This window comes from Neorhizobium sp. JUb45 (assembly GCF_004343585.1).
GTDB lineage: Bacteria > Pseudomonadota > Alphaproteobacteria > Rhizobiales > Rhizobiaceae > Neorhizobium.
Genome location: NZ_SLYW01000003.1, coordinates 519,043 through 634,385 on the forward strand (window position 1 = coordinate 519,043; position 115,343 = coordinate 634,385).

General features: G+C 59.4%; 105 protein-coding genes and 1 riboswitch (2 of these 106 only partly in view). Of the genes, 54 read left to right on the plus strand and 51 right to left on the minus strand.

Annotated features, from left to right (window positions below; genetic code table 11):
* The 11 genes from EDF70_RS14975 to EDF70_RS15025 form a co-directional block, all read right to left on the minus strand.
* On the minus strand, nt 1-18 hold the 5' portion of the coding sequence (locus tag EDF70_RS14975) for a malonic semialdehyde reductase (protein ID WP_132274862.1). The gene continues 579 nt to the left of window position 1, outside the view; the window shows 18 of its 597 coding nt (coding positions 1-18); the start codon lies at nt 16-18; its stop codon lies beyond the left edge, outside the window.
* 15 nt (nt 19-33) lie between these two features.
* The gene (gene rutD / locus EDF70_RS14980) at nt 34-813 is read right to left on the minus strand and encodes a pyrimidine utilization protein D (protein ID WP_132274864.1); all 780 of its coding nucleotides are present in this window, start codon (nt 811-813) and stop codon (nt 34-36) included.
* 4 nt (nt 814-817) lie between these two features.
* Nucleotides 818-1,204 carry a pyrimidine utilization protein C gene (gene rutC, locus EDF70_RS14985; protein WP_132274866.1) on the minus strand — a complete coding sequence of 129 codons (387 nt, stop codon included), beginning with the start codon at nt 1,202-1,204 and terminating at the stop codon, nt 818-820.
* A 23-nt stretch (nt 1,205-1,227) separates the two neighbouring features.
* The gene (gene rutB, locus EDF70_RS14990) at nt 1,228-1,962 is read right to left on the minus strand and encodes a pyrimidine utilization protein B (RefSeq protein ID WP_132274868.1); all 735 of its coding nucleotides are present in this window, start codon (nt 1,960-1,962) and stop codon (nt 1,228-1,230) included.
* Complete coding sequence (gene rutA, locus EDF70_RS14995) at nt 1,959-3,050, minus strand: pyrimidine utilization protein A (RefSeq protein ID WP_132274871.1); 1,092 nt, start codon at nt 3,048-3,050, stop codon at nt 1,959-1,961. The genes rutB and rutA overlap by 4 nt, the downstream gene beginning before the upstream one ends.
* A gap of 354 nt (nt 3,051-3,404) precedes the next feature.
* On the minus strand, nt 3,405-4,421 hold the full coding sequence (locus tag EDF70_RS15000; protein ID WP_132274873.1) for a LacI family DNA-binding transcriptional regulator: 1,017 nt from the start codon (nt 4,419-4,421) through the stop codon (nt 3,405-3,407).
* Between the two features lie 119 nt (nt 4,422-4,540).
* Nucleotides 4,541-5,821, minus strand: a complete 1,281-nt coding sequence (locus tag EDF70_RS15005) for a D-tagatose-bisphosphate aldolase, class II, non-catalytic subunit (RefSeq protein ID WP_132274877.1) — start codon at nt 5,819-5,821, stop codon at nt 4,541-4,543.
* 1 nt (nt 5,822) lies between these two features.
* Nucleotides 5,823-6,767, minus strand: a complete 945-nt coding sequence (locus EDF70_RS15010; protein ID WP_132274880.1) for a sugar kinase — start codon at nt 6,765-6,767, stop codon at nt 5,823-5,825.
* Between the two features lie 18 nt (nt 6,768-6,785).
* Nucleotides 6,786-7,748: an ABC transporter permease gene (locus tag EDF70_RS15015; RefSeq protein WP_132274883.1), complete on the minus strand. Its 963-nt coding sequence runs from the start codon at nt 7,746-7,748 to the stop codon at nt 6,786-6,788.
* The gene (locus tag EDF70_RS15020; protein ID WP_132274886.1) at nt 7,745-9,262 is read right to left on the minus strand and encodes a sugar ABC transporter ATP-binding protein; all 1,518 of its coding nucleotides are present in this window, start codon (nt 9,260-9,262) and stop codon (nt 7,745-7,747) included. The genes EDF70_RS15015 and EDF70_RS15020 overlap by 4 nt, the downstream gene beginning before the upstream one ends.
* Before the next feature lie 199 nt (nt 9,263-9,461).
* Nucleotides 9,462-10,355 (minus strand): substrate-binding domain-containing protein, encoded by an 894-nt coding sequence (locus EDF70_RS15025; protein WP_132274889.1) that lies wholly within the window; start codon nt 10,353-10,355, stop codon nt 9,462-9,464.
* A 244-nt stretch (nt 10,356-10,599) separates the two neighbouring features.
* Nucleotides 10,600-10,820, plus strand: a riboswitch (cobalamin riboswitch).
* 299 nt (nt 10,821-11,119) lie between these two features.
* Between EDF70_RS15025 and nrdH the strand changes: the two genes are divergently transcribed.
* The 4 genes from nrdH to nrdF all read left to right on the plus strand — a co-directional run bounded on the left by nrdH (nt 11,120) and on the right by nrdF (nt 15,124).
* Entirely contained in the window at nt 11,120-11,341 is a 222-nt protein-coding gene (gene nrdH / locus EDF70_RS15030; RefSeq protein ID WP_132274891.1) for a glutaredoxin-like protein NrdH, read from the plus strand.
* A gap of 11 nt (nt 11,342-11,352) precedes the next feature.
* Nucleotides 11,353-11,766, plus strand: coding sequence for a class Ib ribonucleoside-diphosphate reductase assembly flavoprotein NrdI (gene nrdI / locus EDF70_RS15035; RefSeq protein WP_132274894.1), 414 nt, complete (start codon nt 11,353-11,355; stop codon nt 11,764-11,766).
* Complete coding sequence (gene nrdE, locus EDF70_RS15040; protein ID WP_207908258.1) at nt 11,736-13,898, plus strand: class 1b ribonucleoside-diphosphate reductase subunit alpha; 2,163 nt, start codon at nt 11,736-11,738, stop codon at nt 13,896-13,898. Before nrdI ends, nrdE begins: the two co-directional genes overlap by 31 nt.
* Before the next feature lie 251 nt (nt 13,899-14,149).
* The gene (gene nrdF, locus EDF70_RS15045; RefSeq protein ID WP_132274896.1) at nt 14,150-15,124 is read left to right on the plus strand and encodes a class 1b ribonucleoside-diphosphate reductase subunit beta; all 975 of its coding nucleotides are present in this window, start codon (nt 14,150-14,152) and stop codon (nt 15,122-15,124) included.
* Between the two features lie 91 nt (nt 15,125-15,215).
* On the opposite strand, the gene EDF70_RS15050 is transcribed toward nrdF, so the two are convergent.
* Nucleotides 15,216-16,001, minus strand: coding sequence for a cell wall hydrolase (locus EDF70_RS15050; RefSeq protein ID WP_245519176.1), 786 nt, complete (start codon nt 15,999-16,001; stop codon nt 15,216-15,218).
* A gap of 296 nt (nt 16,002-16,297) precedes the next feature.
* Complete coding sequence (gene ftsZ / locus EDF70_RS15055) at nt 16,298-17,266, minus strand: cell division protein FtsZ (protein WP_132274901.1); 969 nt, start codon at nt 17,264-17,266, stop codon at nt 16,298-16,300.
* Between the two features lie 171 nt (nt 17,267-17,437).
* Between ftsZ and EDF70_RS15060 the strand changes: the two genes are divergently transcribed.
* The gene (locus EDF70_RS15060; protein ID WP_132274904.1) at nt 17,438-18,658 is read left to right on the plus strand and encodes an MFS transporter; all 1,221 of its coding nucleotides are present in this window, start codon (nt 17,438-17,440) and stop codon (nt 18,656-18,658) included.
* Nucleotides 18,659-18,740: 82 nt separating this feature from the next.
* The gene (locus EDF70_RS15065; protein WP_245519177.1) at nt 18,741-19,502 is read left to right on the plus strand and encodes a 2-keto-4-pentenoate hydratase; all 762 of its coding nucleotides are present in this window, start codon (nt 18,741-18,743) and stop codon (nt 19,500-19,502) included.
* Nucleotides 19,503-19,549: 47 nt separating this feature from the next.
* On the opposite strand, the gene scpA is transcribed toward EDF70_RS15065, so the two are convergent.
* Entirely contained in the window at nt 19,550-21,724 is a 2,175-nt protein-coding gene (scpA, locus tag EDF70_RS15070; protein ID WP_245519178.1) for a methylmalonyl-CoA mutase, read from the minus strand.
* 750 nt (nt 21,725-22,474) lie between these two features.
* Here scpA and EDF70_RS15075 point away from each other — a divergent pair.
* From EDF70_RS15075 to EDF70_RS15135, 14 genes are all read left to right on the plus strand, one after another.
* Nucleotides 22,475-23,398, plus strand: a complete 924-nt coding sequence (locus tag EDF70_RS15075) for a TRAP transporter substrate-binding protein (protein ID WP_207908266.1) — start codon at nt 22,475-22,477, stop codon at nt 23,396-23,398.
* A gap of 60 nt (nt 23,399-23,458) precedes the next feature.
* A complete protein-coding gene (locus EDF70_RS15080) occupies nt 23,459-23,998 on the plus strand; it encodes a TRAP transporter small permease (RefSeq protein ID WP_207908259.1) in 540 nt (179 codons plus the stop codon).
* Complete coding sequence (locus EDF70_RS15085) at nt 23,989-25,272, plus strand: TRAP transporter large permease (RefSeq protein WP_132274912.1); 1,284 nt, start codon at nt 23,989-23,991, stop codon at nt 25,270-25,272. The genes EDF70_RS15080 and EDF70_RS15085 overlap by 10 nt, the downstream gene beginning before the upstream one ends.
* A 250-nt stretch (nt 25,273-25,522) precedes the next feature.
* Nucleotides 25,523-26,356, plus strand: a complete 834-nt coding sequence (locus EDF70_RS15090) for a transporter substrate-binding domain-containing protein (RefSeq protein ID WP_132274914.1) — start codon at nt 25,523-25,525, stop codon at nt 26,354-26,356.
* A gap of 23 nt (nt 26,357-26,379) precedes the next feature.
* Nucleotides 26,380-27,126 carry an amino acid ABC transporter permease gene (locus EDF70_RS15095; RefSeq protein WP_132274917.1) on the plus strand — a complete coding sequence of 249 codons (747 nt, stop codon included), beginning with the start codon at nt 26,380-26,382 and terminating at the stop codon, nt 27,124-27,126.
* A 2-nt stretch (nt 27,127-27,128) separates the two neighbouring features.
* Nucleotides 27,129-27,914 (plus strand): amino acid ABC transporter permease, encoded by a 786-nt coding sequence (locus tag EDF70_RS15100; protein WP_132274920.1) that lies wholly within the window; start codon nt 27,129-27,131, stop codon nt 27,912-27,914.
* A gap of 13 nt (nt 27,915-27,927) precedes the next feature.
* Nucleotides 27,928-28,719 carry an amino acid ABC transporter ATP-binding protein gene (locus EDF70_RS15105; protein WP_132274923.1) on the plus strand — a complete coding sequence of 264 codons (792 nt, stop codon included), beginning with the start codon at nt 27,928-27,930 and terminating at the stop codon, nt 28,717-28,719.
* Nucleotides 28,716-30,062 (plus strand): MmgE/PrpD family protein, encoded by a 1,347-nt coding sequence (locus tag EDF70_RS15110; protein ID WP_132274926.1) that lies wholly within the window; start codon nt 28,716-28,718, stop codon nt 30,060-30,062. Before EDF70_RS15105 ends, EDF70_RS15110 begins: the two co-directional genes overlap by 4 nt.
* A gap of 14 nt (nt 30,063-30,076) precedes the next feature.
* Nucleotides 30,077-31,378: an LLM class flavin-dependent oxidoreductase gene (locus EDF70_RS15115; RefSeq protein WP_132274930.1), complete on the plus strand. Its 1,302-nt coding sequence runs from the start codon at nt 30,077-30,079 to the stop codon at nt 31,376-31,378.
* Between the two features lie 511 nt (nt 31,379-31,889).
* Nucleotides 31,890-32,147: a hypothetical protein gene (locus tag EDF70_RS30190; RefSeq protein WP_207908271.1), complete on the plus strand. Its 258-nt coding sequence runs from the start codon at nt 31,890-31,892 to the stop codon at nt 32,145-32,147.
* Nucleotides 32,148-32,239: 92 nt separating this feature from the next.
* Complete coding sequence (locus EDF70_RS15120; protein WP_132274933.1) at nt 32,240-33,409, plus strand: MFS transporter; 1,170 nt, start codon at nt 32,240-32,242, stop codon at nt 33,407-33,409.
* Between the two features lie 156 nt (nt 33,410-33,565).
* The gene (locus tag EDF70_RS15125) at nt 33,566-34,270 is read left to right on the plus strand and encodes an alpha/beta hydrolase (protein ID WP_165932035.1); all 705 of its coding nucleotides are present in this window, start codon (nt 33,566-33,568) and stop codon (nt 34,268-34,270) included.
* A gap of 64 nt (nt 34,271-34,334) precedes the next feature.
* Nucleotides 34,335-35,081, plus strand: a complete 747-nt coding sequence (locus EDF70_RS15130) for an SDR family oxidoreductase (protein ID WP_132274939.1) — start codon at nt 34,335-34,337, stop codon at nt 35,079-35,081.
* Nucleotides 35,044-35,862, plus strand: a complete 819-nt coding sequence (locus EDF70_RS15135; protein ID WP_132274941.1) for an alpha/beta fold hydrolase — start codon at nt 35,044-35,046, stop codon at nt 35,860-35,862. The genes EDF70_RS15130 and EDF70_RS15135 overlap by 38 nt, the downstream gene beginning before the upstream one ends.
* Here EDF70_RS15135 and EDF70_RS15140 read toward each other — a convergent pair.
* Nucleotides 35,822-36,712 carry a LysR substrate-binding domain-containing protein gene (locus tag EDF70_RS15140; protein ID WP_132274944.1) on the minus strand — a complete coding sequence of 297 codons (891 nt, stop codon included), beginning with the start codon at nt 36,710-36,712 and terminating at the stop codon, nt 35,822-35,824. The genes EDF70_RS15135 and EDF70_RS15140 overlap by 41 nt on opposite strands.
* Before the next feature lie 126 nt (nt 36,713-36,838).
* Between EDF70_RS15140 and EDF70_RS15145 the strand changes: the two genes are divergently transcribed.
* A complete protein-coding gene (locus tag EDF70_RS15145) occupies nt 36,839-37,771 on the plus strand; it encodes a LysR family transcriptional regulator (protein WP_132274947.1) in 933 nt (310 codons plus the stop codon).
* Between the two features lie 31 nt (nt 37,772-37,802).
* Here EDF70_RS15145 and EDF70_RS15150 read toward each other — a convergent pair whose 3' ends face one another.
* From EDF70_RS15150 to EDF70_RS15175, 6 genes are all read right to left on the minus strand, one after another.
* Entirely contained in the window at nt 37,803-38,765 is a 963-nt protein-coding gene (locus EDF70_RS15150) for a hypothetical protein (RefSeq protein WP_165932036.1), read from the minus strand.
* Between the two features lie 142 nt (nt 38,766-38,907).
* On the minus strand, nt 38,908-40,503 hold the full coding sequence (locus EDF70_RS15155; RefSeq protein ID WP_132274953.1) for an FAD-dependent monooxygenase: 1,596 nt from the start codon (nt 40,501-40,503) through the stop codon (nt 38,908-38,910).
* 15 nt (nt 40,504-40,518) lie between these two features.
* Nucleotides 40,519-41,265 (minus strand): HAD-IB family hydrolase, encoded by a 747-nt coding sequence (locus EDF70_RS15160; RefSeq protein ID WP_132274955.1) that lies wholly within the window; start codon nt 41,263-41,265, stop codon nt 40,519-40,521.
* A gap of 27 nt (nt 41,266-41,292) precedes the next feature.
* Nucleotides 41,293-42,072 carry an AfsA-related hotdog domain-containing protein gene (locus tag EDF70_RS15165; protein WP_165932037.1) on the minus strand — a complete coding sequence of 260 codons (780 nt, stop codon included), beginning with the start codon at nt 42,070-42,072 and terminating at the stop codon, nt 41,293-41,295.
* Nucleotides 42,073-42,264: 192 nt separating this feature from the next.
* Complete coding sequence (locus EDF70_RS15170; RefSeq protein WP_132274961.1) at nt 42,265-42,588, minus strand: hypothetical protein; 324 nt, start codon at nt 42,586-42,588, stop codon at nt 42,265-42,267.
* Between the two features lie 22 nt (nt 42,589-42,610).
* Nucleotides 42,611-43,714, minus strand: coding sequence for an NADH:flavin oxidoreductase/NADH oxidase (locus EDF70_RS15175; protein ID WP_132275867.1), 1,104 nt, complete (start codon nt 43,712-43,714; stop codon nt 42,611-42,613).
* Nucleotides 43,715-43,918: 204 nt separating this feature from the next.
* Between EDF70_RS15175 and EDF70_RS15180 the strand changes: the two genes are divergently transcribed.
* Entirely contained in the window at nt 43,919-44,278 is a 360-nt protein-coding gene (locus EDF70_RS15180; RefSeq protein WP_132274964.1) for a helix-turn-helix transcriptional regulator, read from the plus strand.
* Between the two features lie 168 nt (nt 44,279-44,446).
* Here the strand turns inward: EDF70_RS15180 and EDF70_RS15185 are convergent, their stop codons facing one another.
* From EDF70_RS15185 to EDF70_RS15205, 5 genes are all read right to left on the minus strand, one after another.
* Complete coding sequence (locus EDF70_RS15185) at nt 44,447-47,197, minus strand: TonB-dependent receptor (RefSeq protein WP_132274967.1); 2,751 nt, start codon at nt 47,195-47,197, stop codon at nt 44,447-44,449.
* A 117-nt stretch (nt 47,198-47,314) separates the two neighbouring features.
* Nucleotides 47,315-48,271, minus strand: a complete 957-nt coding sequence (locus EDF70_RS15190; RefSeq protein WP_207908260.1) for a FecR family protein — start codon at nt 48,269-48,271, stop codon at nt 47,315-47,317.
* A 123-nt stretch (nt 48,272-48,394) separates the two neighbouring features.
* Entirely contained in the window at nt 48,395-48,907 is a 513-nt protein-coding gene (locus tag EDF70_RS15195; protein ID WP_132274970.1) for an RNA polymerase sigma factor, read from the minus strand.
* A gap of 520 nt (nt 48,908-49,427) precedes the next feature.
* The gene (locus EDF70_RS15200; protein WP_132274973.1) at nt 49,428-50,051 is read right to left on the minus strand and encodes a pyridoxamine 5'-phosphate oxidase family protein; all 624 of its coding nucleotides are present in this window, start codon (nt 50,049-50,051) and stop codon (nt 49,428-49,430) included.
* Nucleotides 50,052-50,160: 109 nt separating this feature from the next.
* Nucleotides 50,161-51,147, minus strand: a complete 987-nt coding sequence (locus EDF70_RS15205) for an MBL fold metallo-hydrolase (RefSeq protein ID WP_132274975.1) — start codon at nt 51,145-51,147, stop codon at nt 50,161-50,163.
* 369 nt (nt 51,148-51,516) lie between these two features.
* Here EDF70_RS15205 and EDF70_RS15210 point away from each other — a divergent pair, with 369 nt between their 5' ends.
* From EDF70_RS15210 to EDF70_RS30005, 17 genes are all read left to right on the plus strand, one after another.
* Entirely contained in the window at nt 51,517-53,418 is a 1,902-nt protein-coding gene (locus tag EDF70_RS15210; protein WP_132274978.1) for a PAS domain-containing sensor histidine kinase, read from the plus strand.
* Nucleotides 53,408-54,028 (plus strand): response regulator, encoded by a 621-nt coding sequence (locus EDF70_RS15215; protein WP_132274981.1) that lies wholly within the window; start codon nt 53,408-53,410, stop codon nt 54,026-54,028. Before EDF70_RS15210 ends, EDF70_RS15215 begins: the two co-directional genes overlap by 11 nt.
* 308 nt (nt 54,029-54,336) lie before the next feature.
* A complete protein-coding gene (locus EDF70_RS15220) occupies nt 54,337-54,885 on the plus strand; it encodes a TetR/AcrR family transcriptional regulator (RefSeq protein ID WP_132274984.1) in 549 nt (182 codons plus the stop codon).
* 183 nt (nt 54,886-55,068) lie between these two features.
* Complete coding sequence (locus EDF70_RS15225) at nt 55,069-55,671, plus strand: DsbA family protein (protein WP_132274987.1); 603 nt, start codon at nt 55,069-55,071, stop codon at nt 55,669-55,671.
* Nucleotides 55,672-55,749: 78 nt separating this feature from the next.
* On the plus strand, nt 55,750-56,628 hold the full coding sequence (sseA, locus tag EDF70_RS15230) for a 3-mercaptopyruvate sulfurtransferase (RefSeq protein ID WP_132274989.1): 879 nt from the start codon (nt 55,750-55,752) through the stop codon (nt 56,626-56,628).
* Nucleotides 56,625-58,001, plus strand: a complete 1,377-nt coding sequence (locus EDF70_RS15235) for an FAD-linked oxidase C-terminal domain-containing protein (protein ID WP_132274992.1) — start codon at nt 56,625-56,627, stop codon at nt 57,999-58,001. The genes sseA and EDF70_RS15235 overlap by 4 nt, the downstream gene beginning before the upstream one ends.
* A 44-nt stretch (nt 58,002-58,045) precedes the next feature.
* Nucleotides 58,046-60,346, plus strand: coding sequence for a molybdopterin guanine dinucleotide-containing S/N-oxide reductase (locus EDF70_RS15240; RefSeq protein ID WP_132274994.1), 2,301 nt, complete (start codon nt 58,046-58,048; stop codon nt 60,344-60,346).
* 381 nt (nt 60,347-60,727) lie between these two features.
* Nucleotides 60,728-62,380: an ABC transporter substrate-binding protein gene (locus EDF70_RS15245; protein WP_132274997.1), complete on the plus strand. Its 1,653-nt coding sequence runs from the start codon at nt 60,728-60,730 to the stop codon at nt 62,378-62,380.
* A gap of 27 nt (nt 62,381-62,407) precedes the next feature.
* Nucleotides 62,408-63,418: an ABC transporter permease gene (locus tag EDF70_RS15250; RefSeq protein WP_132274999.1), complete on the plus strand. Its 1,011-nt coding sequence runs from the start codon at nt 62,408-62,410 to the stop codon at nt 63,416-63,418.
* Complete coding sequence (locus tag EDF70_RS15255; RefSeq protein WP_132275002.1) at nt 63,415-64,263, plus strand: ABC transporter permease; 849 nt, start codon at nt 63,415-63,417, stop codon at nt 64,261-64,263. The genes EDF70_RS15250 and EDF70_RS15255 overlap by 4 nt, the downstream gene beginning before the upstream one ends.
* Nucleotides 64,242-65,975, plus strand: coding sequence for an ABC transporter ATP-binding protein (locus tag EDF70_RS15260; protein WP_132275005.1), 1,734 nt, complete (start codon nt 64,242-64,244; stop codon nt 65,973-65,975). The genes EDF70_RS15255 and EDF70_RS15260 overlap by 22 nt, the downstream gene beginning before the upstream one ends.
* Nucleotides 65,972-67,054 carry an LLM class flavin-dependent oxidoreductase gene (locus EDF70_RS15265; protein ID WP_132275008.1) on the plus strand — a complete coding sequence of 361 codons (1,083 nt, stop codon included), beginning with the start codon at nt 65,972-65,974 and terminating at the stop codon, nt 67,052-67,054. Before EDF70_RS15260 ends, EDF70_RS15265 begins: the two co-directional genes overlap by 4 nt.
* Nucleotides 67,055-67,201: 147 nt before the next feature.
* Complete coding sequence (locus EDF70_RS15270) at nt 67,202-68,305, plus strand: LLM class flavin-dependent oxidoreductase (protein WP_132275011.1); 1,104 nt, start codon at nt 67,202-67,204, stop codon at nt 68,303-68,305.
* 72 nt (nt 68,306-68,377) lie between these two features.
* The gene (locus EDF70_RS15275) at nt 68,378-69,559 is read left to right on the plus strand and encodes an acyl-CoA dehydrogenase family protein (protein ID WP_132275014.1); all 1,182 of its coding nucleotides are present in this window, start codon (nt 68,378-68,380) and stop codon (nt 69,557-69,559) included.
* A gap of 28 nt (nt 69,560-69,587) precedes the next feature.
* Nucleotides 69,588-70,148, plus strand: a complete 561-nt coding sequence (gene msuE / locus EDF70_RS15280; RefSeq protein WP_132275016.1) for an FMN reductase — start codon at nt 69,588-69,590, stop codon at nt 70,146-70,148.
* Between the two features lie 30 nt (nt 70,149-70,178).
* Nucleotides 70,179-71,183: a C-terminal binding protein gene (locus tag EDF70_RS15285; RefSeq protein WP_132275019.1), complete on the plus strand. Its 1,005-nt coding sequence runs from the start codon at nt 70,179-70,181 to the stop codon at nt 71,181-71,183.
* A gap of 114 nt (nt 71,184-71,297) precedes the next feature.
* Complete coding sequence (locus EDF70_RS30005; protein WP_165932038.1) at nt 71,298-71,450, plus strand: hypothetical protein; 153 nt, start codon at nt 71,298-71,300, stop codon at nt 71,448-71,450.
* 6 nt (nt 71,451-71,456) lie between these two features.
* Here EDF70_RS30005 and EDF70_RS15290 read toward each other — a convergent pair whose 3' ends face one another.
* The 4 genes from EDF70_RS15290 to EDF70_RS15305 all read right to left on the minus strand — a co-directional run bounded on the left by EDF70_RS15290 (nt 71,457) and on the right by EDF70_RS15305 (nt 75,143).
* Nucleotides 71,457-72,212: an ATP-binding cassette domain-containing protein gene (locus tag EDF70_RS15290; protein WP_132275022.1), complete on the minus strand. Its 756-nt coding sequence runs from the start codon at nt 72,210-72,212 to the stop codon at nt 71,457-71,459.
* Nucleotides 72,209-73,120: an iron chelate uptake ABC transporter family permease subunit gene (locus tag EDF70_RS15295; RefSeq protein ID WP_245519211.1), complete on the minus strand. Its 912-nt coding sequence runs from the start codon at nt 73,118-73,120 to the stop codon at nt 72,209-72,211. Before EDF70_RS15295 ends, EDF70_RS15290 begins: the two co-directional genes overlap by 4 nt.
* 46 nt (nt 73,121-73,166) lie before the next feature.
* On the minus strand, nt 73,167-74,138 hold the full coding sequence (locus EDF70_RS15300) for an ABC transporter permease (RefSeq protein ID WP_132275027.1): 972 nt from the start codon (nt 74,136-74,138) through the stop codon (nt 73,167-73,169).
* 75 nt (nt 74,139-74,213) lie between these two features.
* Nucleotides 74,214-75,143 carry a siderophore ABC transporter substrate-binding protein gene (locus EDF70_RS15305; RefSeq protein WP_132275030.1) on the minus strand — a complete coding sequence of 310 codons (930 nt, stop codon included), beginning with the start codon at nt 75,141-75,143 and terminating at the stop codon, nt 74,214-74,216.
* Between the two features lie 179 nt (nt 75,144-75,322).
* On the opposite strand from EDF70_RS15305, the gene EDF70_RS15310 reads away from it, so the two are divergent.
* On the plus strand, nt 75,323-76,825 hold the full coding sequence (locus tag EDF70_RS15310; protein WP_132275031.1) for a glycosyl transferase family protein: 1,503 nt from the start codon (nt 75,323-75,325) through the stop codon (nt 76,823-76,825).
* Between the two features lie 65 nt (nt 76,826-76,890).
* On the opposite strand, the gene EDF70_RS15315 is transcribed toward EDF70_RS15310, so the two are convergent.
* The 3 genes from EDF70_RS15315 to EDF70_RS15325 all read right to left on the minus strand — a co-directional run bounded on the left by EDF70_RS15315 (nt 76,891) and on the right by EDF70_RS15325 (nt 82,442).
* Nucleotides 76,891-78,924 (minus strand): TonB-dependent receptor, encoded by a 2,034-nt coding sequence (locus EDF70_RS15315; RefSeq protein ID WP_245519212.1) that lies wholly within the window; start codon nt 78,922-78,924, stop codon nt 76,891-76,893.
* Between the two features lie 299 nt (nt 78,925-79,223).
* The gene (locus EDF70_RS15320) at nt 79,224-81,653 is read right to left on the minus strand and encodes a glucose/quinate/shikimate family membrane-bound PQQ-dependent dehydrogenase (RefSeq protein ID WP_165932039.1); all 2,430 of its coding nucleotides are present in this window, start codon (nt 81,651-81,653) and stop codon (nt 79,224-79,226) included.
* Between the two features lie 342 nt (nt 81,654-81,995).
* The gene (locus tag EDF70_RS15325) at nt 81,996-82,442 is read right to left on the minus strand and encodes a MarR family winged helix-turn-helix transcriptional regulator (protein WP_132275873.1); all 447 of its coding nucleotides are present in this window, start codon (nt 82,440-82,442) and stop codon (nt 81,996-81,998) included.
* Nucleotides 82,443-82,498: 56 nt separating this feature from the next.
* On the opposite strand from EDF70_RS15325, the gene EDF70_RS15330 reads away from it, so the two are divergent.
* From EDF70_RS15330 to EDF70_RS15340, 3 genes are read left to right on the plus strand one after another with little or no spacing between them, the layout of a single operon-like run.
* Nucleotides 82,499-83,251 (plus strand): thioredoxin family protein, encoded by a 753-nt coding sequence (locus tag EDF70_RS15330; RefSeq protein ID WP_132275875.1) that lies wholly within the window; start codon nt 82,499-82,501, stop codon nt 83,249-83,251.
* A 42-nt stretch (nt 83,252-83,293) separates the two neighbouring features.
* A complete protein-coding gene (locus tag EDF70_RS15335) occupies nt 83,294-83,758 on the plus strand; it encodes a DUF1579 domain-containing protein (RefSeq protein ID WP_132275877.1) in 465 nt (154 codons plus the stop codon).
* A 33-nt stretch (nt 83,759-83,791) separates the two neighbouring features.
* Nucleotides 83,792-84,616, plus strand: coding sequence for a VOC family protein (locus tag EDF70_RS15340; RefSeq protein WP_132275035.1), 825 nt, complete (start codon nt 83,792-83,794; stop codon nt 84,614-84,616).
* A gap of 174 nt (nt 84,617-84,790) precedes the next feature.
* On the opposite strand, the gene EDF70_RS15345 is transcribed toward EDF70_RS15340, so the two are convergent.
* From EDF70_RS15345 to EDF70_RS15355, 3 genes are all read right to left on the minus strand, one after another.
* Nucleotides 84,791-85,174: a DUF779 domain-containing protein gene (locus EDF70_RS15345; RefSeq protein WP_132275037.1), complete on the minus strand. Its 384-nt coding sequence runs from the start codon at nt 85,172-85,174 to the stop codon at nt 84,791-84,793.
* 323 nt (nt 85,175-85,497) lie between these two features.
* A complete protein-coding gene (gene adh, locus EDF70_RS15350) occupies nt 85,498-87,006 on the minus strand; it encodes an aldehyde dehydrogenase (protein ID WP_132275038.1) in 1,509 nt (502 codons plus the stop codon).
* A gap of 189 nt (nt 87,007-87,195) precedes the next feature.
* Nucleotides 87,196-88,158, minus strand: coding sequence for a helix-turn-helix domain-containing protein (locus EDF70_RS15355; protein ID WP_245519180.1), 963 nt, complete (start codon nt 88,156-88,158; stop codon nt 87,196-87,198).
* A gap of 167 nt (nt 88,159-88,325) precedes the next feature.
* Here EDF70_RS15355 and EDF70_RS15360 point away from each other — a divergent pair, with 167 nt between their 5' ends.
* The 3 genes from EDF70_RS15360 to EDF70_RS15370 all read left to right on the plus strand — a co-directional run bounded on the left by EDF70_RS15360 (nt 88,326) and on the right by EDF70_RS15370 (nt 89,625).
* Nucleotides 88,326-88,607 carry a hypothetical protein gene (locus EDF70_RS15360; protein WP_132275040.1) on the plus strand — a complete coding sequence of 94 codons (282 nt, stop codon included), beginning with the start codon at nt 88,326-88,328 and terminating at the stop codon, nt 88,605-88,607.
* Nucleotides 88,608-88,768: 161 nt separating this feature from the next.
* Complete coding sequence (locus EDF70_RS15365) at nt 88,769-89,083, plus strand: hypothetical protein (RefSeq protein ID WP_132275043.1); 315 nt, start codon at nt 88,769-88,771, stop codon at nt 89,081-89,083.
* Between the two features lie 95 nt (nt 89,084-89,178).
* A complete protein-coding gene (locus tag EDF70_RS15370) occupies nt 89,179-89,625 on the plus strand; it encodes a DoxX family protein (RefSeq protein ID WP_132275046.1) in 447 nt (148 codons plus the stop codon).
* Between the two features lie 499 nt (nt 89,626-90,124).
* On the opposite strand, the gene EDF70_RS15375 is transcribed toward EDF70_RS15370, so the two are convergent.
* Together EDF70_RS15375 and EDF70_RS15380 are read right to left on the minus strand one after the other, a co-directional pair.
* Nucleotides 90,125-90,334: a hypothetical protein gene (locus tag EDF70_RS15375; RefSeq protein ID WP_132275048.1), complete on the minus strand. Its 210-nt coding sequence runs from the start codon at nt 90,332-90,334 to the stop codon at nt 90,125-90,127.
* A 288-nt stretch (nt 90,335-90,622) separates the two neighbouring features.
* On the minus strand, nt 90,623-91,555 hold the full coding sequence (locus EDF70_RS15380) for a VOC family protein (RefSeq protein ID WP_132275051.1): 933 nt from the start codon (nt 91,553-91,555) through the stop codon (nt 90,623-90,625).
* Between the two features lie 120 nt (nt 91,556-91,675).
* Between EDF70_RS15380 and EDF70_RS15385 the strand changes: the two genes are divergently transcribed.
* On the plus strand, nt 91,676-92,575 hold the full coding sequence (locus tag EDF70_RS15385) for a LysR family transcriptional regulator (RefSeq protein WP_132275055.1): 900 nt from the start codon (nt 91,676-91,678) through the stop codon (nt 92,573-92,575).
* A gap of 67 nt (nt 92,576-92,642) precedes the next feature.
* Here the strand turns inward: EDF70_RS15385 and EDF70_RS15390 are convergent, their stop codons facing one another.
* From EDF70_RS15390 to EDF70_RS15400, 3 genes are all read right to left on the minus strand, one after another.
* Complete coding sequence (locus EDF70_RS15390; protein WP_132275881.1) at nt 92,643-93,344, minus strand: gamma-glutamylcyclotransferase; 702 nt, start codon at nt 93,342-93,344, stop codon at nt 92,643-92,645.
* A gap of 229 nt (nt 93,345-93,573) precedes the next feature.
* Nucleotides 93,574-95,199 (minus strand): EAL domain-containing protein, encoded by a 1,626-nt coding sequence (locus EDF70_RS15395; protein WP_132275059.1) that lies wholly within the window; start codon nt 95,197-95,199, stop codon nt 93,574-93,576.
* Between the two features lie 239 nt (nt 95,200-95,438).
* Nucleotides 95,439-97,016 carry a helicase HerA-like C-terminal domain-containing protein gene (locus EDF70_RS15400; protein ID WP_132275061.1) on the minus strand — a complete coding sequence of 526 codons (1,578 nt, stop codon included), beginning with the start codon at nt 97,014-97,016 and terminating at the stop codon, nt 95,439-95,441.
* A gap of 115 nt (nt 97,017-97,131) precedes the next feature.
* Here EDF70_RS15400 and EDF70_RS15405 point away from each other — a divergent pair, with 115 nt between their 5' ends.
* From EDF70_RS15405 to EDF70_RS15415, 3 genes are all read left to right on the plus strand, one after another.
* Nucleotides 97,132-98,148 (plus strand): YihY/virulence factor BrkB family protein, encoded by a 1,017-nt coding sequence (locus EDF70_RS15405; protein WP_245519181.1) that lies wholly within the window; start codon nt 97,132-97,134, stop codon nt 98,146-98,148.
* 96 nt (nt 98,149-98,244) lie between these two features.
* Complete coding sequence (locus EDF70_RS15410; protein WP_207908261.1) at nt 98,245-98,583, plus strand: hypothetical protein; 339 nt, start codon at nt 98,245-98,247, stop codon at nt 98,581-98,583.
* A gap of 334 nt (nt 98,584-98,917) precedes the next feature.
* Nucleotides 98,918-99,307: a hypothetical protein gene (locus EDF70_RS15415; protein WP_132275064.1), complete on the plus strand. Its 390-nt coding sequence runs from the start codon at nt 98,918-98,920 to the stop codon at nt 99,305-99,307.
* A gap of 58 nt (nt 99,308-99,365) precedes the next feature.
* Here EDF70_RS15415 and EDF70_RS15420 read toward each other — a convergent pair whose 3' ends face one another.
* Complete coding sequence (locus EDF70_RS15420) at nt 99,366-100,796, minus strand: PLP-dependent aminotransferase family protein (protein WP_132275067.1); 1,431 nt, start codon at nt 100,794-100,796, stop codon at nt 99,366-99,368.
* 160 nt (nt 100,797-100,956) lie between these two features.
* Here EDF70_RS15420 and EDF70_RS15425 point away from each other — a divergent pair, with 160 nt between their 5' ends.
* Complete coding sequence (locus EDF70_RS15425; RefSeq protein ID WP_132275069.1) at nt 100,957-101,856, plus strand: DMT family transporter; 900 nt, start codon at nt 100,957-100,959, stop codon at nt 101,854-101,856.
* Nucleotides 101,857-101,874: 18 nt separating this feature from the next.
* Here the strand turns inward: EDF70_RS15425 and EDF70_RS15430 are convergent, their stop codons facing one another.
* Nucleotides 101,875-102,978: an aldo/keto reductase gene (locus EDF70_RS15430; RefSeq protein WP_132275072.1), complete on the minus strand. Its 1,104-nt coding sequence runs from the start codon at nt 102,976-102,978 to the stop codon at nt 101,875-101,877.
* 98 nt (nt 102,979-103,076) lie between these two features.
* Between EDF70_RS15430 and EDF70_RS15435 the strand changes: the two genes are divergently transcribed.
* Entirely contained in the window at nt 103,077-103,964 is an 888-nt protein-coding gene (locus tag EDF70_RS15435; RefSeq protein ID WP_132275075.1) for a LysR family transcriptional regulator, read from the plus strand.
* Between the two features lie 37 nt (nt 103,965-104,001).
* Here EDF70_RS15435 and EDF70_RS15440 read toward each other — a convergent pair whose 3' ends face one another.
* The 3 genes from EDF70_RS15440 to EDF70_RS15450 all read right to left on the minus strand — a co-directional run bounded on the left by EDF70_RS15440 (nt 104,002) and on the right by EDF70_RS15450 (nt 106,331).
* Nucleotides 104,002-104,721, minus strand: a complete 720-nt coding sequence (locus EDF70_RS15440; protein WP_165932040.1) for a L,D-transpeptidase — start codon at nt 104,719-104,721, stop codon at nt 104,002-104,004.
* Nucleotides 104,722-104,946: 225 nt separating this feature from the next.
* Nucleotides 104,947-105,765: a L,D-transpeptidase gene (locus EDF70_RS15445; protein WP_132275080.1), complete on the minus strand. Its 819-nt coding sequence runs from the start codon at nt 105,763-105,765 to the stop codon at nt 104,947-104,949.
* Between the two features lie 107 nt (nt 105,766-105,872).
* Nucleotides 105,873-106,331 carry an Rrf2 family transcriptional regulator gene (locus EDF70_RS15450; protein ID WP_132275082.1) on the minus strand — a complete coding sequence of 153 codons (459 nt, stop codon included), beginning with the start codon at nt 106,329-106,331 and terminating at the stop codon, nt 105,873-105,875.
* Nucleotides 106,332-106,476: 145 nt separating this feature from the next.
* Between EDF70_RS15450 and EDF70_RS15455 the strand changes: the two genes are divergently transcribed.
* On the plus strand, nt 106,477-107,373 hold the full coding sequence (locus tag EDF70_RS15455; RefSeq protein ID WP_132275085.1) for an NAD(P)/FAD-dependent oxidoreductase: 897 nt from the start codon (nt 106,477-106,479) through the stop codon (nt 107,371-107,373).
* Nucleotides 107,374-107,390: 17 nt separating this feature from the next.
* Here the strand turns inward: EDF70_RS15455 and EDF70_RS15460 are convergent, their stop codons facing one another.
* Nucleotides 107,391-108,299, minus strand: a complete 909-nt coding sequence (locus tag EDF70_RS15460; protein WP_132275088.1) for a prolyl oligopeptidase family serine peptidase — start codon at nt 108,297-108,299, stop codon at nt 107,391-107,393.
* Between the two features lie 212 nt (nt 108,300-108,511).
* Here EDF70_RS15460 and EDF70_RS15465 point away from each other — a divergent pair, with 212 nt between their 5' ends.
* Nucleotides 108,512-110,770 carry a methyl-accepting chemotaxis protein gene (locus tag EDF70_RS15465; RefSeq protein WP_132275090.1) on the plus strand — a complete coding sequence of 753 codons (2,259 nt, stop codon included), beginning with the start codon at nt 108,512-108,514 and terminating at the stop codon, nt 110,768-110,770.
* A gap of 77 nt (nt 110,771-110,847) precedes the next feature.
* Here EDF70_RS15465 and EDF70_RS15470 read toward each other — a convergent pair whose 3' ends face one another.
* The 4 genes from EDF70_RS15470 to EDF70_RS15485 all read right to left on the minus strand — a co-directional run.
* Nucleotides 110,848-112,857, minus strand: coding sequence for an acetyl/propionyl/methylcrotonyl-CoA carboxylase subunit alpha (locus EDF70_RS15470; RefSeq protein ID WP_132275093.1), 2,010 nt, complete (start codon nt 112,855-112,857; stop codon nt 110,848-110,850).
* Between the two features lie 12 nt (nt 112,858-112,869).
* Nucleotides 112,870-114,402 (minus strand): acyl-CoA carboxylase subunit beta, encoded by a 1,533-nt coding sequence (locus EDF70_RS15475; protein WP_132275096.1) that lies wholly within the window; start codon nt 114,400-114,402, stop codon nt 112,870-112,872.
* Nucleotides 114,403-114,527: 125 nt separating this feature from the next.
* Nucleotides 114,528-114,956 carry a YqaA family protein gene (locus EDF70_RS15480; RefSeq protein ID WP_132275099.1) on the minus strand — a complete coding sequence of 143 codons (429 nt, stop codon included), beginning with the start codon at nt 114,954-114,956 and terminating at the stop codon, nt 114,528-114,530.
* 93 nt (nt 114,957-115,049) lie between these two features.
* Nucleotides 115,050-115,343, minus strand: partial view of a PAS domain-containing protein gene (locus tag EDF70_RS15485; RefSeq protein ID WP_132275101.1) — the end only. The gene runs 945 nt beyond the window's last position; 294 of the gene's 1,239 nt are visible here — the last part of the coding sequence; its start codon lies beyond the right edge, outside the window; the stop codon is at nt 115,050-115,052.

Below are 115,343 nucleotides of genomic sequence, written 5' to 3' on the forward strand. Positions count from 1 at the left end.
GTCGAGAACGTTCGTCATGGGAAATCCTGAAATCTATCGATCATTGAGGAAGGAAAGAACCGCATCGTTGAAACCCTGCGGGTCGACAACGTTTACGGCATGGGCGCCGAAATCGAAAAGGGCAAGCGTGGAATCCGGCAGGGCATCGGCAAGTTGCAGCGAACGGCTATAGGGTACGAGCATATCATCCTTCGTTGCGACCACGAGCGTGGGCGCATTGACACCCTCAAGCCGGCCTTCGATATCGAAAGCCCTTAATGCTGCGATGCGGTGTAAAATATTCTCCTTCCCCTGGAAATGTAAAAGCGCATGCTTTTCTTCTTCCGCCATGCGGGAGGAATTTTCTGCCATCCAGATGGCCGGATAGAGAAACAACGGCTGCGCCTTGACGAAAGCCGGCACGCCGGACTTTTCGAGCAGCTCGATACGCACATCGAAACAACGGCCGGAATGCGGATCAGCCTTGGCCCAGGCATTGACCAGCACCAGCCTGTCGATGACCTCGGGAAAGCGCAACGCCAGGTCGAGCCCGACAAGCCCGCCAAAGGCATGGCCCATGAAACTGAAACTGGTGAGGCCCAGCGCGGCAGCGATTTCCATGACCTCATCGGCCATGTCGCTGATCGCGTAACCTTCGGGGACCTCTCCCGGCGAACGGCCGGTGCCGAAATGGTCATAGGTGACCACCCGGAACCGCGCCTTCAAAGCCTCGATCTGCGGCGCCCAATAGGAGGCACTGCCGCCAAGGCCCGACGACAGGATGATCGTCGGGGCAGAGGCGTCCATCACTCCATGCACATCGAAATGCAGCATTCCGTCATTTCCCGATATGCGCAACGGTTGCGATCTCGACCAACGCATCCGGCTTCACCAGACCGCACTGGACGCAATACCGCGCCGGCTTGTCGCCCGGAAAGTACTCGGCATAAACCGCGTTGACGGCCTGATAATTGGCCCAGTCGGTGATGAAGATGTGGTTCATAGTGATATCCTCCATCGTGCCGCCAGCGGTTTCGATGACCGACTTGATGACTTCCAGCACATGGCGGGTCTGGGCACCGGCATCACCGACATGGACGACATCGTTGTTCTTGTCGAAAGGCAGCGTGCCCGAGACGTAGACCACGCCATCGGCAAGCGTGCCGGGCGAATAGGGAGCGATCGGCTTCTGGGTGCCTTCGGGCACGATAATCGTTTTCGGCATGTTCGTTCTCCTCTTTTTATCTTTCAGGCTTCGCTCGGCGCGGCCTGCGCAATGACGCCGCAGAAATCGTTGACGGTCGCGACCCAGCCGAAGAATTTTTCGACATTGTAGACAGTCGCCTGCTGGATGAAGTCCGGCCCCAGATGATGGGTGGCATCTTCCAGCATCACCCCGAAATATTCGAGGTGAAAGGCATCGCGCAGCGAACTTTCGACGCAGACATTGGTGGCGATGCCGACAAAGACGAGATTGCGGATACCACGGGCGCGCAGCACGCTGTCCATATTGGTGTTGAAGAAACCGCTGTAGCGCGTTTTCGGCACAAGAATGTCACCCGGCTGCGGCTGCAACTCATCGACGATCGCGTAATCCCATGTGCCCTTGGCCAGCAATTGGCCTTGCAGCTCGGGATTGGCGCGCATGTGTTTCAAGGCATTGGACTTGTGCCAGTTGGGCGAACCGGGGCCACCGGCCTCGACATAATCCTTGTCCCAGCCGTTCTGAAAATAGATGACCTGCACGCCGTTGGCGCGCGCCGCATCCAGCGTCTTCTTGATGTTGTCGATCGTGCCCTTGGCACCGGTTATGTCGAAACCGGCGAGATCGACATAACCGCCTTCGGTCGAATAGGCATTCTGCATGTCGACTACGACAACCGCCGTTTCCGATGGCTTCAGCGTGATCGGTTCCGGCCGGGCCGGCAGCGTGACACTTTCCGACCGGCTGACCGGCGCCTGATATCCTGCAACCACGCTCATTCGGCGGCCTCCAGAGCCGGCTTGATATGCTGACGGCTTTTCATCAATGGCTGAACATATTGCCCGAATTTTTCGATGCCCTCGACGAAATCGTCGAAGGTGAGCATGACGCCACCGGTGCCGGGCACTTCCGCCATCTCGTCCAGCATCGCCGCCACTTCCGCATAAGAGCCGATCAGCGTGCCCATGTTGATATTGACCGCGGACACCGGATTGGACATGTGCCGCACATTGGTATCGGCGCCCGACTTGGTATCTGCCGCACTCTGCAGGCCGAGCCACTGGATCGCCTCCTGATCGGCGCCGGCCTTGTAATGTTCCCACTTGGCGAAAGCCGCCTTTGTGGTTTCCTCTGCCAGGATCATCGTCAGCACGAAGGAGCGCACATCGCGCCCGGTCTTTTCCGTTGCCGCCAGAAGCCGCTCATTGGTGGGGGCAAATGCCTTTGGCGTGTTGATGCCGACGCCGAAGCAAAAGCTGTAATCGGCAAACTCGGCGGAAAACGCCATGCCGGCATTCGACGAACCGGCGCAGATCAGCTTCACATCGCCCTCCGGCACCGGCTTCATGTGGCAATCGTCCATCTGGAAATATTTGCCTTTGAAATCGGATGCACCCGAGGCCAGAAGCTCTTTCAGCACGGTCGAATATTCGGCGAGATAGGCGTAACGATCGCCAAAATAATCATCGCCCGGCCACAGACCCATCTGGCTGTATTCCGGCCTCTGCCAGCCGGTGACCAGATTGACGCCGAAACGCCCACCCGAAATGCTGTCGATCGTGGTGGCCATGCGCGCGACGATGGCCGGCGGCATGACCAGCGTCGCCGCCGTGCCGAACAGTTTTATCTTCGAGGTGACGGCGGCAAGGCCCGCCATCAGTGTGAAGGATTCCAGATTGTAGTCCCAGAATTCCGTCTTGCCGCCAAAGCCGCGCAGCTTGATCATCGAAAGCGCGAAATCGAACCCGTATTTTTCCGCCGTCAGCGTGATTTTTTTGTTGAGTTCGAAGGACGGCTTGTATTGCGGCGCGTTTTCGGAAAGCAGCCAGCCATTGTTGCCGATAGGGATAAAAACACCGATTTCCATCTCATGCTCCTCTCGATTGGGCGAATTGCCGATTGCCTGTCAATCAGCAAGTTGCATGCCAGTCCGAAATAGATGTTTTTAAACAATGGGATAAAAAACAGAAACGCAATGCCGGCTTGTCCGAGCGTGAAATATTGACCGTCTGGTAAATATTTTTGAAATTGTGCCCGATTGGTATGCAGACGCAAGCTGATTTTCACGCAAGCGACAATCTCCGTCGCCACGACGGCACCATGGAATTTAGCAATTGCAAAGAGTTACGGCGGCAGATCAACAGCCTAAATGCTGGGCATCGGCCGCCATTTCACCAGCGTCGCGATCAGACTGAAACGCCGGCCAGCGAGAAAACGGCGCTCAGGCCGATTCCCGCAGCATGATTTCGGCATTGAGCAGGATGCGCTGGCTTTCCGCCGAGGCTTCCGCCCCTTCCATCTCAAGATCCAGCTTGCGGAACAGCAGGTCCATCGCCAGACGACCGATCTCGTTGTAGTTCTGGGCAACGGTGGTGATCGGCGGACAGGCGTAACGCGACAGCGGATGGTCGTCATGGCCGGCGATGCGGATATCGCTGGCGGCAGACTGGCCGATCTTCAATCCATGCTGATAGGCCGCCGAAATGGCGCCGAAAGCGACGCGGTCGTTGGCGCAGAGAACCGTCTTGGTCGGGAAACCGCCTGCGTTCAGGAAACGCCGGGTTTCCTCGTAGCCGAAACGCTCGAAATCCCAGCTGCCATCATGGGCAGTTTCCAGAAGGATCGGCTCCATTTTCAGCTGGCGCATCGCTTCGACATAGGCGGTTTCGCGGGTCGCGGCATTGGTATTGACCGGCGGCATACCGAGATAACAGGGCGGCTCGCCGGAGCGGACGAGATAATCGACGATGAGCTGAAAGCTCTGACGGTTGTTGGTGCCGACAAACGGCGAGGTTTCGTCCAGTGGTGAGTCCACATAAACCAGCGCGATGGATTCCCCGAGCGCCTTCAGCGTTTCGTGCTGCGACTGCACGCCAAGCGGTGCTATGATGGCGCCGGCGACGTTCATCGATTTCAGCGTTTCGATGGCGCGTGCCTCGATTTCGGCATTGCCATCCGACGACAGAACGAAAGCGAGAAAACCGGCGGCATTGGCGATCAGTTCAACGCGGCGTGTCAGCGCCATATAAAACGGATCGGTCGAATTCGGGATGATGATGCCGATGATGTTGCTGCGCCGACGGTTGAGGTTGACGGCAAACATGTTTGGCCGAAAGCCGCTTTCTTTCAGCGCAACCTCGATCAGCCCGCGGGTTTTCGGCCGGACCGAATTCGGGTCGTTAAAATATTTGGACACGGTCGGGCGGGACAATCCGACAAACTCGGAAAAGTCCTCCATCGTTTTGATGGCCCCACTGATGGGTTTCTCTGACAATGACGTCCCACCCGATTTACTAATCGATTGAAATTATGGACACAGTTCAATCAAAACTTCTGAGTCCGTGCAAGCCGCGCCAATCAGGCGCGGCAGGCTTCGAAATAATCTTCCAGCACGCGATCGACGGCGGCAAGAGCCAGTGCGCGCGCATTCGGCTGAACCTTGCCGTCACGCACCGACACATAGGCACCGGTGAGATACTGGCTGATCAGCGTTTCGGGAATTTCCACGCCATCCAGAAGCTCGAACAGCGCCTTTACAGCGGCATCGATTTCCGGCTGCGGCCAGTAGTAGCGAATGCGGTCGCTATAGCTGAAATGGCGCTGGATATGCTTTTCGGCGTCCGAACCGTGGTAATATTTGTCCCAGTTTTTTGGATCCGCCGTCAGCACGCGTTCGACGGTGGCGATCAGCATTTCCGAGCGCTTGCCGGGGAACAGGAACTCGGCAATCTGGTCGAGACCGTAAAAGGCTTCGCGCAGCGCAAAGGTGAGGCCGGGGCCGACCTTCAGGATGGCAAAACCATCCATCACCAGCTGGCGCAACATTTCGCGGGTCTGGTAATCGGTGGAATGCGCTTCAAAGACCATGCCCGGCATGTCGAACAAGGTAGCACTCAGCGCCTTGGCCTTTGCCGGGACGTAAGGGATGACGTTCTCGTTGCCATATTCGACGCCCGGCTGAACGACGGCGCCGACAACGCGCGAAAATGCATCCGATACGCCGGCAGCTTCGAATGCCTTGGCGTGCACGGCAATGGTTTCGCGCGCAGATTCCGGCTTGGTCACTTCGAGTTCGTCCAGCTCTTCCATCGCGCCGCCGGGGATCGGCACTTCGGTGCCGACGATATAGACCGGCTTGATACCATCAGACCCCGTCAGCGCAGCTTCGGCAACGGCGGCAAGGCGCGCGGCACGCTCGGCGGTCAGTGCGTCCGGAAGCGCGACCGGCTCACCGGCGCAGCCCATGCTGGTATCGAGATGCAATTTTGTGAAACCGGCCAGAGCAAAGGCTTCGATCATCACGCAGGCTTTTGCCATCGCCTCATCGGCGGGCAGGTTCTTCCAAGGATTGGGGCCAAGGTGGTCACCACCGAGGATCAGCTTTTCGATCGGGAAACCGACCTTTTTGGCGATCTCTTCCGCGAAGGCGCGAAAATCGGCCGGCGTCATGCCGGTATAACCGCCATCCTGATTGACCTGATTGCAGGTAGCTTCAACAAGCAGATGCGCATCCTGCTTGAGCGCATGCAGCATGGAAGCCTCGATGACCAGCGGATGTGCCGAGCAGATCGACGGAATGCCCTTGACGCCCGAGCCGTTCTGCCAGTTGGCGATGTCGGTGAGATAGCTCTTTTGCATGTCAGGCATTTCCTTGCGCTTGAATGAGTGCGTCGAGTTCGGCGCGGGTAGAGGCCCCTTCCATCGGGCCGGCCTTGGTGACGGCACGCGCACCGGAGGCATTGGCGTATCGCAGCACTTCGGCCGGATGCATGCCCTTCAGCCAGAAGGTGACGAAGGTGGCACCAAAACAATCACCGGCGCCGGTCGGATCGATTTCCTCGACCTTGTAGCTGGGAAGATCGATCTGGGTGTCCTTGTCGTAATAGCTGGCGCCCTTGTCACCGCGCTTGACGACGATGGCCTTGATGCCCTTGGCAAGCAGCTCGACGACGGCTTCCTTCTCAGTCTTTGCCTGCGCGAACAGGAACAGCTCCTCGCCGCTCGGCATGAACAGATCGGTCTTGGAAAGCACCGTCTGCAACGCTTCGCGCATGCCGGGGCTGTCGAGAATTTCAGGACGCAGGTTGGGGTCGAAGGAAACGGTGCCGCCAGCGGCCTTGATGCGTTCGACGGCGGTCAGGATGCTGGTGACGACGCTCGGTGCGTACAGAGCCGTGCCCATGACATGCATATGCGTGCAGGTGTCGATAAGGGCCAGCGTCTTGTCCGACAGTTCGATCTCACCGCAGGCGCTGTTGCGGATGTTGAAGACAAAATTGCGGCCACCGTCCTCGCGGTAACGCACGAAAGCGCTGCCGGTGGTGCCGAGCGGCAGGACCTCGATGCCCGAGACATCGACACCATCTTCCGTCAGGCGGTTGATGTTGACCCAGCCAAAGTCGTCTTCGCCGACGCGCGAGATGATCGCGCATTCCTGGCCGAGCTTGCCGACCTGATCGATGAAGATCGCCGGTGCGCCCGACGGAAACGGGCCGATCAGCGGCACGGCTTCACGAAAACCGTTGCCGCGATTGGTGGCGACGATTTCGACCAGAATTTCGCCGATGGTGAGAATTTTCGACATTGGTATCTGCTCTAATGATTACTGCTTGGCGCGCTTCGACCGCACGTCGAGATAGACGGCGATGAGAATGACGAGGCCCTTGACGATGAGCTGGTAGAAGTAAGGCACCGACAGCATGTTCATCCCGTTGTTGAGGACGCCGATGATAAGCGCGCCGATCAGCGTGCCGATCATGGTGCCGACGCCGCCGGCAAGGCTGGTGCCGCCGAGAACGGCTGCCGCGATGGCATCGAGTTCATAGCTCATGCCGGCATTTGTCTGGGCCGAGAAGAGGCGCGAGGAGAGCAACACGCCGCTGATCGCCGCCATCACGCCGGAGATCATGAAGATGATGATCTTCAGGCGATCGACCTTGATGCCGGAATAAAGCGCTGCCTCGCGGTTGCCGCCGGTCAGATAGGCGCGACGGCCGAATTTGGTCTTGCTCAAGAGAATGTGGTTGAACAGGAACAGCACAGCAACGACCCAGATGACGATCGGGATGCCGATAAAGCTCTGGGTGCCGATGGCGGTCCAGCTCGGTTCCATGATCATGGCCGGCGCACCATTGGTCGGAAGGCTGACCATGCCGCGATAGATGCCCATGGTCGCCACCGTGACGATAAAGGACGGCAGCAGGAATTTCGCCGTCAGCACGCCGTTGGCGAGGCCGAGCAGCGCACCTGCCGCAATCGTCAGGATCAGCGCCGGCACAAAACTCATGCCAAAAGCGAAACATTGCGCGCCGACCATGCCGGCCACCGCGATGATCGAGCCGATCGACAGGTCGATTTCACCGAGCAGGATGACCCAGGTCATGCCGAAGGCGGCAATGGCGATGACCGACACCTGCTGCAGGATGTTCAGAAAATTCGCCACCGACATGAAACGACCGTTGGTGACGGAAAAAATCACGCACAGAACGATCAGCGATAAAAAGATACCGCCATACTGTTTCATGACCTGTTTGAAGGCGGCGCTGGCTGCGCTCTTGTCACTCATGATGCATATCCCGTGGCAAAGTGCATGATCTTTTCCGGTGTCATCTGGTCAGGGTCGGCGATTGCCGTGACCTTGCCCTCGCTCATTACGACGACGCGGTCACTCATGCCTATGACTTCCGGAAGTTCGGAGGACACGAGCAGGATTGCCGTGCCTTCCGCCGCCAGCTGGCGGATGATCTTGTAGATTTCGAATTTGGCGCCGACATCGACGCCGCGTGTGGGCTCATCGAGGATGAGGATCTTTGGTTTGGTCAAAAGCCATTTGGCCAGCACGATCTTCTGCTGGTTGCCGCCCGAAAGAGAGCCGGCAATGGTATCGAGCGAGGCCGTCTTGATAGCGAGGCGTGCGACTTCGGCATTGGCAGCTTCCCGCTCGCGACGGCGTTTCAGGAAACCGAAGGCGCTGGAAAAGCCGTTCAGCGCCACCATCGAGATATTGCTCTCGACGCTGTGGCTCAAGACGAGGCCTTCTTCCTTGCGGTTTTCGGTGACGAAACCGATACGGCGCTCGATGGCCTCTACCGGCGAAGTGATTTTCACCGGTACGCCATCGATGGCAACGGTGCCGGCGGAGGCCTTGGCCATGCCGAACAGCGTATTCATGACCTCCGAGCGGCCGGAGCCGATCAGGCCGAAAAAGCCCAGAATTTCGCCTGGACGCACATCGAAGGAAACGTTTTCGAATTCTTCGACGCGCGACAAACCATTGACGGCGAGAACCGGCTTTTCGGTGAGTGCCGGAGCGGCCACATCACGCGGCGGATAGATTTCGTTCATGTCGCGGCCGACCATCAGCGCGATCAGCTCGGCGATCGTCACCTCTGTCTTGTCGCGGGTGGTGATATAACTGCCGTCGCGCACGACGGTAATGTCGTCGCTCAGCCGCATGATCTCTTCCATGCGGTGCGAAATGTAGATGATGGCGACGCCCTTGGCTTTCAGGCGGCCAATGATCTGAAACAGGATTTCGGCTTCACTGTCGCTGAGCGAGGAGGTCGGTTCGTCGAGGATGACGACCTTGGCTTCGATGCTCAAACCCTTGGCGATTTCCACCAGCTGACGCTGGGCAATCGACAAATCACCGACCTGATCACTGACCGAAACCGGCAGGCCGAGTTCCTTCACCAGTTCGGCCGCCTTGCGCACCAAAACCTTGTCGTTGATGAAACCGGCCCTGGAGGGCTCGCGGGTTGCCAGGATGTTTTCCGCAACGGTCATGTTGTTGCAGAGGCTGAGTTCCTGAAAAACGATGGTCAGGCCGGCCTTGGCGGCATCCTGCGGATTGGTCGGCGCATAAGGCTGGCCATCGAGCACGATCGAACCCGTCGTTGGCTGATAAACGCCCGCGAGAATCTTCATCAGCGTCGACTTGCCGGCACCGTTTTCGCCGAGAATGGTGTGTACGCGGCCCGGCTTCACCGTAAGCTGCATGTTCTTCAGCGCCTTCACGGCCCCGAATTCCTTGGACATGTCCTTGATCTCAAGGATCACCTTGTCGCCTGAGGTTTCCATGGCGTCACCTTTCAACGAGCGCTTCACACCACCACTGCGGTGAAAGCTGCTCCTTATTCCTGATCATGCAGATGGTGCGCCGCATCGGGCGGCTTCGAACAATCCGCAGATTTCCGGTGGCCCGCCTGGGGGAGCGGACCACCGAAGGAGGCAGTCTCAAAGCAGAGACGGCCTCATGCGCAGAGCGTCTTGGGAGGACTTACTGCTTCTTGGTGTAGACGCCGGGAACGATCGGCTGCTCGGCCGGCACTTCCTCGCCCGCCTGCAGCTTGATCGCGGTCTCGACGGCAAGCTTGCCCATCTGGTCCGGGAACTGCTGGATGACGCCGACGAAGTCCGGATCGGCATCGACTGCCTTGATGGCTTCCGGCATGCCATCGAAACCGATGACCTTGACCTTGCCGGTCAGGCCCGAAGACTTGACGGCAACGGCTGCGGCGAGAGCGGCATCGTCACCGAAACCAAAAATGCCACCGATGTCCGGGTTAGCCTGCAGCATGTTCTGGGCAACGGCCAGTGCTTCGGCGCGGGTAATGCCGGTCTGGATCGACACGATCTTGATGTCCGGGTGCTTGGCAATGGCTTCCTTGAAGCCGTTGACGCGGTTCACCACCGACTGCACCAGCGGGTAGTCGATGATTGCGACTTCGCCCTTGCCGCCAAGCTGTTCGGCCATCAGTTCACCGGCCTTGACGCCACCGGCATAGTTGTCGGTGCCGATATAGGAGGCAACCTTGGCGCCTTCGACCGGTACGTCGACGGTGATAACCTTGATGCCGGCAGCTTCGGCGCGGGCAACGGCTGCAAGTGCGCCCTTGCTGTCGACCGGCGACATGATGATGACGTCGACGCCCTTGACGATGAAGTCTTCAATGTCGGCGAGCTGCTTGTTCAGGTCCTGATTGGCGATCGAGATTTCGACCGACACGTTCTTGGCCTTGGCTTCAGCGGTGATCGCCTTGGCGAGCTCGTTATAGAATGGGTGCTGCTGCGTGAGCAGCGATGCGCCGATGCCTTCGGCATGGGCGGCAGCGGCGGCAAACGTCAGGCTTGCGGAAACCAGCAGCGTCTTTGCGAAATTCTTGAGGGTCATGTTTATTCCTCCCCGTCCTTGAGGCCTTAAAAGCACACATCCAGCCGGCGGGCCTCCTCTTGCCGGCGGATTTTTCATCATATGTCCTAAATTTTACGCGCGTCAATATTTTTGAATTCGTACGTAAATAAATTTACGTGAAAAAGTTTCTGTGACCGTGATCTTATACGGCAAGGCCGCTCGTTTTCCCCAGCCTTGATCGGGCCGAAACAACATAGTCGTTGACGGAATTTTCACCTCGTCTACTATATCTAGTGTTCAAGGTTCTTCCGATTCGCATCGGAAGCTAAGACGGGAATACGGTGCGTGAAACCCATGACGGGCGCCACAATGCCGAAGCTGCCCCCGCAACTGTAAGCGGCGAGCATCCGATCGATCAGGCCACTGACGCCAAAAGCGTTGGGAAGGCGGAACGGATGCCGTGACCCGCAAGCCAGGAGACCTGCCTTGTACGAAACGTCCACGGGCGGGGTGTCCGGAAGGTCGCGTATATGTGCGGGATGATCCTGCGCATGCGCTTCCCCGAATGTCCCGTATGAAATGCTTCGGGGTGAAGTCTTATGTTCTTGAGTTTCGATAAGCATCGATATGTCGACCAGCAAGCCGATGTCGGCCTGCTGATTTCATGTTGCGCGCAGTGGCAATGATGGACGTTTAACGTCCGGCCACGTCAGCGACGACCTTCATACCCAATATTCTTTTGCCCGGACATCGGCGGATGTCCGACCGCTTTTGCACGCCTATTCCACACGAGGGGACCGACAATGACCATCACCGTTTACAGTAAACCCGCCTGCGTCCAGTGCACCGCGACCACCCGCGCCCTCGACCGTCAGGGCATCGACTACACTATCATCGACGTGTCCGCCGATGCCGAGGCTTATGACCTCGTGCAGGGTCTCGGTTACCGACAGGTGCCCGTCGTGATTGCCGGCGAGCAGCATTGGGCAGGTTTTCGCCCTGACATGATCAGCGCCCTCGCCTGACCATCATCGCGATGGGTGAGGTCGTTTATTTCTCCACGAAATCGGAAAGCACCCACCGTTTCGTGGAAAAGCTGGGCATGAACGCTCGGCGCATTCCGATCAGCAGCGATGAGGCGCTTTGCGCGCCCAACCCGTTCGTCCTGATCGTTCCGACCTATGGCGGCGGCGAAAACAAGGGCGCCGTTCCCAAACAGGTGATCCGCTTCCTCAACGATGCGGACAACAGATCCAACATCCGCGGCGTGATTGCCGCGGGCAACACCAATTTCGGCGCAGCCTACTGCATCGCCGGGGACATCATTTCCGCCAAGTGCCAGGTGCCTTTTCTCTACAAGTTCGAGCTTCTGGGCACGCAGGAAGATGTCGACAACGTCAGACACGGATTGGAACGATTTTGGACGCGACAAACTTCGAAAAGCCAGTGAATGCGGTAAAGCCGGCCGAAGCCGCGCTCGATTACCACGCCCTCAACGCCATGCTGAACCTTTATGACGGTGAGGGAAAGATCCAGCTCGACCGCGACCGGCAGGCCGCAAAACAGTATTTCCTCCAGCATGTGAACCAGAACACGGTGTTCTTTCATAACCTGCGGGAAAAACTCGATTATCTGGTGACCGAAAGCTATTACGAGCAGGAGGTGCTGGACCAGTATGCGTTCAATTTCGTGCGCGACCTGTTCGACCACGCATATGACAAGAAATTCCGGTTCCCGACCTTTCTCGGCGCCTTCAAATATTACACCAGCTACACGCTGAAGACCTTTGACGGAAAGCGTTATCTCGAGCGTTACGAGGACCGCGTTTGCATGGTGGCGCTGGCGCTGGCGCGCGGCGATGAAAAGCTTGCCCGCGATCTCGTCGACGAGATCATTTCCGGCCGCTTCCAGCCGGCGACGCCGACCTTCCTCAATGCCGGCAAAAAGCAGCGCGGCGAACTCGTCTCCTGCTTCCTGCTGCGCGTCGAGGACAATATGGAAAGCATCGGCCGCTCGATCAATTCGGCGCTGCAGCTTTCCAAGCGCGGCGGCGGTGTGGCGCTGTCGCTCACCAATCTTCGTGAAATGGGCGCACCGATCAAGCAGATCGAGAACCAGTCCTCCGGCGTCATTCCGGTGATGAAACTGCTGGAAGACTCGTTCTCCTACGCCAACCAGCTTGGCGCGCGGCAGGGCGCGGGTGCGGTTTACCTGCATGCCCACCACCCGGACATTATGCGTTTTCTCGACACCAAGCGCGAAAATGCCGATGAAAAGATCCGCATCAAGACGCTGTCGCTCGGCGTCGTCATTCCCGACATCACCTTCGAACTCGCCCGCAACAACGAGGACATGTATCTTTTCTCACCGCATGACGTGGAGCGTGTTTATGGCGTGCCGTTCACCGAAATCTCGGTGACGGAAAAATATCAGGAAATGGTCGAGGACGGCCGTATCCGCAAGAAGAAGATCAAGGCGCGCGAGTTCTTCCAGGTGATCGCCGAGATCCAGTTCGAAAGCGGTTATCCCTACATCATGTTCGAGGACACGGTGAACCGCGCCAACCCGATCGCCGGCCGCATCACCATGAGCAATCTCTGCTCGGAAATCCTGCAGGTCAGCGATGCGAGCGAATTCAACGACGACCTCTCCTACGCGAAGATGGGCAAGGACATTTCCTGCAATCTCGGCTCGCTCAACATCGCCGCCGCCATGGACTCAACCGATTTCGGCCAGACGATCGAAACCTCGATCCGGGCGCTGACGGCCGTGTCCGAGATGAGCAACATCACCTCGGTTCCCTCGATCGCTCAAGGCAACGAAGACAGCCACGCGATCGGCCTCGGCCAGATGAACCTGCACGGTTATCTCGCCCGCGAGCGGATTTTCTACGGCTCGGAAGAGGGTGTCGATTTCACCAATATCTATTTCTACACGGTTGCCTATCACGCCGTGCGCGCCTCCAACCGGCTGGCGGTCGAAAAGGGCAGAAGCTTCAAGGGTTTCGAAAACTCGAAATACGCGTCTGGCGAATATTTCGACAAATACACCGAACAGGAATGGCTACCGGCGACACAGCGCGTGGCCGAACTATTCGAGACCGCGGGCATTCATATCCCGACTCAGGACGATTGGCGGCAGTTGAAGGCCGAGGTCATGGCAGGCGGGCTTTATAACCAGAACCTGCAGGCCGTGCCGCCGACCGGCTCGATCTCCTACATCAACCACTCGACCTCCTCGATCCACCCGATCGTTTCCAAGATCGAGATCCGCAAGGAGGGCAAGATCGGCCGCGTCTATTATCCGGCCGCCTTCATGACCAATGACAATGTCGAGTATTATCAGGATGCCTACGAGATCGGCCCTGAAAAGATCATCGACACATATGCGGCGGCGACCCAGCATGTCGATCAGGGCCTGTCGCTGACGCTGTTCTTCCGCGATACCGCCACGACCCGCGACATCAACCGCGCGCAGATCTATGCGTGGAAGAAGGGCATCAAGACCATCTACTACATCCGCCTTCGCCAGATGGCGCTGACCGGCACGGAAGTGCAGGGCTGCGTATCGTGTGCGCTGTGATTGCCTGAGCAAAGCCCCTCACTTGCGATTTCTAACACTTAAGCAAGCTTAAGATGTTGAAATCGCTTTCTCTCCCGCAAGGGGAGAGAGACCGGAGCCGCGATCTCGAGCCTCTCCCTCTCCCCTTGCGGGAGAGGATACAAAATCATGATCTTAGCAAAGCTAAGTCATAGATTTTGTTGGTGAGGGGCTTTGATACGGCAGGCGGATGAGGGGCAACCCAAAGCCATTTCCTTCAAGGACCAACCACCATGAACATCGCCGTCAAGCCCGCCGCCGCCATTCGCGCCATCAACTGGAACCGCATCGAGGACGATAAGGATCTTGATGTCTGGAACCGGCTGACCAGCAATTTCTGGCTGCCGGAAAAGGTGCCGCTTTCCAACGACATCCCCTCCTGGGCAGCACTCAAGACCAATGAACAGCAGCTCACCATCCGCGTCTTCACCGGTCTCACCCTGCTCGACACGATCCAGAATGGCGTCGGTTCGGTACGCCTGATGGAGGATGCCGTGACCCCGCACGAAGAGGCGGTACTCTCCAACGTCTCCTTCATGGAGGCCGTGCATGCGCGCTCCTATTCCTCGATCTTTTCGACCCTGTGCTCGACGCCGGACGTCGACGACGCCTATCGCTGGTCGGAGGAAAACGAGTTTCTGCAGCGCAAATCGGCGCTGATCATGCAGCAGTATGACAGCGGCGATCCGCTGAAAAAGAAGATCGCTTCGGTCTTCCTCGAAAGCTTTCTGTTCTATTCCGGCTTCTATCTGCCGATGTACTGGTCAAGCCGGGCGCGGCTGACCAATACCGCCGACCTGATCCGCCTGATCATCCGCGACGAGGCGGTTCATGGTTATTACATCGGCTACAAGTTCCAGCGCGCCGTGGAACTTCTGCCGGAAGCAAAACGTCAGGAGATCAAGGATTTTGCCTTCGATCTGCTGCTGGAACTTTACGACAATGAAGCGAAATATACAGAAGCGCTTTACGACGACGTCGGCCTGACCGAGGACGTCAAAAAATTCCTGCACTACAATGCCAACAAGGCGCTGATGAACCTCGGTTACGAGGCGCTGTTCCCGGCCGACGCCTGCAAGGTCAATCCGGCGATCCTCTCGGCCCTGTCACCCAATGCCGACGAGAACCACGACTTCTTTTCCGGCTCCGGCTCTTCCTATGTCATCGGCAAGGCCGTGGCCACCGAGGACGAAGACTGGAATTTCTGAAGAAAGTCGAAGCAAAGGCTAAGCCTTGCCGGCAAGGTGGTCACTCCACGTTGCCGGCTTTCGGCCGTCGAGTGTGGAGCAGACGTGCCGGTCAGCGATAGAGGGATCGCTGCGCCATCAACTGCCGAACCAGCGCCGCCTGCTGGCTGCCTGCGATCGGCTTTGGCTGCGGCACGGGCACCAACATCGGCGCGGGTTCGAAACTGACCTCCATCGCCTGCGGAACGGGAACCGCCTGAGTGGCCGTGTTCTGCGGCAGCGCGTCTTCCTGCGCGCCCACCTGCGGCGCTGCCGGGCCTTTTGTCAGATCATTCAGTGCCAGTTGCGGTGCAGATGTCTCCTGCTGCGCCATGGCGAGCATGTAGCTTCCGGCCGGCAGCGGCTCAGGTGTCTGCAATTCGCCGTCACGCCCGCGCTTCTCATAGAAGGCATTACCGCCGGCGACAGCAACATAGCTCATGTTCTTGTAAGGGAACTTCAGGCCGTTCGTGTGGAAGAACATCGCGTCCTTCACATCCGGGTGGCGTTCGCCCTTCAGGATGGCTTCGCTTGCACCTTCCAGATCCGGTGCCGTCGCTTCATCCATGATTCGCGTCATCACGCCCGGTGCGAACTGATTCTTCTGGGCAACGACATCACAGATCGTGTCCGGATAAGCGCCCGATGTCAGCCGGTTCATGACAACGGTGCCGACTGCCATGAAACCGTTACGGCTGGTGCGTTTCGATTCGAAATACATGGCGCGCTTCAGGCATTCACGGTCCCTGGAGGTATAGTGATAAACCTGCTTGGCGGGCGTTGGCGCGGCCTTTTTGGTCTCGACGGCGGGGGCTTCGATCTTCGTCGTGTTGCAGCCGGAAAGCATGGCTGCAGACATGATCAACACAGTTGCCCACAAAGAACCGCGGAAACTTTTCATAGGCATGCCATCATCAAAAATTTCAGAAAAATGATTTGTGTGAAAACGGATACCTGCAATTTTAATTTACCTCAAGCGTTTTGAGGATTTTTTGTCACGGCTGAGAATTTTATGCCTATCTCAGGGTAAACGACACAGGCAAAAACACCCTCCTTTTCCCTTAACCTCACTGTCCTTCGAGACGCGAATGACAAAAAAACGGCGGCACGATCCTATCGCACCGCCGTCGTTTTTCATGACCGAAACGGATGGTCTCAGGCGAGGCCGCCCTCAAGGCCGGTGGCCACCACCGACACCCGGAAAAGACCATCAAGATTGCGGTCGAAGATTGCGCCGACGACGATATCGGCCTCTGCCTGCACTTCGTCGCGAATGCGGCTTGCCGCTTCATCGACTTCAAACAGCGTCATGTCCGAACCGCCGGAAATCGAGATCAGCACGCCACGCGCGCCCTTCATCGAGATATCATCGAGCAGCGGGTTGGCGATTGCGGCCTCGGCGGCGGCCAATGCGCGGCCTTCGCCGGATGCTTCGCCCGTGCCCATCATCGCACGGCCCATGCCCTTCATCACCGATTTCACATCGGCGAAATCGAGGTTGATCAGGCCTTCCTTGACGATCAGGTCGGTGATGCAGCCGACGCCGGAAAACAGCACGCGGTCTGCGGTCATGAAGGCATCGGCAAAGCTGGTATTGGCATTGGCGATGCGGAACAGGTTCTGGTTGGGAATGACGATGACCGTATCGGCAGCCTGACGCAGCGCCTCGATACCGGCATCCGCCGTCTTCATGCGGCGATTGCCTTCGAAGGTGAACGGCTTGGTGACCACACCGACGGTCAGAATGCCGGCGGAACGGGCCGCATGCGCGATGACCGGGGCTGCACCCGTGCCGGTGCCGCCGCCCATGCCGGCGGTGACGAAACACATATGCGAGCCTGCGAGATGATCCATGATCTCGTCGATCGATTCTTCGGCAGCCGCACGGCCGACATCCGGCAGCGAACCCGCGCCGAGGCCTTCGGTGATCTGCGCACCGAGCTGGATGCGGCGCGACGCCTTGGAGGTTGCCAGAACCTGCGCATCGGTATTGGCGGCGATGAACTCGACGCCGCTCAGGTTTTCACTGATCATGTTGTTGATGGCATTGCCACCACCACCGCCGACGCCGACGACCGAGATATGCGGCCGCAGGCCCGTAATGCCGCTCTTTGCGTCCGTCATAATATTCTCCTTCGGCGCGCTTGGTTGTGCTGCCTTCCTTGGCAGCGAATCGGAGCGCAAATTAGACGGCTCGAATGCCTTAAGCCAGATAAAAGCGGAAGCCGGCAAATATCGGCGGAACCGGACGCCCCCTGCCCCGTTAAAGCGCACCTCGCCACCGGAATTCTTGGCATGACCACCACAGCCAGCCCCGCCAGCCGCTCCATCATCGCTCTCGCTTTCCTCAATTTCTTTCTGGCAGACGCCCGCGACGGGCTTGGGCCCTTTCTCGATGGATTTCTCGCCACGCGCGGCTGGTCGCCGATGACGCTCGGCATGGTCGCGACCCTTGGCGGCGTGCTGGGCATGATCGCCACGCCGCTGTTCGGCGCCTGGGTGGACAGTTCACGCCACAAACGCATGCTGATCGTCATCCCCGTCGTGCTGGTCACCGCTGCGGCCCTCTGGACGCTGGCGGCACCCGGCAATCTTTCGGTTTTCGGAGGGCAATCGGCGACAGCCATCGTCGGTGCCATCATCGGCCCGGCGCTGATGGGCCTGACGCTCGGGCTGGTCGGCGAAAAACGTTTTACCCGGCAGGTCTCCGCCAACGAGTTCTGGAACCATGCCGGCAATGTCGCCTCGCTGGCGGCGATCTATGCGGCCACCGTGATGTTCGGCATGAACGGCATCATCGGCCTGATGATATTGACCGCGCTGGCGACGCTGGTCGCCGTGTTCATGATCGACCCGGATGCGATCGATCACAAGGCGGCACGGGGTCTTGAAAATGACGATGGCGCGCCTGGCCCTTCCGGCCTGTCGGTGGTGTTTGCCAGCCGCGGCCTCATCCTGCTGGCCATTACGCTGATGATCTTCCATTTCGGCAATGCACCGATCAGCCGCCTCATCGCCCAGGATTTTTCCGTCCAGCTCGGTACGCCTTTTCGCACCACGGCCATCACCACCGGCGTGGCACAGTTGTCCATGATTGCGGTGGCGCTGGCGACGCCCTTTCTCATTCGCCGCTTCGGCCTGTCCTTCGTCTTTATCGTGGCACTTTCCGCGCTGCCGATCCGGGGCGCGATTGCCGGCACGTTCACCAGTTTCGACTGGATTTTTCCGGTGCAGGTGCTCGACGGTGTGGGCGCCGGTTTGATCGGCATCGCCACGCCGCTTGCGGTTGAACGCATCATGGCGGGGACAGGCCGTTTTAATGTCGGGCTGGCATCGGTGATGACCATTCAGGGGATTGGCGCCTCGACGAGCAATATCGCTGCCGGCTGGCTGACCGACCTTGGCGGTTACAGCCTTGCCTATTGGGTGCATGGCGGCGTTGCGGCGCTGGCGATCGCCACTTTCGTCATCGGGAGGAAAGTGATCGTGCCGCCGGATACGCGCGTTGCCGCCTGATGGGCGTACCGCCTCCGGCTCAAACAGCCTTTACCTCGGCGGCAAGCTCCGCAATCATGGCGCCCGTAATGGGAGTGCTTTGATGACGAAAGAACAGATGACCGAAACCACCGCAAATGCCGTGATCAGCGAACTCGAACGGCTGCGCAAAAGCGGCGAACGGGTTGCCACCAGCCATTTCTCCAACCTTCCCGACATGTCGCAGGCGACGGATCTGCAGGGACGGCTGACGCTCGAGGGGTCGACAGAGACGGCGTGGAAGGTCGCGCGTTCGCCGGACGGCGTGCCGGTCGTCGCCCGCCTTCATCCGCTGATCGAAAAAAGCGCCGGCGCCAACCTGCCATGGCGGACCGATACGCTGCTGGAAATCGAAATCGCAGTGCGGCTCGGCAAGGATCTGCCAGTCAGCGGCGCGCCATACCAGCGAAGCGATATTCTCGATGCCATCGGCACGGTTTACCTCGGTGCCGAAATGGTGTGGACTGTGCTTCTCGAAGCCGGAAAGGTGTCGTTCCCACTCTATCTGGTCGATCGTCTCGGCAATGACGGTTATGTGCTCGGCCCGGAACTGGGGCGTGAATTTCTCGATGCTTCGAACACGCCGGCTCTGTCGATCCGCTCGGGTTCCGCGTCGATCTTCGATGCGCCGGCAAAACACGCGACCGGCGATGTACTCTCCTGGCTTCTCGATTACGCCAATCTGGCGGATCGACCGGAAACATCGCTCAAGGCCGGCACCTTGATCACAACCGGCACGCTGTGCGGCGCAATTCCGCTGAAGGAAGGCGGCCAGTTCGATATCGAGCTTGCGGGCGCACCGGCCTTCAGCTTTTCGCTGACCTGACTCCGAAAATATAACCGGGCAGGTGTCAGCACCTGCCCGGCCAAAACTTACTGGTTGCGCAACCGGCCTTCCATCAGGTCGATAATGGCGCGTGCGGCATCCAGCACGTTCGTGCCCGGACCAAAGACCGCGGCAACGCCATTTTGCAGCAGATAGTCGTAATCCTGCCGCGGAATGACACCGCCGACCACCACGATGACGTTTTCCGCGCCCTTCGCCTTCAAGGCTTCGACCAGCTGCGGCGCCAGCGTTTTATGACCAGCGGCAAGCGACGACATGCCCACCACCTGCACCTTTTCCCGCATCGCCATGTCGGCTGCTTCTTCCGGGGTCTGGAACAGCGGGCCGGCCAGAACCTCGAAACCGATATCGCCGAAGGCAGACGCAATCACCTTGGCGCCGCGGTCGTGCCCGTCCTGGCCGAGCTTGGCGACCATGATTTTTGGCTTGCCGGCGCTTTTGCCATAATCGGCAAGGCGCGAGACAATCATCCTGTATTCCGGGTCGTCGGCATAAGCCGGCCCGTAAATATCGCCGACAACTTCAGGCATGGCCGAGTGATCGCCGAACGACTGGCGCATGGCGTCGGAAATCTCACCGACTGTCGCCCGCGCACGGGCGGCTTCGACGGCAGATGCAAGCAGGTTGCCCTCGCCTGACTTTGCGACCTCCGCAAGGGCAGCAAGCGCCTGCTCGACCTTTTTCGGATCACGCTGGCGACGCACCTCTTCCAGACGCTTGATCTGGCCATTGCGGACGGTCGTGTTGTCGATGGCAAGGATGTCGATATCGTCCTCGTTTTCCAGCCGGTATTTGTTGACGCCGACGATGATCTCTTCCGCGCGGTCGACCTTGGCCTGACGCAGCGTTGCCGCCTCCTCGATCAGGCGTTTCGGCAGGCCATCGGCCACCGCCTTGGTCATGCCGCCGAGGCTTTCGGCCTCTTCGATCAGCGCCCACGCCTTTTCCGCAAGCTCATTCGTCAGGCTCTCGACGTAATAGGAGCCGGCCAGCGGATCAACCACCTTGGTGACGCCGGTCTCGTGCTGGAGGATGAGCTGGGTATTGCGGGCGATGCGGGCGGAAAAATCGGTCGGCAGCGCCATCGCTTCATCGAGAGCGTTGGTGTGCAGCGATTGTGTGCCACCCAGCACCGCAGACAGGGCTTCGTAAGCGGTGCGGATGACGTTATTATAAGGGTCCTGCTCCTGCAGCGAGACACCGGATGTCTGGCAATGGGTGCGCAGCATCAGCGAGCCCGGCTTTTTCGGCTCGAACTCTTCCATGATCCGCGACCAAAGAAGACGCGCGGCGCGCAGCTTTGCCGCCTCCATGAAAAAATTCATGCCGATGGCGAAGAAGAACGAGAGCCGTCCGGCAAAATCATCGACATTCAGGCCCTTGGCCAGGGCTGCGCGCACATATTCACGGCCATCGGCCAGCGTGAAGGCCAGCTCCTGCACCAGCGTCGCGCCGGCCTCCTGCATGTGATAGCCAGAGATCGAGATCGAGTTGAAACGCGGCATTTCCTTCGCCGTGTATTCGATGATGTCCGCAACGATCCGCATCGAAGGCTCGGGCGGATAGATATAGGTGTTGCGGACCATGAACTCCTTGAGGATGTCGTTCTGGATGGTCCCGGAAAGCTCGGCCTTCGAACAGCCCTGCTCCTCACCCGCGACGATGAAGGAGGCAAGGATCGGGATGACCGCGCCGTTCATGGTCATCGAAACCGACATGTCCTTCAGCGGAATGCCGTCGAACAGGATCTTCATGTCCTCGACGCTGTCGATCGCCACGCCGGCCTTGCCGACATCACCTTCGACGCGCGGATGGTCGCTGTCATAACCGCGATGGGTGGCAAGGTCGAAGGCGACGGAAAGACCCTTCTGGCCGGCGGCAAGGTTGCGACGGTAAAAAGCGTTGCTCTCCTGCGCCGTGGAAAAACCCGCATATTGGCGGATCGTCCACGGACGGCCGGCATACATGGTGGCGCGCGGCCCGCGCACGAAGGGTTTGATCCCCGGCAGCGTATCGAGATGGTCTATGCCTTCAAGATCTTCCGCCGTGTAGAGCGGCTTGATATCGATGCCTTCAGCGGTGTGCCAGACGAGTTTTTCCGGCGAAGCCTTGAGTTCCTTTGTCGCCAGCGCCTGCCAATCCTCGGGCGCGCTGAACGATGCTTCTGCGGATGTGTTCGTCTTCACCTTGTTATCCGACACCGATGTCCTCCTGCTCTGGTGATTGCATGTCCGCACCTGTTCCGGTGCCATTCTATAGCTAGTGCGCCACCGTGCCGATAGAAGCCATGCCGGCCGTGAATTATACAGCACCAGAGCACGATGACGTGTCTTCGACCCTCAAGATATCCAATGCCGCGAACCTTGCTGAACCGCCGACCAGGCGCACCACAAAAGATCACTCCAACGCAATAAATTGGCATTCATCAAGTATTATTCTGATTTTTAATTAAATAACGCTGCGACAATTTCGCCATACACCGATCACCGTGATGATATCACCGTCAAATCGCGTCGATAAATCACCACATCGATCGCAGTCATCCCGATGTTTTCTATAGATGACGCCATCATACAACGAAAACTGACGGAAATATTTTCCAATATTAGCCGATCCCGATGCGACGTCTTGTACATTGACGATAAAAAACCGCGGACCTAGCCATGTGAATGTCGAATGAGGAGCGACGTCCACATGAATTTTCCGTTCAACATCCACGTCGTTTTGCTGGCCAAAGCCGGCCCCCGTTTGCTCGTCCGGTCGCGCACAACCGACCGGCGCTGATCGGGCGCAAGGCGCGCCCTTGCCTGGGGAGAATGCAATCCGGCGACTGGGAAGGCCGGACACGAGATTTCAAATCGCACTTAAATCGTAATGGAGGAAATACAATGAAAGTAAGTTTGAAGACTATCCGCTCGCTGTTTCTGGCAGCCGGTGCCGCCGGCATTCTGATGAGCTCGACGGCCATGGCGCGCGATTTCCGCTCCGCCGACATTCACCCGAACGACTATCCGACCGTTCAGGGCGCCATGTATATGGGCAAGCTGCTGTCTGAGCGCACCGGCGGCAAGATGGGCGTGAAAGTGTTCCCGAATGGCGCGCTGGGGGATGAACGCGGCACGATCGAACAGTTGCGCATCGGCGGGCTGGACATGCTGCGCATCAGCGCCGCCGTGGTCAACAACATGGTGCCGGAAACCATCGTCATCTCGCTGCCCTTCATCTTCCGCTCCACGGAGCATGAACGCGCCGTACTCGATGGTCCGATCGGCGAGGAAGTGCTGAAGGCACTGGAAAAACAGGGCATGGTCGGCCTTGCCTTCTACGACAGCGGCTCGCGCTCGATGTACACCAAGAAGCCGATCAAGACGCTGGCCGACCTGAAGAACATGAAGATCCGCGTACAGCAGTCCGACATGTTCGTGGCCATGGTGCAGGCGCTTGACGCCAATGCCACGCCGATGCCGATGGGCGAAGTCTATACCGGCCTGAAGACCGGCATCATCGATGCGGCGGAAAACAATTATCCGTCCTACGAGTCCTCGCACCATTTCGAGGCGGCAAAATATTTCACCAGCACAGAACACGCCATGGTGCCGGAACTGCTGCTGTTCTCCAAGCCGATCTGGGACACGCTGTCGGACGAGGATCAGGCGATCATCCGCAAGGCCGCCAAGGATTCGGTCGTCGAGCAGCGCCGCCTGTGGGATGAACGCGAAGCCAAATCGAAGGAGATCGTCGAAAAGGCCGGCAGCATTATCGCCGAGGTCAATGACAAGCAGGAATTCGTCGATGCGATGAAGCCTGTCTACGACCAGTTCGCCAAGACGCCCGAGCTGCAGGATCTCGTCAAGCGGATCCAGGAAACGAAGTAGCTCCTACCCGGAGGCAGCCCCTGAAAAAGACAGGCGCTGCTTCCTCTTCCGAGGAATGTCATGAACGCTCAAATCGAACCGGGCGCGGTGCATCTGCCGCCCATGACCGGATGGCTGACGCGTGTCAACGCGCCGCTTGCCAAAACCGGTATGATACTCGCCATCGCTGGCCTTCTCGTCCTTGTTGCCGTGGTTTTCTACCAAGTGTTCGGCCGTTACGTGCTGAACGACAGCCCGGCATGGACGGAGAACCTTGCCATCGTCCTCATTCTCTACGTCACCATGATCGGTGCCGCCGTCGGCGTGCGTGATGCCGGCCATATCGCGCTGGAATCCCTGACCGTGCTGCTGCCCTATCGCTGGCAGCGCTTCATGGAACTGCTGATCTACGCTGCCGTCTGCCTGTTCGGCGCGGCCATGGCCTATAATGGCTGGCGGCTAGGCTGGTCGGTTGCGCCCTACCTGATGCCCAATCTGCATGTCACCGAAGCCGTGCGTTACATCCCGCTATCGGTCTCCGGCGTGCTGATCCTGATGTTTTCCGTTGAGCATATTTTCGCAATTTTCCGTGGCGCGGAGGTCGTACCGTCATGGCACTAACCATTCTCTGCATTACCTTTGTCGCCTTCCTCGTAATGGGCATACCTGTTGCGTTTGCAATCGGCCTGTCGGCGCTCTGCACCATTCTTTACGAGGGACTGCCGATCGCGGTCGGCTTCCAGCAGATGATGGCGGGCATGAACGTGTTTTCGTTCCTCGCCATCCCCTTTTTCATCTTTTCCGGTGAACTGATGCTGCATGGCGGCGTCGCCGACAAGATCGTCAATGCGGCAAAGGCCATGGTCGGCCATGTGCGTGGCGGGCTCGGCATGTCCAATGTCGTCGCCTGCACCCTGTTCGGCGGTGTCGCCGGCTCCCCCGTCGCCGACGTGTCGGCCATGGGCGCCGTGATGATCCCGATGATGAAGAAGGAAGGTTATGACGCCGACTATGCGGTCAACGTCACCACCCACGCGGCGCTTGTCGGCGCGCTGATGCCGACCAGCCACAACATGATCATCTATGCGCTGGCCGCCAGCGGCAAGGCTTCGATCGGCGCGCTGATTGCCGCCGGCATCATGCCAGCCCTGCTGCTGATGGTCTGCAATCTGGGCGCCGCCTATTATGTTGCGCGCAAACGCGGTTATCCGGCCGGCACGTTTCCGGGCTGGCGCATCGTCGCCCGCTCGCTTGCGGCCGCGGCTCCCGGCATGCTGATCGTAGTGATCATCCTCGCCGGCATCATCTCCGGCATCTTTACCGCCACCGAATCCGCATCGATCGCCGTCATCTATACGCTGCTTTTGACCTTCTTCATCTACCGCACCATGACCTGGAAGGCCTTTCTGGAGGCGGCCGCAAAAACGGTGAAGACGACCGGCATCGTGCTGCTACTGATCGGCGTGTCGACCATGTTCCAGTATCTCATGGGTCTTTACGGCGTGGCCGACATGACCGGTGAACTTCTGGCGCATATTTCCACCAACCCGATCGTCATCTTCCTGATGATCAACATCATCCTCTTTCTGCTCGGCACGTTCATGGACATGGCGAGCACGATCCTGATCTGCACGCCGATCTTCCTGCCGATCGCCATGCAATACGGCATGGACCCGGTCCAGTTCGGTATCGTCATGCTGCTGAACTGCGCGCTCGGCCTCAACACCCCGCCGGTCGGCACCACGCAGTTCATCGGCTGCGCGATTGGCGAAATCTCAGTGGGCGAGGTGATGAAATCGATCCTGCCCTTCTACAGTGCGCTGTTCCTCGCCATGGCATTGGTCACCTATGTGCCGATGTTCTCGATGTGGCTGCCGCGCCTGCTGATGCACTGAGAGAAAAACGCGGAAAAACCACTCAGACGACATCACGCCCGGCATCGAATGCCGGGCGTTTTGTTTGCAATATCGACGGTTGCAAACAGAGGACGGCGGCACCACTGGAATGTCGATGCAGAATTGATTTTTTCTAATTCTGACCAATTTGACAAAACACTAGTCTCATGCGGAACCCAAAGAAAGCATGGTTTTGCTCGTGAGTCCTTGACACCTCCCCTAGTGTCACGCCCACACAAGGAGCCATTTGATGTTTGCCAAGACCATCACCAAAACCGTTTTCGGACTTGCCCTCTCGGTCGCGACGCTCGCCGCCACACAGGCTTCGGCCGATGCCACGCTGGACCGTATCAAGGGTCGCGGCAAGCTGACGGTGGGCGTGATCCTGTCCGGCGCGCCATTCGGCTTCATCGATCCGAAATCGCAGGATCAGAAGGGCTACAATATCGATATCGCCAAGGCGCTGGCCGCCGATCTCGGTGTCGAACTGGAAACCGTGACCGTTACCCCGCCGAACCGCGTGCAGTTCCTGCAGCAGGGCAAGGTCGATGTTCTGATCGCCAACATGCAGTATACGGAAGAGCGCGCCAAGGTTCTGGACCATGTTCCGACGCCTTACGACCGTGCCGGTGGTGCAGCCGTGGTGCGCAAGGATAGCGGTCTGAAGGACTGGGCCGACCTCAAGGGCAAGCCGGTCTGCATTTCGCAGGGCTCCAACTACGCACAGCCGCTCGCCGAAGAATATGGCGCGATCGTAAAGGGTCTGCCGAGCCAGCCGGAATCGCTGCTGGCCCTTCAGGGCGGCAATTGCGTGGCCGCCGTGCATGTCGGCGCAACCGTTGGCCTGCTGCTGGAAGACCGTGCGGACGAATGGAAGGATTACGCCATCCCTTTCCCGACCGAACTGATCCCGTCCGACAGCGTCATCTGGCTGCGCCAGGGCGAAAAGGACACCCAGACCGCGCTCGACGAAGCCGTGAAAAAACTGCATGCTTCCGGCAAGCTGCTTGAGCTGGCAAAGGCCAACCGCCTGCTCAACACCAAATATCTCGAGGAAGAGAACAAGAAGCTTTCCGCCAAATAAGTGGAAAGCAGCGGTAAAGCCATATGCAGGACATGAACCTGACCGGCCTGTTCATCGACATGATGGGCAGGCTCGGCCTCAATTACGAGTTTCTGGCGACGGGATACGAAGCACAGATCTGGCGTGACGGTTTCATCACCACGCTTTATCTCGTTGCGGTCACCATTCCCGTCAGCCTGATTGTCGGCCTGATCTTCGCAGCCTGCCTGACCTCGGGCAGGCTTTGGCTTTCTGCGCCCGTGCGTGCCTTTGTGGAACTGACACGCAACACGCCGACGCTGGTGCAGCTGATGTTCAGCTTCCTCGTCCTCAACACCGTCGTTTCCAACATGCTCGGCGGCGCGCAGAACAATCCGCTTTCGCCATTCTTCTGGGTCGTCGCCGTTGTTGGCCTGCATGTCGCAGCATTGCATGCCGAAGCGATCCGCGGCGGCATCGAAGCCGTTCCCTCCTCGATGATCGAGGCGGCGCGCGGCATGGGGTTCAGCCAGTTCGAAATCCTGCGTTACGTGCAGATCCCGCTGGCGTTCCGGTCATCGCTGCCGGCCATCGTCAACGGCCTCATCAGCCTCGTCAAATCGACCACTGTCGGCAATGCCATTGCGGTCAGCGAAATCACCTATGCCTCGATCATGGTATGGACGCAGCGCGACAATGTGGTGGAGATGATGATCGTGCTTCTCGCCTTTTTCAGCCTGATCAATTTCGTGGTGGCCCGCATCGGCCAATGGGTTGAGCGCAGGCTCGCCATTCCGGGGTATGGGCTATGAGCATGACGGCAACTCAAGCACCCAAAACAACAGCCAAGAGCAGCCGCGTGCTGCGTTCGATCGGCTTCGTGGCGATGCCGCTGCTGGTCGTTATCTGGTCGCTGGTCGATCTGACACTCGGCAAGGAGCTGGTGGAGTGGATCCCCTACCTCGCCTCCGGTTTTTCGATGAACATCCTCATCACCATCTGCGCGGTCACGCTCGGCACCACGGCCGGTGTGCTTCTGGGCCTGATGCAACTGGCGCCCTACTGGTTCGTCCGCCTGCCAGCGCAGATCTACGTACAGATTTTCCGCAATGCGCCGGCGCTGGTGCTGATCTTTGCGACCACCTACATCTTTCCTTTCGAGATAGTGGTCGCCGGCAATTACCTGCCTTTCCCGGACTGGGTGAAGGCGGTGATCGGCCTTGCCATTCTTTCCAGCGCCTATATCGCGGAAATCACCCGCGGTGCGGTTCTCTCCATCCCGACCACGCAATGGGAAGCCACCAAGGGCCTTGGTTTTTCGCGCCTGCAGGCGCTGCGTTACGTGATCCTGCCGCAATGCGTGCGCCGCTCGCTGCCACCCTGGATGAACGTCGCCTCGTCCATGGCCATGGGCACCTCGCTTGCCTCGCTGGTGGGCGTGCATGAACTGATGCATGCCGCAACAGACGCCAGCACCGCCGTACGCCGGCTCGATTTCACCATCATCGCCTATGTCGTGGTGATGGCCGCCTTTTTCACGCTTTGTTACCCGATTGCCCGCCTGACCCGTCGCCTCGAACAGCGCTTCAACGCGGGCTGAAGGATTTTTTGATATGTCTGCATCAACCGACTCCGCGATCGTGAAACTGGAAAACGTTCACCTGTCTTTTGGCCAGACGCAGGTGCTGAAAGGCATCGACCTGACCATCAACAAGGGTGATGCCGTCTCGATCATCGGTCCGTCCGGTTCGGGAAAATCCACCATCCTGCGCTGCATAAACGCGCTGGTGACGCCGCAGAGCGGCAAGATCACCGTTGCCGGCACCCGCGTCGATCAGCTGACGAAAGAAAGCGAACGCATCCAGCTGCGCAAACGCGTCGGCATTGTGTTCCAGCAATACAATCTGTTTCCGCACCTGACCGTTCTCGACAATATCGTGCTGGCACCGACACGCATTCTCGGTGCCGACAAGACGGCGACCGTCAAACTGGCGCGCGAGCTTCTCGAAAAAGTACGCCTCTCCGAAAAGGCCGATGCCTATCCCGGCCAGCTCTCCGGCGGCCAGCAGCAGCGCGTGGCGATTGCCCGCGCGCTTGCCATGAAGCCGGAGCTCGTGCTGTTCGATGAAGTCACCTCGGCGCTCGATCCGGAAACGGTGGGCGAGGTTCTCTGGGTGATCCGCGACCTCATCCGCGACGGCATGACCAGCATTCTCGTGACCCATGAAATGCGCTTTGCCGAAGAGATCAGCGACACGGTCGTCTTCACCGAAAACGGCAAGATCGTCGATTACGGCCCGCCGCAGCAGATCTTTCATTCGACCGACAATCCGCGCATCCGCCAGTTCGTCGGCGGTCTTTCGGGCGGCGGCCGTGGCGCAGTGCGCGACGGCGAGGGTATCTGACCATGGCCAGTGCACCGCTCACCACCGCCTTCGCCAAGGCGATCGTCCATTCCGATCCGACCCGCGATATTGCGGCCATGGATGCGGCCCGTACGGCGATCATCGATTTCCTCGCCTGCACGATTGCCGGAGCCACCGACCGTACGACCGGCGTTCTGGCCAAGGCAGTGGGCGCTGATCTGCCGGGTGAGGCAATCCTTGTTGGCAGCGACAGGAAGACCGATGTGCTGGTGGCGGCCGTGGTCAATGCCTACGCCGGCCATGTGCTGGATTACGACGACGTCCATGCCAGCGTGCGCGGTCATCCGACGACGGTGATCATTCCGGCCCTGCTGGCGCTGGCAGCCGAACGCGAATTTTCCGCCGAAGCTTTTGTCGCCTCCTATGTGGTGGGCCTCGAAGCCATGGCGCGGCTTGGTCTCTCGCTCGGCTCAAAACATTACGAAAACGGTTTTCACGCCACGGCAACGCTTGGCCCGATCGGTGTTGCCGCTGCCATCTGCCATCTAACCGGCGCATCCGTGGAAGAAACCGCGATCGCGCTCGGCATCGCCGCCACACAGGCATCGGGTCTCAGGCTGCAATTCGGCTACGATACAAAACCCTATCACGCCGGCATGGCGGCCCGTTCCGGCCTGCTGGCGGCACGACTGGCGGCGGCCGGTTTTGGTGGCGCACCTGACTTCCTCGACAATCCCGTCGGCTTTCACTCCGCCTATGCGTTTGACGCCGGCAAACCGGAACTGGTGAGTGCAAACTGGGCCGCACCGTGGCAGATCGTATCGCCCGGCCTGACCCTAAAGGCCTATCCCTGCTGCACGGCCAGCCACCCGGTCGCCTCGCTGGGTATCGAGCTTAACGGTGAAGGTCTAAAAGCACACCAGATCGAGACAATCACCTTCACCTATCCGCCCGGTGCCGATGCCGCTCTGGTGGTGACCAAACCGACCAACGGCATCGAAGCCCGCTTTAGCCCGGAATATGTGTTTTCCGCCGCCCTGATCGACGGCGCGCTGCGGCTCGACCATTTTGACGAACGCCCGGTCGAAGAGCGGATCATGACGCTCGCCGCCCGCGCCGGCCGCCGCCATGATAAGGCGGCGCCACGCATGTCGACCGATCCGACCACACGGTTTGTCGTGCTGGACATCACGCTGAAGGACGGCGGCACCATCAACCGGCGCTTCGATGGGCTGCCGGGCGTGACCGATCCGACCGACAAATTCCGTGACGCGACCGCCGCCAATCCGGCCTTCGCCGACATTCCGACCCTTGTCCGCAGCATGAAGACCGAGGCCGATCTTTCCCGGCTTCTCTCCCTGCTGAACCAAAACCCCGTTTGACGAAAGAATTCGCCATGACCGCCAAGAGACAAATCCATCTCGGCCTGTTCCTGCAGGGCGCCGGCCACCACGTTTCCGGCTGGCGTCACCCGAAGGCCGAGGCCGGCAGCGAAAATTTCGATCTTCTGCGCCGCGTCTCGCAGATCGCCGAGCAGGCGAAATTCGACATGGTGTTTCTGGCCGACGGTCTGACCAGCGGCGTCGATGCCCACCCGTCCACCATTGCCCGTTTCGAGCCGCTGACGCTGCTGGCCGCACTCGCGCTGGTGACGGACAAGATCGGCCTCGCCGCGACGTCTTCCACCACCTATGGCGAGCCCTATCACACGGCGCGCGCCTTCTCCTCGATCGACCATCTGAGCCATGGCCGCGCCGCCTGGAACATCGTCACCACCTCCTATGCCCGCACCGCCAACAATTTTTCCAAGTCGCATCCCGAGCATGACGAACGGTATGCCGTGGCGGGAGAATTCGTCGATGTAGTGCGCGGCCTGTGGGACAGCTGGGACGACGACGCCTTCATCAAGAACAAGGAAACGGGCGTTTATGCCGACCCGTCCAAGGTTCACCTGCTCGACCACAAGGGCAAATATTACTCGGTGAAGGGGCCGCTCAACATCCCGCGTTCGCCGCAGGGCCATCCGGTCCTCATCCAAGCCGGTTCTTCCGGTCCCGGTCAGGATCTCGCTGCCCGCACCGCCGATGTGGTGTTCACCGCCCAGCAGAGCCTTGCCGAGGCGCAGGCCTTCTACAAGAGCCTGAAGGGCCGCGTCGAAAAGGCCGGTCGTCACGCCGATGACGTCGCCGTCATGCCTGGCTTCCTGCCGGTGATCGGCCGCACGTCCAAGGAAGCCGCCGACAAGCTGGCCGAACTCGACCAGTGGACAGACCTGAAAAGCGCCATGCCGCTTCTGGAAGAACGCATCGGTCACAGCCTTGCCGATTACGATCCGGATGGCCCGCTGCCGGACCTGCCGATCTCCGACCAGCTGCGCAGCCGCGCCGAACTGCTGACGGCCCTTGCCCGCCGCGAAAACCTGACCATCCGCCAGCTGGCTTTGCGCGTCGCCGCCGGTCGTGGCCACCATATCGTGCTCGGCACGCCGGTGGAGATCGCCGACCGCATGCAGGAATGGTTCGACGGCCGCGCCGCCGACGGTTTCAACGTCATGCCGCCCTTCTTCCCGGAAGGTCTGGAGGACTTTACCCAGCTCGTCGTGCCGATCCTGCAGGAGCGCGGCCTGTTCCGTACCGAATATTCGGGTTCGACCCTGCGCGACCACCTGGGACTTTCGCGTCCGGCTCTGATCAATTGAACCTGATCATTGGGTGCTCCGTTATCTGTCGTACTGGCAGATGGAATCAGTTTGCACCGTACCAACCAGTGAGTCGTTATTCTTGATGGCTCACTGGTTTCGTTCAACTATTTTCCTGATGCGTTTTACGGCTCCCGGATATACATCTTCCGGCAGCTTCATCCTGGAAAGTGGTCGTCGCCAGAGCGCACGACCATTACCATGCCCATGTCGTCATGCGGCGTGCAAATGATCCCGTAGAAACCTTCCTCGATGCAGGTGATATCGACTTCCTGGTTGAGCCTGCGCCTGAACGGAGCGGCGCCTTCCGGGAGGACATCCTTGATCGTCGCTGCATCATATCCCTTCTTCGTTGCAGGGAACTTTACCTTGCCCGGTTTCAGGGAAAAAAGTCCGGCTCGAGATCATGCCTCCGGTCGCGGTGCCATTCAGCATTTTTACTCCAAAGGTCTCGGCATGAGCAGCAATCGGCCGAAGTGTGGACTGCTTTGCAGCATGGCCTGATACTCCATTGAACAATATTGACTTCCGCGATCGGAATGATGGATCAGGCCGGGCTTTGGACACCGTTTTTTCCGAAGCAAGTTCCGGCATTTGGTGGGTTGGATCGATGATGAACGGTTCCGGCTCCAGAGTTCATCCTTTGCAAATGAACTCGCCCATGCGCATGCGCTTTTTCAATGGCGCATGGGCGTCGTACCAAAAGCGCCTGACGATGGTTTCGCCCTGCGACTTGAAAGTTTCGCTTTCAAATATGCAAACGGAATAGCGCTTTATCCGCACCGTTTCGAATGTCAGCGTTGCCTGGCAGTCGGGGACCTGTCTGGCCCGTCTTATCCAACAACCTGCGAGGATCTCGTCATGCCCTTAGCGGTCTATGCTCTGGCGGTGGGCGCTTTTGCCATCTGCACCACCGAATTCGTTATCGTGGGCTTGCTGCTCAATATCAGCAAGGATTTTGCCATTTCCATCTCGGCCTCCGGAATGCTGGTCACTGCCTACGCGATGGGAGTCGTCATCGGTGCGCCATTGCTGACGCCATTCGTGGCAGGCCTGCCCAGAAAGCCGGTTCTGATCGGGCTTATGGGCCTTTACATTGTTGGCAATCTCGCATGTGCGGTCGCGCCGTCCTATGAGCTTCTCATGGTCGCGCGCATCGTTTCCGCCCTCGTCCAGGCATCATTCTTCGGCCTCGGCGCAGTCGTTGCAACGCAGCTGGTTGCTCCCGGAAAACAGGCGAGCGCCGTTGCGGCCATGTTTCTGGGAGCAACGCTTGCCAATGTTTTCGGCGCTCCCGGCGGCACTCTTCTGGGCCAGGCCTTCGGCTGGAGAAGCACGTTCATCGCCTGCTCGGCGATCGGACTTCTGGCCGCCATCGCGATCACGCTGATCGTGCCCAGGGTCAAAACTGAGAAGCCGAAGAACATCGGAGCCGAATTTGCCTCGCTGGCCTCGCCGCGCGTGCTGAAGGCCCTGCTGATCACCATTCTCGGGTTCGGCGGGATATTCACGGCCCTGACCTATATCGCCCCCCTGCTGACACAGGTCACCGGTTTCCCGGAGACAGCCGTCTCCTGGCTGCTTCTGCTGTTCGGCGTCGGCATGGTTGTCGGCAACCCGATCGGCGGGCGCCTGACCGACAAAAGCCTTCGGTTGGGCATCGTCACCACCTTGAGCGCGCTGACCGTCACCCTCGTCGCCATCGGCGCCTTCGCGACCTATCAGATCCCATCCGTCATCCTCGTCTTCCTGTTCGGCGCAGCGATGTTTGCCACCATTCCACCGCTGCAGGTTCAGGCCATGCAGGCGGCAGACGAGGCACCGGTTCTCGGTTCGGCATTCAATATCGCCGCGTTCAATCTGGCGAATGCAGGAGGAGCCTGGCTCGGCGGTTATGCACTCGACCAGGGCGTTGGTCTGGCGGGGCTTCCTGTTCTGGCGGCAATCGTATCGGCCATTGGTCTGGGTTTTGCCATTGTTGCGAAGGCCGGTGCGGCAACGACCACCTCCATCGCCACCCCGGCGGAATAACCGCCCTCACGCAAGCGAAAAGGCACATGCGCCATGTTCAGGTTCAGGTTCAAAAGACGCCGCATCCTTCCCAGTCTCGGTTTATGCGCAACGCTTACGCTGACCACCGGCTTTTGCATCGGCAAAAGCAACAGGGCTATTGCCGATGAAGCAAACGTGGTTCCGGCACATTCCATAAAGAACGTCGTTCTGGTGCATGGAGCCTTTGTCGATGCCTCCATCTGGAGTGACGTCATTCGGCAATTGCAGGCAGCCGGTTACACGCCCTCGGCCGTGCAGTTGCCGATGACATCGCTGAAGGCAGATATCGATGCCACGCAACAGGTCATCGACCGGACAGCCGCTCCCATCCTGCTGGTGGGTTATTCCTATGGCGGCATGCCGGTGACCGAGGTCGGTAGCGATCCGAAAGTCCGTGGCCTGGTTTATGTTGCCGCCATGGCACCGCGGCCCGGCCAATCGATCAATGATCTGTTCGATCGCGGCGCACCGGGCCTGCCCGGTCAGGCAGCCGTCGAGCAAAGCAGTGACGGTTTCTTCTGGCTCACACCCTCCCTTTTTCGCATGGCACTGGCACATGACGCACCGGAAGACAGAACCGCGACCATGTCGGTATCACAGCGACCGATTGCGATTTCCACATTCGGTCAGGCGGTCAGCAAGGCCGCGTGGATGGAGAAGCCGTCATGGTACGCCATCTCTGCCGACGACAAGATCATTCCTGTCGCGCTGGAGCGAAAAATGGCCAAGGACATAAAGGCCGTGACGATCGAATTGAACACAGCGCATGCCTCGCCGCTATCCCAACCGAAAGCCGTGGCGGCGTTCATCAGCCAAGCGGCCAACGCCATCGCGGACTAAAGCCCAGGGCCAGGCCCCGCAGACCCCACATCCCGAATATCCCGAACATCATTGAGAGGTTATCATGGATCTTGGACTTTCCGGACTACAGGCCATCGTGATCGGCGGCAGTGCCGGCATCGGCTCCGCCGTGGTGAAAGCCCTTGCGGCGGAAGGATGTTCCGTAGCGTTTTCGGGCAGAAACGAAGCGCGCATCGCCGATACGGTCGCGGCCGCACGCGAAGTAGCCGCAGACAGTTCGACGGAGGTTGACGGCCACCGGCTGGACATCTCCGACCGTCACGTTCTGGAGGCCTGGTTCGCTTCGTTTTCGCGGATCGATATCGTCGTCACCTGCGTCAGCGCTCTGTCGGCGGACTGGAATGCAGCAATTTCAAGCGACATAAAGGGCACGATCAATGTCATCGAGGTGGCAGAACCCTTCGTTTCCAAATCTCCTTTCGGCGCCATAACCTATGTCGGATCGAAAGCCTCGAGTTTTGCGACGCCGGGCTTTGAAGCATATGGCGCGGCAAAGGCAGCGATGGCGCATTATCTGAAAAGTGTGGCCGTCCGCCTGACCCCGCTCGGTGTGCGGGTCAACGTCGTTTCCCCGGGTGACACCTATGCGGTTGGCGGTTTCTGGGATCACATCAAAAACAATGCACCGGCGGTTTACGATGCCACCATTGCTGCAAATCCGATGAAACGTCTGGCGACGCCCGAGGAGGTTGCCGCGGCGACTGTGTTCCTGTCCAGCCCGGCGTCCAGCTTCGTGTCCGGCGCCAACTGGTATGTCGATGGCGGCGCAACGGCCCATATTCAATTTTGAAAGGCAGGTCATGCGCGCGAGCACCATCACATTCCGGGCGGGAGCCGTCGATTACCTCGCAAACCATTATCCGCATGACGCCTCGGTTCGCATTCTCATGTTTCCGGACTGGGAAGGGTGTCAGACGGCATCCTCGGATCGCCTGGCGCGGCTCTATGCGCAGCATTGCGATGCGGAGGTTGTTGTGACCGACCTCTACGGCGCAGCGCGCCGCCCGGCCGACTATGGCGAAGTCGACTGCTTCATATCCGCCGCTCTTGCCGACCCGTTGCGAACACGATCGATCCTGAAGGCCATCACCACGGCGCTTGAAACGACATGGAAATCCAACGGCCCGCTGATCATTGTCGGGTTCTGCTTTGGCGGTTCACTGGCGTTTGAGGCAGCCCGCGCCGGCATCGAATGCATGGGAGCCGTATCGATCCATGGACAGCCAAACACCAAGGTGCCGTTGACGGGCAGCAGTGCAACGGCTGCATTTCTCATGCTGCAGGGCTCGGAGGACCCTTTCATCAGGATGGATGCGCTGTATGCCTTTATGACCGAGATGCGCAACATGAAGACAGACTGGTCGCTTTACATGCTGGGCAACGCCAAGCACAGTTTTACCCGCGAGGACATCGGTTCGGGCAATATGGCGGTCGGCTACAGCCTCAAGGCGGATAGGGAGGCGGCATTGGCAGTGCAGAGTTTCGCGACACGGCTTTTGCAGAAACAGGGATTTTCGGTGGCTCCACCGGCTATTTTGCAACCTTCCAGTGAGCAAGGCCAAATTCTATGATCGCCTTTTGCTTGGGCGTCGCAAATCTGTCGGGCCGATAGATGAGATGGATCGGTCGCTCCGGCAATCGTTCGTCCGGCAACAACTGAACAAGCCTTCCAGCGGCAAGGTCATCCCTCAGGAGAACCTCGGGCTGAAGCACGATACCTGCGCCTGCGAGGGCCGCCTGGCGGAGGGCTTCACCACTGTTGATACTGAGTTTATCGTAAACCGGAACGTGGAGATCGCCATCCTCTCTCAAAAAACGCCATTGCCGCCCGGAAAGCTTGAGACGGAATCCGACGCAGTCATGGCTGGAAAGCTGCGATGGTGAGGTTGGGGTCCCTCTCTCACGCAGATAATCGGGGGCCGCGGCAATCACCATGCGATAAGGGCCCAACGAGCGCGCAATCAGGCTGGAATCGGGCAGATCTCCGATACGGACGGCGATTTCCACCTCGTCGGCGATAAGATCCATGATGGCATCCGTGAGAAACAGATCGATATTCACCTGAGGAAAAAGACGGCCGAACTTGGCCAGTGATGGCGCCATCACCCGGCTACCGAATGTGGATGGAGCGGTGATGCGTAAAAGACCTTGAGGTTCGGCTTTCATCCGCTGAAGGCTAAGGTGGCTGGCTTCGACGAGATCGATGATCTGCGTGCAATGATCGAAGAAAACATGCCCGGCTTCAGTCAGTCCGAGTTGCCTCGTGGTCCGGTTCAAAAGCTTCGCGCCGACATTTTTTTCGAGGTTTCGAATATGTTGCCCGATCATTTGCGAAGACAGTTCCATCTGGGCGGCAGCGGCCGTCAGGCTTTTTCTCCGCACGACCTCCACAAAGATTTCCATGCTTTTCAATCGATCCATAAAATTCCTCGTGGCGCATGCGGAGATGATGCTTTGAAATGGAGAGGGCGAGGATAGCGGTCGCTTCGATCAGAGGTCGACGGAAATACAAGGGGAGGTTGTTGTCAACATCAGGATAGGTGGAAGATGAAGCTTTCCAGACGCACTGTCGGAATAGAATGGGACAAGCTGCAGTTCTTTGCCGAGGTCGTGAATGCCGGCGGTGTCCGAAGCGCGGCAAAATCATTAGGCCTCAGCGCCGCAACGATCAGCAGAAACCTGCTCGCACTTGAAAAATCCATCGATCGCGAGCTCTTCGTACGGGAGAAATCCGGTATGAGACTTACGGCTTATGGCGAACAGCTGGTAGAAGACTGCCGGACAATCGATGCCATCGTTTCGCAGGTCGAGGCGCGTATGCATACCTGCGCCATGGATCACGAAGTGCGCATTGCCGCAGTTCCCAGCATCGGGCAGGAACTGCTCATCCCGCATCTGGACCTCCTGCGACGGAAATACGCAAATGTCCGCTTTTCGCTGAATACCTCAAGCGACAACTGCGATCTCGATGCCAGAGGCATAGACATTGCCATTCGCGCATCCAGACCGGAACGCGGCGATTACGTCGTCCGCCGGCTCGGCCAGCTCAGCCTCGGATGTTATGCACGCAGCCCTCAGAACGGCGCCATGCCGTCCGGGAAAACCCTTCCTCTCGTGGTGCTCGGCGCAACCAAATTCGATGCCCAGATACGAAACAGCCTCATTCTCGGACTCTATCCCGACAACCCCGTTTCAGATTTCCAGTCGTTGATCAATGCAATGCGTGCAGGGCTCGGGCAGGGATTGATACCGGATTTTGTCGCGCGCAAATACCGGGACCTGTCACCGGTTCCCGACCAGGGTGAGGTTTTCTCGGCCGACATATGGATAATCATCCGCGCCGGATCGTATCGAAGCCGTATCGTCAAGGATATCGCCTCCGAAATCGGACGCCTCGTGTCTCGGCATCTCCGCGGCGCTGAAGACGTGCCCGATCCACGCACAGGATGCCTGTCCTGTCCTTCTCGCGAGCACGCATGAATAGCTTGGGCGAAATACTGCAAGACCGGCATCAGGCAAATGTTTCCACTTTGCCGCGGCCATGTGCCGGCTTCGTCACAAGTTCGATTACGATCAGGGACAGACTGAAACCGGCACCGACACCAAAGAGCAATACCAGACTTCCTGGCGCACTCTCCTCGCTATCGAGATACCGTCCAAGCCCGAGGATCTGATCACTTGGTCCGGTGTGGCCGATGGTCTTTCCAAACGAGGTCAGGAGCCGGCGTCCGAGCGGTGCGAAGGTCGGTTCATAGAGTGTTTCGGAAATAGACTGACCGACAAAAGGAATGACGACCATGTCGTAAGCGTTATACCCTGCCAAACCGACGGCGGCCAGACGGGTCTTCAGCCGCTCGACCGCCGAACCCATCTGATCGAAAAAGGCCGCCTTGCCATAGGCGGATAGAAACCGCTTTTTTCGTGAGCTCACGTCCCAGCGGTTGTCGGGTTGGACAGCAGGGCCGCGATGCATTTCTTCGAGCAGGGGCACACTATCGAAATCCATATAAAGGATTTTTGCGAAGCCGCTTTCCTCACTGAGGCAAACGGCGACGGCCGCATCGCCATAGGCAATTCCCGCATCGGAATTCCAGCGATTGAAACCCGATCCCGAAAAACAGTCCGACGCAACCGAAAGGCCGTTTCCACCGCGAAGCGTCAGCATGGAAGCGTTGGAAAGGATCGCCAGCATAAGGCCGTTGCATCCATGATTGACGGAGAGTGAAATCGCGTCGGCGGCAGCCAATTGCCGCTGGATGAAGGCGGCCGGCTGCCAGAAACCACCGACCCCATTGTCGTGAATGGACGAGTGGGTGATGACCGAAAAAAGGTCGCCGGTCAGTCCGGCGGCGCCGGCTGCCGCCCTGGCAACATCCGATGCCATATCGATCGGTGATCGCGAACTCACCGCGACGGATCGATAACCATCCCTCTCCGCCTGCTCGGGAGAACAGTCACCCTTGGCAATAGCCACGGCAATCTCCTCACGCATGTCGGGGACAAGCGTCGCCAGAGACCGAATGTAGAGGCTCCCTCCTATCGCTCGAAATGGTATCGGCTGGAGCGATATCGCATTGGATGACGGATCATCATCGTTATCGACTGGTGATGGCACGTTACTGATATTGGCGCGGCTCATGTGGCTGCTCCGATCTTGCCAGCGCATGGGGCGGAAGAAATGCAGGGGACTGATCGTCCAGCGAGGCAAGGACATATCCATCAGGCCGGCACAGGATGCCGCCGGTAAAACCAGACACGCGTCGTCCATCCTGCCATGGACGCTGAAGTCGATGCACCGATATGCGGTGCAGCTCCTGCTGCAGGCGGCGCTCGATTTTCGACGTTGCTGCATCGTCTCCGGACAGGAAAAGGTTGAGCCTGTCTCTGCCCATCTCGGACATGGCGGACGATCCGCCCCGCAAGGTGACATTCGGCAATCTTTGCCCGGCACGCGGGCCAGGCTGCACGGCCCCGCCGTCGCTCCCCTCGGCGAAATCGGGATAACCACCGGCGATCTGGGCCATCGAGGCAATCAGCCCGACCGGTTGATGAAATTTCAGAGCGAGCGGCGCAAGAAGGTCGAACATCAGCCTGTTGCCGAGCGAACGCGACATGACTTTTGTCATGGCCTGATCCGTGGCGGTAACGATCGCCTGGGCAAACGTTCTGCGCTCGGTTTCATAAGTATCGAGAAGACTGTCATCCGCCCCGCCTGCCAGCACCAGTGCAAGTTTCCAGCACAGGTTCACCGCATCATGCATGCCCGTGTTCATGCCCTGCCCGCCAGCAGGGGAATGAACATGGGCAGCATCACCGACCAGGAAAATCCTGCCGACACGAAAGCGGGCGGCCACTCTTTTATGCATCTTGTATGAGAGCAACCGGCTGGGATTTTGCATCTCTATGCCCGAAAACAACCCGTTTTCCTTGAGAAATTCGCTGAATCTCTCGAATGAAATGGATTCTGCCCTTGCTTCCTGCTGGCCGGCACCGGCCGCGAAGTTCGGTCCCACGATCCGGTAATTGCCATTGGGTTGCGGAATGACGGCAACGGTCGATCGAGCACCGAAATAGACATGGGTCGCATCACGGCGGATGGCGTTGGATGGGATCTCGACCTCGCTGAGGAGAAAATCGGCAGGATATGTTGCCCCTTCGAAGTTGACATCCGACAGCCGGCGGACGGTACTCGACGCACCATCGGCACCGATGACGAAAGCATAGGCCTTCTTGCGCTCGCCCCCTTCTGTCTCCATGCCGACGATGACGTGATCTTCACGCTGCTCGATGGAGAGCAGGCTCGTGCCCCATTGTACATCGACCTCACGCTCAAGCAGATGATCCGTCAGGATGCGTTCGGTCTGGGACTGCGGCAGGATCAGGTAGAATGGATAATCGGTCTGCCCGCGCAAACGCTCGAAATCCAGAGAAAAGAGCTGCCTGTTGAACCTGTGGAATGCCATGTATCGGGTCGCTAGACCCTGATCCACGAATGAACGGTCAATGCCCAGCATCGCCATGAATTCCAGCGTGCGGGCGTGAACGCCAAGGGCCCGTGAATCATCGATCGGCCCTTGGCGGCGCTCGATGATGTCGAACGCGACGCCCTGGCGGGACAAAAATGCTGCGGCCGTCAGGCCGACAGGTCCGGCTCCGACGATCAGAACCTCAGCATGCGGGTGAGATGACAAGCGATCCTTGTTGGCAGACATGATCTGAAATCTCCCTTAGACAACATAGGCCGGCTGGTTGGGTTCGATCATCGTCCATCCTCTGCTGATCGCGATCTGTTCCAGTTCCAGATCACCTCTGACGACGACGGGATGCTGGGCCAGTTCCAGGAAAGGCAGATCACTGATGTGGTCGCCCACGGCGACCGATCCCCGAAAATTCAGGCCGTGTTCCTCGACATATTGGCGCAGCGCCTCACGCTTGCCTGAGCCGATTGTCTGAATTCCCTTAAGCTCACCCGTCGTGACGCCCTTCTCTTCAGCCAACCTGTTTGCGACGATGGCACCTCCGCCCAGATGATCGACGATCGGCTCGAGGATGAAGTCCGCCGAGCCCGACAGAAACACGATCCCCGCTCCGCGTTCTCGGTGCTCGCGCAACAGGGCGCATGTTTCGGGAATGAACAGGTCAGGGTGAGACGCGACTTCCTCGGCAAACCATTCTTGCGCCAGAAGCCGCAGCCGGTTGATGCCGCGGTGCCTGAAAAGCCTGTAGAACTCACGGTTTACATCCTCTCTGCTGGCGCGCGAACGAAGCGCCTCCAGTTTGTTTCGTACGGCCCCGTACAGAGCGACACCGTGCGGCATGCCGTGTTCGCTGATCAGAACAAAGCGAAGAAAAGAAAACATCGATTTGACGGAAACAAGCGTCTCATCGACGTCGAAGACAGCGAGATAGGGTGTGCTTTCATCTAGGCCTCCCATGCGTTTGAAGGCCTCATCACTGCGGAAAAGCTGATCCATAAAAATGTCTCCGGAAGAACGCACGCGTTACTCGGCGGCGATTGCGGGGCTCTTGGACGCAGAAAACAGCGGTCCGCTGGCGGAAAGCGTTCGCATGACGGCCTGCCCGGCTTTCTCCATCTCCTTGGAGGAGATCACCGCTGCGGGAAAAGCTGTGAAGCTGATGTCGAATTCGGCGCACACTTCTTCGGCCTGGAGAATCCGAACGGTGATATCGAACGCGTGCCGGCCGCCTTTTTCGTGATACGACAGAACTTCATAGTCGATCACCGTGTGAAGAGGAAAGACGAAGGACAGAAACCGGGAGTTGATGCCTTTTATGACGAAATAATAGTCATCCTCGGCATCTCGCAGATAATATTCTTCCGTGACGGCGAGAAAGCTCTGGCGGGCTGCTTCGATCAGAACCATTCCCTGGATATGGCAGCCAGTCATATGATCGAGAAACATCTCGCCGCTTCGATCAAGAACCATTTCAAGTGCAAAACGGGTATCCGTCAACTGGACGGGATAGCTGACAAGGATATTCTCGCAGTTGTTCTTGTGCGCCTGCCGCTTGACTGCACGCGGATAGCGACGTGTCGGCACGGCCCGGAAACTGCGGCCCTCAGGATCCTTTTCGCGCACGGCGGCTGCGATGTTTGAGAAATCAGCCCCCTGTTCGATAATCAGATCAACCGGGTGGTGCGGCAAAGGCAGCGACACAATTTTTTCAACGATCGATGACTCTGGTCGCACTATCTCGGAATTCGCAGCACAGAAGCCACTAAAACGATCACCGACGACAATGTATTGATTGCTCCACATGTGCACGTTCCCCTGAAAAGCTTTTGGCATTCGTCAAAAGAGAGCACTGCGGATAAAATAACAACCATAAATTGCGAAACACCCGTTTCTCGAGAGGCCGAAACAGCCGGTTGACTTTCGCAGGAAAGTGAAGGGCCCAGCGATGTCTCAACCTCCTGCAAGGGAAGACACCCAGTTCGAGCAAGGGTACCGTCAGATCGGCGTCCCCAGGGAAATAAACCTGAGCGGCCTGTCGGGGACGTCGACAACGCCTCCGCTATCGTCGGTGATCATACGCCCCGATGCGGATGCAAAGGACAAAAACAACAGGCTCATGGCCAGCGCCCCGCCCGCGAGGATTGCCGCAAATATCGGTTTACCGACGTTGACACGATGGCTGAGCCGCCACCGGGATGCGGTTATGGCTGCTCTCGGGTTCGTGACATCGATGGGGATATGGTGGCTGAACCGAAAAAGCCTCTCCACTTTTCCGAAGCAAGTCCAGTGGCGCATAAGAGGCTCCGCTGTCCTAGACATGGAGCCTCTCAAATTTCTACCGCTACGCCTTAAACAGCGACTTATGCGTCGAAGGTTGACTCCGATGGTATTGCGGCGCCGCCGATACCTCTCCACCGAGCGCAGCGGCTGCATGCCAAGGCCAGCGTGGATCATAAAGGATCGTGCGGGCCAGGCCAACCAGATCGGCGTCGCCTGTCGCCACGATTGCCTCTGCCTGAGCTGGTTCCGTGATCAATCCAACAGCAACAACCGGCATCTTGACCGCAGCCTTCACCGCCCGCGCGAATGGCACCTGATAACTGGGAGCAACCGGAATGTTCTGACCGACGTGCAGGCCGCCGGTCGATACGTTGATCGCATCGCAACCACGAAGCTCCAAAGCCTTGGCGAACTCGATCGTCTGCTCGATATCCCAGCCGCCATCATACCAGTCGGTGGCGGAAACACGAACCGTGACGGCCTTGTCGGCAGGGAACGCTGCCCGCACTGCATCGAATACTTCGAGCGGGAAGCGCATCCGATTTTCAAGGCTTCCGCCGTACTCGTCGCTCCGCTGATTTGTAAGCGGTGACAGGAAGGAATGCAGAAGATAGCCGTGTGCAGCATGAATTTGTACAGCATCTATCCCGATACGGGCCGCGCGAACCGCCGCCTCCGCGAAGGCATCGCGGATTTCTGCCATGCGCTCGCGGGTCAATTCGGTCGGCACCGTCTCCGTCGATCTGAACGGAACGGATGATGGCGCTTCGGTCTGCCATCCATCCTTGTGATCGACCGGGAGCTGCGCGCCGCCACGCCACGGCAGATCCGACGATGCCTTGCGACCGGCATGAGCCAGCTGAATTGCTATCGGAATGTTCGACCACCTGCGGATGCTCTCCAGCGTCCGGCGCATCGCTGCCTCAGTCGCATCGTTATACAGGCCGACATCCGCGAAGCTGATACGACCCTCGGGAACGACCGCGGTCGCCTCGATCGTCAGCAGGCCTGCGCCGGACAAGGCTAATTGCCCCAGATGGATAAGATGCCAGTCCGTCATGCATCCGTCGACGGCGGAATAGGTGCACATCGGAGCGATGGTGATACGGTTATCAAGGTCGAGATTGCGGATTTTGAATGGCGTGAATAGCTGAGGCTGAGGCATTTGACTCACTCTTGGCATGAAGGGCCTGACGTCATATCGAGACGACCCGACGGGAGGTCTGCAATGACGCGAGATATCAACCGAAACCAGCAATCTCGGGCCGAGAAAGTGGTATGGTCTAATCCATACCTATCTGGCACGAAGGTACGCGTCAAGCCGTACCTTGCGCTTGCACTTGATTGCGGGCACCGGTAAAATATCCCCATGCCAGAGCTGCTTCCCCAACCCAACCGGGCCGAGATCGACCTCAGTGTGGTTTTCTCCACACTATCTGATCCGCTCCGCCGCACCGCAATTGCCATTCTGGCAACGCTTCCTGATTGCACGGAGCGCAACTGCGTTTCCTTCGGTTTTCCGGTGGCAAAGGCTTCCTTGACCCACCATTTCAAGGTCCTTCGCGAGGCAGGCCTTATCAGCCAGATCGACTACGGAAACCGACGTGCGTCTTCGCTGCGCAAGGAAGACATTGAGGCTCGATTTCCCGGCCTTCTTGCAATGCTTGTGGAGGAGCTGGAACGAAACGGTGGGGCCGCAATGGCTGTGGCGTCATCTGGACGGCGCTGAAGGAGATCATTGTCCAGGTCATGGCGCAGAATGATCCGGCCGTGAATGACTTTCACCGCCTTAACGGCCTGATCAAAACGGATACTCTACGGACAGACAGCCCAGTATCCCCGGCTCTTGAATTGGCGCCGGGGAAAGGCCGAGTTGCAGATCAGTGGAAAACTGACGTCAGAATTTAGCCGTCATGTTAAGGTGAAAAGTGCGGCCGGGAGATGGCATAAGGCCGAGGGTCAGCGCATCCATGTAATAGACATCCGTAACGTTATCGATGGCGACGTCGATGTTCACACTGTCGTTCACCTTGTAGCTCGCGAACAGGTCGAGCAAGGTGTACTTCTCCCAGTTAACGACGGTCGTGAAGCCGCCGGTCTCAGCGGTCGTCATGCTTCCACGACTGCCAACATAGGTAAGACGTCCACCTGCCTCCAGCGCATCGTCCAGCATGCGAACGCCGGCTGTCAGCGTTGCACTTTTGCGAGGTGGGAGATGCATCTGGGCGTATCCGTTCGGGATGCCTGACGGAAGGCAAGTCAATCCCGCTCTTTGCTCTGTGCAGAATTCGGTTTTGTCGTAGATCGTGCCACCCAGATCGAAATAGCCCCAGCCGACATCATAGCCGACCGACGCCTCGAACCCGCGAAACAAAGCCCGATCGATATTGCGGACCGACACGTTGGGATAGTTCGTGCGCGACAGGTAATCCTTGACGTCATTGTTGAAATAGGACGCCTTGAACCGCAGCTTATCGCCAGGAAGCATCAGGTCTTCCTGAAGGAGATTGATCCCGATTTCCTTGTTGCGAGAGCGTTCCGGTCGCACCCCGACCAGCGGGCTGGTATCGAACGAAAACCCGGTGGTTGATTCAAACAGGCTGGGAGAGCGGATCGCCTCTGCATATTTCGTGTAGAACTGCACGCCATCCCATGGTTCGATCGTGGCGCTGATCATCGGCGCCCAACCACTGTTCATCTCCTCATTGTGCAAGGTCGAGCCGTAGTTGGAGTTGTTGTCGTAGGAATGCGTCCATGTATAGCGTAAAGCTCCGTCGAATTTCAGCCAGTCGAGGGGCTTCCATTCCGCCGCGGTGAACGCGCTGGCTTCCTTGCGCCAGCCGTCACGTGAGGCCAGGAGGTCATTGGAATCGATATTGACCCTGCCGGATGGCGGCTCGATCGTTTCATAGACAAAGGAACCGCCGAACGAGATCCCCAGATCGCCCCATGCCGTGGTCAGTTCTGATGTGTTGACGATGTCGGTGCCATAACGCTTGGCAATATCCCAGTAGGCCTGGGGTATGTCCATGGTCACACCATTGCCGAAGCTGAATGCATAAGGCGTGAGGATATGGGTATCCGTATCCGTCATCCATATATTGGCTTTGAGGTCGATCCAGTCGTTCTCCTCCGGGTTCCATTTGTACCCGGCGCGGTAAGTATCGACAGACACTTCGCTGAGCGGGGCCTGGGTTGCCCCATCGAAGCGCAGGATGACCGAGGGCATCATCTCGCCGAACATGCTATGGTAGCGCATGTAGCTGAGATCGAAAATGTGGCCTCCATCGAGTTCCAGCTTGGATTTCAGGAGATAGGAGGTGTTGTCCTGCGAGGTATTCAGCACCTCTTCCCCGGCGCGATACCGGTTGAGACCATTGAGAGAGAACACCGTGTAATCGGTGATCTGTTCAGGCCTGCCGGGACGGCCCGGCCGAATGATCCTGTCAGATGTCTGCGTCAGCTCCGGTGCCCGCCCACGTGTACCGGCATAATAATTGCCGTTCTTGCGTTTTGCATAGGCCGCCACAACCTCGAGCATGTCGTTGCGCGCAGCAAATGCTACGCTGCCGGAACCGGACTTCGGCGCAAGAAAAGCAGGGCGATCCATACCGCTGGCGCTGCCGGATAGCAGGTTGTCGGGTATGGGCTCGATCGTGCATGCCCAATTGCAACCGCTTATGAAACGCGATTTGGACATCGGCGCATAGCCGCCCGGTGTGCCAACAGCAGGCGGCGATGACATATTGCCCATCATGCCGCCTCTCACCCGCACACCCCAGTTTTTATCGTCCTTGATGATGTCGCCGGCGTTGATCGTTTCCATACGAACCAACCCGCCGGTTGCTCCGACACCGTAAACACTCGCGGATGGTCCCTTCTCGATGACCGCGCCGCCGATCATATCTGGGTCGACGTAATTGCGAGACGCCACGCCGGAATAACCACGGTAGACGGTATTCTGTTGCACCGTGCCATCGATGACGACAGGCACACGGCCAAATCCCTGCATGCCGCGGACGTTCACATCCACGGCGCCGCTGTTGCGGTTGTCTCCGGTCAGAACGCCCGGCGTACCCTTGATGAAATCGCCGGCAGACGAACCGCGAAAACGCTGCACCTTCTGTTCATCCAGAAATGCACTGCTGCCGGGTGTCCGATAATTGGCGTCCTCGTCCGCCAGGCCACCCAGCGTGGCAATGCGGTTTTTGGCAGTCGTGACCGAGATTGTGTCGAGCAGGGTCGAACCATCTGCAGCAACGCCACCATTGGCGGCCGTAGGATCAATAATCGTCACGGTGTTTGGCTCGGTGAACCGGTAAACCAGCCCGGTTCCGTCAAGCAACCTGTCCAGTGCCTGCTGCGGTGTGAACTGTCCTGAAATACCATTCGTTCTTTTGCCGCGAACGAGATCGGCCGGATACAGAATTTGCAATCCTGCGCTATCACCTAATCTCGATATTGCAGTGCCCAGAACTCCCGCCGGGATTCTGTGAACGATGGCCTGTTGTCCAACATCTTGCGCCTGAGCCGCGGGGATGGCGACTGTTGTCAAGAGTATGAGCCCGAGACTACCCAGACCCAACCTCAACCGATTAGGCTTTTGCGACTTGTTTTTCATTGCCCCGTCAAACTCCTGCTTGCCCATCGCGACCGTGCTTTTCGGTCACTCTTGACAAAGACGGATTTCGATACGGAGCAACTCACCCACAAAGTTGAAAATATTTGTCATGATTTGTTCAGGACACCCGCCTCGATCGCAGGATCACGCAGGGCGTAGCAAAATCAGATAGGGCGTCAGCGCCAATGTTTTCACCGGCAGGGTTTGCGTAATGGCTTCCAGCACACGGTCTGGCCGGGTCACGTCAAATATGCCGCTGACACGCAGAGTTTGCAGGTCGCTACCCACCACTCTGATGATACCCCGGCGATAGCGGTTCAAGTCGCTGACCACCTGACCCAGAGGGACATCTTCGAAGATCAGTTTTCCGCGCTGCCACGCGATTTCCGTTTCGCTATCGACAGTCGTCACGGCTCCCAGACCAGCATGGTCGTAGCTAATTTTTTCTCCGGCATTGAGGATCGCCGAACTGGCGCCGGGATATGATACCGATACCCGGCTTTCCATAACGATCACAGTGATCGTGTCCGCGCTGCTGTGAACCACGAACTCGGTGCCGAGTGCGGTCGCGTGACCATTCCTCGCGATGACCGAAAACGGTCTGCCTGCGTCTTTGGCAACCTTGAAAAAGGCGCGACCTCTCAAAAGGTGCAGATTGCGCGCTGTGTTGGAAAAATCCACACCAATTGCGGTATCGGCATCCATGTCGATGACAGAGCCGTCATCGAGCGTAATGCTCCTGCGCTCGGCAACGGATGTCGCGTAATCGCTGGTGAGAATATCAGGCAATCCGTGAACAGTCGCAAAACCTGCGGCGAGCGCGGCTGCGGCCCCGCCTGCCAGAAACGATCTGCGTCCAACAACAACGCGACCTTGTCGTCGGGCGATGGACAACCGCTTCCTTGGATCCGCAATGTCATCCATGTCGGTCCACATCGCAGAAAGCTTCAGATATTGCCGCGCATTCTCGTGACAGACCGACATCCAGGCTTCGTGAGCCTGATAATCTTCTGCACTGACATCGTCCGATCGCAGCCGCGCGAACCAGGCAGCGGCCTCTTCCATTGATGCCCTGCGGCCAGTGTCGTTCGGTTGTGCCATGATGGTTACCATCTTTTTGGATGTGTCGGGCACGCAATACTGCCGTTCATTGAGAGCACGCTCTGTATTGAGACGTTTCCGGGCGTCGTCTGCCTCACCCTCGTCGACATTTTTTCCATATTGCTAATCCAACAGCCCATCGAGGCGATCACGACAACGGACCAGCGCCTTCATCATCAGCTTTTCGACGGCGCTTTTGCTAATTCCAAGCTGTATCGCGATATCGCCGTAACTCATTCCATCGAATTTGTGCATGATAAATACCTGACGTTGCCGATCAGGCAGCTCGCGGACAGCTTTCTCAAGTATCAGCATACGCTGGCGGTAGTCCGCTTCATGTTCCGGCGAAGGGCGATCCTCTGTCACATCGGGCATGACGTCGCCGGACATGTACCGTTCTCGCGCCGCGGCACTACGAACACGATCTTTCGCCAGATTATCCGCAAGGCGATAGAGATAGGAACGGGGATTACCGATTACCGCATCGGCCGGAATTTTCTGGAGTTTCAGGTATGTATCCTGAAGAATGTCATCGACATCAGAACTGCGTCCGAACCGTCGTGCCAGATGCCTGGCGAGATCACTGTAGCCGGTCAGAAGTATATGCAGGATAATTTTTTTGTTGCTGTCCGTCATGCCGGCTGAGTCATTTGTCACGAAGCCGTCAAACCTCAGATCGGATCGTCATTCTGGAGGCGGCAACAAGAGCTGGAATGACCACAAACAAGAAAACAATGCAATATATATGATTGAATTAGTCATGTTTTTTGACGCCAAAGAAGCAGCTTCATTGGCCATCAAGCGCAAATAGTGTCGATCGGCCCTTTGATTGCGGGCTTGGTCAAGTCTGCTTTGTCTGTGCCGGGATCATGGTCCTTTTCGAGATCATGGCCTTGCTCTGAGCCAGTCCCTCACCTCGCCCGAAACGGCATCAACATCGATCCAGAGGAAGCGGTTTCCCGCTTTCTGCCGCGCCCAATCATATTGCCTCATCCAGAAGTGCGACTGTGCCCAGCCCCAATTACGGTCGGGGCGAAAGCCTGTGGAGATCTACAAAAGCCTGCGCCTTGATTGCGTCTGCCTTCGTAGGGAACAGACGTTCTAAACATCGATAATTCAAGATCGGCTCCAAGCCCTGCGGCCTGACGGCAATTCATCATCTTGCAGAATTATCCAGTCGTGCACGCAGGGTTGCGTTTTCGGTTTCCAGTTGCAGCAAACGTTCACGAAGAGGAGTGACCGCCTGCTCAATCTGCTGTTCGGTGTAGCGCGGGGTGATGTGCTGCGGGCAATTCCAATCGAATGCCTCCAGGCGAAGTTTGAAGACCCGCTCCGCCCTTCCCTTGTAAGTCGGGTCGGAGACCAGCTCCGTGAGTTCCGGCTCGGCATCGAGCGACAGTCGCTCCACATGCGCATAGATTTTAAGCCGCGCACGCCTGGCATAATCCATCAGGAACAGACAGGCGCGATCGTTCACGGCAAGATTGCCGGCACTGATATACTGGCGATTGCCGCGATAATCCGCGAACGCCATCGTTCTTTCATCGACCACCTTGAGGAAACCGGCCTTGCCCCCACGGTGCTGCACATATGGCCAACCCGTTTCAGAGACCGACGCCATGTAAAAACTGTCGCGTGAGGCGATGAACGCGATCTCATTCTCACTGAGCGTGTCTGAAGGACGGTCGTGATCACCCAGCCATATCTGCTCCACGCTCATGTCCGCCTGAGCGGCCCGCACGCTCGGGGTCACAGCAACCTCAAGGAAATGATAGGGCATGCGCAGTCTCCGTGATGCTGCGGACCCGCATGGCTTCCTGGCGATGCGGGTCCGGCTTAATGTTGCCGCTAGATTTCAATCTCCGGCAAGTCCGGCTTTCAGAATTGTATCAGTCTTGCAACGCCCAGTCTGCGGTCTGCCAACGCAGTTCGCCACGATCGGCGACCACGCGGCCAAGGCCGGGAAATGGCATGTGCGTGGCGGCGATAAGCGCCCCTTCCGATGCGGCACGCGGAAAGAAGCGGTCGCGCATGGCCTGGGCCGCGGCACGGTCCTGCTCGAACAGGAAAAATACATCGGTCGCCACCGGATGCACGACCGGAAAGATCATGTCCGAAACCATGATCAGGCTCTTTCTGCCGTCTTCGATCCGCACGCCGATATGGCCGGGTGTATGGCCCGTCAGGTCCACGATCGAAACGCCCGGCGAAATCTCGCGCTCTCCGTCTATCGCCTGGAGCCTCGGATACAGCCTCGCGACCTCCTCCGCCATCTTGAAGCTGGGCTGCAGAAAATCAGGCGCACCGTTGCGTTTTGCCGGATCGGTCCAATGGGTGACATCGCGGCGATCGATATAGATCTCTGCTCCGGGATAATTGTTCTTGCCTCCCAGAACCAACCCACCCATGTGATCCTGATGCATATGCGTCACGATGACCGCATCGATCTGATCGGGCGTCAATCCAAGTGCGGCGAGTGCCTGCGGCAGGTGCCCGGTCTCCCCGATCGAACCCGCAGCACCGGCATCGATGAGGATGCGGCGCTGGCCATCCTCGACCAGATACTGGTTGAAGAGGAACCGAACCCCGCTCGGCCGGGCGGTAAACTGTGCTTTCGCAGCCTTCTCGACCTCGGGCGCGGAACGTCCCGGAAAATAGTCGTATGGCATATCCGCATGACCGTCCGTCAACGCGGTCACGGTGAACCGGCCGATGCGGATCTGCGCAAACGGGGTTACCGCAACAGGCGTGCCGGCAGCAACCTGCTTTGCTGCCTGGGCGGGCGAACTGCCCAGCAGGCTTCCACCGATAAGGCTACCGCCGACAAGGCCGAGAGGCAGGGCGCTGGTAAAGGCGCGGCGTGAAAGTTGAGACATGACGTCTTCCTCCTGATCCGTTGATCGATATTGTCAGCTTTGCGCTGTTACGGTTTCGGCTGCGGTTCTGATGATCGCGCAGACATCGTGCGGCGGCGTCAGCATCACCGCGTGGCTGCTTCGCGTCAGGCATGGCAAAAAGCACGCATGGTGTGCGCTGATCGCCCCGTATCCGTCGGCGTCCAAGCACTGCTTTCACGGTATGAGTAGGTCGGTGGATGCCCGCTCGCAATTGCGATCTAGGTCATACGCAGCTAGACGGAGGCACTGCAAAAATAGACTTTCGTCTATCAATCTTGCCTAACGCCTCGACGAGAAAACGCGTAGTTTTCAGCCCGTGCCGGCGACGCGAAGCACTGGGGAATGGACTTGGAAAAGCAGCAGGACTTCGACGCGATCATCGACCTCATACCGGCAATGGCATGGTCTACGACGTCTGATGGAATGCTCGACTTCGCCAATCAGCACTTTCTTGAATATATCGGCATGTCGCTTGCCGACATTGCGGGCGAAAATTTCTACCGGCTCTTTCACCCCGATGACGTAGATCACCTGGGCTCGCAGTGGCGGAGCATCATGATTTCGAAGACGGGAAGAGAAGTCGAAGGGCGGATAAGACGCGCCGATGGAGACTATCGCTGGTGCAGTCTCCGGCAGAAGCCCAAGCTCGACCATGACGGAAATGTCGCCAGGTGGTATGGTGTCGTCCTTGATATTGAAGATCGAAAACAGGCCGAAAATGCTCTGAAAGAGACAAAATCGGCACTGGCGGCCAGTGAAGAAAACCTAAGACTCATCATCAATTCGCTTCCTGTTCTCGTATGGTCGGCGCGCCCTGACGGCAGTGCCGATTTCGTCAACAAAAGCTGGCTGGATTACGCTGGACTGCCGGCTGAACGGATCCTCGATTGGGGATTTCTCGATCTTTATCACCCCGATGATATTCCCGGGATGGTGGAAATCTGGAAGCGTGATCTCGCGCATTCGGATCATACGCAGCTGAAAGGCCGAATTCGAGGACGGGACGGACAATACCGCTGGTTCTATTTTTCCGGCCGGAAGCTGACGGATGCCAACGGCGTCGTCCGCTGGTTCGGCGTCAATATCGACATCGAGAACCTCCAGTTTGCGGAAAATGCCCTCAGGGAAAGTGAGACAGCGCTCAGGGAGAGCGAACATAAGCTCAACCTCATCATCAATACTATCCCTGCCATGGCGTGGTCATGTACGTCGGATGGGCAGCTTGAGTATTGGAACAAGAACCTTATCGATTTCGTCGGCCTGCCTTTTGAGGAAATCGTCGGCTTTGGTTTTTATCGCATGTTCCATCCTGATGACGTCGAACGTATGCGAACAAGTTGGGAGGACGTGGTCGCCACCAGGCAACCCAACCCGGTAGACGCCCGCATCAGGCGGTTCGACGGTGAGTACAGGTGGTTTAATCTTCGGCAAAGTCCTTTGCTGGATGCGCAGGGCAATGTTGTCCGCTGGTATGGCATTGTGGTCGACATCGAAGACCGCAAGCGCGCCGAGGAATCCTTGCGGCAAAGCCAAAGCCACCTCGCGCAGGTCACCCGTGTTACGACGATCGGCGAACTCGCGGTTTCGATTGCGCACGAGATCAATCAGCCACTCATGGCAGCCGTAACCAATGCTGGAACATGCCTCCGCTGGCTGCAAGATGGACACACGGATCTTGAACAGGCCCGTTTGGCAGCGGAGCGGGTCGTGACGGATGGGCATCGTGCCGGCGAGATCGTCACCAGCATACGTGCGATGGCCCAAAAGTCTCCTGCGCGGATGGAGAAAACCGATTTCAAGAAAGCGCTCGGCGACGTGCTTTTTCTTTTGCGGGAAGAGTTGCAATCGCGAGGCCTGCAGGTCGCTCTGGATCTGACTCCGGAACCTGTCGATATTCTCGGTGATCGCACCCAGCTTCAGCAGGTCCTTCTCAATCTGATCATGAACGGCGCCGAGGCAACACCGCAAGGTTCAGAAGCCGTCATCAGGGTCGCGTGCAGGCGTGGCAATGAAGGCGAAGTCGAGGTTCGCGTTTCCGACACCGGCAAAGGGATACCGCCCGAACAGCTCGACCGCGTGTTCGAGCCGTTCTTCACCACGAAATCCGATGGGATAGGAATGGGGCTGTCGATCTGCCGTTCCATCGTCGAAGCACACGGAGGGCGCATCTGGGCGACAGCCAATCATCCGCACGGAAGCTCATTCCTGTTCACGCTATCCCGCTTCAAGGAGACGGCCGTTGATCGATGACAAGAAGAACAGGCGGCCAACGGTCATCATCATCGATGACGATCAAAGCGTCCGCGAAGCCCTTAAAGGACTGTTCGAGTCAGTGGGCCTGAGCGTCGAGACACACGGTTCCGTAAAAGATTTCATGGAAGCAGACGATCCCGAAAAGGCCGGATGTATCGTTCTCGACATACGCCTTCCCGGCCAAAGCGGGCTTGAGTTTCAAGAGGCGTTGGCGAAGAGCAATCTTCCGCGGTCCGTCGTGCTCATCAGCGCCCATGTCGACGTGCCAATGGCGGTGAGGGCAATGAAGGCCGGCGCAATAGATGTCCTGACCAAGCCGGTTCGCGAGCAAGATCTGCTGGAAGCCGTCAACCGGGCGATTGCCAATGACGCCTTTCGCCGAGAGGAAAGAACGGCGAAAGCGGTCATCCAATCGAGATACATGACGCTGACGGAGCGTGAGCGTCAAATAATGGCATTGGTGATCGCCGGCAAACTGAACAAGCAGATCGCCGCAGAGCTGATGCTGGCGGAGCCAACAGTGAAGCTGCACAGGGGTCACATGATGGGGAAGATGAAGGCAAAATCGGTCGCCCATCTGGTCAAAATGGCTGATGGCTTATTGTAGGCACGCCCCCTGATCAAAACACCGGTCGTGCTGCCGACGAAGAGAGCGGAACCGAACCTCTAACCCAAGATTTGGTTCAAGCCACGGTCACACCGCGGCAAGCAAACCATGGACTTGCTTCGGCAAAGTGGAGAGGTCTTCTTGCTGTCGGCAAGCCGAGTCCTTGGCATATGGCCTGCCGACAAGGCGCCGATTGCCGCAGTCTGTTGCGGCAACCCGAGTGGTGAAACGTCAGTCCCGGCTTGACCCGTCTCGGCCCCGTCTCCATCATCGGGTGACAAGAGAATCCGCAAGTCCGGCAGACAGTGATGACATCAGGTGACAGATCGACCCGCGACGACCTTCTGGCGCGCCTGGGCGACATTTTTTATGCCAGCGGTACCTATCTGGTCGGCATGACCGAGCTGGTGCGGCATCTGCAAACGACGCGGGCAACCTTCTATCGCCACTTCGACAGCAAGGAAGACCTGCTCGTCGCCTATCTGGAAAAACGCGATGCCGCAGTGCGCCAACAGCTGGCGGACGTCACGTCGGGACGAACCGGCGCTGGCGCCATTCTCGATGTCTTTGCAAATCTGGAACGCAAGACCAGCGCCGACAACTTTCGCGGCTGCGCCTTCCTGATCGCGGCGATCGAAAACCCGCAATCGCCGAAAATTCAGGAAGCGGCACGCAATCACAAAATTTTCCTGAAGGATTTTTTCGCAGGTCTGCTGCAGAAGGATCCGGATGGCGCAATCGCCGAACAGTTGCTGCTTCTTTACGAAGGCGCACTTGCAGGCTCCATCCTGCGGCGGGAGGCGGGTGCTGCGGCAACAGCCAAAACCATTGCGGCAATGCTCGTCAAGGACCAATGACGCCGCCCGCACAGCCGAAGTCGCGCGCTTGAGCGGAAAATATTCCGGATAAGCGCCTTTAATCGAAATCCAATTCCTTCGGATGTGGCGCGACTATGCCATAAAAGGCCACCAAGAACGACCGTTCTACAAAACATCAGGCTGCCGATTGTTCAGGCGCGGCCGACATTCGGAGGATATGACATGACCAAGACCATCGATTACTTTTTCGGCCTCGGATCGCCCTGGGCCTATGTCGGCCTGGATGCGTTTGCGGCGCTTGCGGCTGAACAGAATGCAACGATCGTTCCGCATGTCATTCCGCTGATCGAGGACAATGGCGCGATCTATTCGCGCAACCGCCCGGAGGCGCGTCGCGCCTATTGGACCAAGGATCTGAAGCGCTGGGCCGCCCTGCGCGGCAAGGTGCTGAATTTCGATAATCGCGCTGCCCTTTCGGATCCGACACCGGCCGGTTTTCTGGTGATTGCCGCGGCTGAAGCTGGTCAGGACTGGCTGAAGCTTGCCCGCGCGCTGCACGAAGCCTTCTGGGGTCGCGGTGAAGATATCGGCAAGGCCGAAGTGCGCCGCGCCATTGCCGATGCCGCCGGTTTTGACGGTGCTGCGCTTGAAGAGCAGGCGCATGGCGATGCCGTGCAGGCCATCTGGAAAACCAATCAGGAAACCGCCAAGGCCGATGGCGTGTTCGGCATTCCGACCTATCGTTACGAAGGCGAACTCTACTGGGGACAGGACAGCCTGCAGTTCCTGGAACGTCACCTCAAGGGTGAAAAACTCGTCGCCTGATCGATCATCAAGACCGGCCGCGATATCCGTCGCGGCCGTTTCCATTCTGCAGCAAGCCTGTCTTTCAGGAGTTTTTTCATGTCGCTTTCCTTGCCCGGTTCTCTCGTTTCCACCGAATGGCTGGCCTCCCACCTCGATGATCCGGACCTCGTCATTCTCGACGGCTCGTTCAAGCTGCCGGGTGCCACGCCGATTGCGGCGGAAGACTTTGCCGCAAGACACATTCCGGGCGCCCGCTTCTTCGACATCGACAACGTTGCCGATCACGACAGTGCATTGCCGCACATGCTGCCGACCGCCGGAGCATTCGAAAATTATGCCGCGGATCTCGGCATCTCCAACGACAGCGTGGTCGTGATTTACGACACACCCGGCCTGATGTCGGCCGGCCGCGTCTGGTGGACCTTGCGCACCTTCGGTCACGACAAGGTTGCGATCCTGAATGGCGGGTTGCGCAAGTGGCAGGCGGAAGGTCGGCCGGTAACGGCGCAACCGGCATCGGTCACCAGGGGCAATTTCAAAGCTGCATTCGACCCAGCCGCCGTGCGCTCAAAGGCTCAGGTTCTCGGCAATCTCGGCACCCAGGCCGAACAGGTGATCGACGCCCGCTCGGCCGGACGCTTTACCGCCGAGGAGAAGGAAGCCCGGCCCGGCCTGCGCTCCGGCCACATTCCCGGCAGTCTCAACCTGCCGTTCAACGCGCTGACCAACCCGCAGACCGGCGAATTGCTGGATGTGTCGCAAATCCGCGCGGCCTTCGAAAAGGCAGGTCTCGATTTTGCCGCGCCCGTGATCGCCAGCTGCGGCTCAGGTGTCACGGCAGCCGCCCTTGCCTTCGGCCTGCATCTGGCCGGCAAGGACGATGTCGCCATTTATGACGGTGCATGGACAGAATGGGGCCAGCCGGGCGAAACGCCTGTCGATACCGGGCCGAGCGCATCGGGAGCGGCAAAGTGAGCGGTTTCTCCGCAGCCCTTGCGGACACGCTCGGCAGCCGTTTCGGTGATCGTTACTCCACCGCGCAGGCCTTGCGCGAACAGCATGGTCGCGGCGAATCCCACCACACGCCGGCCATTCCCGATGCCGTCGTGTTTGCGCAAACCACCGAGGAAGTGGCCGAAATCGTCAAGCTGTGTGCAGCCGATGGCGTGCCGGTCATCGCGTTCGGCGCCGGCACTTCGCTGGAAGGGCACCTGACGGCGGTGCGCGGCGGCGTTTCGATCGATCTGTCGCGGATGTCGAACATCACCCGCATCAGCGCGGAGGATCTCGATTGCACGGTCGAGGCCGGTGTGACCCGCGAACAGTTGAACACGCATCTGCGCGACATGGGCCTGTTTTTCCCGATCGATCCCGGCGCCAATGCCTCGATCGGCGGCATGGCTTCGACCCGCGCTTCCGGCACCAATGCGGTGCGTTACGGCACGATGCGCGAAAACGTGCTGTCGCTGACCGTGGTGCTGCCCAATGGCAAGATCATCAAGACCGGCGGCCGCGCGCGAAAATCGTCTGCCGGTTATGATCTGACCCGGCTGTTCGTCGGTTCGGAAGGCACGCTCGGCATCATCACCGAAGTGACGCTGCGGCTTTACGGCATTCCCGAGACGATCTCGGCGGCACTGTGCTCGTTTGAAAACGTTGAGGACGCGGTTGCGGCCGCGATCGCGGTCGTGCAGCTCGGCATTCCGGTTGCGCGCATGGAGCTGATGGATCGCGGGCTGATCAAGGCGGTCAACGCCTACTCGAACCTGCCGCTCAAGATCGAAGACACGCTCGCTTTCGAATTCCACGGCTCGCCGGCAGGCGTGCAGGAACAGGTCGAGATGGTGGAGGCGATCGTCAAGGAGAATGGCGGCAAGGATTTCGAATGGGCAAAGACACCGGAAGATCGTAACCGCCTGTGGAAGGCGCGGCACAACGCCTGGTATGCGGTCGTTTCGCAACGTCCCAATGCAAAGGGCTGGTCTTCCGATGTCTGCGTGCCGGTTTCGCAGCTGAGCGGCTGCATCATCAAGACGCGTGAATTGCTGGTCGGCTGCTCCGTACCCAATGCCATTCTTGGCCATGTCGGAGATGGCAATTACCACGTCGTCTTCGCGGTCGATCCGACCAATCAGGCCGAACTCGACGAGGTCGCAGCCATCAACTCCAAAATGGTCGAATATGCCATTTCGGTCGGTGGCACCTCGACCGGCGAGCATGGCGTCGGCACCGGCAAGATCAAATATTTGCGCAAGGAACACGGCGATGCCGTCGATCTGATGGCGGTCATCAAGAATGCCATCGATCCAACCGGCATCATGAACCCCGGAAAGATTCTGCCGGATTAGGATCGATCCGTTTGTCAGCGCCCCAATCATCAGGATAATTCGCGATGAACAGTTTTCAGCCGCACAGTTCCCATTGGGGCGCCTTTTCCGGTCGTCTGGAAAACGGGAGGCTTGAAATCAGGTCTCATCCGGGCGATCCGCACCCGTCGCCGCTTCTCGGCAATATCCCGGCGATTGCCGACAGCCCGGTGCGCATTCGCCGGCCGGCGGTCAGACGCGGCTGGCTGGAGGGCAAGCCGGGTCATGAACAGATGCGCGGTGCCGACGAATTCGTGGAGGTCAGCTGGGCAGAAGCGCTGGAGCTGGTCTCGAAGGAGCTGCGCCGCGTTTACGACGTGTTTGGCCCGACCGCCGTTTTCGGCGGCTCCTATGGCTGGTCGAGTGCCGGCCGCTTTCATCACGCGCAGAGCCAGATCCATCGTTTTCTCAACGTGCTCGGCGGTTATGTGAAATCGGTCAACACCTACAGTTCCGGTGCGGCGATGGTGATCATTCCGCATGTACTGGGGCCTTATGACAGTGTCGACCGCAAGAGCGTGACATGGGATGCCATCGAGCGCTCAACCGAACTTCTGGTGGCCTTCGGCGGCATGGCGGTGAAAAACACCGATGTGCATGGGGGCGGCATCAGCCAGCATGTGGTTCTGCCAAAACTGCGCGGCGCCAGCGCTCGTGGCGCACGGTTTGCGCTGATCAGTCCGCTGCGCGACGATTTTCCCGCCGATGTGAATGCCGATTGGCTGCCGATCATTCCGGGCACCGACATGGCGCTGATGCTGGCTCTGGCACATGTGCTCGTGACCGAAGACCTGCATGACCGTGATTTTCTCGATCGTTACACGGTCGGTTACGGGAAATTCGAAGATTATCTGCTGGGACGCACGGATAGTGTCGCAAAGACGCCGGAATGGGCAGCAAAAATCTGCGGCATTGGTGCCGAGGTGATCACCGATCTCGCCCGCCAGATGGCGCGCTCGCGCACCCTGATCACCGTCAGCCATTCGCTGCAGCGCGCCGATTATGGCGAGCAACCGGTGTGGATGGGCATCGTTCTGGCCGCCATGCTCGGCCAGATCGGGCTGGATGGCGGCGGTTATTCCTATTCTCTCGGCGCACTCGGCAATATCGGCAAAAGCCTGCTGGCCGCTCCGCTGCCCACTCTCAACCAGTTCAAAAACCCGGTTACCGATTTCATTCCCGTTGCGCGCATTTCCGACATGCTGCTGCATCCGGGCGAGGAATTTCACTACAACGGCAAGGCGCTGCATTACCCGGACATCCGCCTTGTCTATTGGGCGGGCGGCAACCCGTTTCACCACCATCAGGATATCAACCGGCTGCGGCGCGCGTTTCGCAAACCGGATACGCTGATCGTTCACGAATCCGCCTGGACCTCGACGGCGCGTTTTGCCGATATCGTGCTGCCGGCAACGACGACGATCGAGCGCGACGACATCGGTGCCGCCGACCGTGATCCCCTGATCATCGCCATGAAGCGGCTGATCGATCCAGTGGGAGAGGCACGCGACGACTACGACATCTTTGCCGACCTGTCGCGCCTGCTCGGCACGTCCGAGACGTTTACGGAAGGCCGGACATCGAAGGAATGGTTGGCAGCCCTGTTCGAGACGACGCGAACGGCGCTTGCAGCCGCCGGCCATGAGGCGCCCGATTTCGAAACCTTCTGGCGCCAGGGCGAACTGCATCTGCCGACCAAGCCGGATAAGGGTGGCCCGGCAAACGCATTCCGACAGGATCCGGCAGCATCCCCATTGCAGACGCCGTCCGGCAAGATCGAGATCTTTTCCGACACCGTCGACGGTTTTGGTTACGACGACTGTGGTGGCCATCCGCGATTTTATCCGCCGCGCGCCGAGACAGAGGATGCGCGTTTTCAATTGCATCTGGTCTGCAACCAGCCGCACCAGCGGCTGCACAGCCAGCTCGATTATGGCGGTTTCAGCCGTTCCACCAAGATCAGGGATCGCGAACCGGTGCGCATAAACCCGGCGGATGCGGCGGCGCGCGGCATCACGGATGGCGACATCGTAAAACTGTTCAACGCCCGCGGCAGCTGCCTTGCGGCTGCGATAATCAGCGAGGATGTGCGGCCGGGCGTGATGCAGCTGGCAACCGGCGCCTGGTTCGAAGCCGACGATCCGGCTGCAGCAGATGCCATGTGCATCCACGGCAACCCCAATATTCTGACCCACGACATCGGCACGTCGAAACTGGCTCAAGGGTCGACCGGCCAATTGACCCGCGTCGAGGTGGAACGGTTTTCCGGCGAACTGCCCGCAGTGCGGATTTTCGAGGCAATGGCCTTCTCGGCCGACGGACGCTGATCCCCGCCCTCGCAATTTGCATGGGACCACATCGGAAAAGCAGACCCTCACAAACGCTGAAACAGAAGAAAATAATCTACTAAGTCCATAGAAAGAGAATGATCGGTCTTCCTCGTTGACGCTGTCTTGCCTAGGCTTGCTCTCATGATTTTTGTCAAACCAACACGAAGACGCATCTGTAGCGAATAGGCAAAAGCCTCCCTCGTTCATTCACCAGCAACCCGTCCTCTGAGCGGGCGCCCTCGCCGAGCGGTTCATCCATCGGCGAACGGTTTTCTGCGCGCTTTTTACAGCGCCGACAGGATCAGAACGCATCTGCGGAACGGGGGAATCCGATCCGCAACCAGAACCGGCAACAACGTCAAGCCTCAGGATTTACCCATGACCGACCGTTCCACCCTTCTGTCTCTTTCCCGACGCCGCCTGTTGCTGACCGCGTCAGCTTTGGCTGCCGTAACACTTGTCGCGACAACCGGCCTGTCTCCGGTTCTGGCCGCCGACACACCCAAGGAGGGCGGCGACATCACCTTCCTGATCGACTCGCTGGGCGATACCTGGATCCCCAACAACAGCGCGATCTCCAGCTTTCAGGGCCATATCTGGGGCCATGTCACCGACAAGCTTCTCTACGTCGATGCCGAGGGCAAGGTCAGCCCTTGGCTTGCCGAACGCTGGGAGCAGAACGACAACGCCACCGAATTCACCCTTCACCTGAAGAGCGGTGTGACCTTCTCCGATGGCGAGCCGCTGGATGCCAAGGCCGTCGTTGCCAATCTCGATATCTGGTATGCCGGTCGCAAGAACGAAGGCATCAACCCGATCGGCCTCTTCCCGAAAACCTATGACCGCGCCGAAGCCGTCGATGCCGCCACGGTGAAGGTCTTTTTCAAGAAGCCGACACTCGGTTTCATTCCCACACTCGGTTATCACGGCTCGATCCTGATCTCGCCAAAGAGCATCGCCCAGCCTGCCTCGGCACAGGCGGATCTCAGCAAGACCGCCGGCAGCGGCCCTTATGTGGTCGAGAGCTGGAAAGAGGGCGACCACGTCACACTCACCAAGCGCAAGGACTATAACTGGGGACCGGCAGCCGTCGGCCATACCGGCCCGGCCTTCCTCGATACGATTACCTACAAGCTGGTCTCGGAACCATCGCTGCGCGTCGCCTCGGTTCAGTCCGGACAGGCGGATGTCGCCTATAACGCATCGCCCCAGGAATTGAAGTCGCTCAAGGAAGAAGGCTTTACCGTCGCCACGCCGCGTTATCTCGGTTTCGTCAATGGCTGGGCGGTCAACACCAAACATGCCCCATATGACGACGTGAAGGTACGCCAGGCGCTGCAGGCCGGCATCAACCGCCAGGAAATCATCGACACCGTCTATACGCCGGACTGGAAGCTCGCGACCTCGTTCATCCAGAGCAACGTGCCCGGAGCGACCGACCAGAGCGCGCTTCTGGCATTTGACCCGGCCAAGGCCGAAAAGCTGCTCGACGAGGCCGGCTGGGTGAAGGGCGCCAATGGCATCCGCGCCAAGGACGGCAAGGAACTGGTGCTGACCATCCATTCCAACCCCTATCTCGCCACCTCGAAATCGGTCGACGAACTGATCGCGCAGCAGCTCGGCAAGCTCGGCTGGAAGGTCGTCATCCGCGCCTATGACGTCGTGACCTACGGCGAAAAGGTGAAGTTCGGCGGCGCTGCCGTGCCGACCTATGAAGTGACACGCAGCTTCATCGATGCAGGCACCGTGGCCGGCATCCTCACCAATGCCAACAACGGCGAGAACTGGTTCGCGCTGGATGACCGCGACGCCAAGATCAACGAGCTGCGCGACAGTATCGCCGGTGCCGGGTCCTTCGATGAACGCAGCCCGCTCTTGAACGACCTGCAGAAGCATGTCCTCGACCAGGGTTATTTCATCCCGCGCACCCAGATCGTCCAGCGCATCTACGTGCAGTCGCCGACGCTGAAGGGCGAGACCTATAACGGCGTGGCTTACGCCAGCTATTACACGGCCTTCATCGCCGACTAACGCAACCGAACCATGCGAGGCACCGGCATGAGCAATGCCTACCTAACCTACGCCGCCAAGCGGCTCGGCCAGGCGGTCGTCGTCATCCTGCTGGCCTATGTCTTCACCTTCGTGGTCGTCAGCATCCTGCCTGGCGACCCGATCACCAGCGTTTTGCGCAACCCGCAGAACGGTTTTTCCGAACAGGAAATCGGTGAAATCATCGCGGCACAGGGGCTGGACCAGCCGGTTCTGGTGCAGTTGTGGCATTCGCTCTCTGGCTTCCTGACCGGCGATCTTGGCGTGTCGATGCGCTCCAACCGGCCCGTATCGACGCTGATCGCCGAAGTCATTCCCTCGACGCTGATCCTGGCGTCGAGCGGACTGGCGGTCGCTCTTTTCCTGGCATTCGCGGTCGCCTACGGCACGCAGGTGCTGCCGAAGCGCTACGGCCAGGGGTTGCTGCGGGCATTCCCGTCACTCTTCCAGTCGACGCCCAATTTCGTCATCGGCCTGTTCCTCATTCATCTTTTCGGTTTTCAGCTCAGGCTGTTCCGCGTCATCGAGCCCGACAGTTTCTGGGCCACCCTGTTTGCGGCAATCACGATCGGAATTCCGTTCTCGGCGCAGATCGCCGAAGTGCTGATCGCCAATCTCGATCACGAGGCCAAACAGGAATATGCCTCGGTTGCCCGCAGCCGCGGCATCGGCCAGCGGCGCCTGTTTACGAGACACCTCCTGAAGCCTGCGTCGCTGCCGGTCGTCACCGTCATCGCATTGACGGTCGGCGAACTGCTTGGAAACTCCCTCATCACCGAGACCGTTTTTGGCCGCACGGGTCTTGGCAGTCTCGTCCAGCGGTCGGTCAGCACGCAGGATCTGCCTGTGCTGCAGGCCATTGTTTCGCTCGGCGCCGTCGTGTTCGTGCTCGTCAACCTGATCGCCGACCTGCTGTATCCACTGCTCGATCCGCGCGTCAAAATGGTCGTGGGGAAAAAATACCGGTCCACAGCCGCCGGTGAACCGTCTCTTGACCCGACCAAAGCGGTGAATCCATGACTTTTGTATCGAACTCCTCCCTCCCCGTCAGCCGGTGGCAGGAGTGGCGCGCCGCTCTTCGCATGCCCACTATCGTCGCCCTGTCCTTTGCCGTGATCGCGATCGTCATCGCCTGGTCGCTGGCGCCGCAGCTGTTCACCACATACAGCCCGGTCGTCGGCGTTCCGGCCGACAAACTCCTCGGTCCCAGCCTGTCGCATTGGTTCGGCACCGACCATCTCGGCCGCGACCTCTATACCCGCGTCGTCTATGGCACCGCCTCATCCGTATCGAGCGCGCTTGTGGCGGTCGTCATCGGTGTTCTGTTCGGCGGGCTGATCGGCCTTCTGGCGGGTTTTCTCGGCGGCTGGGTCGATATCCTGTTGGCGCGTCTGGTCGACGTGCTGCTGTCCATCCCGAAATTTCTGCTGGCGGTGATCATCGTCACGGCCATCGGCTTCGAGACCATCAACGCGGCGATTGCAACCGGCATTTCGGCCGTGGCGTTTTTTGCCCGCGTCACTCGCTCCGAAGTCATCAAGACACGGCAGGCGACCTTCGTGGAAGCCTCGTTCCTGTCGGGCGGCTCGCGCTGGTATATCCTCTCACGCCACGTTGTGCCCAATGCCTCGCGCTCGGTGCTGCCGCTGGCCGTGCTGCAGTTCGGCGAGTCCATTCTGGTGATCGCCAGCCTGGCCTTCCTCGGCTACGGCGACCCGCCGCCTTCCTCCGACTGGGGCCTGCTGATCTCGATCGGCAAGGATTACCTCAAATGGCCGTGGCTGGTTTACGCCCCCGCTTTCGTAACGATCGTGACCGTCCTCTCTGTGAACAGGATCAGCCGATGGCTTCGCAAGACAGACTGAATACCCATCTCACCGCTATCAAGACTGTAGCCTCCCATGCAGCCAACCCGACATCATTGGTGCGCGCGGAAAATCTTTCGGTTTCCTATGGCGGCAACAAGGTCGTCCATGATGTGAGCTTCGAGCTGGGCCGCGGCAAGAGCCTTGCGCTGATCGGCGAATCCGGCTCGGGCAAATCGACGATCGCCCGTGCCGTTCTGCGGCTGCTTCCGAGCGGCGGCCACGCCAGCGGAAAGGTGGTGTTTGACGGGCAGGATGTGCTGTCGCTGTCCGAGCGTCAGTTCCGGCCATTGCGCGGACGCGCCATCGGCTTCGTACCGCAGGATCCCGGCAATTCGCTCAACCCGGTTCGCACGATCGGTGCGCAGGCGATGGAGGCGGCCGCCCTGACCGACGAGCCCAATGCTTCGATCCGCAAGGAACTCATTCTTGAGACCTTCGCGCAGGTGGGGCTCGACAACCCGCAGCGGGTCTACGATTCCTATCCGCACCAGCTCTCCGGCGGCATGTTGCAGCGTGTGCTGATCGGCCTTGCCGTTCTACCCCGCCCCGCCCTTCTGGTCGCCGACGAACCGACCTCTGCGCTCGACGTGACGATCCAGAAGCGCATTCTCGATCTCCTCACCCGCCTGCAGCACGATCTGGATATCAGCCTGCTGCTGATTACCCACGATCTGGCGATTGCTGCCGAACGCGCCGACCAGCTTGTGGTGCTGAAAGACGGCAGCGTGCAGGAAGCCGGCAAAACCGCATCGGTATTTTCGTCGCCGACGTCTGCCTATGCCCGCAAACTGCATGCCGATGTGCCGGCGCTCAACCCGAACCGTTATGCAAAACTGAGAGATCCGGGTTTCCGCCTGCTCGACGGCAAAACCGCCAAGGCCCCGAAGATCGAGGTCAATTCCATCACCAAGACATTCGAGGTCGATGGCAAGGTGCTGACCGCCGTCGATGACGTTTCGTTCGCGGTTCCGGCCGGCACCACCCATGCGCTGGTCGGCGAATCCGGCTCGGGCAAGACCACGACGATCCGGCTGCTGCTCGGGCTGGACGAACCCGATACCGGCAGCATTTCGGTTGCCGGCGACGACCTGGCCGGCCGGTCGCAAAAAGATCTGCGCGCGGTCTGGCGTCACCTGCAACTGGTCTACCAGAATCCTTTCACCTCGCTCGACCCGACATGGACGGTGGAGCGTCTGGTGCGCGAACCTCTCGACCGCTTCAAGATCGGTACGGCGGCAGAGCGGACACAGCAGGTGCGCGAGGCGCTCACCAATGTCGGTCTGGCCGACCATCTCCTCTCCCGCAAACCGGGTGCGCTTTCGGGCGGCCAGCGCCAGCGCGTGGCGATTGCAAGGTCTCTGGTGCTGAAGCCGGATGTCATCGTTCTCGATGAACCGACCTCGGCGCTCGATGTCAGCGTGCAGGCGGATATCGTCGAGGTGCTTCTGTCGCTGCAGGCAAAGCTTGGCCTGACCTATGTGTTCGTGTCGCATGATCTGGCGCTGGTGCGCCAGCTTGCCCACACCGTCTCGGTCATGCAGCGCGGACGCATCGTCGAGCACGGCACTGTTGGCGACATTTTCGACAACCCGAGCCACGCCTATACGGCGACGCTGCTGGAATCCATCCCCTCCGGTCTCTCTGGCGACACATCCGAGGCGGCGCATCGGCGCGTATCGCGCGCCGAGCGCAAGGAGGCGTTTGCATGACCATCGCCCTGCCGACCACCACCCTGCCCGCCGCGTTCCGGCCCAAACAGCGGTTGGGTTTCAACACCCGCGTCTCCTTCAACGACGATGATGGTCCCGCCAAAGGGCTGCGCGACGGCATCGAGCTTTACCGGCAGGCCGAACAACTGGGTTATCAATCCGGCTGGGCCTATCAGCGGCATTTCGACCATTACCTCTCATCGCCGCTGCCCTTCTTCGCGGCAGCCGGACAGCATACAAGCCGCATCACGCTCGGATCGGCCGTCATCCCCATGCGCTATCAGGACCCGATCCTTCTGGCGGAAGCAGCCGGCACCACCGACCTACTGATAGGCGGCCGGCTGGAACTGGCCATCTCGACCGGTGCGAGCGGTGCCTTCGACGCCGTTTTCGGCACGGTCGAAACCGATGCGCGCACCGAAGCCAAACGCCGGCAGGCGCGTTTCCTCTCGGCACTTTCGGGCGACGTCCTTCACACGGTGACGGAAGCGGGTCAGGGCGCGCCAAAAGGTGCCGAGCTTCGCGTCACACCCCACAGCCCGACACTGCGGTCGAGAATTCGCCAGGGTTCCGCCAGCCTGAGTTCCGCCGTGCAGGCTGCCGAACTGGGGATCGGCCTGATCTGCGGCACCGTGCAGCACGATCAGGACGATGGCGAGACTTTTGGTGCCTATCAGGCCCGCATCATCGAGGCCTATCGCAGCAACTGGCGCCGGATCTGGGGCACCGAGCCGCCGTCCGTTGCCGTTGCCGCATCCATTCTGGTCGGCACCACGCCGGATCTGCGCGAAAAATACGCGGCCTATGATCTGGATCGCCGCACCAATGGCATCGCGGCGTCGCGCCCCAAGGGTGCGCTCATCCCCGCGGCTCAGCCAGCCGGAGCGCAGATTTCACCGGTGTTTCAGGGTGCACCCGATGAGGTTCTGGAAGCCGTGTTCAATGATCCGGGTCTGGCGGCAGCGGACGAGATCATCCTCTTCCTGCCGCCCGCCTTTGGTTTGGCCGAAAATATCCGGCTGCTGACCGATCTGGCCGAAACGGTTGCCCCGAGCCTCGGATGGTCGCCCGCCGTCTAGCCGCCTTCTCGATGCGGGTTTCGTCTCACGCACCGCAACAGACAATATTTTCTACGAACTGAATAGAAAACGAAAGACCCGTGTTTTTCACCTTTCATTGCCCGGCCTAACCTCAAGCCAACGGTCGGTTATCTCAAGGAGTTCAAAATGACTGCGGAATTCATCAGCGTCAGCTTTCCCAATGAATCGAACGACCTCAACCCCATTCCGGATGCACCGGTCGATCCGCTTTTCCTCGAGCGTTACGCACGCGCACTCGATGATTACGGTTTCAACTACACGCTGATCCCCTATTCCTCGTCCTCCTTCGATCCGTTCACGCTTGGCGCGACCGTTCTTGCCCACACGAAGAATATCAAGATCATCGTCGCGCTGCGCCCGAACACGGTTTATCCGACCGTTGCGGCCAAATCGCTCGCCACGCTAGACCAGCTGAGCGGCGGCCGTGTCGTCGTCCACTTCATTGCCGGCGGCAGCGATGAGGAACAGGCCCGCGAAGGCGATTTCCTCAACAAGGAAGAGCGTTACGAGCGGCAGGAGGAATATATCCGTATCCTGCGCCTCGCATGGTCATCCAAGGAAGCCTTCGATTTCGACGGCAAATATTACCAGTTCAAGCAGTTCCGCAGCGCCGTGCGCCCGACCAATGGCACGATCCCGATTTCGCTCGGCGGTTCCTCCGACGCGGCTTACCGCATCGGTGGCTCGCTGTGCGACATTTTTGGCCTGTGGGGCGAGCCGCTGGCGGAAACCAAGCAGCAGATCGACCGCGTCTATGCCGAAGCGGCCAAGGCCGGCCGCACCGATCGCCCGCGCATCTGGGTCACCTTCCGTCCGATCGTGGCCGAAACCGACGAACTGGCCTGGGAAAAGGCGCACAAGGTTCTCGACCAGCTGACAGCCAACCGTCAGAAGGGCCTGCATCGCGCTCCGGTCAACGCTCCGGCCCCGGCCAATGTCGGTTCGCAGCGTCTTCTCGACATCGCCAAACGCGGCGACGTGCATGACCGTGCCCTCTGGTACCCGACCGTCACCGCCACCAATGCCAGCGGCGCGACCACTGCGCTTGTCGGCTCGCCACGCACGATCGCCGACAGCATTCTCGATTACATTGATCTCGGCTGCGACCTGATCTCCATCCGCGGTTACGACAACTACAATGATGCGGTCGATTACGGTCGCTACATCCTGCCGCTGGTGCGCGAAGGCATTCGCGAGCGGGAAGACGCAAAAAAGAAGGCTGCCGCATGATTTTGCGGCCCGGCTCACAAGGCCGGGCCGTCTGCCTCCAGCTCACGTAAACAGCCAGAAAGCCCAGACCGCATGTCCCATCATCCCATCGTTCCCGAGGAAACCGTCCGCATCATCGCGGAGGCCGCACCTGAGGCGGATCGCACCGGAGAGTTTCCGTGGACGGGTATTCGTGCCGTACATGCGAGCGGGCTTCTGGAAACGACCGTTGCCACCCGTTATGGCGGCAAGGGCGGCACACTTGCGGATGTCGGCCACATTCTGGCGGCACTTGGACGCGGCGATCCGTCGGTGGCGCTGATCAGCGCCATGACCATCTTCAACCATCTCGGACAGGCGACCAAAAGCCATTGGCCGGAAGATCTCTACAAGCGCCTGCTGGCGGAAGCCGGGCAGAAGCCGCTTCTGCTCAATGCCGCGCGTGTGGAGCCTGAACTGGGATCGCCCGCCCGCGGCGGCCTTCCGGCCACCATCGCTCGACGCACCGCGACCGGCTGGTCGATCACCGGTCGCAAGCGCTTCGTGACCGGCGCCCATGGCCTCACGCATTTCCTCGTCTGGGCGCATACCGACGAGACACCCGCTCGCGTCGGCACGTTCGTGGTGCCGAACGGATTGCCCGGCATTCATGTGATCGAAAACTGGAACAGCCTCGGCATGCGCGCCACCGGCTCGCATGACGTCCAGTATAGCGATGTCGCGATCCCGGCCGGCAATGCCATCGACCTCGTCGACCCATCGGCGGCGCAGCAGGACAACCGCGCCCATGCCGCCTTCAATCTGGCGCTGACCGCGATCTATCTCGGTGCCGCCGAGGCGGCGCAGGCCGCCTTCATCCGTTTCGCGCATGAGCGCGTGCCGGCCAATCTCGGACATCCGATTGCGCGCACCGAACGGTTCATTACCCTTTCGGGCGAAATCGACCTTCTGGTTTCCGGTGCCCGGCAGATCATTTTCGATACGCTGGAACACAATAGTGTCGATGCCGAACGGCTGATCCGGGCGAGATTGCTGGCCGGCCGGCAGTTGCGCGATGCCGTGCAGCTTGCGGTGCGCAGCATCGGCAATCCGGGCCTCAGTGCCGACCTCGGCATCGAACGGCATTTTCGCGATGTCCAGTCGGTGTTGGTTCACGCGCCACAGGAAGACACATCGGTGGCCATCCTCGGCCGCGCAGCATTCGGCCGATGGAACCACGAGCAAACCGTGCAGGCAGCCTATCCGGACACACTGCCCATCCTCAAAACCGCATGACAGCGATCAAGTCGCGAAAGGAATTTCTATGAGCAACGATCTTATCGTCGGTTTTTCGGGCAATCTCTCCCGCCCGTCGAGCACACGCCGTTTTGTCGAGAGCGTGACCGAGCAGTTGGGACGGCAGACGGGCCTCAGCCACGTCGTCTATGATGTCGAAGACCTCGGCACCTCGCTTGCCGCAGCCCGCTCGGTTTCCGACCTTAATCCGGCCGCCAGAAAGATCATCCGCACGATCATCGAGGCGGAAGCGCTGGTCATCGGTTCGCCCACCTACAAGGGCAGCTATACCGGCCTGTTCAAGCATGTTTTTGATCTGCTCGATCCGGCAGACCTGCGCGGCAAGCCGATCATTCTGACGGCAACCGGCGGCGGCGAGCGGCATTCTCTGGTCGTCGAGCACCAGCTTCGTCCACTGTTCGCATTTTTCGAAGCCTTCGTTCTGCCGACCGCGATCTACGCTTCCGGCCGCGATTTCACCGATGGTGTTGCCTCTCCGGTCATTCTCGGTCGTGTCAATCAGGCACTGGCGGAAGCCTCGCTTCTGGTGAAGGCCCGCGCAGCGGTGACAGCGATTGCAGCGGAATAAAGCCGGAAACCCGATATCCGCAGGATCGACATGACAGATGCCAGAAAATATGTGGTCGGCATTACCGACCACATGATCGGTTCGCCCGATCTCGAAGCGGACATCCTTGGGGACGATGTCGAGATCGACTTCTTCGCAAACACCGATGAAACGACGTTCGATCCATCACGACTGGCAAGGCTCGATGCCCTGATGGTGTGGGGCGCCCGGCTGGGGCCGCGCAGCATAACAAGCCTTACCCGTTGTCGCGGTGTGGTGCGTTATGGCGTCGGCTACGAGAAGATCGACCTTGCGGCGCTTGCCCATGCCGGCATTCCTTTCGCCAACAATCCCGATTACGGGACGGAGGAAGTCGCCGATCATGCGCTGGCTATGATCCTGTCGCTGCACCGGCGCCTGTGGGAACACGATTTTCGTGCACGCACCTACACATCCGGCTGGCAGGTTCATAGCCTGAAGCCACTTCCGCGCTCCAACAAGGCAACTGTCGGCGTGGTTGGTGTCGGCCGCATCGGCACGGCAGTGGTCAACCGGCTGAAACCTTTTGGCTTCCACATTCTCGGTTACGATCCCGGCCAGCCGCCCGGTCATGAAAAGGCAATTTCCTACGAGCGCACCGACCGTCTCGACGATCTGTTGGCGCAGTCCGACATCGTTACCTTTCATTGCCCGGCGAACGCCGAGACACGCGCCCTGCTGGATGCCGAAGGCCTTGCGCGCCTGAAGCCCGGCGCGATCATCGTCAACACCGCCCGAGGCGAGCTGCTGGATGATCTCGATGCACTGGAAGCGGCGTTGCGCAGCGGCCATCTTGCAGCCGCTGCCATCGATACGCTGGCTCAGGAGCCTCCTCCGGCTCACCCTTTGCTCACCGCATGGCGGGAGCGCGAGGAATGTCTGGCCGGACGGCTGGTGATCACGCCGCACAATGCCTTCTATTCCGACCACGCCGCCATCGAGATGCGCACCAATGCGGCACGGACGGTGAGAATATTGCTGGATGAGGGCCGATTGCGAAACCGGATCGTGGAGTAAACCCGCCAATTCACGGTAATTCCTGACCGATACCGTAGAAATACGCAGTTGCCGCTTGGCCTGCCTGACATCCGCCCTAGTTATATAACGGGCGGCAACAAAGAGGTAAGAACAATGGCACTGGCCGACAGGATCGCAAAATTCGAACAGACCAACCAGGTCGCATTCGGGATCATCGAGGCGGAAGCTGCAGCGCGTGAACAGAAGACCGAGAAATTGCGTCAGGCGCGCCTGATGCAGACGCGCAAATCCGACAACGATGATTGATCGGGCTCAATAAAACGTGGCGATGCGATTGCCGTCGAGTTCATGCACCTTGAACTCGGTGGCGTAGATTTCCGAGAGAATGTCTTCGCGAACGATCTCGGCCGGTGGCCCCTGTAGCAGAAGCTTGCCATCGCGCATGACCACGATGTGGTCGGAATAACAGGACGCGAAATTGATATCGTGCAGAACGACCACGACCGTCTTGCCGAGATCGCGCGCAGAACCACGCAGCAGCTTCATCATCGATACCGAATGGCTGATATCGAGATTGTTGAGCGGTTCGTCGAACAGCATGTAATCGGTGTCCTGACACAGGACCATCGCCACGAAGGCACGCTGGCGCTGGCCGCCCGAAAGCTCGTCGATAAAACGGTGACGGAAATCACCAAGCCCGAGATAGGCGATGGCACGCTCCACATGATCGCGATCTTCGAGCGTCGGCCGTCCCTTGCTGTAGGGGTAACGGCCGAAAGTCACGAGATCGGTAACCGTCAGGCGGGCAGTCAAATGATTGTCCTGCCGCAGGATGGACAGCCGTTTTGCCAGCACATCACCCGAAACCTTTGTTACGTCGAGGCCATCGACCATGACGGTACCCGCATCCATGGGCATCAGCCGTGCGATCATCGACATCAGCGTCGATTTGCCGGCGCCATTGGGACCTATGATCGAGGTCAGGCCACCCTTCGGCAAGGTCAGCGTGACACCATCGACCACGAGCGATTTGCCATAGGATTTGCTGATTCCGGCGATCTCGATCATCGGTTGCGCCCTTTCAGAAGGAAGAGGATGAAGAACAGGCCGCCGGCAAACTCGATGATGATCGACAAGGCCGTGTCGAAGGCAAAAAGCCGTTCCAGAATGGTCTGCCCACCCACGAGGCAGAGAATGGAGATCAGCACGGCGGCCGGCAGCGTATAGCGGTGGCGGCTGGCCGGAATGATCAGATAGGCAAGATTGGCGACCAGAAGGCCAAAGAACGTGACCGGCCCCACCAGCGCGGTGGAGACGGAAATCAGGATGGCGACGAGGATCAGGATCCTCGTGGTTGCCGCCTGATAATCGAGCCCCAGCGAGATCGCCATGTCGCGGCCAAGCGCCAGCACATCGAACGTGTCGCGCATGCGCCAGATGAAGAAGGTGACGCCCGCCACAAGCGCTGCGGAAACGCCGACAAGCGTGCCGTCGGTGATGTTGAAGCTGGCGAACAGCCGGTCCTGCAACACGACGAAATCGTCGGGATTGATGATCCGTTGCAGGAAACCGGACAGGCTGCGGAACAGCACGCCGAGCACGATGCCGACCAGCACCAGCAGATGGATGTTCTGCGCATGGCCGGAAAACAGAAACCGGAACAGCAGCAGCGAGAAGCCGATCATGGCCGCCACTTCGAGAACGAACATCAGCCGCGGATCAATGGCAGAGGTTGCCGCCGCGCCGAGAGTGAACACGAGAACCGTCTGCAGCAGCACGTAAAGCGCATCAAAACCCATGATCGAGGGGGTGAGGATGCGGTTGCCGGTAATGGTCTGGAACAGCACGGTCGATACCGAAATCGCATAGGCCACGATCACCAGGGCGGCGAGCCGCGTACCGCGGAAACTGAGGACGAATGACCAGCTTCCGCGTGCACCAAGTGTCATGAAGGAGACAGCCGAGATCAGGGCCATTGCGGTCAGGATGGCAAGGGTGATCAGCGAGGTCTTGCGCAGCGCTTCAGGCGACACGGTTGCGCCTCCCCAGCAGCAGATAGAGGAAAAAGAGGCTGCCGACGATGCCAAGAACCGCACCGACCGGGATTTCGAACGGGGCATTGATGACCCGCCCGATGATATCGCAGACAAGCACGAGGGCTGCGCCGCACAGGCCGATCCATGGCAGGCTGCGGCGCAGATTGTCGCCCATGATCATGCTGACGACATTCGGCACGATCAGCCCGAGAAACGGCACGACGCCGGCGGTGACGACGACACAGGCCGTCACCATCGACACGATGACGAGACCGAGTGTCATCACCTTGCGATAGTCGAGCCCGAGATTGCTGGAAAAATCCTCGCCCATGCCGGCGACTGTGAACCGGTCGGCGGCAACGTAGGCGGCGATGGTCAGGGCAAAGGCAATCCAGAGGATTTCATAACGGCCGCGCAGAACGATGGAAAAATCGCCGCTCGACCAGGCGCCAATCGATTGCAGCAGATCAAAGCGGTAGGCGAAAAACGTGGTGACCGCACTGATCATGCCGCCGAGCATGATGCCGACCAGCGGTACCATCAGGATGGAGCGCAAGGGAATGGCGCGCAGGATGGACAGGAACAGCGCCGTGCCGGCCATGGAGAAAGCGGCGGCCACCAGCATCTTGAAAATAACCGGCATATCCGGTGCGATCAGCAGCACGGTGAGCATCCCGAGGCTCGCCGATTCCACCGTGCCGGCGGTGGACGGTTCGACAAACCGGTTGCGCGCCAGCATCTGCATGATCGTGCCGGCGATCGCCATGCCGGAGCCGGCCAGAACAAGGGCAATGGTGCGCGGCACGCGGCTTGCCGCCAGCACCATCAGATCCCGCTGGTCCGCTGTGCCCGAAAACAGATCAAGCGGAGACACATCGCGCACGCCGACGAACAGGCTCACAACGGCCAATAGGAAAGTCAGCAGCAGGGCGGGCAGGAACAGTTTCAACGGCAAAATCTGGATATTCCGGAAAAGGTTGAACCGCGCAGGGTGGCGCGGTTCATTCAGCGAACGATGTGGCTGGCTTCTACGTTAGTTACTGGCGATTGCCTTGGAAAGCTGATCGACGCTTTTCTGCATAGCGGTGATACCGCCACCAACGAGATACCAGGCGACCGGATCGAGATAGACGACATGGTTGTTCTTCCATGCCGTCGTCTGGCCGACGACGTCGTTGTCGAGCATCTTCCTGGCGGCGCCATCACGGCCGATCGCGGCATCGCGATCGATCACGAACAGCCATTCCGGGTTCTTTTCGAGGATATATTCATAGGAGGTCGGGTTGCCATGTGTTCCCTTGGCTCCGGTCGTTTCCGCCGGCACGAAACCGTAATCGGAAAACAGCATGCCGAAACGCGAGTCGGGACCATAGCTGCTCATCTTGCCCCCCGTGGTCAGCACCAGCAGCGACTTGCCCTGCTGTCCGGCCTTGGCCTTCAGATCGGCCGTCGAGGCGGCGAGCTTTTCAAGCAGCGCTTCCGCTTCCTTTTGCTTGCCGAAGATCTTGCCGAGGTTGCGAACATTTTCCTGTGCTTCGGGAAGGAACTTCTCGGCACTGACGGTCAGATCGATTGTCGGGGCAATCTTGGCAAGATCCGCATATTTTGCGCTGGAGCGGCCGGCAACGATGATCAGGTCCGGTTCGGCGGCATTGACGGCTTCGTAATCCGGCTCGAAAAACGTGCCGATCTTGGCAACATCTTCACCGGCATATTTGGAGAGATAGTCCGGCTTGTTGCCGGCAGGTACGCCGGCCACATCCACGCCAAGCGCAGTCAGTGTATCGAGCGTTGCGAGATCGAAGGTCAGGACCTTCTTGGGGACCTGCGAAAACGTCGTCTCGCCCTTGGAATGTTTGATGGTGACGTCGGCGGCTTTTGCCTGAAACCCGGAAAACCCGAGAGAAATGACGCCCGCCATGACGGCCATGGCAAATCGGGAGGGCCGCTTCGTCGTCTTCATGTCCATTCCTTTGTCATGGCTGATACGGTCGCGGATCAATGCTGCGTTATCAGCCGAAACTTAAGTTGAGTAATTATGTACACTTATGTAGGGAGTGCTTAAGGGTCAACCGATGTCATTTAGAGACGATCTAAATTGCGCATCGGACAAATCGATGGGCATGACGGGAACGAACAGGCATGGCAGGTGACGGGCATGGCCTCGGCCGGAAAGTGGATGACAGTGGTGCGGGCGCGTTCAGCCAGGTCAAATTGCTGGTGGCATTTGACGCGCTCCTGCGCGAAGGCAGCGTCAGCCGCGCCGCCGCCAGCCTGAAACTGCAGGTTTCCGCCGTCAGCCGCATGCTGTCCGATCTGCGCAAGCTTTATGACGATCCGATTTTCATCCGCACCGGGCAGGGCATGCGGCCCACCCCCTTTGCCGAAACCCTGCGCCTACGGGTTCGAGGGCTGGCGTCCGAGACGGAAGTGCTGCTAGCCGCGACCAACGGCACGCCTTTGGCTAAATCCGCCGTCTTGCCGGTGGCAGACCATGTAACCGCGCCTCTCTCACCCGCCCCCGTGCCAGACAATTGGTCGGTCGAAACCCGAACCGGGATCATTCCGCTTTCGGTCACACCGGCGGATCAGCTTGAAGCGGCACCGACACCTCGCAGCAAAGCCATCCGCATGGCGACAATCGGTGACAATGCTGATCCGCACCGGCGGCTGGCACGCTATATCGCGACAACGGCGCCGGGACCGGGCCAGAGCCGGCCACTGACGCAGGAAGAAGCACGCGATGCGCTCGCCCTCATCCTCGACGGCCAGGCCGATCCATTGCAGATCGGCGCGCTGCTGATGACGATCCATTATCGCGGCGCGAGCGCCAGCGAACTGGCCGGTTTTGCCGAGGCGATCCGCAATACGATGACGATCCCCGCCCGCTTCACCCGGCCGGATCTGGACTGGCCGGCCTATGTCTCTCCCAAGATACGCACGGCACCATGGTTCCTGCATGCGGCCCGGTTGGTGGCGATGGCGGGTCACAAGGTGTTTCTGCATGGCCATTACGGCAGCGGGCCGGAAAGTGGCAAGCTGGAGATGGCGGCCGAAGATTGCGGAATTCCCGTTTGCCTGACACTCGCAGAAGCGAGCGAAGCGCTAAACCACCAGGGGATCGCTTTTGCCCCGCTTGGTGCGCTCGCGCCGCAGACGCGCTGCCTGCTTGGCCTGCATGCGATGTTCGAAATGCGCAATCCGCTGCATTCCGCCATCCACATGATCAACCCGCTCAGCGCGAAAACCGCGATCCTCGGAGCTTCGCAATCATCGCGGCGTGACCTCTATCGAGACGTGGCGCGTCATCTTGATCTGCCCAATATCGCCTTGATCGGATCGGTTCGAGACGTGGCGGAATATACGCCAGGCCGCATGGTCAAGATCTTTCGCATGGCCTCCGGCGTGGACGCGGATACGACGGTTGCGGCTGGCAGGAAAGTCAAGCCGGGCACCAGCGGCATGCTGACCCAGCGGGAATACTGGCAGGCCATCTGGTCAGGTGCCGCCCGCGACGAATGGGCCGAAGCGGTGATACTGAAGACCGCAGCCGTGGCGTTTCTGGCACTGTCCGGCGATCCGCAGGCACGGTTCGATGATTGCGTGAAACGGGCTGGTGAACTGTGGGCTGAGCGCAAGCGATAGACCACCTGCGGCGAAACAGGAAAGGCAAACGCGAAGCTTTTCCGCGTTTGCCTTGATCTTCACGCTCAGAACGTCTTGGTGACGCTCAACCAGAACCGACGGCCTTCCATCGTGGTGTTGAAGTCCGTCTGCTCCACCTTCTTGTCGAAGACGTTGTAGATGGCGCCGTTGACCGTGACGCTGTCGTTGATTGCGTATTTCGCGCCGAAATCGACCATCGTGTAAGGATCGTATTTTCGTCCGGCAGCACCATTGATGGTGACAGGCGTGCCGCTGGTGCCGATGCGCGCGCCCGACGCGATTTCCTCGCCGTGATAGTTCACCGATACCCAGGTTTCCAGCCCTTCGACCGGTGTTATCCAGTCAGCGCGGACATTGGCGATATGTTCCGGAGTGCGCGCCAGCGGGAAGCCGGCATAGGCACCGGTCTGCTGTTCCGAGTGCGTGTAGGTATAGCTGCCGCGGAAGGATAGATCCGGGGTCGCATGCCAGGTGGCGGTCAGTTCAAGCCCTTGGATGATCGCATCGTCGATATTGTAGTTGTACCAGAGACGGTAGTTCGGATCCTCGCTCCAGCGAACCGGATTGCCGGCTGCATCCGTTACCAGCGCATTGGCGATCTTGTCCTTGAAGTCGGTGTAGAAATAGGTGGCGCCGAGGCTGACATCGCCATTGTCCCACAAGGCGCCGATTTCGTAGCTCGTGCTCGTCTCGGCCTTGAGGTTCGGATCTGCGATAATCACTCCGCAAGTGCCGGTCGGGCCGTAGGAGCAACCGCCGCCGCCGGTCGTGTAGACATAACCTGGCGCGATGCTGCGGATATCCGGCGCACGAAATCCGGTGGAGATACCGCCCTTGATCGTCAGATCGTTGGTGGCATTCCAGACGCCATAAAGGCGTGGGCTGAGGTGATAGCCATATTCTTCATGATGATCGCTTCTCAGGCCCCCGGTGAGGGCGAAATCATCGAAGATGCGCCATTCGTCCTCGGCAAATACGGCCCATTGCGTGGCCGAAAAGGCCTCCGTGACACCAGTGCGGCGGCCGGGATTCTGGTCGCGCAGATGCGCTTCGAAATACTGGCCGCCGGTGACAAGCGTGTGCGACCCGAGCAGTTCGAACGGCGTCGTGAATTTGCCATCGATGACAGTGTTGCGGATTTCCGGTGCTCGGGCATTGCGGTCGAAGGCATCGCGAGACGGATTGAATGTGTAGTTCTCGCGCTGTGCCCATTCCTGCAGAATGGAGAATTCCGACGTCGTCGGCCCCCAGCGGCCGGTATGCGACAAAGACCAGTGATCACGACCATTCTGGTTATAGGTGCCATTGGCACCGGCGGCCAGCGTGTTGGGTGCGGAGGCTTCGCGGCGGACATTCTGGCGACCGGCTTCGAGGATAATGTCGTGGTCTTCGTTGGGCGTCAGCGACAGACGGCCGGTAAGATCGAATTCCTTGGCCGATGTCGTGCCGCTCAGGAAACGGTCCTCGGAGCGGGTGAGGCCTCTTCCCCAGATCTGCAGGCCGAGCGTATCCTGAATGACCGGACCATTGGCGTAAAACGAGCCCTGCCCGGAATTTCCGAATTTCGAATGCTGCTGGATCGTCGCATCGGTGCTGACGCTGCCCGACCAGACATCAGAAACTTTTCGGGTGATGATGTTGATGACACCGCCCATGGCATCGGATCCGTAAAGCGACGACATCGGGCCGCGCACGACTTCGATCCGCTCAATGGCGGCAGCCGGCGGCATGAAATTCTGCTCGTAACCGGAATTGCCGTTGGTACGCGCATCACGCGTGCTCTGTCGTTTGCCATCGACAAGGATCAGCGTGTAGGAACCCGGCAGACCGCGGATAAAGATATCCTTTTCGTTTGCAACGCCGGTGACGGCGACGCCCTGCACCTCTCGCAGCGCATCCGTCAGATCGCGATAAGCGCCTTTTTCCAGATCTTCGCGGGTGACAACGGTAATGCTCGCCGGCGCTTCCTTGACGTTCTGCGCAAAACCGGATGCGGTAACGACAAGCTGTTCAAGAACGGTTTCTTCGCCTTCCTGTGCATAGGCTGCGGGTGAGAAACCGAGAGCCGTTCCGGCCAAAGCCAGAGCTATATAGCGATTTGAGATACCGGCTTTTGCCTTACGCGTTGCGGTGTGACGATCGAGCTGGGACCCCGGCTCAACAAAATACTGCATCATGTCCCCCGACATTAATATGACAAAACAAGTCCACTTAATGAATGGGGCTCTGAGGGGTCAATTCGGATGTTTTAGAAGAATTCCAAGTTCTAAAATACGCAAAGTCATGACCTCCTCGAGAGGTGGAGGTTTCCTTACTTCACCAACGAAAAATGCCCGGCTCATCACCGGGCATCTTCATATTCAAACGGCGATACCGATCAGTTCGGCAGCGCGTAGGCGATCACGTAATCACCACGATCGGGCGACTGGCGGGCGCCGCCGGCCGAGATGACCACATACTGCTTGCCCGTCTTAGGCGACTTGTAGGTCATCGGCGTGCCCTGGCTGCCAACCGGCATGCGGGCCTTCCAGATTTCCTTGCCCGTCGCCGAGTCGAAGGCGCGCAGATAGTAGTCCTGCGTGGCGGCGAAGAAGACCAGGCCGCCCTGGGTGGCGAGCGAGCCGCCGATGGTCGGCATGCCGATCGGGATCTTGACCCCCATCTTGATGCCGAACGGGCCAGTGTCTTCCACCGTGCCGAGCGGCACCTGCCACTTGATCTTCTGGCTATCCATGTCGATCGCCGTCAGCGAACCGAAAGGCGGTTCCTGGCAAGGAATGCCGAGCGCCGACAGGAAGCGGTTCTTGTCGACCGCGTAGGGCGTGCCCTTCATCGGCACGACGCCCATGACCGTGTTGGTGGCTTCCGAACCGCTGGAGACAGCGGTGGTCGGGGCGGCTTCCTTCATCTGGATCCACAGGCCGAGGCGCATGTCGTTGACGAAGATGGTGTTCGTCGTCGGGTCGGTGGAGAAACCGCCCCAGTTCATGCCACCCAGCGAACCCGGAAAGTTGAGTGCCAGATCCGTGCCCGGAACCGTGTAGACGCCATCATAACGCATGCCCTTGAAGGCGATACGGCACAACAGCTGGTCGAACGGCGTTGCACCCCACATGTCGCTTTCGGTCAGCGTCTGTGCGCCGATCTGCGGCATGCCGACAGACAGTTTCTGCGTCGGCGAGTAGGGTTCGTTAGGGATCTTGCCCGGAACGACCGGAACGTCCGCAACTTCCGTCAGCGGCTGGCCGGTGGCGCGGTCAAGCACCCAGATCTGGCCGGCCTTGGTGCCGAAGGTCAAAGCCGGAACCGTGGAACCGTCCTTCTTCTTGAAGTTGATGAAGGAGGGCTGCATCGGGGTGTCGAAGTCCCAGAGGTCGTTGTGAACCGTCTGGTAGACCCACTTTTCGCGGCCGGTCGTGGCATCGAGCGCCAGCATGGACGCGCCGTACTTGTGGTCGAGCGCCGTGCGGGTTGCACCGTAAAGGTCGACCGACGGGCTGCCGACCGGCAGGAACACCGTGTTGGATTCCGCGTCATAGGACGTGCCGGCCCAGACGTTCGGGGTCGAACGCGTATAGGTCTGGCCTTCCGGCGGAAGCTTGGTGATTTCCGGGTTGCCCGGATCGAATGCCCAGCGCAGTTCGCCGGTCACAACATCGAAGCCACGCATGACACCGCCCGGCATATCCACCTGGACGTTGTCGGCGATACGGCCGCCGATGATGATCGTCGTGCCGGCCACGGTCGGGGCTGCCGTCAGAACATATTGCGGGTCAGCAGCAGCACCGAGACCAACCTTCAGGTCAACGCGGCCATTGGTGCCGAAATCCGGGCAGAATGCGCCGGTATCGGCATCAAGCGCGATCAGTTCCGCGGTGATCGTGTTCATGATGATGCGGCGCTGGCAAATCGCACCTTCGGCAACCGTCACCGGGGTGACAGGCGTCGAACCATCGATCGTCGGCTGCACGAGCGGTGCGGCCGCGTCGAAATAGGCGAGGCCACGGCAACGCATCCAGACGGACGACTTTGCATTGATCTCGTTCTTCCAGATTTCTTTTCCGGTATCGGCATTGATGGCGATGACGTTGTTGTGCGGCGTGCAAAGATAAACGCGATCACCGATCTGCAGGGGCGTCAGCTGGTCTTCGGCACCGCCGCCGCCGGGGCTGATCGGGGTGTCACCGGTGCGATAGGTCCAGGCAACCTGAAGATCCTTGACGTTGTCGCGGGTGATCTGGTCGAGCGCTGCGAAGCGCGAACCGCCATTGGTGTTGCCGTAGGCTTCCCAGTTCTTCTGTTCCTTGGCCGGGTCGACGGGCGTCAGCGGCGCCGGCGTACCGGTGAAGGCAACGGTCGGATGCGGAACGAACATGCCGGCGAAACCGGCAGCCGAGGCAACGGCCAGAACGGCTGCAATCGCGAAGGAGGCGAGATAGGCGGGGGTCTTGCCGGCTGCCTTGCGCAGCAGCGGGAAGCTGAGTGCAACAACCGTTGCGCCGACGCCGATCGCGAGAAGACGCGAGATCAGCGGCCAGAAATCAAGGCCGGCATCCCAGATCGCCCACACAATGGTGGCGACGGTAACAAGGCCGAACAACAGCGCGCCTGATGGCTTGCGCAGAATGGTCAGCACACCGGAAAGAATGATGACGAGGCCGGCCAGCAGGAAATACCAGCTGCCACCGAGAGAGACGAGCTTACCGCCGCCGACGGCGAAAAACAGGCCCGCGAGAACGAGAACGGCACCGAGCACGAACAGCCATACCTTGGCTATCGTGGACAGGGCGCCCTGAGAGGCTTTCATTTTATCCCTAGCTCCAGTTTTGGATTCGACAGAGTCGACAGTGGAGGCCCTCGGCAGCATCAGGAGCGAAAAAAAGGATCAATTGCGACTACCGTGCTTCTGTTGAAGGCGCGCTGGCGGCATGCAGGCTCACGAAGAGACCGGCGGGTCGGGAGCGTCCTTGCGAGGACTTCATGACGCGGCATGCGCCCTCCCCTGCGCAAACAGCGACGGGCATTTCAAGCCCGTGCATGCGGTATAATGCCGCCTGCGACAAAATTGCAAGAGATTGTATGTACTATTTCGTACACAAACCGTTCACAGTTTTTGCATGTGTGCAAACATGCTGTTGTTCTCGTCTTTTCAGCGCATTGCAGCAAGCTTTTCGCGGGCGGACTGGCTGCCGCCGTGACCGAGTTCGACGTCGATTTCTTCATGCACGCGCGTCCAGATCGGCAGTGCCGCCGTCAGCATCGCCATGCCGGCATCGGTCAGCATCAGCAGTCTGCCGCGGCGATCTTTTGGGTCGACCTCGCTTTTCACAAGCCCGCGCCGCTCGAGAATCTTCAGCGCTGCAGTCAGTGTGGTGCGGTCCATGGCAAGCAGATCGCAGACGGATTTCATCGTCGCCGGCACAGGGCGATTGAGCGACATCATCAGCGAAAACTGGCCATTGTTCAGACCGATCGGCTTCATCGCCACATCAAAACGACGGGCAAGCGCACGCGCTGTCCTTTGCACGTGCAGACACAGGCAGGTGTCGCGCACATGCAGCGTGGTGGAGAACGGGATCGAATCGATATTTGACAGCATGAGATAATCATGTTGATATCAACCTAATCTGTCAAGGAAGAGGAGACCTGATGATGGATACAACTGTTTCCCCAACGAATGCCGTGATCGACCGCAACGAATGGCGCGATGCCCGCCTGAGATTGCTGGAACTCGAGAAGGAGGAAACCCGCCTGCGCGACAAGGTGCGGGCGGCGCGGCGGGCCCTGCCATGGGTGAAGGTGGCAAAGGACTATGCCTTCGACACCCGGACCGGCCGCAAGACGCTGGCCGAGCTTTTCGAGAACCGCAGCCAGCTTCTGGTCTATCATTTCATGCTCGGCCCCGATTGGGAGGAAGGCTGTATCGGCTGTTCCTTCTTCTGCGATCATATCGAAGGGGCGCTGCCGCATCTCAACAATCACGATGTCACCTGGATCGCGGTATCACGTGCACCGCTGTCCAAGATCGAAGCCTATCGTCACCGCATGGGCTGGAATTTCCCCTGGGTGTCGTCCTTCGGCAGCGAGTTCAATTACGATTACGACGTGTCGTTTTCGGCGCAAGAGCGGGCATCCGGCAGCGTCGAATACAATTACCGAAACGTGCCGACCGACCAGATCGCCGATGAGGAACACGGCATGTCATCCTTCTATCGCGACGCGGAAGGCGAGATCTTTCATACTTATTCGACCTATGCCCGCGGCGGCGAAGAAGTCTGCGGCACGCTGATGCTGCTCGACCGTGCGCCGCTCGGACGCAACGAAACCTCGACGATGAGTTTTCTCAAACGCCACGATGAATACGGGCAAAAGCCCGACAAGGCGCATACATCCTGCTGTCACTGAAGCCACCAAGGATAAAACGACATAAGGGAGGAAGACATGTCGATGACAATGGCAAAACCCCGCGCCGAACACGGCTTTCTCGACAGGCTTGTTGGCACATGGGATGTCACGTCCGAAATGAGCGAAGGCACACCATGGGTGGAAAACGTCCGCTCGCTCGCCGGCATATGGGTGATTGCCGAAGGCAATGGCGAGATGCCGGGCGGCGAAGGCCCGGCGACCACTGTGCTCACCCTTGGCTTCGATGCCGCCAAGGAAAAATATGTCGGCACATGGCTCGGCTCGATGATGGATAATCTCTGGGTCTATGAAGGCGAGATCGAACCGGACGGCAGGACGCTCAGCCTTTACACGACGGGCCCCTCGATGAGCGGCGACGGCATGGCCGATTATCGCGAGCAGATCACCTTTCTGACCGACGATCACCGCACCTTCACGTCCAGCGCGAAGCAACCGGATGGCAGCTGGAAATACTTCATGGAAGCGCATTATCGGCGTAAGGCCTGAGCTGACACGACAATAAACAGTGAGGAGACGACAATGCTTCAGACCGCCTCGAACACACGATCCGAAACGCACGGCAAATTCATCTGGTGCGAGTTGATCACGTCGGACACCAAGGCCGCCGGCGATTTCTATTCGACCGTCATCGGCTGGAAGGTCAACGAAATGTCGATGCCGGGGGAAACGGGCTCCATGCCTGCCTATTTCCTGTTCGAGATGGGCGAAGGCGACAATTGCCCCGGCATCGGCGGCATGATGGATTTTCCGCCGGAACTGGAGGGCAAGCTGCCGCCGAACTGGACCGGTTATGTCGCCGTCGACGATGTCGACCAGACCTGCCGTGACTATGTGGCGCATGGTGGCCACGTGCAGCGCGAGCCGGACGACATTCCGGGCGTTGGCCGCTTTGCCGTGGTGGCCGATCCGCATGGCGCGGTGCTGTGTATCATGACGCCGATCCCACCGGAAAATCCGCCGCGTGAACTGGCTGCGACCGATCCCGGCAATGTCGGCTGGCGCGAGCTTTATGCCGGCGATGGTGATGAGGCATTTCAATTCTACGCAAAAATCTTCGGCTGGACGAAAAGCCATGACGTCGACATGGGGCCGATGGGCGCCTATCGCATCTTTGCCCATGGAGGCGAGATCACCGGCGGCATGATGACCCGGCCGGAAGGCGTGCCGGTGCCCTGCTGGTGTTATTACTTCAATGTCGAAGCCATCGATGCGGCGATCGAACGCGTGACGGCCGGCGGCGGCGAGATCGTCAACGGTCCCGTGGAAGTGCCGGGTGGCAACTGGATCGTGCAGGCGCTGGACCCGCAGGGCGCGTTTTTCAGCCTGACGGCAGCCAAGCGGTAAACCACGCAAATTTCATCACGACAGAAAATGCGGGGACGGCCGGCAGCAATCACAGCGGGACCATGCAGACGGTCCCGCTGAGGCCGCATGCCGATCAACCGAACCCTGTTTCACTGCGGCCGTCCCGCGCCGGGGCTGGGAGGCACCCCGGATTTTCCCCTCAAAGCCTACGGATCATGCCCGGGCGGCCGGCACCGCGCAGGCCTCTCCGCCGCCGAACATGCGAGAGCGGGTGAGGAACCGTTTTTCCCGACCGTTATCGAGCGAGAACATGCCGCCGCGGCCCGCAACCACATCGATGATCAGTTGCGTGTGTTTCCAGGCTTCGAACTGGCTGGCGCTGATGAACACCGGCACGCCGCCGATTTCGCCCAGTTTCACGTCGTGATCACCGACGATGAAATCGTCTGTCGGATAACACATCGGCGACGAGCCATCGCAACAGCCGCCGGACTGGTGAAACAGGATATGCGGATGATCCGCCTGGATTTCGGTGATCAGGGCAAGCGCCGCATCGGTGGCGGTAACGCGGGGTTCGCCGTTGATGGTGGTTTCCATGAAAATCCTTTCTGGAGGATGGGGCGACGACGGCCCCTCATCCGGCTCGCTTACGCTCCGCCACCTTCTCCCCGTTTTGACGGGGAGAAGGAAAATTGGTCAGCGCCTTGCCCCAAACGATCGGAGCAAACAGCCTGCGGGTAATCTCATTCTGTGCGGAGAGATGGGGATATCGCTGACGTAGACGATCGAGCCCGGAATTGGTCCTGCCGTGGCGAAAATGGTGGCTTCGAGAACCGGAGCGCAGTGGACTTAATGTCCATGAGCACCGGAAGCGGAGAAGACGCCATTTGCAGCCGGGCAGGGCCAATTCAGGCCGATCGTCAGAAGAAGCCGAGCTTCTTGGGGCTGTAGCTCACCAGCATGTTCTTGGTCTGCTGGTAGTGATCGAGCATCATCTTGTGGGTTTCGCGACCGATGCCGGACTGCTTGTAGCCACCAAATGCCGCGTGCGCCGGATAGGCGTGGTAGCAATTGGTCCACACGCGCCCCGCCTGGATCTCGCGACCGAACCGATAGGCGCGGTTGCCATCGCGGGTCCACACACCGGCACCGAGGCCGTAAAGCGTGTCATTGGCGATTTCGAGGGCTTCCGCATCGGTCTTGAAGGTGGCGACAGACACGACAGGCCCAAAGATTTCCTCCTGAAAGACGCGCATCTTGTTGTGGCCGGCAAACACGGTCGGCTTGATGTAATAGCCATTGGCCAGTTCGCCGCCGAGATCGTTGCGTGTGCCGCCGGTCAGAACTTCGGCGCCTTCCTGTTTGCCGATGTCGAGATAGGCGAGGATCTTTTCCATCTGCTCGTTGGAGGCCTGCGCGCCGATCATCGTGGCGGCATCGAGCGGATTGCCCTGCACGATCGCTTCCACACGCTTCACTGCCCGCTCCATGAAGCGGTCATAAATGCTCTCATGTACCAGCGCACGGCTGGGGCATGTGCAGACTTCGCCCTGGTTGAGCGCGAACATCGCAAACCCTTCCAGCGCCTTATCGAAGAAATCATCATCTTCGTTGGCGACGTCGGCAAAGAAGATGTTGGGCGACTTGCCGCCCAGTTCCAGCGTCACCGGAATGAGGTTCTGGCTGGCATATTGCATGATCAGCCGGCCTGTCGTCGTTTCGCCGGTAAAGGCGATCTTGGCAATGCGCGGGCTGGACGCCAGCGGCTTGCCGGCTTCGAGGCCAAAACCGTTGACGATATTGAGGACACCCGGCGGTAGAAGATCACCGATGATTTCAGCCCAGACCAGCAGCGAGGCGGGTGTCTGTTCGGCCGGCTTGATGACGACGCAATTGCCGGCGGCAAGCGCCGGCGCCAGCTTCCATGCCGCCATCAGGATCGGAAAGTTCCACGGAATGATCTGGCCGACGACACCGAGCGGCTCATGAAAATGATAGGCAACGGTATCGTTGTCGATCTCGCCGATCGAGCCTTCCTGTGCGCGAATGCAGGAGGCGAAATACCGGAAATGGTCGATCGCGAGCGGAATGTCGGCCGCCATGGTTTCGCGGATCGGCTTGCCATTGTCCCAGGTTTCCGCCTGGGCCAGCACTTCCAGCTTGTCCTCCATCCGCTGGGCGATCTTCATCAGGATGTTGGAGCGTTCGGCCGGCGCCGTGCGGCCCCATTTGTCCTTGGCGGCATGGGCAGCGTCCAGCGCGGCGTTGATGTCCTTTTCATCGGAGCGCGGAATTTCGCACAGCTTGCCGCCGGTGACCGGCGTGATGTTGTCGAAATATTTGCCGCCGATCGGCTCTCTCCACTCGCCACCGATATAGTTGCCGTATTTCAGCTTGAACGGCGATTCGACGATTTTCTGATGCAGCATGGAATTATCCTCCCTGATATCCAGCTTCATGATCGCGACCGGTCGGTTAAGACCGCGCTTGAGAGGAAATCTGCGTTTTGTCAGGACGGACGGAAAGCCGGCCATGACGATATGGCGGCGCACACTGTCGCAAGCCTGCGACAGTTGCCGGGCACAAACCATGCCGCGATGCGGCAATACCGGGTCAGATCAATGCAGGCCGAACCGCTTCATCTTGCGGTGAAGGGTGGCGCGGCTCATGCCGAGCGTGATCGCCGCCTGCGAGACATTGCCGTTGGCGCGCGACAATGCACGCGTCAAAGCGGCACGTTCGGCCTCGACGAGATCGCGGGCTGCATCGCAGGAGACTTCATCGAGCGCGTCTGCCGCCGGAATGCCGGCTGCAATCCTGACATCGTCGAGCTTCAGGGCAAGCCGTGCAGCACGCGTGGCGCCGATCACCATGTCGTTGCGATCGACGGCAATCAGGGCAGCGGCACTATGGGCCGCCTGTGGGACCATCAGGAAACGCGCACCGGGAAAAGCCGAACGGAAAAGGTTCAGCTCGATACGCAAAGCGGCGTCGCGCACCGTTTGCGAAATGATAGACAACACGGTTTCGTTGACATCTTCCCGGCAGGTGGAAATGTCGAGCGCCGCCGCCAGCTCACCACGATGATCGCGGATCGGTGCCGTGGTGCAGGACAGCCGGATATTGGACGAGAAGAAATGCTGATCACGAAAAATCGAAACGGCGCGTTCGTCGGCCAGGGCAGTGCCGATGCCGTTGGTGCCGATGCTGGCTTCGGTCCACACCGATGACGTCCAAAGACCGAGATCGTGAAACGCCTTGTCGTCGCCGGCAGCGCCACGACGCTCCAGCGCTACACCGTTTTTGTCGGTGAGGAGAAGGCAGCAGCCCGACCGACCGACGGTGGAAAACAGCCGGTCCAGCTCGTCGCTCGCCTCGGCAATCAATCGCTCCGAGGCCTGTCGCGCCTGCAGGAACTGTGCCTCGGTCAACCGGTTCGGCCTGCGGTTATCCTCCGGCGCCAGATGGTGCATGACCATGCAACGCCGCCAGGAAGCGACCACGGGGGAACTTGCCGCAGCGGCATTGCCGGCGGCACTCGAATAGACATGATCGGCATGCGCCATCGGCGGTAGCGTCATAGGCACACCTTGCCCTGCCTGCGAGAAACGTGCATCGGGTCCTCCTCCACGAGACACGAGGGTATTTTCCGTAAATTAGCAATTGATGCGATCGTCATCAAGGGGCGGAGCCATCACGCTGTGGACGACGAACTGTCCAAAAGGAAAAGCCCCCAAACGTTCCCGTCGTGGAAGCCTTTCTCAATATGTCGCAAACCGTCGGCATCCAGAAGGCAAGAGAAACTCCCGACCTCGCCTGGGATCTCATCGACATGGCGCTACAGCCGGGGCCACAAAGCTGCTGGGGATCGGATCTCCAGAACGCTATGGCGAATGTGAACGTCAAGTACCGCGACGGCGTCGAAAAAAGGATCACGCCGCTCAGCGAAGCCCTTGTGCCGCCCTACGCACAAATCAGCGAATTGAGCGACAAGCGGACAGACCAGTGGAACCGGATCGTCGGGCAATAAGGCGCTTTTTCGAAAACGCGACGGCCATGATGGTCGTCGCGCTTAACAGAACAAGGCCAACCAACTGAGAGATGCGTTTCCCATCGACCGGAACTGCCTGTGACGCGATTGTGTAGACCTCCAAATTGACAATCGCCACCGGCGATTTTACGGAGAGGTGGATGATTATCGGTCGGCTTTGCATTGCCTTTATCTTGTTCATCGGCATGGCACTTTCCACAAGTGCGCAGATGCCGAGCGATTTTGCCTGCCCGTCCAAAACCTATCTCCAGTCATGCCCGGTCGATGCTGGGTCGGCAACAGAACCTTCGTCCTCTTCGGAGCGCCCGTGCCCAGCGAAGGCGATACTTGCCAAAGCCATGCCTGAACGCGCCGAGAACGTCACTGTCATGAGCTATCATCATGAACCCGCAACCGATCTCATGGGTGCGGTGTCAGGCGGCATCGAGCGCCCTCCCAAATCCTCTCAAAGCTGACACCCTCTGGGTTATTCATCCTGAAAATCAGCAGAACCGCGATCGCGATGGTTTGGAACCGTCGTGAAGATCGACGGTGATATGAGAGATTGACAATGTCTATTACGAATTCACGCGTTCCCGAGCGTATTCCCTTCCTGCGCCCGGTCTACCTCGCCCTGCACAACCATGCCGAAACCCTCATGCGGGTTCTGTGCGGCGTGATCTTTTCCGTTCACGGTTTTCCGAAGATAATGGATCCCTACAAGGCCGTGGGCCTGGTCGAAGGACTTGGCTTCTATCCGGGCGCCTTTTGGTCGCCGCTCCTTTCCTTCACGGAATTCTTCGCCGGGATTCTTATCGCCGTTGGCTTTCTGACCAGACCTGCCGCTGTCGCGGCGACTGTCATCCTGCTCGTCACGGTTTATGCCCACTGGGTCCATATGGGTCAGGGTTATAGCGGCGCGGAGAAATCGATTCTCTGGGTTGCAATGACGATCTTTTTTGCTGTTCGAGGTGCCAACAGCCAGTCGATCGACGCGAAGCTTGGTCGTCAATTCTAAAAGACTTGGGAGCCGGCGCCTAACCGCGCTGGCTCCCGGCCGGCTCTCCGAAACAGAGAGCTATGAGAACGGATTTTTTCGAGTGATGGCCTGATCGGCACGGGGTTGCGCACGCCGATGGCAATTAGAACGCCCGCGGAGATCAGCACGGCTCTGCCGTAGATATAGACACCGCCTCGTTGTCGCATGCGATTTCACCACGCGCACCTCGAGTATCCGTTTTAATCAAAAGGAATTTGAGCGAGAGGCCGCCCGGCCTGCGGAAACGGGTGGGCGCACGCGACGCGAGATCGTGGATGATCTGGGGATCGCGCTGTCGACATTGACACGATGACTGAACCGCCACCATTGCCCGATACATCGATGGTTTTTGCAATGCCATACAGCGGCATTCGACGTTCGATTATTTAAGCCTCGCACAGTTCGCGAAACTGGCCGCATGAACTGAAAATGCCTTTCCACATTTCCGAATAAAGCCCAAGAATTGTTACCGCCGCCGTTACAGGCCCATCGCCTGCGGCTGCGAGATCGCCGCGCCGTGATGGGCATCCGTCAGATGTGTGAGATCGGACGCCAGCTCCGCTTCGGTTGGGTCACCCATCTGCCACATCCGCACCAGTTCCTGCGCAGCCGCAATCGCCAAAGGATCATCCAGCGATACCTTGTTCTTTTCACAAAACTGATCGAGCACTCGACGTAATACGAGCATTTGCCTCTCCTGGAGCGCGACAACTTTCACTGCGCCACATTTGAGAGACGAAACGGACGAGAATAAGGTTTCAGCCCGCACGGCACATCAACATCGGATCACATTAAAGCTAGCAGTACGTCGCACCCATTCCGCCTCACATCCTGCCGCTTTGGCCAAATTCTGACATTCCCCAACTGAGAAGAGGCTTATGATATCGCCAAGAGCCTGGGTTACGGTGTCTCGCACACCAAGCATTGACAGCGCCGCAAGGAATCTGCGGCGCTGCGGATCGATTTCATCCTCAAATCAGGCGGCGATCGGCTCCAGATTTGCCTCGATTTCCTCGCGGAAATTCTCATAGCGGCTCGGCAGCTTGAGTGCTTCTCCGAGATGTGCCGTGTCCTCGTCGCGATCGAAGCCCGGTTCGTTGGTTGCGATTTCGAACAAAATACCGCCCGGCGTGCGGAAATAGATCGCCCAGAAATAGTCTCGGTCGATGACCGGCGTGACCTGATATCCGGTATCCATCAGCGCCTTGCGCACTTCGAGCTGCTTCTCGCGATTGTCGACAGCAAAGGCGATATGGTGGACGGAACCAGCACCTTGGCGGGCAAACGGCGTCTTCGGCAGGGCGGCGAGATCGATCGTATCGGCGCCATTGCCGCCAGGAATGATAAATCGCGTCACATCGCCCTCCGCCTCACTGCGCTCATACCCCATGAAACGCAGAAGCTCTTCGGTTGCCGCCGTGTCATGGAGATTAAAACGCGCGCCTGCAAATCCGCGGATTGCGACATCGTCGGCGACGCCCTCGCTGACCCAGGCAGCGCGCTTGTCATCAGCCGTTTCGACCAGCGCAAAACCATCGCCATCGGGGCCGATAAAGCGCAGCCGGTCTACGCCGAACGCCGTGTCCGTCTCTACGCCGGCCACACCCTGGGCTGCAAAGCGCTCCTTCCAGAAGGCCAGAGCTCCCTTGGGAATTGCGAACTGCGTTTCGCCAACCTCACCGACGCCGGGGCGGCCGAGCATCATGTTGGGGAACGGAAAATAGGTCATGACGGTGCCCGGCGTGCCGTTCTCGTCACCATAATAGAGATGGTAGACACTCGGGTCGTCGAAGTTGACGGTCTTTTTCACGCGGCGAAGGCCGAGCGTGTCGGTAAAGAACCGGTTGTTCTGGCGAGCATCGGATGCCATCGACGTAATGTGATGCAGTCCCTTGATATCCTTGATCATGGCCGTTGCCTTTCTGCGTTGGCGGTGTCCGTGTTGTTGGAATGAGATTTAGACCCATTGCCCGCCGCGCTGAATTGCAATATTTCTCTCGAATGAATTGCACTTTTTGAAACAATAGCGATGAACGACTATAAAGCTCTCAAAACCTTCCTGCTTGCCGCCGAAAAACGCAACTTTGCCCAGGTTGCCCGCGAACTCGACATGACGCCGGCCGCAGTGACGCGAGCGATCGCGGCGCTCGAGGATGATCTTGGCGTGCAGCTGTTCGTCCGGACGACCCGTCAGGTGTCGCTGACAACGGATGGGGCGGTGTTTGCCGCGCAGGTTCAAGGCGCAATCGAGGCGTTGGAAAAAGCGCGCAAGGACGTGCGAAACGCAAACAAGGCCGACCAGGGGCGGCTCAGGATCAGCGCGCCGACCTGGTTCGGTAAGGCGGTTCTGCCTCCTATCCTCTCCGGCTTTCGCCAGCTCTATCCGAAGATGAGCTTCGAAATATCGCTATCGGATGGATTGGTGGACATCGTTGACGACGACTATGATCTGGCGATCCGCATTTCGTCTCAGCCATCGGACAAATTCACGATCTGGCGCAAGATCCGCGTCGTGCCACGCATTCTGGTTGCAGCTCCGGGGAGCCGCTACGTCGACATGCAGCACCCGAACGAGCTGACGCCCGACGATTGCCTTGCCTATAGCGGCGAGAGCCGACGTGAGAACTGGGTTCTGTCGGATGGCGGGTCCAGCATGACGATCTCAGCGGGTCGCGCGTTCAGCGCCAATAGCGGGGAGGTTCTTGCCGACATGGCCGCGGACGGTGCCGGCGTCGCCATGCTGCCTGGGTTCCACATATCGGAACATTTGCGGACCGGCCGCCTGGTTCATGTCCTTCAGGGCTGGGCACCGCCAGAGTTATGGCTCACACTATACTACCCGCCGTATCAGGCTCTGCCTCCGCGCATCGCGTCCTTCTCCAAGTTCTTCGAGGAACAGGTGGCCTCGCACATGACGATGCTGGATTGAACGATGAGGCGTGACCAAACTCGAACACGATGTTCTGACCTGCCAAGAACGCTGGCGGCCACGTCGATTATGCTACAGGCGCGGCATTGAACGAGGCCGTTTCGAAGTCAAGGATCTCCTGTGCGACAAGGGCCTGAAGACGCCAGAGATTGCGATCGTGAATGCCTTCTGCACGAAGATCGGTGATCGTGTTCAGGAGATATTCCGCGCAGGATCCACCCTCGCCACAAGCACGCGCGAGAAGGTATGCCGCCTCCTGCAATGGCAGTGTCTTGGTCAGTCCTTCCCGCTTTGTACTTGCCCAGAATATTAGCGCTTTGCGCTCGCCTTGCGCTGTCCTGACAGAAACCCACCGCATCATGCCGGTGACCTCCCGATAACGGATCTCGCGTGCGATCAGTGCACGAAGATCACGGTTCCCCTCCTCGCGAGACAGTCCGAAGAGGACACCATCGCATTGGCCGCCGCGTTCAAGCGCCATCATCAGACCGGGCTGATCGCTGGTTGCCCGCCACCGCTCGATCCGCAGCGAGAACGATCGGTGCCAGCCGAACGCGGTGGCGCGTTCGCGGCTGACTGGCTGAAACTCCGGGTTCCAGATCAGCGAACCATAGGCGAATACGGCAATCGGCTGATCGCCCGCCTCGCGTTCGATGCGCGCAACCAGATCATCGAGCTCCCCATCTGACAGTGGCGTCCAACCGGGTTCAGGGCCGTCATCACGAACGGTTCGGATGGTCTGGGCAACAAGTTCGTGGGTCAAAAGCATGATGGTCTCGTTTTCAATTGCGGCATTCAACCAGTGGATAATGCTCCTGACGAAAGGAGCCTCCCGGTAAGTCCGCAATATCGCCGCCAAGCTTCATCGGCACAATTGCGCCAAATATTTCGATATTATTGCGATTTTCGCAACTATCTTCATCCGATTAGCCTGACAAGCTTTCGAGGCAGCTTTCTTGTATGTCGGCTTGCTTGGCGCAGAGCTGGAGCTGCGGCCTTTATGGTCGTGATGACAGGCTGGCTTCGCTGGAATTCGTGCTTTTGGTGCGGCTCAGCATGACGACACCGCTATCCTGGCGCTTCAGGCTGGTTTCGACATAGTCGATGAATTCCGCCGCTGGCAGGGCCTTGGCGTAGAACCAGCCCTGACAAAACTCGACACCGTGATCGAGCAGATACTCCGCCTGCTCCCGTGTCTCCACACCTTCGGCGATGATCGACAGCTTGAGCGACTTGGCCATTTCGATGATGTGGGCAATAACCGCGCTGGTGGCGGTCTGGCGGTTGATCGCATCGACAAACGATTTGTCGATCTTCAGCGCGTCGAGCGGCAGGCTCTGCAGATATTGCAGGCTGGAATAACCCGTACCGAAATCGTCGATGGCGACGGCATAGCCACGCATCCGCGCTTCGGCGATCGTCTTGCGCGCCTCGTCGATATCCATCAGGCCGCGTTCTGTCGCCTCCAGCCAGATCTGATCGTTGGCGATACCGCTATTGCCAAGACGCTGGCCGACGGTTTCCAGCACACGCCCCGTCTTGAAATCATCCGCACAGAAATTGATGGCCACATGCAGGGAACGATGCTGCTTGAGCAGCGGGCCGATATCGCGGCCAATGGCCTCGATGACCTGATCGGTGATCGGCCGGATAAGGCCGCTCTGTTCTGCCAGAGGGATGAACAGATCGGGCCTGACAAGACTGCCATCCGGCCTCTGCCACCGCACCAGCGCTTCGGCGCCGATACACACGCCCGATGAAAGCGCGATGATTGGCTGGTAATGCACGACGAACTCGCGCTTGCGAACCGCAATCGACAGCTCACCCAATGGCGACAGGCGTTTGCGCGACATGCGAATGACAAGGCCGATAATGACGATGGTCGCGAATGTGCCGAATGCGACGAAGAACCAGTGTTCGTTGCTGAACAGTCCGAAAAGGCCGTTGGTGGAGCTGATGGCGATGGCTGTCCAACCGCCCTTGCTGTTCACGGCATATATATTGCCGTCGACCGTGCCCTTGGTGGTTTCACGGCCAAGCTTGTCGGTAAAATCCGTATCGGGCGTGTTCAGCGTCGCACTGATCACGCCGTTCGGAGCGGTGACGACAACAGAAGCATCCTGATCGGCCAACCCTTCGACAAGGCGAGCCGGATCGACCAAAGCGTTGTAAGGTCCAACCTGCACCACGCTCATCGGATTAGCACCGGTGACCATTGGAATGACGTCAACCCAGGCCTTGATATCCTTGCCGACGACGAAATCGGGTGCCAGTTCCTTGATCAGCCGGTTTTCAGGCCCCCAGGATGTGCATTTGAGCATGCCATCCTCGATATAGCCTATTTCCTCGACCGTGCGGGAATTGACGACCAGACGACGCATTTCACCGATATGGGCGTCCGTGCAGGATATGAAACGGCGCCCGCCAAGCGTTTTCAATGTCGCGGCGGCATCCAGGAAAGACCGTTCTGCCCGTGTCGTGGCTTGAGACGCGATGTCCATCAGCCGGTCCTCTTCCATTCGAAGCGAAAGGGACCATGCGCCATAGATCGTCAGGAACAACGGGAGCAACGCGCCGAGAAAGGCCAGGATGACGGCTTCAAGAATGACGCGCGATCGTTTCAAGGCCGCTTCGCTCCCCTGCGGTTGAGACACAATCGCTAGAGGCAAGATGTTAAAACAACGTCTCCAGAAAAGGAAAAATCGACGTTTTGAAACGTTATCAGATGTTTATGACAGTATAAGACAAATTCATCAATCACCGGACGCAGCAGCGCATCGGAAGCGCAATCGAAAGATGCGGCTGATAGGAAATGGATGCGGCCGGTGCAGGATCGTCACGCCGGCCGCAATTTGACATTACGCTATCGCTTGAGGCTACCCAGGATACCGCGCACCAATGCCCGGCCGATCTGGTTGGCGACGCTCGAGGCGACCGAGCGTGCCGCACTTTTCATGGCGGCCTCGATTACCGTTTCGCGCTGATAACCGGAACGGCCCTTTGCGGCCGGCTTCGCGGCCGGTTCGTCATCCTGCGCATCGCCAAAACCCGGCAGGCTCCATCGGCCGGCAGCACTGTTATTGTCCTCAGCCGGTGGCGCTTCCGCCTCGCGTTTGGCGGCCTCGGCATCCGCAGATTTTTTGGCGCGGGCAGCAAGGATTTCGAAGGCGGACTCGCGGTCGAGATCGCGATCATAGACGCCTGCAACAGGGCTCATGTTCATGATCTGGCTGCGTTCCGGCTCGCTGATCGGCCCGATGCGCGCAGACGGCGGACGGATGAGCGTGCGCTCGACCATCGACGGTGCGCCCTTGCCCTCCAGCGTCGAGACAAGCGCTTCGCCGGTGCCGAGCTGGGTGATCGCCTCTTCGGTCTTGAACTCGGGATTGGCGCGGAACGTATCGGCCGCGGTTCTGACCGCCTTCTGTTCGCGCGGCGTATAGGCGCGCAATGCGTGCTGCACGCGGTTGCCGAGCTGGGCGAGCACCGTTTCCGGCACGTCGAGCGGGTTCTGGGTGACGAAATAGATGCCGACACCCTTGGAACGGATCAGGCGCACCACCTGCTCCACGCGCTCCAGCAACACCTTTGGCGCTTCGGAGAATAGCAGATGCGCTTCATCGAAGAAGAACACCAGTTTCGGCTTTTCCGGATCGCCGACTTCCGGCAGTTCTTCAAAAAGTTCCGAAAGCATCCAGAGCAGAAAAGTGGCGTAAAGACGGGGGTTCATCATCAGCTTGTCGGCAGCCAGAACCGAGATCATGCCGCGGCCATCGGGGGCGACGCGCATGATATCGCTGATCTGCAGCGCCGGTTCGCCGAAGAAATGGATGGCGCCCTGCTGTTCCAGCGTCAGCAGGCCGCGCTGCAGCGAACCAACCGAGGCTTTCGAGACGAAACCGAACTGCGAGGAAATCTCGCCGGCATGTTCGCCCATATAGTTCAAAAGCGCCTGCAGGTCCTTCAGGTCGAGCAGCGGCAGGCCGCCCTGGTCGGCGATCTTGAAGGCGATGTTGAGAACGCCTTCCTGCGCGTCCGACGCATCCATAAGCCGGGCCAGCAGCAGCGGGCCCATCTCGGCGATGGTGGCGCGCACGCGGTGGCCCTTTTCACCATAAAGATCCCAGAACATCACCGGGAACTTGGTAAAATCATAATCCGCATACTGGATCTGCTCGGCACGCTTGAGCAGAAAATCTTTCGGCTCGCCCATGGAGGCGATACCGGAAAGGTCGCCCTTGATATCGGAGCAGAACACGGGAACGCCGGCTGCGGAAAACTCTTCCGCCAGCACCTGCAGCGTCACCGTCTTGCCGGTGCCGGTGGCGCCGGTGATCAGACCATGGCGATTACCGAACTTCAGTTCGAGATATTCGGCTTCCTTGAAACTATCGTCCGGCTTTCGGCTTCCGCCGATCAAGAGCTTTCCCGCGTCAACCATGCAACCGCTTCTCGTTTTCTGCGTTGTCGATGAAATACTTGTATAGGACGAGACCGCTCTTTCGGCAACGAGAAGCCGCTCGCCGGAAACATCAGCCTGGCGGGAGACTGAAAAGATGACGGCAGACACTTTTGGGCAGATCAGCACACCGCCCGCAGACGCCATGCCGCTCAACACATCTCCGATAGACAAGGACCGCGGCCGCGAAGCCGAAACGCCGGCAGACATCCCCGCCCGCGGACTGAAGGATGTGTTCTGGCGCGTCTTCCATTCAATCGAAAGCGACCGCGTGCTGCTGGTTGCCGCCGGCGTGACCTATTACCTGCTGCTCGCACTTTTCCCGGCCATGACGGCGATGGTGTCGCTCTACGGTTTTGTCGCCGACCCCACAAAACTTGCCGACCGCATCACCTTTCTCAGCATGATCCTGCCGCCCAATGCGCTCGACCTGTTTCTCGACCAGTTGCGCAGCCTTACGCAACAGGGCCGCACGACGCTGAATATCGGCCTGTTCGGCGGTCTGGCACTGGCATTGTGGAGTGCGAACGCCGGCATGAAGGCGATGTTCGAAGCGATGAACGTTGCTTACGGAGAAAACGAGAAGCGCAATATCCTCAAACTCAACCTGATTTCTCTTCTGTTCACGCTCGGTGCCATTCTGGTCGCCATCGTCGTGCTGACGGGATTGGGCCTTGTGCCGGCACTTCTGTCCTTCCTGTGGCTGGACCAATGGGCAGAAATGATCATCCGCTTTTCGCGCTGGCCGATCATGATGCTGTTCGTGGCAACCGGCATCGCGGTTCTCTACCGTTACGGCCCGAGCCGCGAGCCGGCACGCATCCAGTGGCTGACATGGGGAGCGGTGTTTTCCAGCCTCGCCTGGCTGGCGGCATCGATCGGCGTATCCTTCTATCTCTCCCATATCGCCAACTACAACGCCACCTATGGCGCGCTCGGCGCACTGATCGGCTTCATGGTGTGGACGTGGATCTCGACGATCATCATCGTCATCGGCGCCGAGATCAATGCCGAACTGGAGCACCAGACGGCACGGGATTCGACCACCGGGCCGGAGCAGCCGCTGGGCGAGCGTGGCGCCTATATGGCTGATACGATTGGCGAGGCTTCGTGAGAGAGCAGATGACGACGGCCAGGTTTGGACAAAATATCGTTTGCGTACCATGATCGTTGAAAGCAGATCCTTCAAAACTTCCGCAGGAGCTTACACATGGCACCGATTGTTATTCTGCGAAAATGGACGGCCCGTATCAGAACCGCCGATGAAGCGGATTACGTCCGCTATGTCGCCGATACCGGCGGAGATGATTTTCACAAGACCCAAGGCAATCTTGGCCACCAGATTATCGTTCGCGAGCTGGGCGACGGCGTAAGCGAGGTTTCCGCCCTGAGTTGGTGGAGCAGCATGGACGCCATTCGGGCATTTGCCGGCGACAATCCCGAACTCGCCCGCTATTACCCGGAGGATGACCGCTACCTGCTCGATAGGCCGGAATTCGTTGAGCACTATCGGGTCATGTCGTACAGCGCATTGCTGGACAATCACTGACGAGATTTCCGCTCGATCACACGATTGGCGCAACAGCAGGCGGGATGGATGCTGCACTCACCACAGGATGCGACAATTCATCCGTTCACGAAACGGTTGATACGCAAAGCTGTCGCTGTCTTTGCCAAATCGACATGCTAATCGTCCACGGGAGAGGCGCGATATTGATCATTGTCAGCGTCTGCCTTTGGCGCAGATGGCGGGCCTCGTTTTTCCGAGGTACATCACGCGTCGAGGGATCAAAAAATCTTTCCACATTCCCGTCCCCACCCCGTTGCCCGTCGACGCGAATGACTTTAACGTAAACGTCAATTTTCAGCCTGTGGAGGTGTTTATGAACGAACTCGTATCCCGCATCGCCGACAATGTCGGTCTTGCCCCTGATGTCGCCGAAAAGGCGATCGGCATGATGCTTGGTTTTTTGCAGCGCGAGGCCGATGATGGCGCCGTGGCGACGATGATCGAATCCATTCCCGGCGCGACGGATCTGGTTGCCAGGTTCAACGGCGAGGGCGCCGGTGGCGGCGGGCTGCTGGGTGGCCTGATGGCGAGTTTCGGCGGTGGCGTGATGGCGCTCGGCCAGCAGCTGATGTCACAGGGCCTCGGCATGGGCGAGATCACCGCGCTTGCACGCGAAACCATGGCGGTTGCCCGCGAACATGCCGGCGACGAAGTGGTCGACAAGGTCATCGCATCGGTGCCGGGCCTCAGCCAGTTCGTCTGATCGCATAGCCGGTTGATGCAAATTTCGAAGGCGTGGCATGTCCACGCCTTTTTGCGTTTCAGGTTTTCAGAGCGGCGATCAACACGTCGAAAACCCGCGGATCGCTCATCTGCGAAACATTGAAGCGCATGTTGTTTTTCGCAGATTGCGACAGGCTGAACACATTGCCGGGCGCCAGCACCACGCCTTTTTCAAGTGCGAACCGGGCGATGTCGGCGGCATCGACATCACCGGGCAGCCGACACCACAAAAACATGCCGGCCTGCGGCTGCAGCAGCGGCTCGATACCGATCGCCTTCAGACGGGCGGTCACATCCACCATCGCCCGCGCCAGACGGCTGCGCAGCGTTTCGAGATGTTTGCGATAACTGCCATCGCTCAGCACTGCGCGCACCAGCTCGGCATTGAGCGCCGCGCCTGCAAAACTGGTGGCGATCTTCAGGTCGGTCAGCCCTTCCAGCCATTCCCGCCGTGTGGCGATGAAACCGCAGCGCATCGAGGCCGACAGCGCCTTGGAAAAACTGCCGATCTGGATGACGCGGTCCAGTCCATCAAAGGCGGCCAGCCGCGGCGCCGGCACATGCTCGAAATCGGCAAAGATATCATCCTCGACGATGGTGAGATCGAACTGTTCGGCAAGTTTCAGCACGCGGTGCGCGACAACCGGCGAGAGGATGGCACCGATCGGATTGTGGATGCCGGAATTGGTGATGTAGAGTTTTGGCCGGTGCTCCGCCAGCACTGCGGCAAAGGCTTCGACATCCGGCCCATTGGCACCATAAGGCACACCGACGATTTTCACCCGATGCGCGCGCAAAAGCGCGTGGAAATTGAAATAACACGGATCATCGACCAGAACCGTATCGCCCGGTTCCAGCAGCAGGCGGCAGATCAGGTCGATAGCCTGCGTGCCGGAATCCGTCAGTATGATCTGATCCGGCGCCACATCCACCGCATGGTCCGCCAGCCGCCTTGCAATCAGCTGCCGCAGGCCGGGCAGCCCGAGCGGCGAACCATAGTCCGTCAGCAGCGAACCGTTCGAACGCGACAGGCCGCGCAGCGCCTTGCGAATAGCCTCCTCCGGCAGCCATGACGGCGGCAGCCAGCCGCAACCGGGTTTCAGCGCCTCTTCCGCCGCCTCCAGCGATTGCCGCGACACCCAGAAGGGATCAACCACACGATCGAGCTTTGGCCCGACATCGGCCGGCGAAAACGGCGCCGCCTGGCTCGCGACATAAAAGCCGGAACCGGGGCGCGACAAGATCGCGCCTTCCGCCACCAGCCGCTCATATGCATCGACAACCGTCGATGTGGAGACTTTCAGACTGGCGGAAAGGCCGCGCACCGATGGCAGTTTTGCACCCGGAGTGAGCGCGCGGGCGGCAATACGCTGCCGGATCGTGGCCATCACCATGCCGACGCGGGTCGTGCCCTCGCCGGAAGGATCAGAGCCTGCAGCCTGCCTTGAAATCCTGCCGATTTCATTCATCCGTATTGCCCGATACACCATAACAGTTTGATCGAACTGTATCAGACTGTCGATGGCAACGCCAAGCGATTTGGCCGATAGATCAGACCGCAGGATCGCCGTTCCCCGCATCGGGGAGACGCGCGCTTCGGCACACAGAGCGACACAGCAGGACAATATCATGACCCAGCCGGTAAACACCGCCCTCGACCGCCCGCTCGATAATCGCGTCGCCGGACTTGTGAACGGCATGATCGGGGTGATCATTTTCAGCGGCTCGCTGCCGGCGACACGGTTGGCAGTGACCGGTTTCGATCCGTTTTTCCTGACGTTTGCACGCGGCACCATTGCCGGTGTGCTCAGCCTTGCCCTGCTGCTCGCCTTCAAGGAGAAGCGGCCTTCGGTGGCGGATCTCATTTCGCTGGCCGTGATCGCGCTCGGCGTCGTGCTCGGTTTTCCGCTGCTGACAGCGATTGCGCTGCAGCACGTTACCTCGGCACATTCGATCGTCTTCATCGGCCTTTTGCCGCTTGCAACCGCCATCTTTGGCGTGATGCGCGGCGGCGAGCGGCCAAAACCGGTCTTCTGGGTGTTTTCGGCTTTGGGCAGCCTGCTGGTGGCGGGATTTGCCGTGGCTCAAGGCCTGACGGCCTCGCCGCTGGGGGACAGCCTGATGCTGGCGGCCGTGATCGTCTGTGGCTTGGGTTATGCCGAAGGTGCGCGGCTCTCGAAACGGCTGGGCGGTTGGCAGGTAATCTGCTGGGCACTCACCCTGTCGCTGCCGGTCATGGCTGTCGGCCTGATGGTCACATGGCCGCAAACCCTCACAAACATTCCCGCCCCGGCATGGGCAGGCCTCGTTTATGTGTCGCTGTTCAGCATGCTGATCGGCTTCATCTTCTGGTATCGCGGGCTGGCACAGGGCGGCACCGCCTCGGTTGGCCAGTTGCAGCTGCTACAGCCATTTTTCGGCCTGGCGCTTGCCGCCACGCTGCTTGGCGAAACCGTCACGCCGCTGATGCTGGTCGCCACGATCGGCGTGATCGGCTGTGTTGCCGCCGCCCGCCGGTTTGCACGGTAGGCGACGGCGCATTCAGGCTCAGCGGTGCGGCCACGCCTCCACCGTCTGGCCGCCAAAAAGGCGATCGGTCGGCATCTGAAAAATGAAATAGGGATTGAGCAGCGGCAAAGCCGTTGCCTGTTCCAGCCGTGCCGATTGCTCATCGCTCAGCCGCACATCCAGCGAGGCGATGTTCTGCGACAACTGTTCCGCCCGGCTGGCGCCGATCAGCACAGATGACACGCCGGGGCGATTGGCCACCCAGTTCAGCGCCACCTCTGCCGGCGAACGGCCGATCTCGGACGCCACCGATTTCAACACATCGACCACATCGAAATTGCGTTCCGTAAAGAGCATGCCGCCGAACGGGTTGTCGCCGTTCAACCGGCCATCGCTGCCGTTTTCGCTGACTTCCGAACCACTATTGGGCAGCGCACCGGCACCCGACGCATCGGCGATCTTGTCGCGACCATATTTGCCGGTCAAAAGGCCGGCGGCAAGCGGGCTCCACGGCACAAGGCCGAGACCGAATTCGTGACCTGCCGGCAGAAGATCCAGTTCCACACCACGATCGATCAGCGAATAGGCATATTGCAGGCCGATCGGCTTTGGCAGGCCATGTGCCTCGGCCAGCGTCGCCACCTTGGCTACATACCAGGCGGGCGTATTGGAAAAGCCGTAATGCAGGATCTTGCCGGCGCGCACGGCATCGCCAAGCGTCTGCAACACCTCTTCGGCCGGCGTCGTACGGTCCCAGACATGCACCCAATACATGTCGATATAATCCGTCTGCAGCCGCTTCAGAGAGCCTTCGATGCCGAGCCGGATGTTCTTGGCGCCATTGCCGCCCCAGAGCGGCGTGCCCTGCCCGCGCGGAAAACCGGATTTCGTGGCAATGACCAAACGATCCCGCAGGCCGCTGTCGGAGAGAAAACGCCCCAGCATGGCTTCGCTTTCACCACCGGAATAGATATCGGCCGTATCGAGAAAATTGCCGCCGGCATCGACATAGGCGTCGAACAGCGCCCGCGCCGTCTGCTCGCCGGCGCCCCAGCGGCCGGCCCCGAATGTCATGGTGCCGAGCGCCAGCGGGCTGACGATCAGGCCGGATTTTCCAAGTGTGCGGTAGCTGGTGAGGTCCATCTGCAATCTCCTTCGTGGTGATGGAGATGCATGTAGCGCCCGGCCCGCAGCGGGATTAGCCATTGCCCGCCGCATGCACTTGTGAGCAGAATGCATGAATGGAACGCAGTCAGCTCAATGATCTAATGGCATTCGCGATGGTGGCGCGCGAACGCAGTTTTACCCGCGCCGCTGCCATTCTCGGCATGTCGCCTTCGGCGCTCAGCCACGCCATGCGCGGGCTGGAGGAGCGGCTGGGCGTGCGGCTTCTGGCCCGCACGACGCGCAGCGTGGCACCGACAGAGGCGGGTGAGCGGCTGCTGCAATCGCTCACTCCGGCACTGACGGAAATCGACAACGGGTTGGAGGCGCTGGCGGAATGGCGCGACAACCCCTCCGGCACGGTGCGTATCACCACTTTCGCCTATGCTGCGCGCATGGTGCTTTTGCCGAAACTGCCGGCCATTCTGCTGGCGCATCCGGATGTGCGCGTCGAGGTCGACATCAACGACGGGCTGACCGATATCGTGGCATCCGGTTTCGATGCCGGCATTCGGCTGGGAGAATCCGTCGACAAGGACATGATCGCTATCAAGCTCGGGCCGGATCTGCGCACGGTGGTGGTTGGCACGCCCTCCTATTTCGAACGTTTTCCGCCGCCGTTGACGCCATACGATCTGGAGCGTCACGCCTGTATCGGCTACCGGCTGACGACATCAGGCGGGCTTCTGCCATGGGAATTCGAAAAGGACGGCAAGGAGATCAGGATCCGCACCAGCGGACCATTGGTGGCCAATGACGGCGACCTGCCGGCGGCAGCCGTTCGCGCCGGTGCCGGATTGGGCTATATCATGGAGCACGATGTCGCCGACGAAATTGCGTCAGGCGCACTGGTGCAGGTTCTGGCCGACTGGTGCCCGACATTTCCGGGTTTCCACCTCTATCATCCCAGCCGGCGACAATCGCCACCGGCGCTGAGGGCGCTGATTGCCGCTCTGAAGATGTGAGGGACCGGGCGAGATTTTTCCCGCCCGACCGAAAATTTTACTGCCAGACCACCACGCGCGCCTTTTCCGGCACGCGGTCGAAGAGGTCGATAATGTCCTGGTTCATCAGGCGTACGCAGCCGGACGATACCGCCTTGCCGATCGAATTCCATTCCGGCGAGCCGTGCAGGCGATAAAGCGTGTCCTGGCCATTCTGGAAGATATAGAGCGCACGGGCGCCGAGCGGGTTCTTGAGGCCCGGCGACATGCCGCCATTCTTGGCGGAATAAGAGACGAGTTCCGGCTGGCGGGCGATCATTTCGTCCGGCGGCGTCCATTTCGGCCAGCGCTGACGCCACTGGATGACGCCCTCGCCCTGCCAGGCAAATCCCTGCCGGCCGATGCCGACGCCGTAACGCATGGCAGTGCCGCCCGGTTCGGTGAGGTAAAGGAAGCGCGACTGCGTATCGACGACAACTGTGCCGGCCGGTTGGCCGGTCGTATTCGACACGCGCTGGCGATAAAAGCGCGGCGGAATTTTCTGATAAGGCACGGCAGGGATGACGAACCCGCCATCGGCGATCTGGCCGTACATGACGTCGAGTTCGCTATTGCCAACGCCAAGCGACGGATCGACCACCTGCGTGGCATTGTCGCGATAGGTGATGGTGTAACCACGGGTGACCGGGCCGGAGGAGGCGCAGCTGGCCAGAGTTGAAGCCGTACCGACAGCCATCAGGCTGAGCAGGTTGCGGCGGGAGAGCATCGTGTCTGTCATGGGGGCCGTTTCGACTTCGTTACAGGACATCAGGCCGCGTCGGCGGCTTTCGACGTCAGGCGGGACCGGCTTAAACGAGGATCGTGAAGATTTGTTCCACACGCTCGTTCCGGACGGATCAGGCCGCTTGTCGTCTGTCAGGAACAATAGGCCGGTCGCGGCTGTCCGGCCACGCAAAGGCTCAGAACTTTGCCGTGATCGCCACGACATTTTCCGTGACCGTGATCAGATCACCACGATCGTGGTCTTGGCCGGAATGCGGTTATAGAGATCGATGACGTCCTGGTTGAACATGCGAACGCAGCCGGAAGACGTCGCCTTGCCGACCGATTGCCAGTCCGGCGTGCCGTGGACGCGGTAAAGCGTGTCCTTGCCGTCCTTGTAGATATACATGGCGCGTGCGCCGAGCGGATTGTTGAGGCCAGGTGTCGCGCCACCTTCGGAGGCTGCAAACTGGCGCAGATCCGGTTGGCGGGCAACCATGTCTTCCGGCGGCGTCCAGCGCGGCCATTTGGCTTTCCACTGTACAGTGCCACGGCCGGTCCAGCCATAACCGGCCTTGCCGAGGCCGACGCCATAACGCATCGCCTTGCCGTTTTCCTGCACGAGATAGAGGAAATGCGCCTTGGTATCGACGACGATCGTGCCCGGCGCTTCCGCTGTCTGGTAGGAGACTTCCTGCCTCAGGTAACGCTGGTCGACACGCGAAGTGGGGATGGCCGGCAGCGTATGGCCCTCGTCGCGCATCACCTCATACATCGTGCGATGCACCGGGTTGGACACAGGCAGACCATAGGTCTGGTGGAAATCGGTCGGGTAGAGCTGGCGTTTATGCGGAATGGCCCCGGGCATCGGCGGTGGATTGTTGCTCGGTGGGTCCGCATATTCGGGAACGGCAAAGACTGGAGCGGTCTGCTGCACGAAAACGGCCGGATCCATCAGCGTCGTGTCGGTAACGAACAGGCAGCCGGAAAGGCTGGTGGTCGCGAACAATGTCGTGGCAAGCACGAACACGCGGCGAAGAGGCAGATGAGACAAGGACATGGGCAGAACCGCTTCCGGCAGATGACGTCGCGGTCAAACTAGACATCGCAACTGGCGCGAAGCTGGAGATTTTTTGTGATGGCAGCAACGAATGTCCAATCATGCCATCAGTCGCTGCGGCATCCTTTGGCTTCAGCCTCGTTTTTGGCGGCAGGAGGCGCAAAATCGGGCGCGATATCGGCCAGCGTCACACCGGCAAAACGCTTCAACAGCAACTGCTCCGCCTCGGCAAAAACATCCTTCAGCGTCGCGTTGACGCCCTGTTCGATCACACAGCCGGGCATATCGTAGGCCGGACCAACAGCGAAGACCGAAGGCTCGCCGACGGCGCGATAGATATCGAGCAGCGTCAGTTCGGAAAGCGGACGGGACAGGGTCCAGCCGCCGCCATGTCCTTTTTCCGAGGCAACATAGCCTTTTTCCCGCAGGCCCGCCATCGTGCGGCGGATAACCACCGGATTGGTGTCCAGCATTTTTGCGATCATATCCGACGTCAACGCACCGTCGTGATGGCCCATGTGGATCAGCACATGCAACATGCGTGAAAGCCGGCTGTCCTGTCGCATTTCATCCCTATCCGCCCATCGGGCCTGTTTTCTCTCCCTGCCAATACCATGGCCGGCCATCACTCGTCACAACAAAAGTTGCGTGACTATTGACTTCGTAATTTCACGTAACTTATGTTGTTTCGAAACTTCACGGGAGCATGCCATGAGCGATCACATCCATGACGTCATCATTGTCGGCGGCAGTTATGCCGGCCTTTCCGCCGCCTTGCAGCTTGGTCGTGCCCGTCGCGATGTGCTGATCATCGACGAGGGCAAGCGCCGCAACCGCTTTGCCGCCCGCTCACACGGTTTTCTGACACAGGACGGTATCGATCCGGCGGTGATCGCAGCGGAAGCGCGGGCGCAGGTCATGGAATACCCGACCATAAACTGGCTTGCCGGCCGTGCCGAAACAGCAGAGCGCACAGAAACAGGCTTTGCCGTCACCACTGCCGGCCAGCGCCACCTGTCGCGACGATTGCTGCTGGCGACCGGCGTGCGCGACATCCTGCCGGACATTGCCGGGCTGGAGGAACGCTGGGGCAAGGCGGTGTTTCACTGCCCCTATTGCCACGGTTACGAACTCAATCAGGGGCAGATCGGCGTCATCGCCGGTTCGGATCTTTCCATGCATCACGCGCTGATGCTGCCCGACTGGGGGCCGACGACATTTCTCATCAACAATGCCTTCGAACCCGACGCCGAACAGCTGAAAAACCTCGATGCACGCGGCGTCACACTCGAGCGCAACCCGATCGAAGAAATCACCGGACATGCGGACATTCGCCTTAAAGATGGCCGCATCCTCTCCTTCGCCGGCCTTTTCGCGCTGGCCCGCTTCGAACTGGCCAGCCCGCTGGCGCATCAACTCGGCCTGCAACTCGAAGAAAACCCGGTCGGTTCGGTGATCAGGACGGACCCGATGAAGGAAACCAGCATGGCCGGCGTCTTTGCCTGCGGGGATGCGGCGCGTCCGATGGCCTCCGTGGCACTGGCTGTCGGAGACGGCAATCTGGCCGGCGCCGGCCTGCATCGATCGCTGTTGTTCGGCGCGATCTGATCAGCAGTCCAATCGCTCTAAGCGAACTGATTAAAGAAGCGAATGCTTTCCACCACCGCGCCCGGCACCACGCCAGTGTGATTGCCGGGCAGCAGAATCTTGTCGATCGGCATCTTCGCGTCCCGCACCCGCGCCATCAGCAATTCGTGGTCGGCATCGAACGGACGCTCCTCGCTGCCACGCAAAAGCAGCGTCGGGCATTTCAGGCTCGACCCGAAACAGACCGAGGAGCGCATGATGAATTCTCGCGGGTTCGAGCCGTCAAACGGCATTTCATCCGAATAGCGGTGAAAATAGCGCCAGGAATTGACGCCCGCTGAAATCGGCGCCGCCGCCCGGAATTTTCGCGTCATTGCAGCCAGAAGCGACAGCGTGCCGCCATTCGAATGGCCGGCGATAAAAAGACGATTACGATCCACGCCGGCCAGGTTTTCCAGGTAGCTGGCGGCAGCAAGCGCATCCGCCGTCTCATCATAAAAACCGGAATAATTGCCGGCCTGTCCGTTCTCCCCGCGGAAAGATGGATGCAGCACAATAAAACCGGCCTCCCAATAGGCCTTCATCAGCGCCCAATGGCCATCGCCGGTGGCATTGCCACCGTGAAGAAACAGCACGGCCGGCTTCAACCTCGATGATGGCTGATATTCCGACAGCCAGGCGATCAGTTCGATCGAGCCGTGCGGACCACCCGGATACGTCACCGTGCGGGCGCCGGGCGGTGTGCCGAGCGCTGCGGATTTTTCCGGTGACGGGCCCCGGCGCAGCAGATGCGTGCGAAATCCTTGCCGGGCGATGGAATAGTCCTGCTTTTCCGCCGGCAGGCTGTCCGGCACAGTAAAGCCGGCAGCAGTGACACGAGACGGAAGCATGGTTGCGGCAACCAAACCCGACATCAGAAAGCGCCGCGTCATCTGCAATGCAACCATAGGATATACCTTGCTGTCAGAAAAATACTGACACAAAATAACACGTAAGATTGTGGCATTTGCAAGTCACATACAATATCGCAACCGGTAGTCGAGTTTATATTTTAATTTAATCTTCTTGATAAGTGAAATTTATCTAAAATTGAATATTTTGACGAATGGTCCACGGAGAACAACGTCTTTCGCTCCGCTGTACTAGGATATTCAGTGTAATGACCGATACCAACATAAGAAGCCCGCTGTGGATAAAGATCACCGGCTACGGCTTTGCTGCCGTGCTTTTCGCCAGCGCCGCTATCGGCGGACTTGCCTGGTACCGTCAGGCCGACATGAGCGACAAGGCGCTTTACAGCAAGGCGGCCAGTGATCTCGAAGTCATCCAGACAGATATGGCGGCAATCCAGCGCTCTGCTTCCGCACTGGCGCTGACACTTTCGGGAGAGCCCGATCTTGCCGGTTATATTGCCAATAATGACCGCCAGGCATTGCTGAACAAGTTCTCCAAGAACATGGCAACGATGAAGGAGGTCGGCGGACTGCAGATCATCACCATCGGCAATGCCAAGGGCGATATCGTCGCCCGTATACATTCGCCGGAAAAATTCGGCGACAACGTTATCGGCCGCCGCAAGACGATCCAGGCCGCCGTTTCGACTGGCAAGCTTGCCGCCGGTATCGAACCCGGCAAGAACGGCATCGGCATCTACGCCGTCGCCCCTGTCATCGTTGACGGAACCGTTGTCGGCGTCGTGGATATCGGCACGGAACTCTCCAATGCCTATTTTAACCCGCTCGCCAACCGCCTTGGCGCCGAGATTTCGGTGAATGTTACGCAGGAAGGCAAGCTGACCAACCAGTCCTCGACGCAGGGCGGCAATCCATTCCTGCCGGCAGAAACCATTCAGGCTGCATTCGACGGGAAAGAGGTTTTTGAACCTGCAACGCTTGGCGGCCGCGACATGCTCGTCAAAGCCGTTCCGTTCAAGTCCTTCTCCGGCGACAAGATCGGCGTTTTCGAAATCGGCACCGACACGACCGAGATTGCCGCTGCAGCCCGCAGCGCATTGTGGACCATGCTCGGCGTGACCCTCGCAACTTCGATCATCGCGCTGACCGCATTTTTCCTGTTTGCCAAATCGCTCGGCAATGCCATCGGTCGCCTGACCTCGACGATGGGACGCCTCGCCGCCGGTGATCTGAATGCGCAGGTGGAAGGTGAAAGCCGCCCGGATGAAACCGGTGCCATGGCCCGCGCCGTTCAGGTGTTCAAGGACAATGCCCTGAAAACCAAGGAACTGGAGCGCCAGGCCGACGAGCAGCGCAACATGACCGAAGAGCAGCGCCGCCAGAATGCCGAGGAAGCGCGCTTGCGTGCAGAGCAGATGGCGGAAGCCACCAATGGCCTGGCCACTGGCCTGCAGCATCTGTCCGCTGGCAATCTCGCCTACCAGCTTGACCGTCCGTTCGCCGAGGACTTCGAAAGCCTGCGTGCCAATTTCAACGCCGCCGTCAGCCAGCTGCGCGGCACACTCGGCTCGGTTGCCCAGGCAACCAGCGCCATCGACAGCGGTTCGCGCGAGGTCAGCCAGAGTGCCGACGACCTTTCCAAGCGTACCGAACAGCAGGCCGCCTCGCTGGAAGAGACGGCCGCCGCCCTCGACCAGATCACCGTCAACGTCTCCAATTCCTCCAAGCGCGCCGAAGAGGCCCGCACGGTGGCAATCCAGGCCAATGAAAGTGCTCGCCAGTCGGGTGCCGTCGTTGCCAATGCCGTGCAGGCAATGGGTCGCATCGAAGAATCGTCCGGCCAGATTTCCAACATCATCGGCGTCATCGATGACATCGCTTTCCAGACCAACCTGCTTGCTCTGAATGCCGGTGTCGAGGCAGCGCGTGCAGGCGAAGCCGGCAAGGGTTTTGCCGTCGTCGCCCAGGAAGTGCGCGAACTCGCCCAGCGTTCGGCCAATGCCGCAAAGGAAATCAAGGACCTGATCGGCAAATCCTCGATCGAGGTCGGCACCGGCGTCAAGCTGGTGCGGGAGACTGGTGAGGCATTGCGCACCATCGAGTCACATATCGTCACGATCAACCAGCATATGGACTCGATCGCCACATCCTCGCGCGAACAGTCGGTCGGCCTGTCGGAAGTCAACACGGCCGTCAACCAGATGGACCAGGTGACCCAGCAGAACGCAGCCATGGTGGAAGAAGCCAATGCTGCCGGCGCGACGCTTGCCACCGAAGCCGGACGCCTGCGCGAGCTGATCAGCCAGTTCCAGCTTGGCCAGAATGCCGCCTCGACAAATCCGGCATCGGCCCTGCGCCAGACCGCTGCCGTCATGGCCGCTTCGCCCCGCTCGACACCAAAAGCCTCGCCGGCGCGCGGCATGGTCGGCAAGATCGCCCAGGCCTTTACCGGCCGCGGCGGTGCGGCAACGGCAGCCGCCACCGACAACTGGGAAGAATTCTGATCCTTTCGGAATTCATCTGAAACAACGAGACGGCGGGACAGCGAAAGCGTCCCGCCGTTTCCATATCCGCCAAACCGTCACTCGAATTCCATGATCAGATCGTCGGTCGCGAGACTTTGGCCAAGCTCGGCGGCGACGTGTTTGACCACGCCCCTGCGCTCGGCCTTCAACACGTTTTCCATCTTCATCGCCTCGACCGAGACGAGCGGTTGGCCGGCTTCCACCGCATCACCGGCCTGAACGGTGATCGATGTGACCACGCCCGGCATCGGGCACAACAACATTTTAGACGTATCCGGCGGCAGCTTGACCGGCATCAGCCGCGCAAGGCCAGCGACCCGCTTTGAGCGCACGCGTGCCAAAACATCGATGCCACGAACACGAAGACGGATCGCCGAGCCGACAAGATTGACCTTTACCGCCAAACTTTCGCCGCCGACGACACACTGCGCCAGCGTCTGACCCGGCAACCAGTCGCAGGTTACCGACAATGACGAACCGTCGGCAAACACCGCGTCGCTTCCGTCCTTCAGAGACAGCGCGACCTCGCCATGCGGCAACATCACCACCCAGTCGTCTCCGACAACAGCCCGGCGATTGGCAAGCACTCCCGAAATTTCAGCGGCTCTCAGGCGGATCGTTCGGTTGATGAGGGCCGCGATGGTGGCGAGCTTTTTTGATGACAGATCATTCGGTGCGACACCGTCAAACCCATCCGGAAATTCTTCCGCGATATAGGCCGTCGTCAACCGGCCGCTGCGAAACCGCTCCTGGCTCATGACTGCCGACAGGAATGGCAGGTTATGGCCGATCCCCTCCAGCTCGAAACGATCCAGCGCCTCCGCCATCGCATCGACAGCGGCCAAACGGGCCACATTCCCCTCGCCCGGCGCCCAGGTACAAAGCTTGGCGATCATCGGATCGTAATACATCGAGATCTCGCCGCCTTCGAACACGCCGGTATCGTTGCGCAGGATCGTGCCATCGGCCATCGCACCTTCAGCCGGCGGGCGATAGCGCGTCAGCCGGCCGATCGACGGCAGAAAGTTGCGATAGGGATCCTCGGCATAAAGCCGGCTTTCGATCGCCCAGCCATTCAACTTGATATCGTCTTGGCCAAAACCGAGTTTTTCGCCGGCGGCAACGCGGATCATCTGTTCCACCAGATCGATGCCGGTCACCAGTTCCGTCACCGGATGCTCGACCTGCAGGCGGGTGTTCATTTCCAGAAAATAGAAATTGCGATCGCCATCGACGATAAATTCCACCGTGCCGGCCGAGTGATAACCAACGGCCTTGGCCAGCTTGACCGCCTGCTCGCCCATGGCTTTTCGCGTGGCTTCATCAAGGAAGGGCGATGGCGCTTCCTCGATCACCTTCTGGTTTCGCCGCTGGATCGAGCATTCGCGTTCACCGAGATAAAGCGTGGTGCCGTGGTTATCGCCAAGAACCTGAATTTCGATGTGGCGCGGTTGAGTGACGAATTTTTCGATGAAAATCCGGTCATCGCCAAAGGCGTTTCTGGCCTCGTTTTTCGACGACTGAAAACCTTCGCGCGCCTCAGCGTCATTCCAGGCGATGCGCATGCCCTTGCCGCCACCACCGGCAGAGGCCTTGATCATCACCGGATAACCGATCGAGGTCGCGATCTTCACGGCCTCATCCGCATCCCCGATCAGCCCCATATGGCCGGGCACGGTGGAAACACCGGCATCGGCCGCGATCTTTTTCGAGGTTATCTTGTCGCCCATCGCCTCGATGGCACCGACCGGCGGGCCGATAAAGGCGACGTTCGCCGCTTTCAGCGCTGCCGCAAAAGCCGCATTTTCCGACAGAAACCCATAACCGGGATGCACGGCGTCCGCTCCGGTCTTGGCGATCGCCTCGATGATCTTGTCGATGACCAGATAGGACTGGCTCGACGCGGCCGGGCCGATATGCACCGCCTCATCCGCCAGCGCCACATGCAGCGCATTGGCGTCCGCATCCGAATAAACGGCAACGGTGGCAATGCCCATCTTTTTCGCCGTCTTGATAACCCGGCAGGCGATCTCGCCACGATTGGCAATGAGGATTTTCTTGAACATTTCAGGCCTCCTCTAAAGCGGAATCGTGTCGTGTTTTTTCCAATGCGTTTTCACCTGCTTGTTGCGCAGCAAGGCAAACGCGCGGGCGATACGCCGCCGTGAGGAATGCGGCATGATCACCTCATCGATAAAACCGCGTTCGGCCGCCACGAACGGGTTGGCGAACCGCGCCTCATATTCGCTCTGGCGCACGGCAATCTTGTCCGCATCGCCGAGTTCGGAACGATAGAGAATTTCGGTTGCGCCCTTCGCCCCCATCACTGCGATCTCGGCCGTCGGCCAGGCATAGTTGATATCCGCGCCGATATGTTTTGACGCCATCACGTCATAAGCGCCGCCATAGGCTTTACGCGTGATCAACGTCACCATCGGCACCGTCGCTTCCGAATAGGCGAACAGCAATTTGGCGCCGTGCTTGATGACGCCACCATATTCCTGCGCCACACCCGGCAGAAAACCGGGCACATCCACCAGCGTCAAAAGCGGAATGGAAAACGCATCGCAGAAACGCACGAACCGTGCCGCCTTGCGCGAACTGTCGATATCGAGGCAGCCGGCCAGCACCATAGGCTGGTTGGCGACGACACCGATCGTCTGCCCTTCCAGCCTGATGAAGCCGGTGATGATGTTTTTCGCAAAGGCTTCCTGGATCTCGAAAAAATCGCCCTCATCGGCGAGCGCGAGGATCAGTTCCTTCATGTCATAGGGTTTTGCGGCGCTGTCGGGGATCAGCGTATCGAGCCGCATTTCAAGGCGGTTCGGATCGTCGTGAAACGGCCGCGAGGGCACGCCGCTGCGATTGTTAGCCGGCAAAAAGTCGAACAGCTGCCGCACCGCCTCCAGCGCTTCGACATCGTTTTCGAAGGCGGCATCGGCAACGGATGATTTTTTCGTATGGGTGGAAGCGCCGCCCAGATCTTCCGCAGAAACGATCTCGTTGGTGACCGTCTTCACCACATCCGGGCCGGTGACGAACATGTAGGCGGTGTCGCGCACCATGAAGATGAAATCGGTCATGGCCGGCGAATAGACGGCACCACCGGCGCATGGGCCCATGATCACGGAAATCTGCGGGATGACGCCTGAGGCCTCGGCATTGCGGCGAAACACTTCTGCATAACCGCCAAGCGAAGCAACACCTTCCTGAATACGCGCGCCGCCCGAGTCATTGAGGCCGATCACCGGCGCACCGACCTTCACCGCCATATCCATGACCTTGCAGATTTTCTGCGCATGGGTTTCCGACAGCGAGCCGCCGAGCACGGTGAAATCCTGGCTGAAAACATAGACCTGCCGGCCGTTGATCGTGCCCCAGCCGGTGACGACGCCATCGCCGGCGATCTTATGGTTTTCCATGCCGAAATCGGTGCAGCGATGGGTGACATACATGTCGAATTCTTCGAACGATCCTTCGTCCAGCAGAACCTCGATGCGTTCGCGCGCCGTCAGCTTGCCCTTGGCATGCTGAGCCGCAATACGCTTCTCGCCGCCGCCCAGCCGCGCTTCGGCACGACGACGCTCCACCTCGTCCAGCACAGTTTGCATGATGCCTCCCGCTATGCACTTCGCAAGCAGTCATAACTGATGATTGTCAGGCGGAAAGCAAGACGGCGCCGATGCAGGTTGGAATTTTGGCGTCGGCAAGGAGCATGCGCTACTGGTCGAACAAGTCAGACAAGGCCGACCGTGATGGCGGCAAGAATGGCGTAACGCGCCGTCTTGGCAATCGTGACCAGAAGGATGAAAACCGGCAGCGGCTCTTTCATCACGCCGGCAACAAGCGTCAGAGGATCGCCGACGATCGGCAACCAGCTGGCCAGCAGCGACCATTTTCCATAAAGTCGATACCAGGCTTGCGCCTTTTCGAGAGCTTTTGGCCTGAGCGGAAACCAGCGGCGATCACGAAACCGCTCGACGCCACGGCCCAAAAGCCAATTGACGATGGACCCCAGAACATTGCCCACCGAGGCGACGACAACGAGCAACCACACCGAATATTCTCCGGTGACGATCAGGCCGACCAACACCGCTTCGGACTGGGCCGGAAAAATGGTGGCGGCAACGAGCGCGGCGATGAACAGGCTGAAATAGGCAGTCATGCGTTTGGTTTACACGGTTGTCGCTGCGACACACATGTCAAAACGTTCGGATGCAAGTCGAACCGATACACAGATCCGTCAACAGAAACCGCACTAGATTTCCTCAAACAGCGGCTTGCCGAAGGTCAGCTGCGCGACGCCGACCTTGACGACGTCATTCAGGCTGAGGATGTCATCCAGACCGCTGCGCAATATGTCCTGAAAGGCCTGCAAATCGGCCAGCAGATCGGACAGCACTGCCGTTTCCAGATAACCCGCCTCGACCTTGCCCATCACCCTGATCGCAGCGAGGCCGGCGCTCAGCCGCTTTATCTCAAAAACCTCCTCGGCAAAGCGGCGCACTTCGCGCTGGACATCAAAAACGGTGCGCACCGCATCCTGACGGTA

Coding starts and splice junctions, on each gene's coding strand:
- EDF70_RS15015 (WP_132274883.1), bottom strand. CDS start 7,748: ATGAGTGACAAGAGCGCAGCCAGCGCCGCCTTCAAACAGGTCATGAAA.
- EDF70_RS15165 (WP_165932037.1), bottom strand. CDS start 42,072: ATGTGGAGCAATCAATACATTGTCGTCGGTGATCGTTTTAGTGGCTTC.
- EDF70_RS15005 (WP_132274877.1), bottom strand. CDS start 5,821: ATGCAAAAGAGCTATCTCACCGACATCGCCAACTGGCAGAACGGCTCG.
- EDF70_RS15375 (WP_132275048.1), bottom strand. CDS start 90,334: ATGCTCGTATTACGTCGAGTGCTCGATCAGTTTTGTGAAAAGAACAAG.
- nrdF (WP_132274896.1), top strand. CDS start 14,150: ATGAACATCGCCGTCAAGCCCGCCGCCGCCATTCGCGCCATCAACTGG.
- EDF70_RS15435 (WP_132275075.1), top strand. CDS start 103,077: ATGGAACGCAGTCAGCTCAATGATCTAATGGCATTCGCGATGGTGGCG.
- EDF70_RS15445 (WP_132275080.1), bottom strand. CDS start 105,765: ATGTCCTTGTCTCATCTGCCTCTTCGCCGCGTGTTCGTGCTTGCCACG.
- rutD (WP_132274864.1), bottom strand. CDS start 813: ATGCTGCATTTCGATGTGCATGGAGTGATGGACGCCTCTGCCCCGACG.
- EDF70_RS15090 (WP_132274914.1), top strand. CDS start 25,523: ATGTTTGCCAAGACCATCACCAAAACCGTTTTCGGACTTGCCCTCTCG.
- EDF70_RS15250 (WP_132274999.1), top strand. CDS start 62,408: ATGAGCAATGCCTACCTAACCTACGCCGCCAAGCGGCTCGGCCAGGCG.
- EDF70_RS15345 (WP_132275037.1), bottom strand. CDS start 85,174: ATGGAAACCACCATCAACGGCGAACCCCGCGTTACCGCCACCGATGCG.
- EDF70_RS15130 (WP_132274939.1), top strand. CDS start 34,335: ATGGATCTTGGACTTTCCGGACTACAGGCCATCGTGATCGGCGGCAGT.
- EDF70_RS15425 (WP_132275069.1), top strand. CDS start 100,957: ATGACCCAGCCGGTAAACACCGCCCTCGACCGCCCGCTCGATAATCGC.
- EDF70_RS15135 (WP_132274941.1), top strand. CDS start 35,044: ATGTCGATGGCGGCGCAACGGCCCATATTCAATTTTGAAAGGCAGGTC.
- EDF70_RS15075 (WP_207908266.1), top strand. CDS start 22,475: ATGAGCTCGACGGCCATGGCGCGCGATTTCCGCTCCGCCGACATTCAC.
- EDF70_RS15290 (WP_132275022.1), bottom strand. CDS start 72,212: ATGATCGAGATCGCCGGAATCAGCAAATCCTATGGCAAATCGCTCGTG.
- EDF70_RS15465 (WP_132275090.1), top strand. CDS start 108,512: ATGACCGATACCAACATAAGAAGCCCGCTGTGGATAAAGATCACCGGC.
- EDF70_RS15355 (WP_245519180.1), bottom strand. CDS start 88,158: ATGACGCTACCGCCGATGGCGCATGCCGATCATGTCTATTCGAGTGCC.
- EDF70_RS15060 (WP_132274904.1), top strand. CDS start 17,438: ATGACCACCACAGCCAGCCCCGCCAGCCGCTCCATCATCGCTCTCGCT.
- EDF70_RS15020 (WP_132274886.1), bottom strand. CDS start 9,262: ATGGAAACCTCAGGCGACAAGGTGATCCTTGAGATCAAGGACATGTCC.
- EDF70_RS15245 (WP_132274997.1), top strand. CDS start 60,728: ATGACCGACCGTTCCACCCTTCTGTCTCTTTCCCGACGCCGCCTGTTG.
- EDF70_RS15185 (WP_132274967.1), bottom strand. CDS start 47,197: ATGGGCAAGCAGGAGTTTGACGGGGCAATGAAAAACAAGTCGCAAAAG.
- ftsZ (WP_132274901.1), bottom strand. CDS start 17,266: ATGACGGACGCAAAGAGCGGCATTACGGGCCTGCGGCCGCATATCTCG.
- nrdH (WP_132274891.1), top strand. CDS start 11,120: ATGACCATCACCGTTTACAGTAAACCCGCCTGCGTCCAGTGCACCGCG.
- EDF70_RS15010 (WP_132274880.1), bottom strand. CDS start 6,767: ATGTCGAAAATTCTCACCATCGGCGAAATTCTGGTCGAAATCGTCGCC.
- EDF70_RS15460 (WP_132275088.1), bottom strand. CDS start 108,299: ATGGTTGCATTGCAGATGACGCGGCGCTTTCTGATGTCGGGTTTGGTT.
- EDF70_RS15155 (WP_132274953.1), bottom strand. CDS start 40,503: ATGTCTGCCAACAAGGATCGCTTGTCATCTCACCCGCATGCTGAGGTT.
- EDF70_RS15330 (WP_132275875.1), top strand. CDS start 82,499: ATGGATACAACTGTTTCCCCAACGAATGCCGTGATCGACCGCAACGAA.
- EDF70_RS15440 (WP_165932040.1), bottom strand. CDS start 104,721: ATGACAGACACGATGCTCTCCCGCCGCAACCTGCTCAGCCTGATGGCT.
- EDF70_RS15190 (WP_207908260.1), bottom strand. CDS start 48,271: ATGGCACAACCGAACGACACTGGCCGCAGGGCATCAATGGAAGAGGCC.
- EDF70_RS15370 (WP_132275046.1), top strand. CDS start 89,179: ATGTCTATTACGAATTCACGCGTTCCCGAGCGTATTCCCTTCCTGCGC.
- EDF70_RS15470 (WP_132275093.1), bottom strand. CDS start 112,857: ATGTTCAAGAAAATCCTCATTGCCAATCGTGGCGAGATCGCCTGCCGG.
- EDF70_RS15175 (WP_132275867.1), bottom strand. CDS start 43,714: ATGCCTCAGCCTCAGCTATTCACGCCATTCAAAATCCGCAATCTCGAC.
- EDF70_RS15195 (WP_132274970.1), bottom strand. CDS start 48,907: ATGACGGACAGCAACAAAAAAATTATCCTGCATATACTTCTGACCGGC.
- EDF70_RS15270 (WP_132275011.1), top strand. CDS start 67,202: ATGACTGCGGAATTCATCAGCGTCAGCTTTCCCAATGAATCGAACGAC.
- EDF70_RS15065 (WP_245519177.1), top strand. CDS start 18,741: ATGACGAAAGAACAGATGACCGAAACCACCGCAAATGCCGTGATCAGC.
- EDF70_RS15335 (WP_132275877.1), top strand. CDS start 83,294: ATGACAATGGCAAAACCCCGCGCCGAACACGGCTTTCTCGACAGGCTT.
- EDF70_RS15415 (WP_132275064.1), top strand. CDS start 98,918: ATGAACGAACTCGTATCCCGCATCGCCGACAATGTCGGTCTTGCCCCT.
- EDF70_RS15100 (WP_132274920.1), top strand. CDS start 27,129: ATGACGGCAACTCAAGCACCCAAAACAACAGCCAAGAGCAGCCGCGTG.
- EDF70_RS15160 (WP_132274955.1), bottom strand. CDS start 41,265: ATGGATCAGCTTTTCCGCAGTGATGAGGCCTTCAAACGCATGGGAGGC.
- EDF70_RS15225 (WP_132274987.1), top strand. CDS start 55,069: ATGACCAAGACCATCGATTACTTTTTCGGCCTCGGATCGCCCTGGGCC.
- EDF70_RS15420 (WP_132275067.1), bottom strand. CDS start 100,796: ATGAATGAAATCGGCAGGATTTCAAGGCAGGCTGCAGGCTCTGATCCT.
- rutC (WP_132274866.1), bottom strand. CDS start 1,204: ATGCCGAAAACGATTATCGTGCCCGAAGGCACCCAGAAGCCGATCGCT.
- EDF70_RS15455 (WP_132275085.1), top strand. CDS start 106,477: ATGAGCGATCACATCCATGACGTCATCATTGTCGGCGGCAGTTATGCC.
- EDF70_RS15380 (WP_132275051.1), bottom strand. CDS start 91,555: ATGATCAAGGATATCAAGGGACTGCATCACATTACGTCGATGGCATCC.
- rutA (WP_132274871.1), bottom strand. CDS start 3,050: ATGGAAATCGGTGTTTTTATCCCTATCGGCAACAATGGCTGGCTGCTT.
- EDF70_RS15200 (WP_132274973.1), bottom strand. CDS start 50,051: ATGCCCTATCATTTCCTTGAGGTTGCTGTGACCCCGAGCGTGCGGGCC.
- EDF70_RS15340 (WP_132275035.1), top strand. CDS start 83,792: ATGCTTCAGACCGCCTCGAACACACGATCCGAAACGCACGGCAAATTC.
- EDF70_RS15405 (WP_245519181.1), top strand. CDS start 97,132: ATGACGGCAGACACTTTTGGGCAGATCAGCACACCGCCCGCAGACGCC.
- EDF70_RS15260 (WP_132275005.1), top strand. CDS start 64,242: ATGGCTTCGCAAGACAGACTGAATACCCATCTCACCGCTATCAAGACT.
- EDF70_RS15385 (WP_132275055.1), top strand. CDS start 91,676: ATGAACGACTATAAAGCTCTCAAAACCTTCCTGCTTGCCGCCGAAAAA.
- EDF70_RS15085 (WP_132274912.1), top strand. CDS start 23,989: ATGGCACTAACCATTCTCTGCATTACCTTTGTCGCCTTCCTCGTAATG.
- EDF70_RS15205 (WP_132274975.1), bottom strand. CDS start 51,147: ATGTCTCAACTTTCACGCCGCGCCTTTACCAGCGCCCTGCCTCTCGGC.
- EDF70_RS15095 (WP_132274917.1), top strand. CDS start 26,380: ATGCAGGACATGAACCTGACCGGCCTGTTCATCGACATGATGGGCAGG.
- EDF70_RS15265 (WP_132275008.1), top strand. CDS start 65,972: ATGACCATCGCCCTGCCGACCACCACCCTGCCCGCCGCGTTCCGGCCC.
- EDF70_RS15430 (WP_132275072.1), bottom strand. CDS start 102,978: ATGGACCTCACCAGCTACCGCACACTTGGAAAATCCGGCCTGATCGTC.
- EDF70_RS15050 (WP_245519176.1), bottom strand. CDS start 16,001: ATGTCTGCAGCCATGCTTTCCGGCTGCAACACGACGAAGATCGAAGCC.
- EDF70_RS15140 (WP_132274944.1), bottom strand. CDS start 36,712: ATGGATCGATTGAAAAGCATGGAAATCTTTGTGGAGGTCGTGCGGAGA.
- EDF70_RS15105 (WP_132274923.1), top strand. CDS start 27,928: ATGTCTGCATCAACCGACTCCGCGATCGTGAAACTGGAAAACGTTCAC.
- msuE (WP_132275016.1), top strand. CDS start 69,588: ATGAGCAACGATCTTATCGTCGGTTTTTCGGGCAATCTCTCCCGCCCG.
- EDF70_RS15285 (WP_132275019.1), top strand. CDS start 70,179: ATGACAGATGCCAGAAAATATGTGGTCGGCATTACCGACCACATGATC.
- nrdI (WP_132274894.1), top strand. CDS start 11,353: ATGGGTGAGGTCGTTTATTTCTCCACGAAATCGGAAAGCACCCACCGT.
- EDF70_RS15320 (WP_165932039.1), bottom strand. CDS start 81,653: ATGAAAGCCTCTCAGGGCGCCCTGTCCACGATAGCCAAGGTATGGCTG.
- EDF70_RS15115 (WP_132274930.1), top strand. CDS start 30,077: ATGACCGCCAAGAGACAAATCCATCTCGGCCTGTTCCTGCAGGGCGCC.
- EDF70_RS15025 (WP_132274889.1), bottom strand. CDS start 10,355: ATGACCCTCAAGAATTTCGCAAAGACGCTGCTGGTTTCCGCAAGCCTG.
- EDF70_RS15145 (WP_132274947.1), top strand. CDS start 36,839: ATGAAGCTTTCCAGACGCACTGTCGGAATAGAATGGGACAAGCTGCAG.
- EDF70_RS15410 (WP_207908261.1), top strand. CDS start 98,245: ATGGCACCGATTGTTATTCTGCGAAAATGGACGGCCCGTATCAGAACC.
- EDF70_RS15475 (WP_132275096.1), bottom strand. CDS start 114,402: ATGCAAACTGTGCTGGACGAGGTGGAGCGTCGTCGTGCCGAAGCGCGG.
- EDF70_RS15255 (WP_132275002.1), top strand. CDS start 63,415: ATGACTTTTGTATCGAACTCCTCCCTCCCCGTCAGCCGGTGGCAGGAG.
- EDF70_RS15310 (WP_132275031.1), top strand. CDS start 75,323: ATGGCAGGTGACGGGCATGGCCTCGGCCGGAAAGTGGATGACAGTGGT.
- EDF70_RS15390 (WP_132275881.1), bottom strand. CDS start 93,344: ATGCTTTTGACCCACGAACTTGTTGCCCAGACCATCCGAACCGTTCGT.
- adh (WP_132275038.1), bottom strand. CDS start 87,006: ATGCTGCATCAGAAAATCGTCGAATCGCCGTTCAAGCTGAAATACGGC.
- EDF70_RS15450 (WP_132275082.1), bottom strand. CDS start 106,331: ATGCGACAGGACAGCCGGCTTTCACGCATGTTGCATGTGCTGATCCAC.
- EDF70_RS15170 (WP_132274961.1), bottom strand. CDS start 42,588: ATGTCTAGGACAGCGGAGCCTCTTATGCGCCACTGGACTTGCTTCGGA.
- EDF70_RS15275 (WP_132275014.1), top strand. CDS start 68,378: ATGTCCCATCATCCCATCGTTCCCGAGGAAACCGTCCGCATCATCGCG.
- EDF70_RS15080 (WP_207908259.1), top strand. CDS start 23,459: ATGAACGCTCAAATCGAACCGGGCGCGGTGCATCTGCCGCCCATGACC.
- EDF70_RS15365 (WP_132275043.1), top strand. CDS start 88,769: ATGATTATCGGTCGGCTTTGCATTGCCTTTATCTTGTTCATCGGCATG.
- EDF70_RS15295 (WP_245519211.1), bottom strand. CDS start 73,120: ATGGCCCTGATCTCGGCTGTCTCCTTCATGACACTTGGTGCACGCGGA.
- EDF70_RS15480 (WP_132275099.1), bottom strand. CDS start 114,956: ATGACTGCCTATTTCAGCCTGTTCATCGCCGCGCTCGTTGCCGCCACC.
- EDF70_RS15305 (WP_132275030.1), bottom strand. CDS start 75,143: ATGAAGACGACGAAGCGGCCCTCCCGATTTGCCATGGCCGTCATGGCG.
- EDF70_RS15120 (WP_132274933.1), top strand. CDS start 32,240: ATGCCCTTAGCGGTCTATGCTCTGGCGGTGGGCGCTTTTGCCATCTGC.
- sseA (WP_132274989.1), top strand. CDS start 55,750: ATGTCGCTTTCCTTGCCCGGTTCTCTCGTTTCCACCGAATGGCTGGCC.
- EDF70_RS15240 (WP_132274994.1), top strand. CDS start 58,046: ATGAACAGTTTTCAGCCGCACAGTTCCCATTGGGGCGCCTTTTCCGGT.
- EDF70_RS15400 (WP_132275061.1), bottom strand. CDS start 97,016: ATGGTTGACGCGGGAAAGCTCTTGATCGGCGGAAGCCGAAAGCCGGAC.
- EDF70_RS15220 (WP_132274984.1), top strand. CDS start 54,337: ATGACATCAGGTGACAGATCGACCCGCGACGACCTTCTGGCGCGCCTG.
- EDF70_RS30005 (WP_165932038.1), top strand. CDS start 71,298: ATGGCACTGGCCGACAGGATCGCAAAATTCGAACAGACCAACCAGGTC.
- EDF70_RS15000 (WP_132274873.1), bottom strand. CDS start 4,421: ATGGAGGACTTTTCCGAGTTTGTCGGATTGTCCCGCCCGACCGTGTCC.
- rutB (WP_132274868.1), bottom strand. CDS start 1,962: ATGAGCGTGGTTGCAGGATATCAGGCGCCGGTCAGCCGGTCGGAAAGT.
- EDF70_RS15180 (WP_132274964.1), top strand. CDS start 43,919: ATGCCAGAGCTGCTTCCCCAACCCAACCGGGCCGAGATCGACCTCAGT.